Annotated in this window: 110 protein-coding genes and 1 tRNA gene (2 of these 111 cut by a window edge); 69 read left to right on the top strand and 42 right to left on the bottom strand. The window is 64.2% G+C overall.

The window, feature by feature from the left end; translation table 11 throughout:
* Positions 1–1,167, bottom strand: partial view of a DNA repair protein RecN gene (recN, locus tag AC1RKI_RS11440; RefSeq protein WP_492795388.1) — the 5' portion only. The gene continues 579 nt to the left of window position 1, outside the view; the window shows 1,167 of its 1,746 coding nt (coding positions 1–1,167); it begins with the start codon at positions 1,165–1,167; its stop codon lies beyond the left edge, outside the window.
* Between the two features lie 42 nt (positions 1,168–1,209).
* The gene (locus tag AC1RKI_RS11435) at positions 1,210–2,127 is read right to left on the bottom strand and encodes an NAD kinase (RefSeq protein WP_061955988.1); all 918 of its coding nucleotides are present in this window, start codon (positions 2,125–2,127) and stop codon (positions 1,210–1,212) included.
* Between the two features lie 110 nt (positions 2,128–2,237).
* Between AC1RKI_RS11435 and hrcA the strand changes: the two genes are divergently transcribed.
* From hrcA to AC1RKI_RS11420, 3 genes are all read left to right on the top strand, one after another.
* Positions 2,238–3,290 (top strand): heat-inducible transcriptional repressor HrcA, encoded by a 1,053-nt coding sequence (gene hrcA / locus AC1RKI_RS11430; protein ID WP_061955990.1) that lies wholly within the window; start codon positions 2,238–2,240, stop codon positions 3,288–3,290.
* A gap of 105 nt (positions 3,291–3,395) precedes the next feature.
* The gene (hemH, locus tag AC1RKI_RS11425; protein WP_492795386.1) at positions 3,396–4,511 is read left to right on the top strand and encodes a ferrochelatase; all 1,116 of its coding nucleotides are present in this window, start codon (positions 3,396–3,398) and stop codon (positions 4,509–4,511) included.
* A 22-nt stretch (positions 4,512–4,533) separates the two neighbouring features.
* A complete protein-coding gene (locus tag AC1RKI_RS11420; protein WP_061955994.1) occupies positions 4,534–4,929 on the top strand; it encodes an RNA-binding S4 domain-containing protein in 396 nt (131 codons plus the stop codon).
* Positions 4,930–5,001: 72 nt separating this feature from the next.
* Here AC1RKI_RS11420 and AC1RKI_RS11415 read toward each other — a convergent pair whose 3' ends face one another.
* Complete coding sequence (locus tag AC1RKI_RS11415) at positions 5,002–5,157, bottom strand: hypothetical protein (RefSeq protein ID WP_167585443.1); 156 nt, start codon at positions 5,155–5,157, stop codon at positions 5,002–5,004.
* Between the two features lie 285 nt (positions 5,158–5,442).
* Between AC1RKI_RS11415 and grpE the strand changes: the two genes are divergently transcribed.
* Together grpE and AC1RKI_RS11405 are read left to right on the top strand one after the other, a co-directional pair.
* Positions 5,443–6,003, top strand: coding sequence for a nucleotide exchange factor GrpE (gene grpE, locus AC1RKI_RS11410; protein WP_061955996.1), 561 nt, complete (start codon positions 5,443–5,445; stop codon positions 6,001–6,003).
* 77 nt (positions 6,004–6,080) lie between these two features.
* Entirely contained in the window at positions 6,081–6,485 is a 405-nt protein-coding gene (locus AC1RKI_RS11405) for a thioredoxin family protein (RefSeq protein ID WP_492795383.1), read from the top strand.
* A 155-nt stretch (positions 6,486–6,640) separates the two neighbouring features.
* Here the strand turns inward: AC1RKI_RS11405 and AC1RKI_RS11400 are convergent, their stop codons facing one another.
* Together AC1RKI_RS11400 and AC1RKI_RS11395 are read right to left on the bottom strand one after the other, a co-directional pair.
* Positions 6,641–7,954 carry a phospholipase A gene (locus tag AC1RKI_RS11400; protein WP_061956000.1) on the bottom strand — a complete coding sequence of 438 codons (1,314 nt, stop codon included), beginning with the start codon at positions 7,952–7,954 and terminating at the stop codon, positions 6,641–6,643.
* 174 nt (positions 7,955–8,128) lie between these two features.
* Positions 8,129–8,560, bottom strand: a complete 432-nt coding sequence (locus tag AC1RKI_RS11395; protein ID WP_061956002.1) for a DUF1841 family protein — start codon at positions 8,558–8,560, stop codon at positions 8,129–8,131.
* Positions 8,561–8,670: 110 nt separating this feature from the next.
* Between AC1RKI_RS11395 and AC1RKI_RS11390 the strand changes: the two genes are divergently transcribed.
* Together AC1RKI_RS11390 and AC1RKI_RS11385 are read left to right on the top strand one after the other, a co-directional pair.
* A complete protein-coding gene (locus AC1RKI_RS11390; RefSeq protein WP_492795560.1) occupies positions 8,671–9,606 on the top strand; it encodes a DMT family transporter in 936 nt (311 codons plus the stop codon).
* A gap of 87 nt (positions 9,607–9,693) precedes the next feature.
* Positions 9,694–10,281, top strand: coding sequence for a malonic semialdehyde reductase (locus tag AC1RKI_RS11385; RefSeq protein ID WP_492795381.1), 588 nt, complete (start codon positions 9,694–9,696; stop codon positions 10,279–10,281).
* Positions 10,282–10,351: 70 nt separating this feature from the next.
* Here AC1RKI_RS11385 and AC1RKI_RS11380 read toward each other — a convergent pair whose 3' ends face one another.
* Genes AC1RKI_RS11380 through AC1RKI_RS11370 form a run of 3 tightly spaced genes read right to left on the bottom strand, consistent with a single transcriptional unit; the run spans position 10,352 to position 13,599 of the window.
* Positions 10,352–11,077: a Coq4 family protein gene (locus AC1RKI_RS11380; protein WP_061956006.1), complete on the bottom strand. Its 726-nt coding sequence runs from the start codon at positions 11,075–11,077 to the stop codon at positions 10,352–10,354.
* A 39-nt stretch (positions 11,078–11,116) separates the two neighbouring features.
* Positions 11,117–12,085, bottom strand: coding sequence for an alpha/beta fold hydrolase (locus AC1RKI_RS11375; RefSeq protein WP_492795379.1), 969 nt, complete (start codon positions 12,083–12,085; stop codon positions 11,117–11,119).
* Positions 12,082–13,599, bottom strand: a complete 1,518-nt coding sequence (locus tag AC1RKI_RS11370; RefSeq protein ID WP_492795377.1) for a flavin-containing monooxygenase — start codon at positions 13,597–13,599, stop codon at positions 12,082–12,084. The genes AC1RKI_RS11375 and AC1RKI_RS11370 overlap by 4 nt, the downstream gene beginning before the upstream one ends.
* Before the next feature lie 75 nt (positions 13,600–13,674).
* Between AC1RKI_RS11370 and AC1RKI_RS11365 the strand changes: the two genes are divergently transcribed.
* Positions 13,675–14,301, top strand: coding sequence for a TetR/AcrR family transcriptional regulator (locus AC1RKI_RS11365; protein ID WP_492795375.1), 627 nt, complete (start codon positions 13,675–13,677; stop codon positions 14,299–14,301).
* A gap of 12 nt (positions 14,302–14,313) precedes the next feature.
* Here the strand turns inward: AC1RKI_RS11365 and nth are convergent, their stop codons facing one another.
* Together nth and rsxB are read right to left on the bottom strand one after the other, a co-directional pair.
* The gene (gene nth, locus AC1RKI_RS11360; protein ID WP_227459783.1) at positions 14,314–14,958 is read right to left on the bottom strand and encodes an endonuclease III; all 645 of its coding nucleotides are present in this window, start codon (positions 14,956–14,958) and stop codon (positions 14,314–14,316) included.
* Positions 14,955–15,860, bottom strand: a complete 906-nt coding sequence (rsxB, locus tag AC1RKI_RS11355; RefSeq protein ID WP_492795373.1) for an electron transport complex subunit RsxB — start codon at positions 15,858–15,860, stop codon at positions 14,955–14,957. The genes nth and rsxB overlap by 4 nt, the downstream gene beginning before the upstream one ends.
* Positions 15,861–16,052: 192 nt before the next feature.
* On the opposite strand from rsxB, the gene AC1RKI_RS11350 reads away from it, so the two are divergent.
* The gene (locus AC1RKI_RS11350) at positions 16,053–16,688 is read left to right on the top strand and encodes a TetR/AcrR family transcriptional regulator (RefSeq protein ID WP_061956017.1); all 636 of its coding nucleotides are present in this window, start codon (positions 16,053–16,055) and stop codon (positions 16,686–16,688) included.
* 81 nt (positions 16,689–16,769) lie between these two features.
* Here AC1RKI_RS11350 and AC1RKI_RS11345 read toward each other — a convergent pair whose 3' ends face one another.
* Both AC1RKI_RS11345 and AC1RKI_RS11340 read right to left on the bottom strand, forming a co-directional pair.
* Positions 16,770–18,008 carry a polyhydroxyalkanoate depolymerase gene (locus tag AC1RKI_RS11345; RefSeq protein ID WP_061956019.1) on the bottom strand — a complete coding sequence of 413 codons (1,239 nt, stop codon included), beginning with the start codon at positions 18,006–18,008 and terminating at the stop codon, positions 16,770–16,772.
* A 255-nt stretch (positions 18,009–18,263) separates the two neighbouring features.
* Positions 18,264–19,460 (bottom strand): amino acid aminotransferase, encoded by a 1,197-nt coding sequence (locus AC1RKI_RS11340; RefSeq protein WP_150981512.1) that lies wholly within the window; start codon positions 19,458–19,460, stop codon positions 18,264–18,266.
* A gap of 219 nt (positions 19,461–19,679) precedes the next feature.
* On the opposite strand from AC1RKI_RS11340, the gene uvrB reads away from it, so the two are divergent.
* The 13 genes from uvrB to iscX all read left to right on the top strand — a co-directional run bounded on the left by uvrB (position 19,680) and on the right by iscX (position 30,903).
* Positions 19,680–21,773: an excinuclease ABC subunit UvrB gene (gene uvrB / locus AC1RKI_RS11335; protein ID WP_061956023.1), complete on the top strand. Its 2,094-nt coding sequence runs from the start codon at positions 19,680–19,682 to the stop codon at positions 21,771–21,773.
* 113 nt (positions 21,774–21,886) lie between these two features.
* Positions 21,887–22,108, top strand: coding sequence for a hypothetical protein (locus AC1RKI_RS11330; protein WP_061956167.1), 222 nt, complete (start codon positions 21,887–21,889; stop codon positions 22,106–22,108).
* Between the two features lie 46 nt (positions 22,109–22,154).
* On the top strand, positions 22,155–22,394 hold the full coding sequence (locus tag AC1RKI_RS11325) for a hypothetical protein (protein ID WP_061956025.1): 240 nt from the start codon (positions 22,155–22,157) through the stop codon (positions 22,392–22,394).
* A 48-nt stretch (positions 22,395–22,442) separates the two neighbouring features.
* On the top strand, positions 22,443–22,919 hold the full coding sequence (locus AC1RKI_RS11320) for a low molecular weight protein-tyrosine-phosphatase (RefSeq protein ID WP_061956027.1): 477 nt from the start codon (positions 22,443–22,445) through the stop codon (positions 22,917–22,919).
* 2 nt (positions 22,920–22,921) lie between these two features.
* Positions 22,922–25,000 (top strand): site-specific recombinase, encoded by a 2,079-nt coding sequence (locus AC1RKI_RS11315; protein ID WP_492795369.1) that lies wholly within the window; start codon positions 22,922–22,924, stop codon positions 24,998–25,000.
* Between the two features lie 100 nt (positions 25,001–25,100).
* A complete protein-coding gene (gene iscR / locus AC1RKI_RS11310) occupies positions 25,101–25,655 on the top strand; it encodes a Fe-S cluster assembly transcriptional regulator IscR (RefSeq protein WP_061956031.1) in 555 nt (184 codons plus the stop codon).
* 75 nt (positions 25,656–25,730) lie between these two features.
* On the top strand, positions 25,731–26,951 hold the full coding sequence (locus AC1RKI_RS11305; protein ID WP_061956034.1) for an IscS subfamily cysteine desulfurase: 1,221 nt from the start codon (positions 25,731–25,733) through the stop codon (positions 26,949–26,951).
* Positions 26,952–27,005: 54 nt separating this feature from the next.
* On the top strand, positions 27,006–27,407 hold the full coding sequence (iscU, locus tag AC1RKI_RS11300) for a Fe-S cluster assembly scaffold IscU (protein ID WP_061956036.1): 402 nt from the start codon (positions 27,006–27,008) through the stop codon (positions 27,405–27,407).
* Positions 27,408–27,497: 90 nt separating this feature from the next.
* Entirely contained in the window at positions 27,498–27,818 is a 321-nt protein-coding gene (gene iscA / locus AC1RKI_RS11295) for an iron-sulfur cluster assembly protein IscA (protein WP_061956169.1), read from the top strand.
* 103 nt (positions 27,819–27,921) lie between these two features.
* The gene (hscB, locus tag AC1RKI_RS11290; protein ID WP_061956038.1) at positions 27,922–28,440 is read left to right on the top strand and encodes a Fe-S protein assembly co-chaperone HscB; all 519 of its coding nucleotides are present in this window, start codon (positions 27,922–27,924) and stop codon (positions 28,438–28,440) included.
* A gap of 9 nt (positions 28,441–28,449) precedes the next feature.
* Positions 28,450–30,315, top strand: a complete 1,866-nt coding sequence (hscA, locus tag AC1RKI_RS11285; protein WP_061956040.1) for a Fe-S protein assembly chaperone HscA — start codon at positions 28,450–28,452, stop codon at positions 30,313–30,315.
* 31 nt (positions 30,316–30,346) lie between these two features.
* On the top strand, positions 30,347–30,685 hold the full coding sequence (gene fdx / locus AC1RKI_RS11280; protein WP_061956042.1) for an ISC system 2Fe-2S type ferredoxin: 339 nt from the start codon (positions 30,347–30,349) through the stop codon (positions 30,683–30,685).
* 23 nt (positions 30,686–30,708) lie between these two features.
* Positions 30,709–30,903, top strand: a complete 195-nt coding sequence (iscX, locus tag AC1RKI_RS11275; protein ID WP_150981507.1) for a Fe-S cluster assembly protein IscX — start codon at positions 30,709–30,711, stop codon at positions 30,901–30,903.
* 167 nt (positions 30,904–31,070) lie between these two features.
* On the opposite strand, the gene AC1RKI_RS11270 is transcribed toward iscX, so the two are convergent.
* From AC1RKI_RS11270 to prfB, 4 genes are all read right to left on the bottom strand, one after another.
* A complete protein-coding gene (locus AC1RKI_RS11270) occupies positions 31,071–31,787 on the bottom strand; it encodes a glycine zipper 2TM domain-containing protein (protein WP_492795365.1) in 717 nt (238 codons plus the stop codon).
* 267 nt (positions 31,788–32,054) lie between these two features.
* Positions 32,055–33,590 (bottom strand): lysine--tRNA ligase, encoded by a 1,536-nt coding sequence (gene lysS, locus AC1RKI_RS11265; protein ID WP_341248300.1) that lies wholly within the window; start codon positions 33,588–33,590, stop codon positions 32,055–32,057.
* A 50-nt stretch (positions 33,591–33,640) separates the two neighbouring features.
* Positions 33,641–34,411: an SDR family oxidoreductase gene (locus AC1RKI_RS11260; RefSeq protein WP_150981505.1), complete on the bottom strand. Its 771-nt coding sequence runs from the start codon at positions 34,409–34,411 to the stop codon at positions 33,641–33,643.
* Positions 34,412–34,520: 109 nt separating this feature from the next.
* A protein-coding gene (gene prfB / locus AC1RKI_RS11255; protein WP_099047561.1) for a peptide chain release factor 2 occupies positions 34,521–35,625 on the bottom strand; the annotation gives its coding sequence in 2 pieces (ribosomal slippage) (positions 34,521–35,543 and positions 35,545–35,625; 1,104 coding nt in all).
* A 184-nt stretch (positions 35,626–35,809) separates the two neighbouring features.
* Here prfB and AC1RKI_RS11250 point away from each other — a divergent pair.
* Positions 35,810–36,553, top strand: coding sequence for a M23 family metallopeptidase (locus AC1RKI_RS11250; RefSeq protein ID WP_061956173.1), 744 nt, complete (start codon positions 35,810–35,812; stop codon positions 36,551–36,553).
* A 76-nt stretch (positions 36,554–36,629) separates the two neighbouring features.
* On the opposite strand, the gene recJ is transcribed toward AC1RKI_RS11250, so the two are convergent.
* A complete protein-coding gene (gene recJ / locus AC1RKI_RS11245; protein ID WP_227459776.1) occupies positions 36,630–38,330 on the bottom strand; it encodes a single-stranded-DNA-specific exonuclease RecJ in 1,701 nt (566 codons plus the stop codon).
* A gap of 22 nt (positions 38,331–38,352) precedes the next feature.
* Positions 38,353–39,486, bottom strand: a complete 1,134-nt coding sequence (locus AC1RKI_RS11240) for a hypothetical protein (protein ID WP_061956054.1) — start codon at positions 39,484–39,486, stop codon at positions 38,353–38,355.
* 102 nt (positions 39,487–39,588) lie between these two features.
* Between AC1RKI_RS11240 and AC1RKI_RS11235 the strand changes: the two genes are divergently transcribed.
* From AC1RKI_RS11235 to AC1RKI_RS11220, 4 genes are all read left to right on the top strand, one after another.
* Positions 39,589–40,839: a lipoprotein-releasing ABC transporter permease subunit gene (locus AC1RKI_RS11235; protein WP_061956056.1), complete on the top strand. Its 1,251-nt coding sequence runs from the start codon at positions 39,589–39,591 to the stop codon at positions 40,837–40,839.
* Positions 40,832–41,578: a lipoprotein-releasing ABC transporter ATP-binding protein LolD gene (lolD, locus tag AC1RKI_RS11230; protein WP_150981502.1), complete on the top strand. Its 747-nt coding sequence runs from the start codon at positions 40,832–40,834 to the stop codon at positions 41,576–41,578. Before AC1RKI_RS11235 ends, lolD begins: the two co-directional genes overlap by 8 nt.
* Before the next feature lie 27 nt (positions 41,579–41,605).
* Complete coding sequence (locus AC1RKI_RS11225) at positions 41,606–42,445, top strand: TatD family hydrolase (protein ID WP_061956060.1); 840 nt, start codon at positions 41,606–41,608, stop codon at positions 42,443–42,445.
* Positions 42,446–42,567: 122 nt separating this feature from the next.
* Positions 42,568–45,189: a DNA internalization-related competence protein ComEC/Rec2 gene (locus AC1RKI_RS11220; protein ID WP_492795361.1), complete on the top strand. Its 2,622-nt coding sequence runs from the start codon at positions 42,568–42,570 to the stop codon at positions 45,187–45,189.
* 33 nt (positions 45,190–45,222) lie between these two features.
* Here AC1RKI_RS11220 and AC1RKI_RS11215 read toward each other — a convergent pair whose 3' ends face one another.
* Positions 45,223–46,212 carry a MurR/RpiR family transcriptional regulator gene (locus AC1RKI_RS11215; RefSeq protein WP_492795359.1) on the bottom strand — a complete coding sequence of 330 codons (990 nt, stop codon included), beginning with the start codon at positions 46,210–46,212 and terminating at the stop codon, positions 45,223–45,225.
* A gap of 275 nt (positions 46,213–46,487) precedes the next feature.
* Between AC1RKI_RS11215 and edd the strand changes: the two genes are divergently transcribed.
* The 13 genes from edd (at position 46,488) to ftsB (ending at position 60,188) form a co-directional block, all read left to right on the top strand.
* Complete coding sequence (edd, locus tag AC1RKI_RS11210; RefSeq protein ID WP_492795357.1) at positions 46,488–48,377, top strand: phosphogluconate dehydratase; 1,890 nt, start codon at positions 46,488–46,490, stop codon at positions 48,375–48,377.
* A gap of 149 nt (positions 48,378–48,526) precedes the next feature.
* Entirely contained in the window at positions 48,527–49,045 is a 519-nt protein-coding gene (locus AC1RKI_RS11205; protein ID WP_227459771.1) for a gluconokinase, read from the top strand.
* 213 nt (positions 49,046–49,258) lie between these two features.
* Positions 49,259–50,734: a circularly permuted type 2 ATP-grasp protein gene (locus tag AC1RKI_RS11200; protein WP_227459770.1), complete on the top strand. Its 1,476-nt coding sequence runs from the start codon at positions 49,259–49,261 to the stop codon at positions 50,732–50,734.
* A 32-nt stretch (positions 50,735–50,766) separates the two neighbouring features.
* Complete coding sequence (locus tag AC1RKI_RS11195) at positions 50,767–51,720, top strand: alpha-E domain-containing protein (RefSeq protein ID WP_061956070.1); 954 nt, start codon at positions 50,767–50,769, stop codon at positions 51,718–51,720.
* 81 nt (positions 51,721–51,801) lie between these two features.
* Positions 51,802–52,644, top strand: coding sequence for a transglutaminase family protein (locus AC1RKI_RS11190; RefSeq protein ID WP_061956177.1), 843 nt, complete (start codon positions 51,802–51,804; stop codon positions 52,642–52,644).
* A gap of 121 nt (positions 52,645–52,765) precedes the next feature.
* Positions 52,766–53,569: a proteasome-type protease gene (locus tag AC1RKI_RS11185; protein ID WP_150981497.1), complete on the top strand. Its 804-nt coding sequence runs from the start codon at positions 52,766–52,768 to the stop codon at positions 53,567–53,569.
* 118 nt (positions 53,570–53,687) lie between these two features.
* Positions 53,688–54,233, top strand: a complete 546-nt coding sequence (locus AC1RKI_RS11180; protein ID WP_150981496.1) for a hypothetical protein — start codon at positions 53,688–53,690, stop codon at positions 54,231–54,233.
* Positions 54,234–54,317: 84 nt separating this feature from the next.
* Positions 54,318–55,139 (top strand): alpha/beta fold hydrolase, encoded by an 822-nt coding sequence (locus AC1RKI_RS11175; protein WP_222156441.1) that lies wholly within the window; start codon positions 54,318–54,320, stop codon positions 55,137–55,139.
* Between the two features lie 162 nt (positions 55,140–55,301).
* Positions 55,302–56,954 (top strand): CTP synthase, encoded by a 1,653-nt coding sequence (gene pyrG, locus AC1RKI_RS11170; protein ID WP_150981494.1) that lies wholly within the window; start codon positions 55,302–55,304, stop codon positions 56,952–56,954.
* A gap of 24 nt (positions 56,955–56,978) precedes the next feature.
* Positions 56,979–57,848 (top strand): 3-deoxy-8-phosphooctulonate synthase, encoded by an 870-nt coding sequence (kdsA, locus tag AC1RKI_RS11165; protein ID WP_404992961.1) that lies wholly within the window; start codon positions 56,979–56,981, stop codon positions 57,846–57,848.
* A 113-nt stretch (positions 57,849–57,961) separates the two neighbouring features.
* Positions 57,962–58,252 carry a DUF1330 domain-containing protein gene (locus tag AC1RKI_RS11160; protein ID WP_492795352.1) on the top strand — a complete coding sequence of 97 codons (291 nt, stop codon included), beginning with the start codon at positions 57,962–57,964 and terminating at the stop codon, positions 58,250–58,252.
* A gap of 73 nt (positions 58,253–58,325) precedes the next feature.
* Positions 58,326–59,615: a phosphopyruvate hydratase gene (eno, locus tag AC1RKI_RS11155; RefSeq protein ID WP_061956082.1), complete on the top strand. Its 1,290-nt coding sequence runs from the start codon at positions 58,326–58,328 to the stop codon at positions 59,613–59,615.
* A gap of 231 nt (positions 59,616–59,846) precedes the next feature.
* Positions 59,847–60,188 carry a cell division protein FtsB gene (ftsB, locus tag AC1RKI_RS11150; RefSeq protein ID WP_061956084.1) on the top strand — a complete coding sequence of 114 codons (342 nt, stop codon included), beginning with the start codon at positions 59,847–59,849 and terminating at the stop codon, positions 60,186–60,188.
* 41 nt (positions 60,189–60,229) lie between these two features.
* On the opposite strand, the gene AC1RKI_RS11145 is transcribed toward ftsB, so the two are convergent.
* The 3 genes from AC1RKI_RS11145 to AC1RKI_RS11135 all read right to left on the bottom strand — a co-directional run bounded on the left by AC1RKI_RS11145 (position 60,230) and on the right by AC1RKI_RS11135 (position 62,314).
* Positions 60,230–60,631, bottom strand: a complete 402-nt coding sequence (locus AC1RKI_RS11145; RefSeq protein WP_227459768.1) for a hypothetical protein — start codon at positions 60,629–60,631, stop codon at positions 60,230–60,232.
* A 110-nt stretch (positions 60,632–60,741) separates the two neighbouring features.
* A complete protein-coding gene (gene hslO / locus AC1RKI_RS11140; protein WP_150981491.1) occupies positions 60,742–61,746 on the bottom strand; it encodes an Hsp33 family molecular chaperone HslO in 1,005 nt (334 codons plus the stop codon).
* A gap of 43 nt (positions 61,747–61,789) precedes the next feature.
* The gene (locus AC1RKI_RS11135) at positions 61,790–62,314 is read right to left on the bottom strand and encodes a gamma carbonic anhydrase family protein (protein WP_061956090.1); all 525 of its coding nucleotides are present in this window, start codon (positions 62,312–62,314) and stop codon (positions 61,790–61,792) included.
* Positions 62,315–62,458: 144 nt separating this feature from the next.
* On the opposite strand from AC1RKI_RS11135, the gene AC1RKI_RS11130 reads away from it, so the two are divergent.
* Positions 62,459–63,307, top strand: a complete 849-nt coding sequence (locus AC1RKI_RS11130; protein ID WP_492795349.1) for a ferritin-like domain-containing protein — start codon at positions 62,459–62,461, stop codon at positions 63,305–63,307.
* Here AC1RKI_RS11130 and AC1RKI_RS11125 read toward each other — a convergent pair.
* Positions 63,304–65,034: an acetate--CoA ligase gene (locus AC1RKI_RS11125; protein WP_492795347.1), complete on the bottom strand. Its 1,731-nt coding sequence runs from the start codon at positions 65,032–65,034 to the stop codon at positions 63,304–63,306. The two genes, AC1RKI_RS11130 and AC1RKI_RS11125, sit on opposite strands and share 4 nt — an antisense overlap.
* A 145-nt stretch (positions 65,035–65,179) precedes the next feature.
* Here AC1RKI_RS11125 and AC1RKI_RS11120 point away from each other — a divergent pair, with 145 nt between their 5' ends.
* Positions 65,180–66,073, top strand: coding sequence for an alpha/beta fold hydrolase (locus AC1RKI_RS11120; protein WP_150981487.1), 894 nt, complete (start codon positions 65,180–65,182; stop codon positions 66,071–66,073).
* A 51-nt stretch (positions 66,074–66,124) separates the two neighbouring features.
* Here the strand turns inward: AC1RKI_RS11120 and AC1RKI_RS11115 are convergent, their stop codons facing one another.
* Entirely contained in the window at positions 66,125–67,192 is a 1,068-nt protein-coding gene (locus AC1RKI_RS11115) for an NAD(P)/FAD-dependent oxidoreductase (RefSeq protein ID WP_061956094.1), read from the bottom strand.
* A gap of 116 nt (positions 67,193–67,308) precedes the next feature.
* Between AC1RKI_RS11115 and AC1RKI_RS11110 the strand changes: the two genes are divergently transcribed.
* From AC1RKI_RS11110 to AC1RKI_RS11080, 7 genes are all read left to right on the top strand, one after another.
* On the top strand, positions 67,309–68,154 hold the full coding sequence (locus AC1RKI_RS11110; protein ID WP_084003950.1) for a 3',5'-nucleoside bisphosphate phosphatase: 846 nt from the start codon (positions 67,309–67,311) through the stop codon (positions 68,152–68,154).
* 34 nt (positions 68,155–68,188) lie between these two features.
* A complete protein-coding gene (locus AC1RKI_RS11105; RefSeq protein WP_061956099.1) occupies positions 68,189–68,827 on the top strand; it encodes an L-threonylcarbamoyladenylate synthase in 639 nt (212 codons plus the stop codon).
* 94 nt (positions 68,828–68,921) lie between these two features.
* Entirely contained in the window at positions 68,922–69,587 is a 666-nt protein-coding gene (locus AC1RKI_RS11100; protein ID WP_061956101.1) for a site-2 protease family protein, read from the top strand.
* 110 nt (positions 69,588–69,697) lie between these two features.
* Positions 69,698–70,285 carry a class I SAM-dependent methyltransferase gene (locus AC1RKI_RS11095; protein ID WP_492795343.1) on the top strand — a complete coding sequence of 196 codons (588 nt, stop codon included), beginning with the start codon at positions 69,698–69,700 and terminating at the stop codon, positions 70,283–70,285.
* A 147-nt stretch (positions 70,286–70,432) separates the two neighbouring features.
* Positions 70,433–71,317, top strand: a complete 885-nt coding sequence (dapA, locus tag AC1RKI_RS11090; protein WP_061956105.1) for a 4-hydroxy-tetrahydrodipicolinate synthase — start codon at positions 70,433–70,435, stop codon at positions 71,315–71,317.
* Between the two features lie 58 nt (positions 71,318–71,375).
* Entirely contained in the window at positions 71,376–72,626 is a 1,251-nt protein-coding gene (bamC, locus tag AC1RKI_RS11085; RefSeq protein ID WP_061956107.1) for an NlpB/DapX family lipoprotein, read from the top strand.
* A 70-nt stretch (positions 72,627–72,696) separates the two neighbouring features.
* Positions 72,697–73,485, top strand: a complete 789-nt coding sequence (locus AC1RKI_RS11080) for an MBL fold metallo-hydrolase (RefSeq protein ID WP_227459760.1) — start codon at positions 72,697–72,699, stop codon at positions 73,483–73,485.
* 101 nt (positions 73,486–73,586) lie between these two features.
* On the opposite strand, the gene AC1RKI_RS11075 is transcribed toward AC1RKI_RS11080, so the two are convergent.
* Positions 73,587–73,823: a hypothetical protein gene (locus AC1RKI_RS11075; protein ID WP_084003951.1), complete on the bottom strand. Its 237-nt coding sequence runs from the start codon at positions 73,821–73,823 to the stop codon at positions 73,587–73,589.
* A gap of 199 nt (positions 73,824–74,022) precedes the next feature.
* A complete protein-coding gene (locus AC1RKI_RS11070) occupies positions 74,023–75,231 on the bottom strand; it encodes a ribosomal protein uL16 3-hydroxylase (RefSeq protein ID WP_492795339.1) in 1,209 nt (402 codons plus the stop codon).
* An 11-nt stretch (positions 75,232–75,242) separates the two neighbouring features.
* Here AC1RKI_RS11070 and AC1RKI_RS11065 point away from each other — a divergent pair, with 11 nt between their 5' ends.
* Entirely contained in the window at positions 75,243–75,776 is a 534-nt protein-coding gene (locus AC1RKI_RS11065) for an FKBP-type peptidyl-prolyl cis-trans isomerase (RefSeq protein WP_061956110.1), read from the top strand.
* 245 nt (positions 75,777–76,021) lie between these two features.
* Here the strand turns inward: AC1RKI_RS11065 and AC1RKI_RS11060 are convergent, their stop codons facing one another.
* The 3 genes from AC1RKI_RS11060 to AC1RKI_RS11050 form a co-directional block, all read right to left on the bottom strand.
* A complete protein-coding gene (locus AC1RKI_RS11060; RefSeq protein ID WP_492795338.1) occupies positions 76,022–77,068 on the bottom strand; it encodes a hypothetical protein in 1,047 nt (348 codons plus the stop codon).
* Positions 77,065–79,677: a DNA mismatch repair protein MutS gene (gene mutS, locus AC1RKI_RS11055; RefSeq protein ID WP_492795558.1), complete on the bottom strand. Its 2,613-nt coding sequence runs from the start codon at positions 79,675–79,677 to the stop codon at positions 77,065–77,067. The genes AC1RKI_RS11060 and mutS overlap by 4 nt, the downstream gene beginning before the upstream one ends.
* A 633-nt stretch (positions 79,678–80,310) precedes the next feature.
* The gene (locus AC1RKI_RS11050; protein WP_150981481.1) at positions 80,311–81,144 is read right to left on the bottom strand and encodes an inositol monophosphatase family protein; all 834 of its coding nucleotides are present in this window, start codon (positions 81,142–81,144) and stop codon (positions 80,311–80,313) included.
* A 228-nt stretch (positions 81,145–81,372) separates the two neighbouring features.
* On the opposite strand from AC1RKI_RS11050, the gene AC1RKI_RS11045 reads away from it, so the two are divergent.
* The gene (locus AC1RKI_RS11045; RefSeq protein WP_492795335.1) at positions 81,373–82,290 is read left to right on the top strand and encodes an RNA methyltransferase; all 918 of its coding nucleotides are present in this window, start codon (positions 81,373–81,375) and stop codon (positions 82,288–82,290) included.
* 255 nt (positions 82,291–82,545) lie between these two features.
* On the top strand, positions 82,546–83,340 hold the full coding sequence (cysE, locus tag AC1RKI_RS11040; protein ID WP_150981479.1) for a serine O-acetyltransferase: 795 nt from the start codon (positions 82,546–82,548) through the stop codon (positions 83,338–83,340).
* Positions 83,341–83,394: 54 nt separating this feature from the next.
* On the opposite strand, the gene AC1RKI_RS11035 is transcribed toward cysE, so the two are convergent.
* The 4 genes from AC1RKI_RS11035 to AC1RKI_RS11020 all read right to left on the bottom strand — a co-directional run bounded on the left by AC1RKI_RS11035 (position 83,395) and on the right by AC1RKI_RS11020 (position 86,211).
* Entirely contained in the window at positions 83,395–84,204 is an 810-nt protein-coding gene (locus AC1RKI_RS11035) for a UDP-2,3-diacylglucosamine diphosphatase (protein WP_492795333.1), read from the bottom strand.
* Positions 84,205–84,270: 66 nt separating this feature from the next.
* A complete protein-coding gene (locus AC1RKI_RS11030) occupies positions 84,271–84,771 on the bottom strand; it encodes a peptidylprolyl isomerase (RefSeq protein ID WP_061956120.1) in 501 nt (166 codons plus the stop codon).
* A gap of 50 nt (positions 84,772–84,821) precedes the next feature.
* Complete coding sequence (locus AC1RKI_RS11025; protein ID WP_492795331.1) at positions 84,822–85,427, bottom strand: peptidylprolyl isomerase; 606 nt, start codon at positions 85,425–85,427, stop codon at positions 84,822–84,824.
* Between the two features lie 106 nt (positions 85,428–85,533).
* Positions 85,534–86,211: a tetratricopeptide repeat protein gene (locus AC1RKI_RS11020; RefSeq protein WP_492795329.1), complete on the bottom strand. Its 678-nt coding sequence runs from the start codon at positions 86,209–86,211 to the stop codon at positions 85,534–85,536.
* A gap of 185 nt (positions 86,212–86,396) precedes the next feature.
* Between AC1RKI_RS11020 and cysS the strand changes: the two genes are divergently transcribed.
* The 14 genes from cysS to AC1RKI_RS10950 all read left to right on the top strand — a co-directional run bounded on the left by cysS (position 86,397) and on the right by AC1RKI_RS10950 (position 100,904).
* On the top strand, positions 86,397–87,785 hold the full coding sequence (gene cysS / locus AC1RKI_RS11015; RefSeq protein WP_061956127.1) for a cysteine--tRNA ligase: 1,389 nt from the start codon (positions 86,397–86,399) through the stop codon (positions 87,783–87,785).
* Complete coding sequence (locus AC1RKI_RS11010; RefSeq protein ID WP_211922752.1) at positions 87,770–88,618, top strand: DNA-3-methyladenine glycosylase family protein; 849 nt, start codon at positions 87,770–87,772, stop codon at positions 88,616–88,618. Before cysS ends, AC1RKI_RS11010 begins: the two co-directional genes overlap by 16 nt.
* 135 nt (positions 88,619–88,753) lie before the next feature.
* Positions 88,754–89,725 (top strand): acetyl-CoA carboxylase carboxyltransferase subunit alpha, encoded by a 972-nt coding sequence (locus tag AC1RKI_RS11005; RefSeq protein ID WP_061956129.1) that lies wholly within the window; start codon positions 88,754–88,756, stop codon positions 89,723–89,725.
* Positions 89,726–89,765: 40 nt separating this feature from the next.
* Positions 89,766–91,181 carry a tRNA lysidine(34) synthetase TilS gene (gene tilS, locus AC1RKI_RS11000; RefSeq protein ID WP_492795556.1) on the top strand — a complete coding sequence of 472 codons (1,416 nt, stop codon included), beginning with the start codon at positions 89,766–89,768 and terminating at the stop codon, positions 91,179–91,181.
* Positions 91,182–91,334: 153 nt separating this feature from the next.
* Positions 91,335–92,585 carry an aspartate kinase gene (locus AC1RKI_RS10995; RefSeq protein ID WP_061956131.1) on the top strand — a complete coding sequence of 417 codons (1,251 nt, stop codon included), beginning with the start codon at positions 91,335–91,337 and terminating at the stop codon, positions 92,583–92,585.
* Between the two features lie 133 nt (positions 92,586–92,718).
* Positions 92,719–92,812 (top strand) — tRNA-Ser (locus AC1RKI_RS10990).
* Between the two features lie 754 nt (positions 92,813–93,566).
* Positions 93,567–94,505, top strand: coding sequence for an intradiol ring-cleavage dioxygenase (locus tag AC1RKI_RS10985; protein WP_061956133.1), 939 nt, complete (start codon positions 93,567–93,569; stop codon positions 94,503–94,505).
* A 35-nt stretch (positions 94,506–94,540) separates the two neighbouring features.
* The gene (locus tag AC1RKI_RS10980; protein WP_061956134.1) at positions 94,541–95,290 is read left to right on the top strand and encodes an SDR family NAD(P)-dependent oxidoreductase; all 750 of its coding nucleotides are present in this window, start codon (positions 94,541–94,543) and stop codon (positions 95,288–95,290) included.
* Between the two features lie 32 nt (positions 95,291–95,322).
* Complete coding sequence (locus AC1RKI_RS10975; RefSeq protein WP_227460175.1) at positions 95,323–96,207, top strand: beta-keto acid cleavage family enzyme; 885 nt, start codon at positions 95,323–95,325, stop codon at positions 96,205–96,207.
* A gap of 41 nt (positions 96,208–96,248) precedes the next feature.
* Entirely contained in the window at positions 96,249–97,226 is a 978-nt protein-coding gene (locus tag AC1RKI_RS10970; protein WP_492795325.1) for a quinone oxidoreductase family protein, read from the top strand.
* A complete protein-coding gene (locus tag AC1RKI_RS10965; RefSeq protein ID WP_341248282.1) occupies positions 97,223–97,573 on the top strand; it encodes a cupin domain-containing protein in 351 nt (116 codons plus the stop codon). Before AC1RKI_RS10970 ends, AC1RKI_RS10965 begins: the two co-directional genes overlap by 4 nt.
* A 132-nt stretch (positions 97,574–97,705) precedes the next feature.
* Entirely contained in the window at positions 97,706–98,770 is a 1,065-nt protein-coding gene (locus AC1RKI_RS10960) for a porin (RefSeq protein WP_492795555.1), read from the top strand.
* A 115-nt stretch (positions 98,771–98,885) separates the two neighbouring features.
* Entirely contained in the window at positions 98,886–99,803 is a 918-nt protein-coding gene (locus tag AC1RKI_RS10955; RefSeq protein WP_404993521.1) for a tripartite tricarboxylate transporter substrate binding protein, read from the top strand.
* 66 nt (positions 99,804–99,869) lie between these two features.
* Positions 99,870–100,904 carry a LacI family DNA-binding transcriptional regulator gene (locus tag AC1RKI_RS10950; RefSeq protein WP_341248280.1) on the top strand — a complete coding sequence of 345 codons (1,035 nt, stop codon included), beginning with the start codon at positions 99,870–99,872 and terminating at the stop codon, positions 100,902–100,904.
* A 103-nt stretch (positions 100,905–101,007) separates the two neighbouring features.
* Here AC1RKI_RS10950 and AC1RKI_RS10945 read toward each other — a convergent pair whose 3' ends face one another.
* The 7 genes from AC1RKI_RS10945 to AC1RKI_RS10915 form a co-directional block, all read right to left on the bottom strand.
* Complete coding sequence (locus AC1RKI_RS10945; RefSeq protein ID WP_150981458.1) at positions 101,008–102,393, bottom strand: GntP family permease; 1,386 nt, start codon at positions 102,391–102,393, stop codon at positions 101,008–101,010.
* Positions 102,394–102,617: 224 nt separating this feature from the next.
* Positions 102,618–103,409: an EAL domain-containing protein gene (locus AC1RKI_RS10940; RefSeq protein ID WP_492795323.1), complete on the bottom strand. Its 792-nt coding sequence runs from the start codon at positions 103,407–103,409 to the stop codon at positions 102,618–102,620.
* Positions 103,410–103,449: 40 nt separating this feature from the next.
* Positions 103,450–104,814: a sensor domain-containing diguanylate cyclase gene (locus tag AC1RKI_RS10935; RefSeq protein WP_492795321.1), complete on the bottom strand. Its 1,365-nt coding sequence runs from the start codon at positions 104,812–104,814 to the stop codon at positions 103,450–103,452.
* Positions 104,811–105,182: a PAS domain-containing protein gene (locus tag AC1RKI_RS10930; protein ID WP_492795319.1), complete on the bottom strand. Its 372-nt coding sequence runs from the start codon at positions 105,180–105,182 to the stop codon at positions 104,811–104,813. Before AC1RKI_RS10930 ends, AC1RKI_RS10935 begins: the two co-directional genes overlap by 4 nt.
* Before the next feature lie 279 nt (positions 105,183–105,461).
* On the bottom strand, positions 105,462–106,259 hold the full coding sequence (locus tag AC1RKI_RS10925; protein WP_061956154.1) for an ABC transporter permease: 798 nt from the start codon (positions 106,257–106,259) through the stop codon (positions 105,462–105,464).
* Positions 106,256–106,867, bottom strand: a complete 612-nt coding sequence (locus AC1RKI_RS10920; protein ID WP_061956156.1) for an ABC transporter ATP-binding protein — start codon at positions 106,865–106,867, stop codon at positions 106,256–106,258. Before AC1RKI_RS10920 ends, AC1RKI_RS10925 begins: the two co-directional genes overlap by 4 nt.
* Before the next feature lie 123 nt (positions 106,868–106,990).
* Complete coding sequence (locus AC1RKI_RS10915; protein ID WP_492795317.1) at positions 106,991–107,956, bottom strand: NAD-dependent epimerase/dehydratase family protein; 966 nt, start codon at positions 107,954–107,956, stop codon at positions 106,991–106,993.
* Positions 107,957–108,070: 114 nt separating this feature from the next.
* On the opposite strand from AC1RKI_RS10915, the gene AC1RKI_RS10910 reads away from it, so the two are divergent.
* The 3 genes from AC1RKI_RS10910 (at position 108,071) to tssA (ending at position 110,936) form a co-directional block, all read left to right on the top strand.
* On the top strand, positions 108,071–108,961 hold the full coding sequence (locus AC1RKI_RS10910; protein ID WP_492795315.1) for a LysR family transcriptional regulator: 891 nt from the start codon (positions 108,071–108,073) through the stop codon (positions 108,959–108,961).
* Between the two features lie 178 nt (positions 108,962–109,139).
* Complete coding sequence (locus AC1RKI_RS10905) at positions 109,140–109,568, top strand: hypothetical protein (protein ID WP_061956160.1); 429 nt, start codon at positions 109,140–109,142, stop codon at positions 109,566–109,568.
* Between the two features lie 270 nt (positions 109,569–109,838).
* Complete coding sequence (gene tssA / locus AC1RKI_RS10900) at positions 109,839–110,936, top strand: type VI secretion system protein TssA (protein WP_492795312.1); 1,098 nt, start codon at positions 109,839–109,841, stop codon at positions 110,934–110,936.
* Positions 110,937–110,985: 49 nt separating this feature from the next.
* Here tssA and AC1RKI_RS10895 read toward each other — a convergent pair whose 3' ends face one another.
* Both AC1RKI_RS10895 and tagF read right to left on the bottom strand, forming a co-directional pair.
* On the bottom strand, positions 110,986–111,795 hold the full coding sequence (locus AC1RKI_RS10895) for an OmpA family protein (RefSeq protein ID WP_150981451.1): 810 nt from the start codon (positions 111,793–111,795) through the stop codon (positions 110,986–110,988).
* 2 nt (positions 111,796–111,797) lie between these two features.
* On the bottom strand, positions 111,798–112,321 hold the 3' portion of the coding sequence (tagF, locus tag AC1RKI_RS10890; RefSeq protein WP_061959590.1) for a type VI secretion system-associated protein TagF. Its footprint extends 466 nt past the window's final position; the window shows 524 of its 990 coding nt (coding positions 467–990); its start codon lies off the right edge, out of view; its stop codon occupies positions 111,798–111,800.

Genomic DNA, 112,321 nt, shown 5'->3' with positions numbered 1-112,321 from the left:
GGTGCCGCCGGCCATCGACAACCCCTGCATGGCGTCGGTGACCGCCCTGGACAGCGCGTCGGCTGCCGTCTTGCGCGCGGCCGACAGGTGCTGGGCCAGCGTCAGATAGGCGGCGCGCGACGCTGCTTCGCGTGCCAGCACCTTGTTGATGTCCTGCGAGGCCTGCAGGTCGTCCAGTTGCTGGCGGCGCGCGATCAGTTCGTCGCACAGTTGTTCGGGCGCAAGCCGGTACTTGCGCGCCGTGGCGTGCAGCGCCTGCATCCGTTCTTCCACCGTCTGCAGGCGTTCAGGGTCCAGTTCGAGCCGGTCGACATAGCGATTGAGCGAATGCGCGGCTTCTTCCACCTGCACCAGGGCCGGCTCGAGCGCGGCGAGCACGTCGCGCAGGCCGGCATCGACGTCGGCAAGCTGTTGCAGCCGGTGCACCACGCCGTTGAGCACCGACATCACGGCGCCATCCGATTCGGACAGCGCGTCGAGCGCGGCGTGGCTGCCGTCGATCAGGCCGGCGGCATGCGACAGACGGTTGTATTCGGACTGGATGTCTTCCCATTCGCCCGGCTGCGGCGCGAGCTTGTCGAGTTCGCCGACCTGCCATTCCAGGCGTTCGCGCTCCAGCTGCATCTCGCGCGATTGCAGCTCCACCGCCTCGCGCTGCTTTACGCAGGCACGCCATGCGCGCCACGCTTCGGCCACGGCGGCGCCCTGTTCGGTCAGCCCGGCGTGGGCGTCAAGCAGGCGGCGCTGGGCGTCGGGACGCAACAGCAACTGATGCGCATGCTGGCCGTGGATATCGACGAGCTGGTCGCCGACCTCGCGCAACTGCGCAAGCGTGGCGGCGGCGCCATTGATGAACGCCTTGCTGCGGCCCGAGGCGTCGACCGTGCGGCGCAGCAGCACAGTGCCGTCGTCGCCGGCCAGGTCGCGTTCGGCCAGCCAGGCGTCCAGGGCGGGATGGGTATGGAAGGTCGCCCCGATGCTGGCGCGCGCCGCGCCTTCGCGCACCACGCCGGCGTCGGCGCGTTCGCCTAGCACCAGCGCCAGCGCATCGATCAGGATCGACTTGCCCGCGCCGGTTTCGCCGGTGAACACGGTAAAGCCGCTGGAAAAATCCAGGTCGAGCGCATCGACGATGACGAAATCACGGATGGACAGGCTGCGCAGCATCTTGGGCGGGTGGCGGTGGACGTGAGACGAAGGGGAGGGGGCTTACAGCCGGTTGTCTTCGGTCGGATATTCGTGCCAATGCAGCTTCTTGCGCAGCGTGGCGTAATAGTTGTAGCCCACCGGATGCAGCAGGCGCACCGTCTTGGCCGAGCGGCGCACCACGATGCGGTCGCCGGGCAGCAGCGAGGCCAGCGACTGCATGTCGAAATTCACGCTGACGTCGCGCGCGCTGGCCACTTCGATCGTCACTTCGGCGTCGTGCGGCAGCACGATCGGGCGATTTGACAGCGCATGCGGTGCAATTGGCACCAGCACCAGCCCGGACAGCGTAGGATGCAGGATCGGCCCGCCCGCCGCCAGCGCATAGGCGGTGGAGCCGGTGGGCGTGGAGACGATCAGGCCGTCCGAACGCTGGTTGTACATGAAATAGCCATCGACCGAAACGGCGAGCTCTACCATGCCGGAAATGCCGGAACGGTTGACTACCACGTCATTAAAGGCCAGCGCCGAGAAGATGACGCTATCGTCGCGGATCACGCTCGATTCGAGCAGCATGCGCGATTCCTGCTCGTAGTGCCCGGTCAGCATTTCCGGCAGCGTGGTGGTGACGTCTTCGAGCGGGATGTCGGTCATGAAGCCCAGCCGGCCGTGGTTCACGCCGATCACGGGCACGTCGCGGCCCGCCAGCTGGCGCGCCAGGCCAAGCAGGGTGCCGTCGCCGCCCAGCACGACGGCGACGTCGGCCTGCTGGCCGATCTCGTCGGGCGTCAGCACGGGATAGCCGGTCAGGCCGGTGGCCATTGCGGTTTCGCGTTCGAACACCACATCCTGCCCATTGCGGGAAATACAGGAGGCCAGTTCTTCGAGCGGGCCTTCGATACCGGCGGTCGAATACCTGCCCACCAGGGCAACGGTCTTGAACGGCGGGCGCGCGGCGGAGGTCTTTGAGGGGGCAGACATGGCGGGATTAGACCATACCGGCGTGACCATTGTCAGCATTGGGGCGTAACGGCGCGCAGCCGTGCGCGGCGACGCCCGAACGGGCCAGTTTTGATTAAAATTCCGACACCATGGATGAACGTTCGAAAACGCTTCTCAAAACCCTGATCGAGCGCTACATCGCCGAGGGACAGCCCGTGGGCTCCCGGACCCTGTCGAAATTCTCGGGTCTGGACCTGTCGCCCGCGACGATCCGCAATGTGATGTCCGATCTCGAGGAAATGGGTTTCATCGCCAGCCCGCATACGTCGGCGGGGCGCATTCCCACGCCGCGCGGCTATCGGCTGTTTGTCGACACGATGCTCACTGCGCGGCCGCTGGAGCGCGCGCCCGAGCTGGCCGCGCAACTGGCCGAGTTGCAGGACCAGATTCAGGGCCAGATGGCCAACCAGCAGCTCGGCCCGCAACGGATGATTACCGCCGCGGCCCATACGCTGTCGAACCTGTCGCATTTCGCGGGAGTGGTAATGACGCCGCGGCGCGCGCAGTCGTTCCGGCAGGTGGAATTCATGCGGCTGTCGGACAAGCGCATCCTGCTCATCATCGTCAGTCCGGAAGGTGACGTGCAGAATCGCATCATCCAGACCGACCTGTCCTACACGCCAGCGCAACTGATCGAGGCGGCCAACTTCTTCAACGCCCACTACGCGGGGATGAGCTTCGATGCCGTTCGCGATCACCTGCGGGTGGAACTGCAGGACCTGCGGCGCGATATGTCGACCCTGATGCAGGCCGCGGTCGAGGCCGGCAGCAGCGCGATGGCCGAGGATAACGGCGAGCAGGTGTTCATTTCGGGCGAGCGCAAGTTGCTCGAGGTTGAAGACCTGTCGTCCAGCATGGACAAGCTGCGCCGTCTGTTCGATGTGTTCGAGCACAAGACCAGCCTGCTGCAGTTGCTCGATGTGTCGAGCCGCGCGCAGGGCGTCCAGATCTTCATCGGCGGAGAAAGCCAACTGGTACCGCTCGAGGACATGGCCGTGATCACCGCGCCGTACGAAGTCGATGGGCAGATCATCGGCACGCTTGGCGTAATCGGTCCCACTCGGATGGCGTACGAACGCGTGATTCCGATTGTCGACATCACCGCGCGGCTGCTATCCAGCGCGCTCAGCCAGAACTCGTGACCCGCATTGCGTGTCTGTCCACTGCCGGCCGGACCACCCGGCCGGCGGTCTTCCCCCAAGAATCGGCATCTCGCAACGGCCGCGGCCGTTGCAAACGGAAACCTCATGACGTTTTCGCCTGAACCGGCATACCAGCATGGCCAGCCGCCGCGCACCGCGATCCTGTTGATCAATCTCGGCACCCCGGACGCGCCCACGCCCAAGGCGGTGCGCCGCTATCTGAAAGCCTTCCTGTCCGATCCGCGCGTGGTGGAAATCCCGCGGCTGCTGTGGCTGCCGATCCTCAATGGCCTGATTCTGCCGTTCCGCTCGCGCGCCTCGGCAATCAAGTACGAGTCGATCTGGCTGCGCGAAGCGCATATGACCGGATCGCCGCTGCTGGTCCATACCGAACGCCAGGCGCACGCGCTGCAGCAACTGATGCACAAGCTCGGGCACGACGTGACGGTGGCCTGCGCCATGCGCTACGGCAATCCGTCGATCGAATCGGTCATGGAAACCCTGCGCCGGCAGGGCACCGAGCACATTCTGCTGCTGCCGCTGTATCCGCAGTTTTCGGGGACCACCACGGCTACCGCGTTCGACGAAGTGTTCCGCGTGCTGGCGACGTGGCGCAACCAGCCGGAACTCCGCCTGGTCAAGCATTTCCACGATCACCCGTCCTATGTCGAAGCGCTCGCCAGCAAAGTGCGCGATTACTGGGGCGAGCACGGCGCGCCCGATTTCGCGCGCGGCGACAAGCTGATCCTGTCGTTTCACGGCCTGCCGCGCCGACTGCTCGATCTCGGCGACCCCTATCATTGCGAGTGCCTGAAAACCGGCCGGCTGCTCGGCGAGGCGCTTGGCCTGCAGCCGGGGCAGTATCAGGTGACGTTTCAGTCTCGTTTTGGCAAGGCCGAGTGGCTCCAGCCCTATACCGCGCCGACGCTGGCGGAACTCGGCAAGGTCGGCACGCACCGCGTGGACGTGTTTTGTCCCGGATTTCCGGCGGATTGCATCGAAACCCTGGAAGAAATCGCCATGGAGGGGCAGACCGAATTCCGCGTGGCGGGCGGCAACGAGTTCCACTTCATTCCGTGCCTGAACGACAGCGAGGCTTGGGTGGCGGGCATGGCGGATATTGCGCTGCAACATCTGCAAGGCTGGCCGCTCCGGCAACCGCATCCGCATGAACTGGAGGAGCGGCGCAGTCGGGCGCACGCACGTGGCGCGGCCGCGTAGGCGTATTGCTCAAGGACAAGACATGCAGGTGAATTTCGAACCCGATGCGCGTATGCGAATCGACAAATGGTTGTGGTGCGCGCGGTTCTTCAAGACGCGCTCGCTGGCGGCCGAGGCGGTCGAGCGCGGGCGTGTGACCGTGAACGGTCAGCCGGTAAAAAACTCGCGCGAGGTCAAGCCGGGCGATACCGTGGTGCTGGAAGCGCACCAGCAGCGCTGGGAGGTGACAGTCAAGGGCGTCCCGGCGTCGCGTGGGGCCGCGCCCATCGCGCAGACGACCTATGCCGAAAGCCCGGAAAGCCAGGCGCGGCGCCAGCTGGAGGCCGATCGGCGGCGTTTGCAGCCGGAGCCGACGGCGCAGTTGCAAGGCCGGCCGACCAAACGGGACCGCCGGCGGATCGACGACTTCAGAGGGTGATTCGGAAGGTGGATTTGCGAATGCAGGCACGCCGCCGCAGCGAGGTGCCGCGGCAGTGCGAACGTCAGAGGATTAGCGGACGTATGGGACGATGTAGTGCTTGAATACGGCCTTGCCACTGCCATACTCGGTGTCGCGCGGTGCGACCGCGTCGGACAGGCAGATAAAGGCCGTCATCGCCGACAGGGCGGCAATCAGGCAAAGCGTCACGACAGGCAGCTTGTGCATGGCGAATCTTCCAAAGGATGCACCAAATTGATCCACCTTAGGCTCCCGTTATTTTTGTCATTTTTTCTTGCATTGAATCTTAGTGTTTGCGATGCAGCAAATCAATGACGCCGCTCTTTCATCGACCGCCGCTTTGTAACGGCGTATTTCGGCGTCTCTGAACCTCCACACTTGAAAAACTGGAGGGGCGTCGCCAAGTGCGGCTAGACTTGCCTGCCTGGCATCCAAATCACCCGACGGCCCGTTCTTTTTGCGGGCCGTGCTTTAGCTTTGATACGAATCGACATGGAAGAACAGAATCTGACGCCAACTCCCGATATGCAGCAAGCGGCCCAGGCAGCCGCTTCCCCGCAGGCGCCCGACGCTGCAGCCACGGTTGCCGACGACGTCGCCCGGCTGACGCAACAGGTTGCCGAACTGGAAGCCAAAGCCAAGGAGCATTTCGACATGTACCTGCGCGCCACGGCCGAAGGCGAAAATATCCGCCGCCGTTCGCAGGAAGAGGTCGCCAAGGCGCACAAGTTTGCGATCGAGAACTTCGCCGACAACCTCGTGCCCGTGATGGACAGCCTGCAGGCCGCGCTGGCCGACAACACCGGCGACCTTGCCAAGCTGCGCGAGGGTGTGGAACTGACGGCGCGCCAGTTGGCCGCCGCATTCGAGCGCGGCAAGATCGTCGAGGTGAACCCGGTCGGCGAGAAATTCGACCCGCACCGTCACCAGGCCATTTCGATGGTGCCGTCCGAGCAGGAACCCAACACCGTGGTCAGCGTGCTGCAACGCGGCTACATGATTGCGGATCGTGTACTGCGTCCGGCACTGGTAACGGTGTCGGCGCCGCGCTGATCGCGCCGATGTGAATGTTTGAAGACGCCCGGTGGCCGCAAGGTCCCCGGGCGTTGTTGTTTTCTGGAGGATTCCCGATGTCAGACGATCAACCGGCACACCTGGACCATCGCGCATTCGACGCGCTCGATATGCGGCAAGTCGATCCCAATTCGATCGATGCGGCCATCGCCGCTGCAGGCGACGAACTGGTCTGCGTGTTCTTCTGGGGCGTGGACTGCTTCAACTGCGAAATGGCCAAGAAGGCGATCCTGGCCAATCCGGAGCCGATCCGTGCATTGAACCTGCGGTGGCTGCATGCCAACGTCTATGCGCACCCCGAGCTCGGCCGCCGCTTCGGCCTGCACGGCATCCCCGTGTTCATGTTCTTCCACAAGGGCAAGAAGCTCGGACGCGCCACGGGCTGGCATGGCCACGGGCAGTTCGCGGCAGCGGTCGGCAACGCCCGCCTCAAGGCGGAAGGCAAGCCGCTGGCCGGCTGAACGCGTCGGAGCACTTTGCCGCCGATCGACGGTCGCGATTGACCGTCGATCGTGTCGTCATGGCGACGGCCCTCGCTGCGGCAGCCCCGCATGCTTGCATCACTGCATCACTGCATCACCGCATCACCGCATCACCGCATCACCGCATCACTGCATCACCGCGAGAGCGCGTAGCCGATGCGGAACTGCCATGGTGTTTTCTGGTTGTAGTAGAGCAGGCTTTCGCCATAGCCGTAGAAATACCCGGCCATCAGATAACCGGCGGTGCCGGGCAGCAGCCGCGCCAGCGGGTACGTGGCCTGGGCATCGATGCTGCCGTAGCCCTTGCGTGTGCCTTTGCGCAGCGTAGCGGAAAACTCCCAGGAATCGGGTCGCCCGTAGGCGACGTTGAGATCCATGTAGCCGCGATAGTGCGCGATGTCCTCGTTGTCGCTCTTGCCCACGTACCCGTAGATTTTCGGCGCCACGCGCCAGTGCCAGTCGGTCTGGTCGCCGAAGTACATGGTGGGCTTCACGAACAGCGTATTGATGCCGCGCGAGTCGTCGCCGGCGCGCCCATTGGATTCATGTTCGAAGCCCGTGGCCACGGACAGGCGGCTGATCACGCTGTTCTTCACGCCAGTATCGGACAGGTAGTAGTAGAGACTGGGCCGGTAGTTGGTGTCCTTGAACGGGCGCGATTCGCCCGCCAGATCCCACAGTGAAAACTGCGTATAGGCGAAGTACAGGTTGTCCATCACGGACTTCGAGTTCGGGTCCTCGCCCTGGAAGATCCGGTACTTGAAGCTGATCTGGAATTTGGCATTGGCGCCGTTGTGGGCGCCAAACATCAGGTACATCGGCTCGTTGAACGACAAACGCTGCGCGTCGCGCAGATCGGCCGGGGCGGGCGGCGGCGCGTTGCTTTCGGCCGTAACGATGGGCGTGAGCGGCGGTTTTGGCTGCGTGTCCGCGCTGGCCGTCTGTGCCGGCGCCCCCTTCGGCGTTTCAGTCGGCGCGGCCGGCGACGCCTGCGCAGTCGCCGTGCCGCCTGCCGCTGGCGCGCGATTGAGCGATACCAGCACCGGCGCCGCGTCGATGCCGGTCACATCGAGCCGGATCTGCCCGCGCAACGTGGCGGGCCACTCGGCGCTGTAGCTTAGCGTGCGGTTTTCCCCGCGTTTCAGATTGAGGATCGTCGGGCCGTTATCGACGCGATGCAGCGTCATGCGAATCGGCGTCCCAAGATCGCCGGTAGCGGTGATCTCCAGCGTTTCAGGCGCCGCGTAGCGGCGTGTCTGCTGATCGGCGCTGACCAGCAGCGTAAGCGTAAGGGGCCGCGTGGCGTCGATTTCGCGCGCGGGCTGCAGCAGTGCGACGGCGCCATGCGCGCTCAGCGGAAATTGCAGCGTGCATGTGAGCGCAAGGGCCGACAACGACGGAGCAACCGCGCGGCGCCTGACGGCGGGCGAGAGCAGATTCAATGGCATTGGGGGCGATAGCACGCCGCACCGGCACACGATCGATCTTCGACCAGGTGCCGCGGACGTGGCAGAAGTTGCAACTGCAGAAGCCTACCACGTGCCGCAAAGCCGTCTTGTGACGAAATGTTCGCAATCGAGGCCGACCCAAGACCGATGCGCAGGGCGCTCGGCCGAGCCAGATCAGCCCGCGGCGCGGCGCTTTATGTCGTCGACATAGGCCTGGCCATCGGGCGGCAGGCCGTTGCGCTGGGCATTCCACAGCATCTGGCCGAGCGCCTCCATGATCTGGTGTTGCGCTTCGTGCGGCGAATCGAGCCGGCGGCTCAGCGCCTCATAGGCAGCGCGAATGCCGGGCGGCTGATCGATCGACACCTGTTCTGAAATCGACAGGTGCATGGAGAGATGCAGGAACGGATTTGTCTGGCCGCCTTCGGGCGTGTAGTCGCGCGTGAGCGCGCCTTCGGTGTCGGTCAGCAGCGCGTGATATTCGGGATGCTGATCGATCCAGTCGACTGCGATCGCCTCGAGGGGCGTCAGAACGTTGCCGCCGGTGCGCTTCTGCCATGCATCGCAGAAGAAACGGCGGACTTCTTCTCTTGAGGGATTGAACATAGTGGCCGCTATTGTAGTGCAGCGGTCCGAACGGCGTCGGCCGCGCAATCGGCTGCCGCGGCGGTTGCGGGCGTTAGTAGAATGAGCGGTTTCCGATCCTCATGGCTGCGATGACCGCTTCCGTCTCTGACATTCCCGGGAACGCCCGCGACAAGTTTGCCGGCGTGCTGCTGATCGCGCTGTCCGCCAGCGCATTTGGCGCCATGGCGATTTTTGCGCGATTCGCCTACGCGGCCGGCGCGGACGTCTACGGGCTGCTGGCGGTGCGCTTTGTCCTCGCCGCAATCGCGATGGGCGTGGTGCTGCGCGTGCGCGGCATCGGCCTGCCGCCGTTGCGGCGCGTGCTGGCGCTGGCGGCCATGGGTGGCATTGGTTATGTGAGTCAGTCGTACTGTTTCTTTTCGGCCCTGAACCATGCGCAAGCCAGCCTGGTCGCGCTGCTGCTGTACCTGTACCCGTTGTTCGTGACGATCCTGGCGACGATTTTCCTCAAAGAAAAGCTGACGACCGCGGCGGTGATCGCGCTGGTGCTGTGCTCGGTCGGCGCGGGACTGACCGTGGGCGGCGGGCAGGGATCACCGCTCGGCATCGCGCTGGGCCTGGCCGCCGCGGTGATCTACTCGGTCTACATCGTCGTTGGCGCGCGGGTGACCGCGGGTGTCAACGCCATCGCCACGACCACGGTGATCTGCACGGCCGCCGCCGTGGTTTATGTCGCGATCGGCATCCTGCGCAGCAGCGCGGGCGTGCCGCCGCAGTTTCCCTCCACTGCGGGCGGCTGGCTGGCCTTGCTGGCGATTGCCCTGGTTTCGACGGTGCTGGCCATCCTGACCTTCTTTGCCGGCCTGCAGCGACTGGGCGCGGCGAAGGCGTCGATGCTGTCAACGCTGGAGCCGGTGGTGACCGTGCTGCTGGCTGCCGCGTTGTTGGGCGAACAGATCGGCATGGCGCAGGCGGTGGGCGGCGGGCTCATCTTGCTGGGGGTGCTGTGGCTCACGCGCCGCGCCAGCGGCGCGCCGGTGCGCACCGCCGACGAACGGAATTGAACGGATTCATCAAAGTGGTTGTGGGTCAGCCGCGTCGGCTTGGGTACAATCGCGCTTTCTTCCTTCATGAAAACCGGAAAACGCGCAATGAAACCCGTCGATCAGGCCGTGCTCGCACAATTGTTCACCGAGGCACGCACTCATAACGTGTGGCAGGACAAGCATGTGGACGATGCGCTGCTGAAGCAGATCTACGAAGCCATGAAGTTCGGCCCGACCGCGGCCAACAGTTCGCCGGCTCGCATCGTGTTCGTGAAGTCCGCCGAGCAAAAGGCGCGGCTGGTCGAGTGCGTATCGGCTGGAAATGTCGACAAGACGCGCAGTGCCCCAGTGACGGCCATCGTCGCTTTCGACAACGCTTTCCACGATCAACTGCCGAAGCTGTTTCCGCACGCCGACGCGCGCGCCTGGTATGCCGGCAACGAGGAAAAGATTGCCCGCGACGCGCTGATGAACAGCTCGCTACAAGGTGCGTACTTCATTCTGGCTGCTCGCGCCCTGGGTCTCGATTGCGGTCCGATGGGCGGTTTCGATGCGGCCAAGGTCAATTCGGCGTTCTTCCCGGACGGCAAGTGGTCGATCAACTTCCTGATCAATCTTGGCTATGGCGAAGCGGACAAGCTCTATCCGCGCCTGCCGCGCCTGTCGTTCGACGAAGCCTGCAAGATCGTCTGAGCCGGATTCGCTTCGATAAAAAAGCGACCCTTGGGTCGCTTTTTTTTATTTGTCGAAGCGCTTGACGCGCTCAGGCCGTCCATTCGGCGACTGGATTGCACGACAGGTAGCGCACCGGCTGCGCGATGCCCAGCCGTGCGCGCGCGGCCTCGAGCGGCTCGTGCAGCAGCTTTTCGTAATCCTCGCCGAGCAGCCAGCTGGCGCGGCGGCCCAGCCGATAACCCTCTATCACGGCGCGCGCGAATGCGGTGCCGCCGGAAACGCGCAGGCTTTTCAGCGATGCCGCGATGGCGATAAAGGCCCAGCCCTTGCCGCCCGTTTGCGCGTAGCTGAACGCGACCAGCGCCGCCTCCCCGAGACTTTCATCGGCGCGATAACCGGTGAGCACGTGCCAGATATCGTGGATGTCGCGCGTGCGCCGCCCGAACCACATGTACGCGTCCTCGACCACGGGTTCCTGGTCGAGATTCGAGACCTTGGCCAGTCCATCGGCGCTGTAGCCGGTGCGCTCCAGGAACGCGCGGTACGCGGCGCCGACCGTGCCCGGTGCGAACTGCGCGATATAGGCGGGATCGCTCAGGCGCTCGGCCAGCTCGACACGTTGATAGACCATGCGCCGGCCCTCGACCGTGCCCAGCAGCCGACTGAAATTCCTTGGCATCGACGGGCCGTTCAGCGCGCGCATGATGCGGAACACCTGGGCCGTATCGTTGCCATCGGCCATCAGCTTGCGCACGGCTTGCAACGCGGTGAACAAGTCCTGCTTGTAGGGATTCGATCCGGTCGACGTGGCCATCCGGGGCTCCTCGTATCCAGTGTTTCGTGGAGATCTGAACTATGCGGCGACGGCTTCATGCAACTGCAGCGCCGCGTCGCGAACGAAATCGACGCTCGTCTGCACCGCCGTCACCGGCAGCATATGCCCGCCGTTCACCAGTGTCAGGCGCGCGGCGGGCAGCTTGGCCACGAAGGCCTCGCCATTCATCCGGTAGTCGAGGATGCGGTCTTCGCGTCCGAACAGAATGCTGACCGGTACGCGCAGATCGCTGTATCGCGGCAGCAGCGGCGGCAGGCTGTGCGCCACACCGAGCAGATCTTCCGATGCGCCGATGAAATGGCTCGGCCGCAGTGCCAGCAGGCCGCCGCCGCGCGTCGGGAAATCGGCGGGCACGGCATCGGGGCCGAAGACGATATTCATGACCTGTTCGCGGCGCCGGATCGACATTGGGATCACCAGCGTCCACGCGATCAGCTTGCGCACGAAAGCGCTTTGCACGGCCATCGCCTGGAACACTGGTGACACCGCTTCGGGCGGATGGGTGAGCGGGGCGATCAACGCCAGCCCGCCCACGCGGTCCGGGTGATAGGTGGCCAGCGCCAGCGAAATCGCGCCGCCCAGCGAGTGGCCAACCACCAGCGGTTTGTGCAGGCCGAGCTGGTCGATGAGCGCCGCCAGCGTGTCGGCCTGCGCGCGCAGGTCGGCAGCCGCGCCCGGTTGCCGCGTCGAATATCCCGCGCCGGGGCGATCGACGGCGATCACACGGAAGTCGCGCGATAGCGGCTCGATCATGCCGTAATCGAAATTGGCCAACTGGCCGGACAGGCCGTGTACCAGCAGCACGGCAGGGCCGTTGCCGCGTTCGACCACATGCAGTCGCGCGCCAGGCACATCGACAAAGCGACCGGTGGGCGGCAGCGCGGCCTCGATCTTGCGCGTGGTGCGCCAGGTGAACACGAAAAGCAGCGCCAGTAGCGCGGCGCCTGCCGCGGCAACGGCGAGTACAAGCACGAGCAGGACGTTCATGGTTGGGTCCGGGCGATCGGGTTGCTGGTGGGTGCGGTGGCGGCCTGCGCGGCGTCGAAGTGCAGCACGCCGTCGTCGATGCGGCCATGGCGGATCGTCAGCATGTCCATGAGGTAATTCTGATAGACGCGCCACGGTTTGCGATGCCCCTGCCGCGGCAGCACATGGGCCGCGCGCTGGACGTAGCCGGAGCTGAAGTCGAGGAACGGCGCTGCCTGGACGTCCGGATCGACCACCGGCATGGCAAACCGGTATGCGCGGCGATCCATGAACCGCAGCAGCCGGCACACGTATTCGGCAGTGAGATCGGCCTTCAGCGTCCACGATGCATTGGTGTAGCCGAACGCCAGCACCAGGTTGGGTACATTGCTCAGCATCATGCCTTTGTAGGCGAGGCACTCCGATGGCCGGCGCGGTTTGCCGTCGACGGTCAGCGCGATGTCGCCGAGCATATTCAGTTTCAGACCGGTGGCAGCCACCACGACGTCGGCGGGCAAGGTCTTGCCCGATTTCAGCGCAATGCCGTCGGCGGTGAAGCGATCGATCTGATCGGTCACGATCGATGCGCGGCCGTTGCGGATTTCGCGGAACAGATCGCCGTCTGGCACCAGGCAGACGCGCTGATCCCAGGGGTTATAGCGCGGCGTCAGATGCGTATCGACATCGAAGCCCGGTTCAAGCTGCGCCGCGGCCATGCCGACCAGACGTTGCTTCACCTTCTGCGGCCGGCGTCGCGCCAGCTGGAAGAAGAACATCCCCAGCAGCACGTTCTTCCAGCGCGTGGCGCGATAGGCCAGCCGCTCCGGCAGCACGCGGCGCAGGCGCTGCGCGATCGCGTCCTCGCCCGGGCGCGTCACGATGTAGGTGGGCGAGCGCTGCAGCATCGTCACGTGCTGCGCCGTGCCGGCCATCGCGGGCACCAGCGTGACGGCCGTAGCGCCGCTGCCGATCACCACCACACGCTTGCCCGCATAGTCGATCGATGGGTCCCAGAACTGCGGATGGACGATCTGGCCTCGGAAATTTTCTTCGTCCGGAAATTTCGGACGATGCCCTTCCGCATAGCTGTAATAGCCCGCGCAAACATAGAGCAGCCGCGCGCGCAGTCGCTGGCGCAAACCGTCCGCCGAACGCTCGGCTTCCACGGTCCAGCACGCGTCGTGGCTGCTCCAAGCGGCGCTGACGACCTTGTGGCCGAAACGGATGTGCGGGGTGATGCCTGCCTCGTCGGCGGTTTCGCGGATGTAGGCCAGGATCGACGGCCCGTCGGCAATGGCCTTGGCGCCGCGCCAGGGCTTGAAGCGGTAGCCGAGCGTGTACATGTCCGAATCCGAACGGATGCCGGGATAGCGGAACAGATCCCAGGTGCCGCCTACGGCATCGCGGGCTTCCAGGATGGCGAAGCGCTTGTCGGGACAGCGCTGCTGCAGGTGCCGGGCGGCACCGATACCGGAGAGGCCGGCGCCTACGATCAGTACGTCGAGAACTGCGTCATCGGGAAGCGGGGCGGTCATGACGGGAACCCGGTCGAGTTGGGGCTTCTGACAACATAGGTTGTCAGAAGCGATCTGACAATAGGGAATGTCATAATGGCGCGCATGACCACCGAGCTCTCCCCCGCGCGCCGCTATCGCGGCGCTGACGCCGACGAGCGCCGCGCCCAGCGACGCGATCAGCTTATCGCCGCGGCCGTGCAGGTGTACGGCGAACGCGGCTATCAGAACGCCACGGTCAAGGCCGTCTGCGAAGCGGCGGGACTGACCGAGCGATATTTTTACGAATCGTTTGCCAACAGTGAAGCGTTGCTACTGGCGTCGTTTCAAACAGTCACGCACCGGCTGCTGCATAAACTCGAGCATGCCGGCGAGGCGGCGGGCGGCGACGGCCAGCATCGCGCGCTGGCGATGCTGCGCACCTATTTCGGCACGCTGCAATGCGAGCCGCGCTCGGCGCGGGTGTTCCTGGTGGAGATTCGCGGCGTCAGCAAGCCGGTGGACGAGGCGCTGGGCGTGTCGCTGCGCGAGTTTGGCGGACTGCTGGCGCGCACCTTGCTGCCCGGCGGCCCGGCTGCCGATCCAATGCTGCTCGCGGGGATCGCGGGCGGCATCATTCACGTGGCGCTGCATTGGATCCGCGAAGGCTATGCACCCGACGTCGAGTCGGTGGCGGCCACCGCGTTGCGGCTGGCGCTAGTGCTGACACACCGCGCGCCTTGATGGCGGCGACGCCTACGATTTCGGCGCCGGCGTCTTTTCCCTGAACTCGCAGAGCGGCTCGATCGCGCAATGCCAACATTCGGGCTTGCGCGCCTTGCACACGTATCGGCCGTGAAGAATCAGCCAGTGGTGCGCATCGTGCAGGAAGTCTTTCGGCACCACCTTCAACAGTTTCTGCTCCACTTCGTCGACGTTCTTGCCCGGTGCCAGGCCGGTGCGATTGGCCACGCGAAAGATATGGGTGTCGACCGCGATGGTCGGATGGCCAAATGCCACGTTGAGCACCACGTTGGCCGTTTTCCGCCCCACGCCGGGCAGCGCTTCGAGCGCTTCGCGCACGGGCGGGACCCTGCCGCCATGCTGCTCGACAAGGATCCGGCACGTTGCCATCACATGCTTGGCCTTGGTCTTGTACAGGCCGATCGTCTTGATGTATTCGATCAGCCCATCCTCGCCCAGATCCAGAATCTGTTGCGGCGTGTGTGCCACGGGAAACAGCTTGCGCGTGGCCTTGTTCACGCCCACATCGGTGGCTTGCGCGGACAGCAGCACCGCAATCAGCAATTCGAACGGCGAACTGTATTCCAGCTCCGTTTCCGGTGTCGGATTGACTTCGCGCAGGGTTTCAAAGATCGCAAGGCGCTTGGCGGGATTCATCGCGGAGGATTGCTGTCGTCGTTCTTGTTCTGGCTGCCGGTGTCAGCGGGATCGTCGGCGCGGTCTGCATGATCGGCACCATCGGCGTGATCGGCGTGATCGGCGTGATCGGCTTCAGGCTGGGCTGTGCCGATGCCAAGCCGGGTACGGCGCGCCTCTGCGGCCTCGATCTGCGCCTGCACGGCGGGCGACACGTCTTCGGTGTTGCGCGGTTTTGCCGCGGCGGCCTTCTGGCGCGCGCGTTCGATCGCCGCCTGGATGATCGCTTTCTTGCGCGCTTGCGCGGCCTGTTCGGCTTCGCTCGCGGCGGATTCGGCCTGCAGCGCTTCAAGCTTTGCGGCGGCTTTGGCGGCGAGGCGCGCGTCGTTTTCCGCGCGTTCGCGCACCAGCCGCTCGCGGCGCGCCAGATGACGGACGTGCGCAATGTCGGCCTGCTCCTGCGACCATGCCGCCCAACCAGTCTTAGCGCCCGTGATCGGGATCATGGCGATGCAGTCGACCGGGCAGGGCGCCACGCAAAGATCGCAGCCGGTGCACCAGTCCGGCAGCACGGTATGCATCTGCTTGGCCGCGCCGACGATGGCATCGACGGGACACGCCTGGATGCAGAGCGTGCAGCCGATACACAGCGACTCGTCGATCCGGGCCACGGCGCGCGGCTGTTCGATGCCGCGCTCGGGGTCCAGCGGTTGGGGTGCCACGCCCAGCAAGGCGGATAGTCGCACCACACCCTCGGCGCCGCCCGGCGGGCAGCGGTTGCTTGCGGCCTCGCCCGCGGCCATGGCTTCGGCGTAGGGGCGGCAGCCATCGAACCCGCATTTGGTGCATTGGGTTTGCGGCAGCAGGGCTTCAAGGCGGTCTGCCAGGCTGTCGCCAGCAGCGATCGATGGGGTGTGGGTCACGACGTAATACGGTTTTCGAGGGGAGCGGCTGCGACGTGGCGGGTCTGTGGCGCGCCTGCGCGGCAAGGATTATCCCCGATTTCGCCGCAGTGCAGAAAAGGCGATCATGCGGCGTCACTCGATAGGGGAGAGGCCGCCGCAAGCCGGGTGACACGCTATGCCATAATCCGCGCAACTGACAGACGGAATTTCATGTCGAACGAGCCAAGAACCAAGCGGGATCCCGAGGGCACACGCCGACGCATTATGGCGGCAGCCACCGAGGAATTTGCCAAGGGCGGTCTGGCCGGTGCACGCGTCGACCAGATCGCACGTCGCGCCGAAACCAACGAGCGCATGCTGTACTACTACTACGGCAGCAAGGAAGGCCTGTTTTTGGCCGTGCTGGAAAGGCAGTACGCCGAATTTCGTGCCGCCGAAGAGCAACTGCATATCACCGACGAAGATCCGGTGGCGGCGGTACGGACCCTGGCCCGCTTTATATGGGACTGGTATTACGCGCATCCGGAATTCATCCGCCTGGTCAACAGCGAAAACCTGCACGAGGCGCGTCATCTGAAGAAATCGGCGCAATTGCATGAGCTGATCAATCCGGTGGTGGACGTGCTGGCCGATGTGATTCAGCGCGGACAGAAGCAGGGCGTATTTCGCGACCAGATCGATGTGCCGCAGTTCTACCTGACGATTTCGGCGCTGGGCTATTACGTGCTGTCCAACCGCTATACGATCAGTGCGGTGATCGGTCGCGATGTGGCATCGGAAGAAGAGCATGCGCGCTTTGCCGACTTGCACACCGATATGCTGCTGTCCTACCTGACCAATCGTTGAACCGATCTTTCTGATCGGGACGGCGCCAAGACAAAACGCCCGCGAAAAATTCGCGGGCGTTTTGTCTGGCGGCTTGCCGAATCAATACTTGCGGATGAATTCGCGCAGTTCCGGATAGATGTTCTCGCGCCAGCGACGGCCCGAAAAAATCCCGTAGTGACCGCACTTCGGCGCAGTGATGTGCTGCTTGCGCGTTTTCGGAATGCCCGCGCACAGGTCGTGCGCGGCTGCGGTCTGGCCCGCTCCGGAGATATCGTCGAGTTCGCCTTCGATCGTCAGCAAGGCCGTGCCCTTGATGTCCTGCGGACGCACCGGCGCGCCGTCGATTTCCCACGTGCCGTTGGCCAGGCGGAATTCCTGGAACACCTCGCGAATCGTATCCAGATAATATTCGGCGGCCATGTCGAGTACCGCGTTGTACTCGTCGTAGAACTTCACGTGGGCCTCGGCATCGTCGGCATCGCCTTCGATCAGGCTCAGGTAATAGTCGTAGTGCGACGACAGATGGCGATCCGGGTTCATTGCCACGAATCCCGCATGCTGCAGGAAGCCCGGATACACCTTGCGGCCATGGCCGGGATAATTGGCCGGCACCGTGTAGATGACGTTGTTCTCGAACCACTCGAACGATTTGTTGGTGGCCAGCGAATTGACCGACGTCGGGCTTTTGCGCGCGTCGATCGGACCGCCCATCATGGTCATCGTGCGCGGCGTCTTCTCGCCGGCCGAGGCCATCAGCGAAATGGCCGCCAACACCGGTACGGTCGGCTGGCAGACGGAAATCACATGCAGGTTTTCGGCGCCGATATGGCGGATGAATTCCTGGATGTAATAGATGTAGTCGGACAAATGGAAGCTGCCGCTTTCCACCGGCACCATGCGCGCGTCGACCCAGTCCGTGACGTAGACCTTGTGGTCCTGCAGCAAGGTTCGCACGGTATCGCGCAGCAGCGTGGCGTGGTGGCCGGACAGCGGCGCGCAAACCAGTACGACCGGCTCGTCCTTGAGCAGCTTGATGGTTTCCGGGTCGTCCGCGTAGCGCTTGAAGCGGATCAGTTTGCAGAATGGCTTTTCCAGCACGGCCTGTTCGACGATGGGAATGTCGCGGCCGTTGGAACGGACAGCCTTGATATCAAAGGCTGGTTTTTCGTATTCCTTGCCGAGCCGGTAGAGCAGCTCATATCCCGCAGCCATCCGCGGCGCACCGGGAATCAGCGATAACGGGCTGAGGGGATTGGTAAATGTCTTGGCTGTCGCCTGAGCCCAGGCGGTCAACGGGTTCAGCATCGAGCGCTGAAATTCATGCAATTGGTAAAGCATGCTTGTCTAGCCTTTCTGGTCGCGAGTGCTTGTCGCGCAACGATTATGCCCGCAATCGAACGATCGTGCTCTGCAGCATATGCCGCCAACTTACCCGACCAAGCAGGGAGGACGATAGGACATCGGCCGCAAATCCTGATGACAACGCTGAAGAAAAGAAAAAGGCGACCCGGAGCGCACTCCGGATCGCCTTTTCATGTCGCGGGTGTTGCTTTTTTGCGCAACCGCCGCGAGGCGTCTTTGCGGACGCCTGGCTTAGTAGACCGCTGCGATAGCGTTTACCACGGCGTCGATGTTGCGGCTGTTCAGCGCGGCCACGCAGATGCGGCCGGTGCTGACGGCGTAAATGCCGTGTTCGGTGCGCAGCGTGTCGACCTGAGCCGAAGTCAGGCCCGAGTACGAGAACATGCCGCGCTGGGCTTTCACGAACGAGAAGTCGCCGGGCACGCCCTTGGCGGCCAGCTTGTCGACAAGGGCGTTGCGCATCAGCTTGATGCGGTCGCGCATTTCACCCAGTTCTTCTTCCCACATGGCGCGCAGCTCGGGGCTGTTCAGCACGGTGGCCACCACGGTGCCGCCGTGGGTCGGCGGGTTGGAATAGTTGGTGCGGATCACGCGCTTGACCTGCGACATCACGCGCTGTGCCTCTTCCTTGCCGGTGGTCACGATCGACAGCGCGCCGACGCGTTCGCCATACAGCGAGAAGCTCTTCGAGAACGAGCTGGACACGAAGAACGGCAGGCCCGATTCGGCAAACAGACGCACTGCGGCGCCGTCCGGGTCGATGCCTTCGGCAAAGCCCTGGTAGGCCATGTCCAGGAACGGAATCAGGTTGCGTTCCTTGACCAGTTCGACCACTTGCTTCCATTGGGCTTCGTTCAGGTCGACGCCGGTCGGGTTGTGGCAGCAGGCGTGCAGAACGACGATCGTGTTGGCCGGGTACGACTTCAGCGATTCGACCATGCCGGCGAAGTTCAGGCCGTGGCTGGCGGCGTCGTAATAGGCATAGTTGACCACCGGGAAACCGGCGGCTTCGAACAGCGCGCGGTGGTTTTCCCAGCTCGGGTCGCTGATGGCGACCGAGGCGTTCGGGTACAGGCGCTTCAGGAAGTCGGCGCCGATCTTGAGCGCGCCGGTGCCGCCAAGTGCTTGGGCGGTCACAACGCGGCCTTCGGTGATGAGGGCCGAATCCTTGCCGAACAGCAGCGTTTGCACGGCCTGGTCGTAGGCGGCAATGCCTTCGATGGGCAGGTAGCCGCGCGGCGTGGCGGTGGCCAGGCGCGCTTTTTCGGCTTCCTGCACGGCGCGCAGCAGCGGAATTTTCCCTTCGTCCGTGAAGTACACGCCAACACCCAGATTCACCTTCGTGGAACGCGTATCGGCATTGAATGCTTCATTCAGGCCCAGGATCGGGTCGCGCGGGGCCATCTCGACGGCAGAAAACAAACTCATTTGGAATCTCGTGGTCAGCTGTGTAACAAAACGGAGGGCGTAGAATGCTTCGGACTGCGCTGTGGCTGCGTCGGAACATGGTCCGGTCGAATCCGGGGCGTCTGACACTCCTGACAGAACCTGACAGCAGCGTTCAGGCACACTGGCCTTGAACCGATCCGCGCAACCCCAAGATTCTAGCGTAATCCGCCAGTATTCCTCAGGTTTTTCCCTACGTTTATGACGAATCTCGCCGAAGTCGCCCCCGCCCTGGATGAAGACAAATTCGTCTCTTTTCCGGGGTCGCCGTTCCAGCTGTACCAGCCGTTTCCGCCCGCCGGCGACCAGCCCGAGGCCATCCGGCAACTGGTGGAAGGGGTGCAGGACGGACTCTCATACCAGACGTTGCTGGGCGTGACCGGCTCGGGCAAGACCTTCACAATGGCCAACGTGATCGCTCGCCTTGGGCGCCCGGCCATCGTTTTCGCGCCGAACAAGACCCTTGCGGCGCAGCTTTATTCGGAATTCCGGGAATTTTTCCCGCGCAACGCGGTGGAGTATTTCGTCAGCTACTACGACTACTACCAGCCCGAGGCCTATGTGCCTCAGCGCGATTTGTTCATCGAAAAAGATTCGTCGATCAACGAACACATCGAGCAGATGCGCCTGTCGGCCACCAAGAGCCTGCTCGAGCGTCGCGACACGATTATCGTGGCGACCGTGTCGGCCATTTACGGTATCGGCAATCCCAGCGAATACCACCAGATGATCCTGACGCTGCGCATGGGCGACAAGATCAGCCAGCGCGACGTCATCGCGCGTCTGATCGCGATGCAGTACACGCGCAACGAAACCGATTTCCAGCGCGGCAGTTTCCGCGTGCGTGGCGATACGCTCGACATCTTTCCGGCCGAACACGCCGAAATGGCCGTCCGTGTGGAACTGTTCGACGACGAGGTCGACTCGCTGCAGTTTTTCGATCCGCTGACCGGCCGCGTGCGGCAGAAGATTCCGCGTTTCACGGTGTATCCGTCCAGCCATTACGTCACGCCGCGCGAAACCGTGCTGCGCGCGATCGAGGACATCAAGGTGGAATTGCGCGAGCGGCTCGATTTCTTCTACAAGGAAAATCGGCTCGTCGAGGCCCAGCGCCTTGAGCAGCGCACGCGCTTCGATCTGGAAATGCTTTCGGAACTGGGTTTCTGCAAGGGCATCGAAAATTATTCGCGCCATCTTTCAGGAGCCAAGCCGGGCGAGCCGCCGCCCACGCTGGTCGATTATCTGCCGCCCGATGCGCTGATGTTCCTCGACGAATCGCACGTGCTGATCGGCCAGTTGAACGGCATGTACAACGGCGACCGCGCGCGCAAGACCACGCTGGTCGAATATGGCTTCCGCCTGCCGTCGGCGCTCGACAACCGGCCGCTCAAGTTCGACGAATACGAGCGCAAGATGCGCCAGGCGGTATTCGTGACCGCCACACCGGCCAATTATGAAAAGGAACACGCGGGGCAGGTCGTGGAACAGGTGGTACGTCCCACCGGACTTGTCGATCCGATTATCGAGGTACGGCCGGCCACCACCCAGGTGGACGATCTGTTAAGCGAGATCCACCTGCGCGTGAAGGTCAACGAGCGCGTGCTGGTGACCACGCTGACCAAGCGCATGGCCGAACAGCTCACCGAATTTCTGTCCGAGAACGGCGTCAAGGTGCGCTATCTGCATTCGGATATCGATACTGTCGAGCGCGTCGAGATCATTCGCGATCTGCGGCTTGGCACCTTCGATGTGCTGGTCGGGATCAACCTGCTGCGCGAGGGCCTCGATATTCCGGAAGTGTCGCTCGTGGCGATTCTCGATGCGGACAAGGAAGGTTTTCTGCGTGCAGAGCGGTCGCTGATTCAGACCATCGGCCGCGCGGCGCGCAATGTGAACGGCATGGCCATTCTTTATGCCGATCGCATGACCGATTCGATGAAGGTGGCGATTCAGGAAACCGAACGCCGCCGCATCAAGCAGACCGCGTACAACGAGGCGCATGGCATCGTTCCGCGTGGCGTGGTCAAGCGCATCAAGGACATTATCGACGGCGTGTATGACGCCAACGAGGTCAAGGCGGAATTGACCGCCGCCGCGGAACGCGCCAAATACGAGGATATGAGCGAGAAGCAGGTATCCCGGGAAATCAAGCGTCTGGAGAAGCAGATGCTGGACCACGCCAAGAATCTCGAATTCGAAAAAGCGGCTCAGGTGCGGGATCAATTGAGCAAGCTGCGCGCGCAGGTATTTGGCGGCGCCGCGGACGGCGACCATCTGCTGCCGCCGTCAAGCTGAGGGGATACCGGATCAGCTTCTGATGCGCATGCGGCGCGAAGGCATCCTATAGTGGTTAGGGCCTGTTTTTGAACAATGGGAACCCAGACTCTGCCGCCAACCAGGAGCGCGCCATGGTGACACAGTTCGAATATGGTGGTTATGCCGTCGTGGCCCGCGCGATCCCGCATGCGGGCGGCGGCTTCGCCGGAAAGCTGACGATTGCCGATGCATTTGGCGAGCCCGGCGGACCCACGTTTGAAACGGAAACCGGCGCGGCCCAGACGCCCGAGGCGGCACTCGCCCTGGCCGAGGCCGAAGCCATGCGCACGATCGATGCCGGCGAAGTGAATTGACCCAGGCCACGGGTCAATACAAGACACAGTCGGCCAGGAGACATTGATGGCCTACCGCAGTGAATGGAAAAAGAAGGTTTTCGACACGCACGAGATCCAGGTGCTGGTGAAACTCCGGACGCCGATCGAATGGGAATACACGGTGCGAGTTTGCCGCAAGGGCACGAATATTCGCGCCGCTGGCACGCTGCTCGAATCCTCCCCGCCGAGCGAGCATTTTGCGACGCCCGAAGACGCCGAGACCGCCGGTTTCGCGCGCGGCCGTCAACTCGCCGAACAGCTTTAGCCGGCGATTGCGCATCGGCGCCGGTGCGCGGCAGGTAGAATCGCGCCGATGAAAAAATACGCCATTCTGATGTGCTGCATGGGCAATATCTGCCGTTCCCCCACGGCGGAGGGCGTGCTGCGCGCCAAGCTGCAGGCCGCCGGCCTCGCCGATCGGGTCGAACTGGATTCGGCCGGCACGCACGACTATCACGTTGGGCGGCCGCCCGATGCGCGCAGCCAGCGCCATGCGCTGCGGCGCGGTTACGATCTGTCGTCGCTGCGCGCGCGTCAGGTTGACGTGACCGATTTCGACCGCTTCGATCTCGTGCTGGCCATGGATCACGCCAATCTGGCGGCGCTGCGCGCGCTGCATCCCGACGGCGCCGCGAAGGTGCGCCTGCTGATGAGCTTCGCAAGCGATGCACGCGCAGACGAAGTGCCCGATCCCTATTACGGCGAAGGCGATGGATTCGAGCGCGTGCTCGACTACGTCGAGGACGCCTGCGACGGCGTGATCGCGTTTCTCGCACAACGGCTGGCTTGACGATGCGTTCGCTGTTTCGTAAATGGCGTGAATCGCGCAGCGCCAGTCTTCAGCTCGACGCCATCCTGGCAGCGGCCGATCCCGACGCGCCGCTGGCCGAGCGTAACGCCTGGCTGGTCGAACTTGGCTACTGGCTGCGGCGCGACGGCAACCCCGGGGTGGAGCAAGACGGCGATGCAAGCGCTGCGCGCCGCTATCCCGCGCACGTGCGCCTGCGCTATCTGCTGCAGGTTCTGGCGCGCCATCCCGAGTGGTCCGACAGCTTCGCCCGCACGGTGCGCGCCATCGTGCGCGACAACGATCCAACCGCGCTGTTCTGCGATACCGGCGTGGCGTCGCACCCTGGCATCTGGGGCGAGATGGTCGACCGCCTACAGGCGCGGTTTCTGCCGCCGCCACCCAACCGCAGCGATATGGCGGCGTTGTTCGCGCTGCTGTTTGTCGACGACAACGACGCCGAGTGGGTGGAAGCGCTCGACAACGAACTCGTCGAGCGCCTCGGGATGGCCGTGTTGTCCGACGCGGACGAAGGCGTGGAACGCTTTCACGTCGCGCGTGAGGCCACGCTGACGACCAGCATTCAGGTGCTGGTGAGCCACGTCAAGGCCACCGGGCTGAGTCAGGCAATCCGCTCGCGCCTGCACGGGCGCGTCGAAGACACGCCGTTCTATCGGCTCGATACCGCCATCGTCGCGCTCTGCGAGGAAGGCCTTGCGCATGATGGCGCAACGTTCGCGCATCGTCTGAACTACTTCCGGGCCTTGCTCGACGGCTGCCATGCCGCGGCGCGCCAGGTCTACGACGACCTCGAGGAAAACGGCGTATCGGTGGAGGTGGTGTTCCAGATTGAGCGCATGAAGGCGCAACTGTCGCGTATCGACTTGCTGCTCAATGCCTGGGTCGATCCTTCGCGCCGCGAACGTCATGCGCACCTGATCGCCGAATTGATTCGCTCGACGCAGGCGCGCCGCAGCGTTGGACATCTGCTTGGCACGTCGTTCGCGCAACTGGCGCGCAAGGTGGTGGAGCGTTCGGCCGAAACGGGCGAGCACTACATCACGCGCGACCGCAGGGAATATGGCGAACTGATGCGTGCGGCAGCGGGCGGCGGATTGGTGACCGTGATCACGGTCTACCTGAAGTTCCTGATCTATGGCCTGCACCTCGACAAATTCACCGAAGGCTTTCTCGCATCGCTGAACTACGCGGGCAGCTTTCTGGCGATCCATTTCGCGCATTTCACGCTGGCCACCAAACAGCCCGCGATGACCGGTCCGGCGCTCGCGCACCGGCTCGATGGCGCGGGGCGGCCGGACGGGCGCGAGCTGTTTGTCGACGACACGATCGCGATGATCCGCTCCAATGCGGCGGCGATCTTCGGCAATCTTTCGGTGGTATTTCCGGTGGCATTCGCGCTGCAATGGCTCGCCGCGAAGCTGCTCGGCACCAACCTGATCACGCCAGCCAAGGCCATCGCCACGATCGAATCGTTTTCGATTCTTGGCCCGACGCCGTTGTATGCGGTGTTCACGGGCGTGTTGCTGTGGCTGTCGAGCCTGATCGCCGGCTGGGCCGACAACTGGTTCGCGCTGCATCGCGTGCACGACGTGATGGCTTACAACCGTCGCCTGCGCTATGTGCTGGGACAGCGCGGCGCCACGCGCCTGGCGGATTTCTGGAAGCGCAACCTGTCGGGCATCACCGCCAACGTGTCGCTCGGATTCCTGCTGGGTCTGGGGCCGGAGATCCTGAGCTTCGTCGGTCCCCATATGGAAGTGCGTCACGTCACGCTTTCCACCGGATCGGTGGGGGCGGCGCTTGGCGTGCTGGGCGTCGATGCGCTGCGCATGCCGTCTCTGTGGCTGGCCGTGGCGGGAATCGCGCTGATGGGTGTGCTGAACGTCGCGGTGAGCTTCGCGTTGGCGTTCTATATGGCGTTGCGATCACGCAACCTGCGGCGCGTCGATCGCAAGGCGTTGGTAGGGGCGGTGCGGCGGCGCATCGTCAGGCATCCGATGTCACTGTTGATTCCGCCGCGCAGCAAGCCGGAGTCCCCGGCCGCGGAACGCTCATCGTTATAGCGGGTGGAACAGTGCGTTGCAGCAAGGGGAACTTGACTGATTTAGTCGGGATATCGTAAACTCGACCGAAATTCTCAAGTATTCCCTCTCCCCGAGCATCATGAGACTGACCACCAAAGGCCGTTTTGCGGTAACCGCCATGATTGACCTGGCCATGCGCCAGGATCAGGGACCCGTCACCCTGGCCGGCATCAGCCAGCGTCAGAAAATTTCCCTGTCGTACCTCGAGCAGTTGTTCGGCAAGCTGCGCCGCCACGAAATCGTGGAAAGCGTGCGCGGCCCGGGCGGCGGATACAGCCTCGCCCGCAAGGCCGAGGACGTCACCGTGGCGGACATCATCATCGCCGTGGACGAGCCGCTGGACGCCACGCAGTGCGGGGGAAAGGGCAATTGTAACGGCGACGACGGATCCGGGCGCTGCATGACCCACGAACTGTGGGCCACGCTGAACCAGAAGATGGTCGAGTACCTCGACTCCGTGTCGCTGAAAAATCTGGTCGACCAGCAGCGCGCGCGGCAACCGGCCGTGTTGCACGACATGCGCGAAGACGCCGCGCAGCAGCCAGTGACCGTGGCCCGTGGCAAATCCGGGAAACAGGAAAAGCCCGCACGCGCCCGCATGGTCAATTCGGTCTTCAGTCTTGCGCAGTCCTGAGCAAGATTGCAGTAACCGATCTAAACTATTAGTAGGCAGTACGCGATTAGCGATCCCTATAAGGCAGTCATAACGATGAGCACCACCCCACATTTCCCGATCTATATGGATTACTCGGCGACCACGCCGGTGGACCCGCGCGTGGCCGACAAGATGATTCCGTACCTGCGCGAGCAGTTCGGCAATCCCGCTTCGCGCAGCCATGCCTATGGCTGGGACGCCGAGCGCGCCGTGGAAGAGGCGCGCGAGCAGGTGGCGGCGCTGGTTGGCGCCGACCCGCGGGAAATCGTGTGGACGTCTGGCGCCACCGAGTCGGACAACCTCGCCATCAAGGGCGCGGCCAATTTCTACTCGGGCAAGGGCAAGCACATCATCACCGTAAAGACCGAGCACAAGGCCGTGCTGGACACCACGCGTGAGCTGGAACGCCAAGGCTTCGAGGTGACGTACCTCGACGTCAAGGACGACGGCCTGATCGACATGGACGTGTTCAAGCAGGCGATCCGCCCGGACACGATCCTGGTTTCGGTGATGCTCGTGAACAACGAGATCGGCGTGATCCAGGACGTCGAGCAGATCGGCGAGATCTGCCGCGACAAGGGCATCATCTTCCATTGCGACGCCGCGCAGGCTACCGGCAAGGTGCTGATCAACCTGGCCACGCTGAAGTGCGACCTGATGTCGTTCTCGGCCCACAAGACCTATGGCCCGAAGGGCATTGGCGCGCTGTACGTGCGTCGCAAGCCGCGCGTGCGCATCGAGGCGCAGATGCACGGCGGCGGCCACGAGCGCGGCATGCGCTCGGGCACGCTGGCCACGCACCAGATCGTCGGCATGGGCGAGGCATTCCGTCTTGCCCGCGAAGAAATGGCCACGGAAAACGAGCGTATCCGCATGCTGCGCGACCGCCTGTGGAACGGCCTGTCGAGCATGGAAGAGGTGTACCTGAACGGCTCGATGGAACATCGTGTGCCGCACAACCTCAATGTCAGCTTCAACTACGTGGAAGGTGAATCGCTGATCATGGCCATCAAGGACGTGGCCGTGTCGTCGGGTTCGGCCTGCACGTCCGCGTCGCTGGAGCCGTCGTATGTGTTGCGCGCGCTCGGCCGCAACGACGAACTCGCGCATAGCTCGATCCGCTTCACGGTGGGCCGTTTCACCACCGAAGCCGAAATCGACTACACCGTCGAGCTGCTCAAGAACAAGATCGGCAAGCTGCGTGAACTGTCGCCGCTGTGGGAAATGTTCAAGGACGGCGTCGACCTGAATTCGATCCAGTGGGCTGCGCACTGAACGCAGGCCAGGCAACAAGAAAAACCCCATAAAGATTCGTCAGAGGTAGCCAAAATGTCTTATAGCAACAAGGTTCTCGACCACTATGAAAATCCGCGCAACGTCGGCTCGTTCGACAAGAACGACGACGCGGTGGGTACCGGTATGGTCGGCGCCCCGGCCTGCGGCGACGTGATGAAGCTGCAGATCAAGGTCAACGAAGCGGGCGTGATCGAAGACGCCAAGTTCAAGACCTACGGTTGCGGCTCGGCAATCGCCTCGTCTTCGCTGGTGACCGAATGGGTCAAGGGCAAGACCGTGGACCAGGCGCTGGAGATCAAGAACACCCAGATCGCCGAAGAACTGGCGTTGCCGCCGGTGAAAATCCACTGCTCGATCCTGGCGGAAGACGCCATCAAGGCGGCCGTCGAGGATTACAAGAAGAAGCACGGCGGCGCCGAGCAGAAGGCAGCCTGATTCCGCTCAGGCGGCCTGCAGCTTCAAATGGGTTGGTGTGACCTCGCGTGACGGCGCAAGCGGCGCGAGGTGTTCGACAGCAAGGCAAAGATGATCACAATGACCGAAAAGGCGGCGAAGCACGTCGCCCGCTACCTGGAACGTCGCGGCAAGGGCGTGGGCCTGCGCCTGGGCGTGAAGACCACTGGCTGCTCGGGCCTGGCATACAAGCTCGAATACGTGGATGAACTGCTGCCCGAGGATCAGGTATTCGAGTCGCACGGCATCAAGGTGATCGTGGATCCGAAGAGCCTGCCGTACATCGACGGCACCGAGCTCGACTTCGCGCGTGAGGGGTTGAACGAAGGGTTCAAGTTCAACAATCCGAACGTCAGGGACGAGTGCGGCTGCGGCGAGTCGTTCCGGGTCTGAGGGCCCGCGCCGCCTGCTTCGGTTTGCGACGCACGGGCGGCAACACGACAAGGGGCGGCATGACCGCTCCTTTTTGTTGTGAATGTTTCTTGAAAGACGCGCTTTGAAAGACGATTTCTTTTCGCTGTTCGGACTGCCCGCCCAATACGACGTCGATGAGGCCGCGCTCGACGCCGCCTATCGCACCGTTCAGACGCAGGCGCATCCGGACCGCTTTGCCAATGCCGGAGACGCCGAGCGGCGCGTGGCCATGCAGTGGGCCGCGCATGCCAACGAAGCGTACCGGACGCTGCGCCAGCCCCTGAAGCGCGCGATCTATCTGCTGCAATTGCGTGGCGTCGACATCCAGGCCGAGAGCAATACGGCCATGGCGCCCGCGTTCCTGATGCAGCAGATGGAATGGCGCGAGGCGCTGCAGGATGCGGTGCAAGCGCGCGCGGTCGACCAGCTCGATCGTCTATTGCGCGACCTGCGACAGGAAAAGCGCGAGCGGCACGCAGCCCTCGGCGCGTTGCTAGACGCCGGCGACAATGACGCCGCCGGCGGCGCCGCGCGCCAGTTGATGTTTATCGAGAAGATCGAACACGACGCCAGCGAAGCGATCGATCGTCTCGAAGATTAGAAGATTCCCATGGCACTGCTCCAGATTTCCGAACCCGGCATGTCGCCGGCGCCCCATCAGCGACGCCTGGCCGTCGGTATCGATCTTGGCACCACCAATTCCCTGGTGGCCGCCGTGCGCAACAGCATCCCCGAAGTCCTGCCCGACGACAGCGGCCGTTCGTTGCTGCCGTCGGTGGTGCGCTATCTGCCGAACGGCACCGCGCATATCGGCTACAAGGCCCAGGACGAAGCGGTGCGCGATCCCAAGAACACGATTGTTTCCGTGAAGCGGTTCATGGGACGCGGCCTGCGCGATGTCAGCAATATCGAACACAGCCCCTACGATTTCGTCGACGCGCCGGGCATGGTCCAGCTGAAGACCGTGGCGGGCGTGAAAAGTCCCGTCGAGGTGTCGGCCGAGATCCTGGCCACATTACGCCAGCGCGCCGAGGATTCGCTCGGCGACGATCTGGTCGGCGCGGTGATCACCGTGCCGGCGTATTTCGACGACGCGCAACGCCAGGCCACCAAGGACGCCGCGCAACTGGCGGGCCTGGACGTGCTGCGCCTGCTCAACGAACCGACCGCCGCGGCGATCGCGTACGGACTGGACAACGCAGCCGAAGGTATCTACGCCGTGTACGACCTGGGCGGGGGCACGTTCGATATCTCGGTGCTCAAGCTGACCAAGGGCGTGTTCGAGGTGATGTCGACGGGCGGCGATTCCGCGCTTGGCGGCGACGACTTCGATCAGCGCCTGCTGTGCTGGATCGTCGAGCAGGCCGGCCTGCAGCCGCTGTCCGCCGAGGACATGCGCCTGTTGATGGTGCGCGCCCGCGCCGCCAAGGAAGCACTGTCGTCCAGCGACAGCACCGTGATCGACGCCGTGCTGGCCAGCGGCGAGATCGTGCATCTGCCGCTGACGGCCGCGACGTTTATCGAAATCACCGCGCATCTGGTGCAGAAGACGCTCGCGCCGGTGCGCAAGGCGTTGCGCGACGCCGGTGTGACACCGGATGAGGTGAAGGGCGTGGTGCTGGTTGGCGGCGCCACGCGCATGCCGGCCATCCGCAAGGCGGTCGGCGAATATTTCGGCCAGCAACCGCTGACCAATCTCGATCCGGACAAGGTCGTGGCGCTCGGTGCGGCCATGCAGGCCAATCTGCTCGCCGGCAATCACGCGCCAGGCGAAGACTGGCTGCTGCTCGATGTCATTCCGCTGTCGCTGGGCGTCGAAACGATGGGCGGGCTGGTCGAGAAGATCATCCCGCGCAACAGCACGATCCCGGTGGCGCGCGCGCAGGAGTTCACCACCTTCAAGGATGGCCAGACCGCGATGGCGATCCACGTCTTGCAGGGCGAGCGCGAACTGGCCAGCGACTGCCGGTCCCTCGCGCGCTTCGAGCTGCGCGGCATTCCGCCGATGGTGGCCGGCGCGGCGCGCATCCGCGTGACCTATCAGGTCGATGCTGACGGCCTGCTTTCTGTATCGGCGCGCGAAACCAATTCGGGCGTGGAAGCGTCGGTATCGGTCAAGCCGTCGTACGGTCTGGCCGATGACGATATCGCGCGCATGTTGCAGGAGAGCTTCCGGGAAGCGGAGCAGGACATGAAGACGCGGGCGCTGGCCGAGGAGCGCGTCGAAGCCGAGCGACTGATGGAAGCCACCCAGCGCGCGCTGGAAGTGGACGGCGATCTGCTGGCGCCGGAAGAACGCGCCGAAGTCGAAGCGCTGATTGCCAAGGTTGGCGAGATTGCCCGGGGCGAAGACCATCACGCGATCAAGGCGGCGGTTGAGGCGCTGTCGCACGGCACCGACGAATTCGCCGCACGCCGCATGAACCGCTCGATCAAGAGTGCGTTGGCCGGCAAGAAAGTGCAGGAGATCGGCTAAGCGCCGACGCTACAAAGAGAACAGGATAGAAATGCCACAGATCATCGTTTTGCCCCACGTCGAGTTGTGTCCCGAGGGCGCCGTCTTCGAAGCCAGCACCGGCACCAGTATCTGCGACGCGCTGCTCAACAACGGTATCGAAATCGAGCACGCGTGCGAAAAGTCATGCGCATGCACCACCTGCCACGTGGTAGTGCGCGAGGGCTTCAACTCGCTTGAAGATGCCGAGGAAAAAGAGGAAGACCTGCTGGACAAGGCGTGGGGTCTCGAACCCAATTCGCGGCTGTCGTGCCAGGCGCTCGTCGCTGACACGGACCTGACCGTCGAAATCCCCAAATACACGATCAACCACGCCAAGGAAGGCCACTGAGCCTGCCGCCCGGAGTTTCCCCGATGAAATGGACTGATACCTACGATATCGCTGCGGCGCTGTACGACAAATTTCCGGATGTGGACCCTTTGACGGTGCGCTTCACGCAACTGCGCCAGTGGGTGCTGGAGCTCGATGGATTCAGCGACCTGCCAGAGCGTTCGGGCGAGAAAATCCTGGAAGCAATCCAGGCCGCCTGGATCGAGGAAGCGCAGTAAGCGGGTTTTCGACTCGAGTCGTCACGAGCCAATCGCGGCGGCGCAACTCGAAAGCATGACGGCCTCTGGCGGGGACGCCGGGCCGTCTCAAATAACAAAGCCGGCACATGGCCGGCCTTGTGTACGCGCCGAGTGGCGCCCGATATTTCCGCGGCGCTTCCGGCGTATCAGCCGGTTACCAGCACGCCGCGCTCCAGATGCACACGCTGGCCCACCTCCACTCCCGGCGGGTTCTGATAGGTGAAGGTGCGTCTTGAGCCGTCATCCATCTGTACGCTGACACGGTAAGACTTGTTGGTGTTCAGCTTCTTCTCGGCATAGTTACCGCCAAAGCCGCCTGCGGCAGCGCCCGCTACCGTACCGAGGATGCGGCCATTGCCGTTGCCGATCTGATTACCGAGCAAGCCGCCCACAACGGCGCCGCCCACGGCGCCAAGTCCGCTGGTCGGCTTTTCGGCTTCCACCACCTGTACGCCTGTCACGTGTCCAGCGGTATGGCTGGGGCGAGCCGCCGGCCGGGGCTCGGCCTGCGCCTGCTGAGCCGGCGCGCCCGGCGGCGGCGCCATGCCGGACGCCTGCTGGGCATCGTAGGCGGGTGGCCGCGTGGTCGAGCCGGGTGCTGGCATCTGACCTTGCGCAGCCTGCGCCTGCGTACCCTGGGCCGCGCGCGCGGACGGATAGGGTTGGGGCTCGCTGTACGAGGCAGTCGCGTTCGACATCGATGCGTCGGGCGAGCCCTGACTGGCCTTGCCGGTCGGCAGCACGCCAGTAATGGCGGCAACCGCGGTCAGGCTGGCGATGACAACCGCCACCGCAGCGGCGCCGATCAGCGGATGCAGGCGGCGCGACGTTGGCAAGGTGGGAAGCGATTCCGGACCAGACATGGTTTGTTCTCCGACGACTACGGGACGTAGTAGATACTTCAAGTCTGTCCGAAGCGCGCGCCAAATGCCGTTTGATTTTGTAAGTATCTGTAGCTGAATTGTTCTTTTAAATTCAATGGGTTAGAGATCTTTTGCGACGGCCTGCCGGCGGCTCGTTGTTACAAGTGGCCGTGCGCGCGGACCGGAGCCTGCAGAAATGAAAAAGCCCCGCCAAAAAGGCGGGGCCTGTCATGCGCGGTGCGGGTCTTGCCCGCCAGCGCAAGCTACTTAGTCTTCCCGGCGCAGGTGCGGAAACAGGATCACGTCGCGAATATTCGGGCTGTCGGTCAGCAGCATGACTAGGCGGTCGATACCGATGCCGCAGCCGCCCGTCGGGGGCATGCCGTATTCGAGCGCGCGAATGTAATCGGCGTCGAAATACATGGCTTCCTCGTCACCCGCATCCTTTTGCTCCACCTGCTTGCGGAAACGGTCGGCCTGATCTTCGGGATCGTTCAGTTCCGAGAAACCGTTGGCGATTTCGCGCCCGGTGATAAACAGCTCGAAGCGTTCCGTAATGCCCGACTCGGTATCCGATGCGCGCGCCAGCGGCGACACTTCGACCGGATAGTCGACGATAAAGGTCGGCTCCCACAGTTGCGATTCGGCGGTTTCCTCGAACAGCACCAGTTGCAGCGTACCCAGGCCAGCGTTCAGGAACTGCGGCGCGCTGGTGTTGATCTTGAACTTGTTCTTGAGCTCGCCGCGCAGGAAGTCGGCGTCGGCCAACTGCGCGTCGGTATATTCGGGCGCGAACTTCTGGATCGCCTGGCAGATCGTCAGCCGATGGAACGGGCGCGACAGATCCAGTTCGCGGCCTTGGTAGGTCAGCACCGCGCTGCCGCTCGCGTCGATTGCCGCTTGTCGGATCAGGTTCTCGGTGAAGTCCATCAGCCAGCGATAGTCCGTGTAGGCCGCGTAGAACTCCATCATCGTGAATTCGGGGTTGTGGCGTGGGCTCACCCCTTCATTACGGAAGTTGCGGTTGATCTCGAACACACGCTCGAAGCCACCCACGATCAGGCGCTTCAGATACAGCTCGGGCGCGATGCGCAGGAACATCTGCATGTCCAGCGCGTTGTGATGCGTGATGAACGGCTTGGCCGCCGCGCCGCCCGGAATCGGATGCAGCATCGGCGTTTCCACTTCCATGAAGCCGGCGTCGGCCATATGGCGGCGCAGCGACGACATCGCCTTGGTGCGTGCGCGGAACGTGTCGCGAGTTTCCGGCGAGACGATCAGGTCGACGTAGCGCTGGCGATATTTGAGCTCCTGGTCGGCCAGGCCGTGGAACTTGTCCGGCAGCGGGCGCAGGCTCTTCGACAGCAGGCGCAGTTCGCGCACCTGCACCGACAGCTCGCCCTTGTTGGTGCGGAACAGCACGCCGCGTGCACTGATGATGTCGCCCAGGTCCCAATGCTTGAACGCCGCGTAGACATCCTCGCCAACCTTGTCGCGCGTGATGTAGAACTGGATCTGGCCGCTGCCGTCCTGCACGGTGGCAAAGCTGGCCTTGCCCATCACGCGCTTGAGCATCATGCGCCCGGCGATGGCCACTTCTACCGGATTGGCTTCCAGCGTCGGGCCGTCGGTCTCGCCGTACTGCGCATGCAGCGCGCCGGACTGATGCGTCGGGCGGAAGTCGTTCGGAAAGGCTACGCCCTGCGCACGCAGGGCCTGCAGCTTTTCGCGCCGCTCAGCGATGATCTTGTTCTCGTCTGCGGCTGGCGCTTCGGCGGCCGGCGTGCGGGTCTGTTCGGTCATGATGTGAGTTTCGGTCGCGCGCAAGCAAGCGCCCGCGCGCGTCAGTCGGTTCAATGGTTGCGGATGTCGTCGAGTTCGGTCTTGCCGAAATCGGCGCGGCCAAGATAGGTGACGATACGTTGCGCCACGTCTTCGGGCGACGCCAACTGGTCGTTGGCCTTCAGGTCGCGGAAGCGCTGCACCTGCGCGAAATCGGCGCCGCGGATGGTTTCCTGCATGCCCGTGTCCACCACGCCCGGCGCCAGCGCCACGGCGCGCACCGCGTGCGCGTCCGGCAGGTTGCCGTACTCGGCGTTGACCGAGCGGATGAACATGTCCAGCCCCGCCTTGCCGGCGCAGTAAGCGCTCCAGCCCGGCACGGGATTGCGCGCCGCGCCGGACGAGATCGCCAGAATCTTGCGCGGGCAATCGAAGCGCGAGGTGCCTGTGATGAACGCGCCCGTCATCGTCATCGGCGTCACCAGGTTGGTTTGCAGATGCGGCACCAGCGTGTTCTCGTGCAGCGACGTGATCGGGCCGATCGGTTCCACCACGCCTGCGTTGAGGATCAGCGTGACGCTGGCCGGCGCCTCGTCCACGGCTTCCAGTACGCTCGCCAGCCAGCCCGCCGACGGGCCCGGTTGCGCAAGATCCTGCAAGTGCCAGGCCACCGGCACGCCGCTGGCCGACGCCTCGGCCTCCAGCTCGGTATTGCGGCTGCGTGCCACGCCAATGATGCGGTTGCCCGGCTTGAGCAGCGCGCGCACCAGCGCCGCGCCCAGGCCGCGCGAGGCGCCGGTGACGATATGGAGATGGGTGGAGCGGGGCGTTACGGTGGTCATGGCGTGGACCTTGTCTTGTGCAACGGCGAGATGGATGACGTGGGGTTGTCGCGTGCATCGTGGCGTGTGGCGCAGGCCACCGCCACGATGCATCGCAGGTCTTGCGGTATTACAGGCCCTGTTTCAGGCTGGCCTCGATGAACGGATCGAGGTCGCCGTCCAGCACCTTCTGCGTGTTGGACATTTCCACATTGGTGCGCAGGTCTTTGATGCGGCTCTGGTCCAGCACGTACGAGCGGATCTGGTGACCCCAGCCCACGTCGGTCTTGCCGGCCTCGAGCTTGTCGGCCTCGGCCTGACGCTTGCGCATCTCATGCTCGTACAGGCGCGATTTCAGCATCGACATCGCTTCGGCGCGGTTGCGGTGCTGGGAACGGTCGTTCTGGCACTGCACGACGATCCCGGTCGGGATGTGCGTGATCCGCACGGCGGAGTCGGTCTTGTTGATGTGCTGCCCGCCCGCGCCCGAAGCGCGATACGTATCGACGCGCAGATCGGCCGGGTTGACTTCCACCTCGAACGAATCGTCGACCTCGGGGTAGACGAACACCGACGAGAACGAAGTATGGCGTCCGCCCGACGAATCGAACGGCGACTTGCGCACCAGACGGTGCACGCCGGTTTCCGTGCGCAGATAGCCGAACGCGTAATCGCCTTCAACCTTGATCGTCGCGCTCTTGATGCCCGCCACGTCGCCTTCGGATTCTTCTAGCACTTCGGCCTTGAAGCCCTTGCGCTCGCAGTACTTCAGGTACTGACGCAGCAGCATCGACGCCCAGTCGCACGCCTCGGTACCGCCGGCGCCGGCCTGGATGTCGATGAACGCGTTGGCCTGATCCATTTCGCCGGAGAACATGCGGCGGAATTCCATGTCGGCGACGATGGCCTCGAAGCCTTTTACGTCGGCCTCGATCGATTCCAGCGTCTCGTCGTCGCCTTCCTCGCGCGCGAGTTCGAAAAGCTCGTCAGCGCCGTTCAGGTCTTCCGTCAGCTTGCCGAGCGTTTGCACGACGGCTTCGAGCGCCTTCTTTTCCTTGCCCAGATCCTGGGCGCGCTTGGGGTTGTTCCAGACGTCCGGGTCTTCCAGCAGTCCGTTGACTTCGTCTAGGCGATTTGCTTTGACATCGTAGTCAAAGATACCCCCGTAGATCTTCCGTTCGCGAACGGAGATCGGAGATGGCACCGGAGATGGCGTTGAGACGTTCTGCTTCCATGAAAATTGAGATTCCTGCGCTTGAAAAACGTTGAATTATAGCGGATTGGCGCCGGAAACCGGCCTCGGATCGCGCGCAGCCGGCATATATTCCGGGCGAACTGTTCGTGCAGCGAACAGTCTATTGCGAGACTTTCACCCATTTGGGCGACAATAGCGGCCACGATCAGGAGTTTTCCGGACGCATGACAGGACATCTCGCAGCAAATCACGACGCCCGTGCCACGCCCAGCCGCCGCAGCGCGCTGGGATGGCTGGCCGCTCCCGCCCTGGCCTTGATGCTGGCCGCCTGCGGCACCACGCCCAGCGAGCCGGCGCCCGAAGGTTACTACCGCGTCGAACGCGGCGACACGCTTTATTCGATCGCGCGCCGGCATAACCGCTCGGTTGCCGAACTGTCGCGCTGGAGCAATCTGGCGGACAACAACCAGATCGAAGTCGGACAGCTGATTCGCGTCAGGCCGCCCGCCGGCGCAGGGATCTCGGCGGCCAAAGCGGCGGACAAGGCCGCCGCGGCCGACAAGCCGACACGCAGCGCCGCGCCTGACCCCGCATCGGTCAAGCCGCCAGCCAGCGCTATCAGCCTGCAATGGCCGGCCGACGGCCGCGTGACCGGCCGCTTCGCGCCGCCCGCGGAGAAAGGCTTGCGTATCGAAGTGCCGGCCGGCGGCAAGGTGCGCGCCGCTGCGGCGGGCTGGGCCATCCACGTCGGGACGCTGCGCGGCTACGGCCAGATCGTCATCGTCAAACATAACGACGACTGGCTGACGGTCTACGGCAATCTGGACAAACCGCTGGTCAAGGAAGGCGCGCGCGTTGCCACGGGGCAGGAGATCGGCAGCATGGACAACGCCAGCGAACTGCATTTTGAAGTGCGGGGCAACGGCAAACCGATGAACCCGGCCAATTACCTGCCGTCGCGCGGCTGACCGGCTGACCGGCTGACCGGCTGACCGGCTGACCGGCTGACCGGCTGACCGGCTGACCGTCTGACCCGCCGAACGGTTATTGCGCGTGCTCTACCACCAGTTGCACGCGCGTCGTCCCGTTGAAGGTGTTGTTGTCGAGACGATAGGCTACCGTGGCGCTGGCGCCGTCCAGCGCGTCCGCGTGGTTGAACCAGATGGCGTCGAAGCGCTGGCTACCGCGTCCCAGTTGCAGTTTCAGGTGCTTTCCCTTCAGGACCGTCTGCCGCAGCACATCAAACTCGCCTGAGAACGTGGGCGGCGGAAAGCCCTGGCCCCAGACATGGCCTTCGAGCAGCGTCACAAATTCCGGACAGAAGCAGGTGTCGTCGATATCGCCGTCGGTTTCAATCACGCGCGCCAGTTGTTCGTCGTTGAGCCATTCCCGGCCTACCGCTTCGAAGGCGGCGACAAACGTGTCGAAATCCGCGGCGCGCACGGTCAGGCCGGCCGCCATTGCGTGGCCGCCAAACTTGACCAGCAGCCCTGGATGCCGTTTTGACACCAGATCCAGCGCATCGCGCAGGTGAAATCCGGGAATCGACCGGCCCGAGCCCTTGATATGCTCGTCGTCGCCAGGCGCGAAGGTGATCGTCGGACGATGAAATTTCTCCTTGAGCCGCGACGCCACGATGCCGATCACACCCTGGTGCCAGGTTTCGTGGAACACGCTCACCGTATATCGCGACGCGGGATCCAGCCCATCCAGCGGCTGTTCCAGGATCTGCATGGCTTCCTGCTGCATGCCGGCCTCGATATCGCGCCGCTCGCGGTTCATCCCGTCCAGTTCCTGCGCAATCTCCCAAGCGCGGTTGGCGTCGTCTGTAAGCAGGCATTCGATGCCGAGCGACATGTCGGCAAGCCGCCCCGCCGCATTCAGACGCGGGCCGAGCCCGAACCCAAGATCGAACGTGTTGGCGCGCGACGCCTCGCGTCCCGCGGCGCGGAACAGCGCCGCGACGCCGGCGTGCATGCGGCCGGCGCGCATGCGCTTGAGTCCTTGCGCAACGAGGATCCGGTTGTTGGTGTCGAGCTTGACGACGTCCGCTACCGTACCCAGCGCAACCAGGTCCAGCAGCGTTTGCAACGGCGGCTGCGTGGCTTGTGTAAACACGCCGCGCTTGCGCAGTTCTGCCCGCAACGCCAGCAGCACGTAGAACATTACGCCGACGCCGGCCAGGTTCTTGCTTGGAAACTCGCAGCCCGGCTGGTTCGGATTGACGATCACCGCCGCGTCGGGCAACACCGCGCCCGGCAGATGGTGATCGGTTACCACGACGTCAATGCCGCGCATATTGGCCGCCGCCACACCGTCGACGCTGGCGATGCCGTTGTCGACCGTGACGATCACATCCGGCTGTTGCTGGGCGGCCAGTGCGACGATTTCGGGCGTCAGGCCATAGCCATACTCGAAGCGGTTCGGCACGATGTAGTCGACGCGCGCCCCCAGCATCCGCAGGCCGCGTACCCCGACCGCGCAAGCGGTGGCGCCATCGCAATCGTAGTCGGCCACGATCAGCAGCTTGCGTTTCGCGGCAATGGCGTCGGCAAGGTATTCGGCGGCGTGGCCGATGCCCTTCATCGCCGATGGTGGCACCAGTTCGGGCAGATCGGTGGCCAGTTCGGAAGGGCTGAGCACGCCGCGCGCCGAGAGGATCCGCGCGAGGGTGGGATGCAGTCCGGCGGCCGCCAGCGCGTTCGCGTGGTCGTCGGAATAGTTACGGATGGCAATCCGGGTCATGGGCGAGTTCGGTAGTTTTGGATCAGGCGGCCATCGCCAGATTGGACAGCAGCGCGCGCCAGTCCCCGCGCGTGCCAAGGCCGCGCCAGAACTTGCGCAGATCCGCGCGCGTGACGGTGAATTCGGCAAAGTGGTTTTCGCCGCCGAGCACCAGCGTGACGGCCTGGAGCCCGCCTGCGGCAAGCGCGTCCAGCGCCGGCTGGAACCAGTCGGCGTCCAGGCTGTGCATCCGTTCGATCCACAGGCCCCAGTCGGTGGCGATATGCGCTTCGGTGGCGTCGGCGAGCATCGTCAGTACGGAGCCGTCGATGCGTTCGATATCGGCGAAACGCGCTGGCTGGGCGGCCAGCCGGCTGCCGCCCGCCAGCGCCAGCCCGGCCAGGAACGGATCTTCGGCGAGCACAATATCGGCAAGCCGGGCAACCGGCGCGGCCGCCCCGCCGCCGTGCAGCCACACCGAGTTGATCGGAAGTTTGCCTTCGGCTTCGCGCGCGGCGTTGACAGGATGGTCGTGCCACGTCATCTGGATTTCGTTCTGCAGCCGCCGCCATTCGCGCGCCCGCGCGCCGGCCTGCATCCAGATATCGATGTTGCGCCCGGTGGCGCGCACGGGCGTGGTGGCCACCAGATCGCCAAAGACGCCTTCGGGCACATACCAGCGCGCCGGATGGGGCGCATCGAGCGGGATGCCGGCTTCGGCAAGGAGGTCGTCGATCGCCGCACGCAGCGCGGCGGCCTCGTCGGCACGGATGGCCAACTGGTCGGGATGCATCAGGACCAGGTGATCGCGCGCCGCATGGATATGCACCGGCTGCAGACAGGCCCACGCACCGGCAGGCTCGATCGCCCCGGCCGCCGCCTGGTTGGCCGCCGACCCCGCAGCGGCATGGTCGGCCAGACGCATAAAGGGCGCAGTCGGCACCCGCACGGTGTCCAGCCCGGCGCGGCCGGCCAGCCAGCGCTCTTGCGGCAGCGTGCGCAGATAGGGATCATCGTGGTTCTCGCGCGGGCCCGGGGTGGCGCGGGTCAGCAACTTTCCGAGCGCGGGCAACTCCAACTGCCGCAGTACCGCGCCGGGAACGACATCGTCCGTGGCGTCGTCGCCGGCGCCAGGTGGGACGGAAAAAGGCACAATCAGGGTCAGGTGCGTCATCATGGTTGCCGAGATTGTAAACTTCCGGCTGGCCGGCGCCACATTTCCGTCTTTCGGGGCGGTCATGCCAGGCGCCGACGCGTTTCTAGAACAACAGGACTCCTCTTGAACTTTCCTTACGAGTGGCAGATCGGCTGGCGATATACCCGCGCGAGCAAGCGCGCCAGCCGCAACACGTTCATTTCGTTCATTTCGATGATCTCGATGCTTGGCATTGCGCTGGGCGTGGCGGCGCTGATTGTGGTGCTGTCGGTCATGAACGGTTTTCAGAAGGAAGTGCGGGATCGCATGCTGTCGGTGCTCTCGCACATCGAAGTCATCGGCGCCGGACCGCTGCAGGACTGGCAGAAGACGGCCGCTGAAGCCGAGCGCAACAAGGAGGTCATCGGCGCCGCGCCGTATGTGGCCGCCCAGGCGATGCTTACCCGCGACGACGCCGTGCGCGGCGTGCTGCTGCGAGGCGTCGATCCTGCGCAGGAACCCAAGGTGTCCGATGTCGCCAGCCAGTTCCGCGCGGGCAGCATGAACACGCTGGTGCCCGGCGGCTTCGATATCGCGCTGGGCAGCGAACTGGCCAATGCGCTGGGCGTACGGGTGGGCGACAAGGTGACGCTGGTGGCGCCGCAGGGCACCATCACGCCGGCCGGCATCCTGCCACGCCTCAAGCAATTCACCGTCAGCGGCATTTTTTCCTCGGGTCACTATGAATTCGACAGTGCGCTTGCGCTGGTCAACATGGAGGACGCAGAGGTGCTGTTCCGCCAGAACGGTCCGACGGGCGTGCGCCTGAAGCTGCAGGACATGCAGCGCGCGCCCCAGGTGGCGCAGGATCTCGCCACCACGATGAGCGGCGACCTGTATCTGCGCGACTGGTCCAAGCAGAACCGCAACTGGTTTGCGGCGGTGCAGACCGAAAAACGCATGATGTTCATCATCCTCACACTGATCATTGCGGTTGCCGCCTTCAACCTTGTTTCGACGCTCGTGATGACGGTGACCGACAAGCAGCCGGACATCGCCATCCTGCGTACGATGGGCGCCCAGCCGCGATCGATCATGAAGATCTTTATTGTTCAGGGCGTGGCCATCGGCTTTATCGGTACATTGCTGGGCGTGCTGGGCGGCACGCTGATCGCCACCAATATCGACGTGATCGTGCCGTTTATCGAACGGGTGCTGCATGTGCAGTTTCTGCCAAAAGATATCTATTTCATCAGCGAATTGCCCTCGGATCCCCGCGTGAACGACATCGCCACCATCGGCATCATTTCCTTTGTATTGGCCACCCTGGCCACGATCTATCCGAGCTGGCGTGCGGCCCGCGTAAATCCGGCGGAGGCGCTGCGCTATGAGTGATTCGACGCTGCTTCAGGATGTGTCCGCGCCAGTGGCGCCACACGCTTCGGCGCAGGCCGGCGCGCCCGTGCTGGTCGCCGAAGGATTGACCAAGCGATTTCGCCAGGGCGGGCTCGACGTAGAAGTCTTGCGCGGCGTGGACGTGCGCATCCATGCCGGGGAAAAGGTGGCGATCGTGGGCGCCTCCGGATCGGGTAAATCCACCTTGTTGCATGTGCTGGGCGGGCTCGACAACCCTGACTCCGGGCGCGTGGCGTTGCACGGCAAGCCCTTTACGGCGCTGCGCGAGAAAGAGCGCAATATCGTGCGCAACCGCTCGCTCGGCTTTGTCTATCAGTTCCACCATCTGCTTCCCGAGTTCACGGCGCTCGATAACGTTGCGATGCCGATGCGCATCCGGGGGCTGCCGGAGCGCGAGGCGCGTGACGCCGCGCAAGCCATGCTCGAACGCGTTGGCCTTGGCAAGCGATCGAAGCACCGCCCCGGCGAGCTGTCCGGAGGCGAGCGTCAACGCGTGGCCGTGGCACGGGCGCTGGTCGGACAGCCGGCTTGTGTGCTTGCCGACGAGCCCACGGGCAACCTCGACGACCACACCGCCGGCGGTGTCTATGACCTGATGCTCGAGCTCTCGCGCACGCTCGGCACCAGTTTCGTGATCGTGACGCACGACATGGAACTGGCGGGCCGCTGCGACCGCATCTTCCGGCTGCGCGACGGCCTGTTGCATCCGGAACGCTGACCTTTTTCGCCCGGGATCTCCGCCATCATGTGGATCGACACCCACTGCCATCTTGACGCCAGGGAATTCGATGCGGACCGCCCGAGCGTCATGGCGGCCGCATGCGCGGCGGGCATCTCCGGCATCGTGCTGCCCGCCGTCGCGGTATCCAACTTCGACGCTGTGCGGGCGCTCGCCCACGGCCAGTCCGGGAATGCTCCGCAATGCGTCTACGCGCTTGGCATTCATCCGCTCTGTACGCCCGGTGCGGGGCAGTCGGATCTTGACGCGCTGCGGCGCGAAGTGGCCGCGTCGATCGATGATCCGCGACTGGTCGCCATCGGCGAGATCGGGCTCGACTTCTTCGTGTCCGGGCTGGACGCTGCGCACCAGACCTGGCTTTACGTGGAGCAGCTCAAGATCGCGCGCGAGTTTGACCTTCCCGTGTTGCTGCATGTGCGCAAATCTCAGGATCAGGTCTACGCACAGTTGCGCCGCGTGGGTGTTCGACAGGGCATTGCCCACGCGTTCAATGGCAGCCATGAGCAGGCGCGTCGCTATATCGAACATGGCATGAAGCTCGGGTTTGGCGGCAATGTCACCTTTTCGCGCGCCAAACAGATTCGCCGGCTTGCGGTCGACGTGCCGATCGAGGCGATCGTGCTCGAGACCGATGCGCCCGACATCGCGCCTGCGTGGCTGTCGGACGACCAGTTCGGCGAGCAACACAAGGCGCGCAACACACCCGCTGAAGTGGCGGGCGTAGCGGACGTGGTGGCCGGACTGCGCGGGCTGGCGCAGCGCGATCTCGCAGACATCATGTGGCGCAACTCCTTGGCGGCGCTGCCTCGACTGGCAGCCTTCGCGGACATCATGGCGCCGCGTTGAGCCGCCGACAAGCGACATCTCGCAGATTTAACTCATTGACACATCGGCGTATCCCGCGGACACGTTTTTGCCTGCGCTTACGCGGTACAACTACGCCCATCGATAACTGATGGGGACCTCCGATGCGTGCAGTGCTGCTGGCATTCGTGGCGGGCTGCTGGCTGCTGCAACAGCAGTCGGCGCTGCCGGCGGGCCGGCTATTGGCGGCCGGGGGCGGCATCGCAGCGGCGTTGTCGCTTGTGGCCTGGCGCATGCATGGATCGCGCGCAGCATGGGTGCGGATCGCGCTGTGCATGGCCGTGGCGTTCCTGCTCGGTTTTGCCTGGGCGGCATGTCGCGCTGAAGTGCGGCTCGCACGCTGGATCGATCCCGGGCTGACCGGCCGCGACGTCGAGATCGATGGCATCGTCGCAGGTTTGCCTGATACGGCCGCTCACGGCACGCGCTTCGTCTTTCTTGTCGAATCCTGGCCCGCCACCGCAATACCCGAAGCAGCGCGACGGCGCACAGCGCCCCAGCATCTGATCCTGACGTGGCAGGACCCGCCCGCGCAGTTGCAACCAGGGCAGCGCTACAGGATGACCGTTCGCTTGCGACGCCCCCGCGGTCTTGCCAACCCTCATGGCTTCGACTATGCGTACTGGCTGCTGTCGCAGGACATCGATGCGACTGGCTACGTGAGCGCAGGCGCGGCGCTCCCTGCCACAGGCGCGACGGCATCGGGTGCTCGGCCTGTTCCGACGGCTGTCCGCGTGACCATGCTGCGGGCCCGGATACGCGATGACCTGCGCGCGTCTCTGCCTGAGAATGCGCGGTTCGGGCCGATATTGCTGGCGCTTGTCATTGGCGATCAGCGCGGCATTTCGCCGGCGGACTGGGATGTATTCCGACGGACCGGCATTGCGCATCTGGTCAGCATATCCGGGCTTCATATCACCATGATCGCGGGCCTTGCCGGGGCAAGCGCGCGGCTGCTGTGGCGACGCTCGTTCGGATTTGGCGGTCGAATGCGCAGACCGCTGCCTTTGCTCTGGCCCGCGCAGAAGGCCGCACAGGTTGCGGCGCTGCTGTTGGCCCTGGTGTACGGCGCGATTGCCGGCATGCAGATTCCTGCGCTGCGCACGGTGACCATGCTCGCCGTGGCGGCGATTGCGCTGTGGGGGAATCGCTGCCCGCCAGCGTCGTTGGTCCTGATCTGGGCCGCGGCGCTGGCCATTGCGATCGATCCCTGGGCCGTGATGCTGCCCGGCTTCTGGTTGTCGTTTGGCGCCGTCGCGGTAATTTTCCTGCATGCGCAAGGCGATTCCGATCAGGAGCTTGCGCGCGCCGGGCCACCGTCCTCGCTCAAGCGCGCAGGCGGGCGAAGCGTGGCGGCGAAAGCGGCGGCGTGGTTGCCGGAAAGCTGGCGCGCAGCGCTAAGCGGTGCTGCGCGGACCCAATGCGCGGTGACGATCGGACTCGTGCCGTTGACGCTGGTGCTGTTCGGGCAGGTTTCGGTGGTGTCGATCCTTGCCAACGCTGTGGCGATTCCCGTGATCAGTCTGCTGGTAACACCGCTAGCGCTGACGGGCGCTGTATTGCCGCAGGCATGGTCGGCGGTCGTGCTTGGCGTCGCGCATGGGGTGCTCGTGTACCTCATCGATGGACTGGCGTGGCTGGCGCGCCCATCGTGGGCGGTTTGGGAAGCGGCACAGCCGGGGATCATGGCCACCGTGTTGTCGCTCTGCGGGATTGTGCTGGTACTGACGCCGTTGCCGCTTGCGATATCTAAGGCATCGAATGGATCGAATGCATCGGACCACTTGGCGTGGTGGCGGCAACGGGCACGTCGGCTGGGTCTGGTGACCATGCCGCGCAAAGCCGTGGTGCGAGGCGCGGGCGTGCTGGCGATGATCCCGATTCTGGCTGGCATGCGTGAATCCGTTGCGAAGGGCGAGTTCCGCATGACAGCGATCGACGTGGGGCAGGGTACGGCGGTCCTGGTGGAAACGCGCGCGCATGCGATGCTCTATGACGCAGGCCCGGCATATGCGTCCGGCTCCAGCGCGGGCGGCCAGGTCATCGTGCCGTTCTTGCGGGCCAGTGGCGTCCGGCAACTCGACATGCTGATGATCAGCCACGAGGATGCGGACCATGCGGGCGGCGCGCGGGACGTGCTAAAGGCCGTGTCCGTGGCGCAGGGTCTTACAGGCGCACCGCGCGATCATGCGCTATTGCAGGGCGGCGACCTCGAGTGGCAGCCTTGCGCCGAGGGCCGCCGCTGGAAGTGGGATGGCGTGGCATTCGAGATCATTCATCCGCCCGAAGACGCGCTGTCGCAAGCCACAGTGAGCAGCAATGGCCGAAGCTGTGTGCTGCGCATCGCGACGGCGCATCGCAGCGCCCTGCTGACGGGGGATATCAGCGAACGAGAGGAGCGGGCGCTGATCAGGCGCAAGTCGCCGCAGGACTATCGCGCTGACATTTTGCTCGCGCCGCATCACGGAAGCGGCACATCGTCGCATGCGGCATTCCTGCGTGCCGTGCGCCCGGAAATCGCGATATTCCAGCTCGGTTTCGCCAACCGCTACCAACATCCTCGCGCCGATGTCTGGCTGCGCTACAAGCGCGCCGACATCGCCCGGTATCGCACCGACGAAACCGGCGCAGTGTCCGTGGTCACGGACAAGGAGCGCTATGTCGTGCAGGCGTATCGGGAACTGCATCGCCGATACTGGCGCGATGTTCCGCCAATTCAGCGCTGAGGGAACGAAATGGCTGACGCAGTGGTTCTCGATCTATGCGGCTTTTCCGCGCGCTTTCCGTGCGGGCGGCACCGCGTGTCGCGCTTCCCGTCGCTTGGTGGGGCGGGTGGATTTTGGCGATTGGGCCTTGGGACTGGCGCCATCGGTCGATGCGCCGGCAGTATCTGCGACCAGAGGCGCGGGCTCCGCGCCCGCGATGCGTCGTTCGCGCAGATGCGCCTTCGCGCGCTGCAGTCCAGCGGCGACGGTCTCGGCGCGCTCCAGCGCCACGCCGGCGGCGAGCACGTCGCCCAGCACCAGGTGGCTGATCCGCGAAGTCATCGGCGTGTACACCTCGCTGTCTTCCTCGACGTCCGAAAAAACGCAAACGTCGGCCAGCTTGGCGAGCGGCGATCCACTGTGCGTCAGAGCCAGCACACTTGCGCCACTGCTTCGCGCAAGCGTGGCCGCAGCCAGCATGTCCCAGGTGCGGCCGCTGTTGGATACCAGAACGGCAACATCGCCGGGGCGCAGCAGCGCGGCCGACATGCTGAATACATGGGAATCCGAATATGCGGTGGTGGGAATGCCGAGGCGGAAAAACTTGTGCTGGATGTCGAGCGCCACGATGCCCGAGTTGCCGCAGCCATAGAACTCGATGCGACGCGCGTTGGCAAGCAGGCGGATGCCGTGTTCGATCTGGTCTGCCGAGAGCGCGTTGCGCACGGCCATCAACGTGGCGATGGTGCGGTCGAATACCTTGCCCGCGATGTCCGCCGGCCGGTCGTCGGCCTGCACGTCCTGATGAACGAATGGCGTGCCGCCACCAACGTTCTGCGCGAACTGCAGCTTGAATTCCTTGAAGCCGTCGTAGCCGAGTGCGGCGCAAAAGCGGGCGATGGTCGGCTGCGAAACGCCGGCGCGCTCGGCAAGTTCCGGCATGGACAAGCGGATGACGCTCGCGCCGTGCCGCGCCACGTAATCGGCCAGGCGGCGTTCGGACGGGCGCAGCGTGTCATAGACGGCAAGGATTCTGTCGCGCATGGTGTGGTGTGCGGGAAATCTTGGAAGTGTTTGCGGAGCCCGGTTGTTGCGTCGAGTCCTGAATTTGTAGAGATTCTACACAGAAACGTGGCCGATCCAGCGCGCCTATTCGGAATTCTGGACTCGGGATTAACCCCAATTTGCGCCTTGGCAAGCATTATTCAGATGTGTTGCCTATTTCGGTGTCTGATTGCAACTGGCTATAATGTAGAAAATCTACATGCGTCGCGGTCCCAGGCGGAACGCGCACGTCTCCCACAAGGATGATTTCCGACATGTCCCAAGCAGCAAGTGGCAACGTCCTGGCCGTCGTATCGGCCGTTACGCAACGCATTGTCGAACGCAGTCGCGTCAGTCGTGCCGCCTATCTGGCGCGCTGCGAACGCGCGCAGCAGGAACTCGGGCCGCTGCGCGGCATGTCCTGCGCCAACATTGCGCACGGCTACGCGGCATTGCCGGCCGACGACAAGCTCCGGCTGCGCGTCGAGCATGCGCCCAATCTCGGTATCGTGACCGCCTACAACGACATGCTGTCGGCCCATCAGCCCTACGAGCGGTATCCGGCCGTGATCCGCGAGGCGGCGCGCGCCGTGGGCGCGGTGGCGCAGGTGGCGGGTGGTGTGCCGGCGATGTGTGACGGAATCACGCAAGGCAATGCGGGGATGGAGCTGTCGCTGTTCTCGCGCGACGCCATCGCCATGGGCACTGCCGTGGCCCTGTCGCACAACACGTTCGATGCGGCGCTGATGCTGGGCGTATGCGACAAGATCGTGCCCGGCCTGCTAATGGGAGCGCTGCAGTTCGGCCACTTGCCGATCGTGTTCGTGCCGGCCGGTCCGATGGCCTCGGGCTTGTCGAACAAGGAAAAGGCGCGCGTGCGCCAGCTCTACGCTACCGGACAGGTGGGGCGCGATGCGTTGCTGGAGGCCGAATGCGCGGCGTATCACGGCGCGGGCACATGCACGTTCTACGGCACCGCTAACAGCAACCAGTTCCTGATGGAAATCATGGGATTGCACATGCCCGGGTCGGCCTTCGTGCATCCGGACAGCGGGGTGCGCGACGCGTTGACCGTGGCTGCGGCGCAGCGCGCGCTGGCATTGATCGCACGCGGCAGCGAATACACGCCGCTGGCAAGCATCGTCGACGAGCGTGCCATCGTCAATGCAATGGTGGGCCTGCTTGCCACCGGCGGTTCCACCAACCATACGATTCATCTTGTGGCCATGGCGCGCGCCGCGGGCATCATCATCGACTGGAACGATTTTGATGAGCTGTCCGCCGCCACGCCGCTGCTGGCGCGCGTTTATCCAAATGGCTCGGCGGATGTCAATCATTTCCATGCCGCGGGCGGCGTGGCCTTCGTCATCGCGCAACTGCTGGAAGCGGGCCTGCTTCATGAGGACGTGAACACCGTGGCCGGGCGCGGATTGAAGCGCTACACCCGGGAGCCCGTGATGGTCGAGGGCGTACTGCGCTGGCGCGACGGGCCTACGGTCAGCGGCGATGCCTCGGTGGTCGCTCCGGCCAGTGCGCCGTTTTCGCCGGAAGGCGGCTTGCGGCTGATGGCCGGTAATTTGGGGCGAGGCGTCATCAAGGTTTCGGCCGTGAGCGACGAACATCGGGTCGTCCAGGCGCCGGCGCGGGTGTTCGATTCGCAGGAAGCGCTTCAGGCCGCGTTCGATGCCGACGAGTTCAACCGCGACGTGGTGGCCGTGGTGCGCTTCCAGGGTCCGAATGCCAACGGCATGCCGGAGCTGCATCGTCTGACGCCGGTACTGGGCGCGTTGCAGGACGCCGGGTACAAGGTTGCGCTGGTCACCGATGGCCGGATGTCGGGCGCATCGGGCAAGGTGCCGGCCGTGATCCACGTCGGCCCCGAGGCGCTGGCGGGCGGCCCGCTGGCGCGCGTGCGTGATGGCGACATCATCCGGATCGACGCGGTGGCGGGCACGCTGGACCTGGTCGGCGACAACGCTGTGCAGGGCGAATTTGCCGCGCGCGCACCGGCCGTCGCGCAGGCGGACGGTTTCGCCAGCTTCAGCATGGGGCGTGGCCTGTTCGGGCTGTTCCGCCGGCATGCCCGCGGCGCCGAGGAGGGCGGCAGCGCGCTGGACCTTTCCGAGGCCGACGCTATCCAAACCGGATCCGCCGTCGCACAATAGGCGAACGTCCAACTGGCGATCGCATTTCTCTGACATCCCGTATTCCCCGGCGCGCAAGCGGCCGGGGCACCGCCGTGCCACATGGCTGCTGCACGGCGGCTACCGACAAGGATGGCAACACCATCCGACACATGATCGATGGAGCAGACATGATCTATATCCTGATGGGCGTTTCCGGCAGCGGCAAGACCACCGTGGGCCAGATGCTTGCGGAGCGCCTGCACTGCGGCTTCCATGACGCCGACAGCTTCCACAGCGAGGCCAACAAAGCGAAGATGCACGCCGGTACTCCATTGACCGATGAAGACCGCTGGCCGTGGCTCGATGCCATGCGTGCGGCGATCGACGCCGCCCGGGCCGAGGGCCGCACCCATGTATTCACCTGTTCGGCATTGCGGCAGGTTTATCGCGACCGGCTGATGCCGCCTAGCGGCGGCGTGACCTTTGTGTTCATGAAGGGCGACGCGGCGACGATCGGCGGCCGATTGTCGGCGCGCTCGGACCACTTCTTCAACCCTGCGTTGCTGCAAAGTCAGTTTGATACGCTCGAAGAACCGGGCGACGCCCTGGTGCTGGACATCCGCCAGACGCCGGAGGCGCTGGTCCAGGACATCCTGGAAAAATGCCCGCCGGACGCCGTCTCGTGCACGGGCCAGGCCGCGCGCTGAGCGCCTGGCAAGCATCTTGCTAAACCGAATCGCGTACCGGCGCCTGTCGCGCGCGCAGTTCTTGCGCGATTCGCCGGTGCGGATATGCTGAAAGAGTTGACTCGACAAGGCATCGACAAACGGGTGGCCGGCGACATTGTCTGGCAGTAGCCGTAGCAGCACGCGGGGGACGGTTGGCGGCAGAACGCCCATTTCCACGAAGGAGCGGCCATCATGGCGGCGCGGTTTTTCGACGAGATGCTGGAAGGGCGAGAGGACGGCACGTTGACTGCCATCGAGGCGGGTCATGCGTTGCCGCACGGGGCGGTCCGGCCCCATTACCGGAGCTTCACCGAATGGTTGGGCAGGCAGTCCGCTGCCACGATGGACAACAAACGGACCGAAGCCGATCTGATATTCCGGCGCGTGGGCATTACCTTTGCCGTCTACGGCGACAAGGACGAGTCCAACAGCGGTACCGAGCGGACGATCCCGTTCGACGTCATCCCGCGCATTTTCCCGGCAAGCGAATGGGCCACGCTGGAACGGGGACTGCGCCAGCGCGTAGCCGCGTTGAACCGGTTCATCCATGACATCTATCACGGGCAGGACATCATCCGCGCCGGCGTGATCCCGCCAGACCAGATCTACAACAACGCCCAATACCGGCCGGAGATGCTGGGCATCGAGGTGCCGCGCGACATTTATGCGCATATCGCCGGCATCGACGTGGTGCGTGCCGGGGCGGGCGAGTTCTATGTGCTGGAAGACAACCTGCGGGTGCCGTCGGGCGTGTCGTACATGCTGGAGAACCGCAAGATGATGATGCGGTTGTTCCCGGACCTGTTCGCGCGCAATCGCGTGGCGCCCGTGGCCCACTATCCCGACCTGCTGTTGGACATGCTGCGCAGCGTGTCGCCGCAGAACATCGCCGATCCTACCGTGGTGGTGCTGACGCCGGGCATGTACAACTCGGCGTATTTCGAACACGCCTTCCTGGCTCAGCAGATGGGCATCGAACTGGTGGAAGGCAGCGACTTGTTCGTCGAGGACGACCATCTGTACATGCGCACCACGCAGGGGCCGCAGCGTATCGACGTGATTTACCGCCGCGTCGATGACGATTTTCTCGATCCGCTGGTGTTCCGGCCCGATTCCACGCTGGGCGCCGCGGGCTTGCTATCGGTCTATCGCGCCGGCAACGTGACCATCAGCAATGCGATCGGCACCGGTGTGGCGGACGACAAGTCGATCTATCCCTATGTGCCGGACATGATCCGGTTCTATCTCGGCGAAGAAGCCATCCTGTCGAACGTGCCGACCTATATGTGCCGGCGGCCCGATGACCTGCAATATGTGCTCGACCACATGGAGGAACTGGTGGTCAAGGAAACCCATGGCGCGGGCGGTTACGGCATGCTGGTCGGGCCGGCCGCGACGCGCGCGGAGATCGAGCGGTTCCGGGAGGTGGTCAAGGCGCGGCCCGAGCAGTACATCGCGCAGCCGACGCTGGCGCTGTCGACCTGTCCGACATATGTGGAATCGGGCATCGCGCCGCGCCATATCGACCTGCGACCATTCGTGCTGTCAGGCAAGGAGGTGCGCATGGTGCCCGGCGGCCTGACGCGCGTGGCGCTGCGCGAAGGATCGCTGGTGGTGAATTCGTCCCAGGGCGGCGGCACCAAGGACACGTGGGTGCTGGAGCGCTGATTCATGAACGTCGATCGCCGGGAGAACCCATCATGCTGAGCCGTACCGCCGACCACCTGTTCTGGATGGCCCGCTACACCGAGCGCGCGGAGAATACTGCGCGGATGCTTGACGTCAACTATCAGACCTCGCTGCTGCCGCAATCGGCCGAAGTGGCCGAGCAGGGCTGGTGGGCCATGCTCGATATCTCCGAGCTGACGCAGGCCTATGATCACAAGTACGGGCTGCTGCATCGTGACGACGTGATCGACTTCATGGTCCGCGACATGACCAACCCGTCGTCGATCATGAGCTGCCTGCGCGCGGCGCGCGAAAACGCCCGCGCGGTGCGCGGATCGCTGACCACGGAAGTGTGGGAGACGATCAACACTACGTGGCTGGACGTGCAGCGCATGATTTCCGAGGGCGAACTGCGCGACGATCCATCGCGTTTTTTTGAATGGGTCAAGTTCCGCTCACACCTGGCGCGCGGCGTGCAGTTCGGTACGATGCTCAAGGACGATGCCTTCCATTTCATGCGGCTGGGCACATTCCTGGAGCGAGCCGACAATACCGCGCGGATCCTTGACGTCAAGTTCCAGGCGTCCGGCCGCGACGACGGCGATCCGAATCGCGAGCAGAACGACTTCTATCACTGGGCGGCGGTGTTGCGGTCGGTATCGGGCTTCGAGGTCTATCGCAAGATCTATCGCGCCGTGATCACGCCGCAGCGCGTGGCGGAGCTGCTGATCCTGCGTCCCGACATGCCGCGTTCGCTCGTGTCGAGCCTTGATGAAGTCGTGTCGATCCTTGCGCTGGTGGCCAACCAGCAGTCGTCCGAGACCGAGCGGCAGGCTGGTAAACTCCACGCCGACCTTAAATACGCGCGTATCGACGACATTTTTGCCGTCGGACTGCACGCCTACCTGACCAGCTTTCTGGAGCGCATCGGCGATCTCGGCAATGGCATCAGCCGGGATTTCCTGGTTCCGCTGCTGGCCGCCTGATCCGCCTCGAAGTGCCCGATGCGTCATGCATCGGGCAGGGGCCTGCTCTGACGGTAATGCGTGCTGGACGCGACAAGCACTGTGAAATACAAGATCCGCCACAAGACCGTCTACCGATACACCGAACCGGTGCGCCGAAGTGTGCACGAATTGCGACTTTCGCCGCGTTCCGGCCCGCTGCAGGCGGTGCAGGCGTGGACGTTGTCTGCGCCGGGCAACTTGTCCGAGGCGCGTGACGGCTTTGGCAATATCGTCCACAACTTCACCATGACGGGGCCTGCCCGTACCATCGCCATTTCGGCCACCGGCGAGGTGGAGGTCATGGCGGCGCAGCGCGGCGACGATATCGCCGACGCCAGCCATGGCGCGTTCCACGATGCGCCCGAAGCCGGCGAGGCGCGTGTTTCGCCGCTTTATTTCATGACGGCCACGCCCTTGACGCAGGCGCCCGCAGAAATGCAGGCGTTTGCCGCCCCGTACCTGGCGGCTGGCCATGACGTTCCCGCATTGCTGGCGCTGGCCGAGGGCATCGCCGCACGGGTTCGCTACCAGGCAAATTCCACCCACGTGGGGACGTCCGCTGCCGAGGCTTTCCGGCTCGGCAGCGGCGTTTGCCAGGATCAGGCGCAGGTCATGGTGGCCGCGTGCCGCGCACTCGGTGTGCCGGCCCGGTATGTCAGTGGTTACTTCTTCGATCCAGCTGCCACCGAGATGGCCAGCCACGCCTGGGCCGACGTTTGTCTCGATGCCGGCCGCGGCCTCTGGTGCAGCATCGACGTAACGCACGGTTGCGTGACCGACGCGCGCCATGTGCGCCTCGCCGTGGGGCGTGACTACGCATCGGCTGCACCGATCCGGGGCATCCTGGAGGGCGGAACGGGCGAGACGCTGGAAGTCGCCATCGATATCACGCCGCTGGCCTGACCTCGCCGCAATGGTTTGCATCGTCCGCGCCCGCGCGTTGGCGCGGCCACGAACAAACGGCGTGCATGTCTGGCGACCGGCTAGAATGCAAGCTTGCCGTCGCCCCAAAATCACACTTTCTATGACGTATTGCGTAGCCATGCGGCTCGATGCCGGCCTGGTATTCCTGTCCGATTCCCGAACCAACGCTGGCGTGGATGCGATTTCCACCGCCCGCAAAATGACCGTCTTCGAAGAGCCCGGCGACCGCGTAATGGTGCTGATGACGGCCGGCAACCTGGCCATCAGTCAATCGGTGCGGCAGTTGCTGGCCGAGGCGCGGGAAGAAAAACGCTCGCTCTGGACCGCGCGGGACATGTTCGAGGCGGCCACCATCGTCGGCGAAGCGGTGCGTGCGGTGCACAAGCGCGACGCGCAGGCGCTGCGCGAGGCTGGTATCGAATTCAACGTCAGCATGATCTTTGGCGGGCAGATTCGCGGCGAACGCACGCGCCTGTTCAATATCTATGCGGCCGGCAACTTTGTCGAGGCGACGCCGGAGAATTGCTATTTCCAGATTGGCGAAGCCAAGTACGGCAAACCGATTATCGATCGCGTGGTGTCGCCGTCGCTGCCGCTGGGCGAGGCCGCCAAGTGCGCGCTGATTTCGATGGACTCCACCTTGAAATCGAATATCTCGGTGGGCCTGCCGCTGGACCTGCTCGTCTATGAAGGCGATTCTCTGCGGGTGACTCGTTTCGTCAATATCGACGAGAAGAACGCCTATTTCCGCATGATTCGCGACACCTGGGGACATCGTCTGCGCCAGGTGTTCGGCGAGATCAGCAATCCCGAGTGGGACGCGAGCGAGCCGGCCGAGTTTCCGTTGGCCCGTGATGAGGCCGATCGCTGGGGCCAGCCGGTGCGTGCCCGCCGGGAGCGTTGACCGAAGTTAACCCACGTCGCTTTAACGGCGCAAACACAGTTGGTGCGCCGCTGGTACGCCCCCACAATTGCTGTTTCAGTTTCTCAAGTAGACCATTCGGTCTCGACAGCAATTACAGATGAGACTTCTTCTGCTTCTCCCCGATGCCTATTGGGCGCTGATGCCGCGTCGTAATCATCCGGGCGAATTCGGTCTCGTGATTTGTGCCCATGGTCGGGAAGGTGTAGTGGAGATGGGCGGGCAACTGCTCAATGCCGCGCAAGTCGCCGCACAAGTCGTCGCCTTGCCCGACGAGCGGCACATTACGGCGGTCCATCTCGTCGCCTGTTCGACGGCACGACCGGCGCTCCGCTCGTCGCTGGGGATGCCCAGCGACGCCTACACGTCCAGTTTTGCCGCCCAGCTGTCGACGCGTTTGCCGGGGCGGCTCGTATTCGGTTACGTGAATAGTCCCTCCATCAGGAGTATGGCGGAGCCCGCTACGATGTTCCGATTTGCCGAGGAGTTCGGGCGTGAAGTCGCGCTGCGACTCGCTTCGGTCTGCCTCGCGGAACTCACGCAGAGCAGACATAAAATCCATTTAGTGATTTTCCTGGACGGCCGTGCGCTCACCCAGCGTTTCCCGATCGCCGGCATAGAAGGAAAAACCTACGCGGTTCTCTGAAGACGACGGCCCGGCTGGGCGGGACAGTGGGTACACTTTGCGTCAATTCGCAAACGTTCTGATAATCGTCATCCGCCCCACGCCATGCGCGACCTCCTGCTGTTTTCCCACGCCAACGGGTTTCCCGTCACCACATACCGCAAGCTGTTTGGCGCCCTGGACGACGCGTTTGAAATCCGCGCCGTCGAGCGTTATGGCCACGATCCGAAATTTCCGGTCACGCGCGAATGGCCGAATCTCGTCGAGGAACTGCTGCACGAAATGGAACGGGCCGGGCGCGGGGGCAACGATTCGCGCAAGGTCTGGCTGGTCGGCCATTCGCTGGGCGGATTTTTGTCCCTGATGGCGGCGTTGCGCCAGCCGCAGCGCGTGCGCGGCGTCGTCATGCTGGATTCGCCGATCATCGCTGGCTGGCGGGCATCGTTGCTGCGTGCCTCCCAAGTGCTGGGGCTCGATGAAAAGCCGAGCCCCGCCGCGGTGACCAAGAACCGCCGCACGCATTGGCCCGATACCGAATCGGTGTGGACGCATTTCCAGGCCAAACGCAATTTCCAGGTGTGGGATCCCGAGGTGCTGCGCGATTACGCCGAGCATGGCACCGAGCCGACCGGCCGCGCAGCCGAGCGCAAGCTGCGCTTCGATCGGGACGTCGAATATCGTATCTACCGGACCCTTCCGACCAGCCTCGGGCGACGCGTGGCGCATGGCGCGCCGGTCCCGGTGGGATTTGTCGCGGGAACCCGATCGCGCGAAGTCCGGCAGGTGGGGTTGGGCGCCACGCGCAAGCTGGTGGGCGATCGCCTGCGTTATGTCGAGGGCGGCCATCTCTATCCGATGGAGCGGCCGCTGGAGACCGCCGAAGTGGTGCGCGGCCTGATCGGCCAGATGCGCGCGGAGGGGCGCTAGCAGCAGAGCCTCCGGCCGTCATCGCGGGGCCGTGCGGCGCATGCGCCGCAGCCATGCCAAAGGCGCGGCGAACCGCTGCCAGACGCTGCGCTGTCACAATTTCCGGGTCGGCGGGCGACGGGCTCTCATGTATAATCCCGATTTCCCCGGCAAGCTCGGTTTATGACCAAATTCGTCTTCGTCACCGGTGGCGTCGTCTCTTCTCTCGGCAAGGGCATCGCTGCTGCTTCGCTCGCGGCTATTCTTGAGTCGCGCGGCCTCAAAGTCACCCTCCTCAAGCTCGATCCCTACATCAACGTCGATCCCGGCACGATGAGCCCCTTCCAGCATGGTGAGGTGTTCGTGACCGAAGATGGCGCGGAAACCGATCTCGACCTCGGTCACTATGAGCGCTTCGTATCGGCCAAGATGCGCAAGTCGAACAACTTCACGACTGGCCAGATCTACGAATCGGTGATCCGCAAGGAGCGTCGTGGTGAATACCTGGGCAAGACCGTGCAGGTCATTCCCCATATCACCAATGAAATCCAGGCTTTCGTCGAACGTGGCGCGGCCGCTTCGCACGATGGCAAGGCCGACGTGGCGCTGGTGGAAATCGGCGGCACCGTGGGCGACATCGAATCGCTGCCGTTCCTGGAAGCCGCACGCCAGATGAGCCTGCGCATGGGCCGCAACCATTGCGCCTTCGTGCATCTGACGCTGGTGCCGTTCATCGCCAGCGCCGGCGAGCTGAAGACCAAGCCCACCCAGCACTCGGTGCAGAAACTGCGCGAAATCGGCATTTCGCCGACGGCGCTGCTGTGCCGTGCCGACCGCCCGATCCCGGATGACGAACGCGCCAAGATTTCGCTGTTTGCCAATATTCCGCAGGAAGCCGTGATTTCGGTGTGGGATGCCGACAGCATCTACAAGATCCCGCAAATGCTCAATGAGCAGGGCCTCGATCGCCTGATCTGCGAGGAACTGCGCCTGGATCCGAAGCCGGCCGATCTGTCGATGTGGCAGAAGCTGGTCAACGCGCAGGAAAATCCCGAGCACGAAATCACCATCGGCATGGTCGGCAAGTATGTCGATCTGACCGAATCGTACAAGTCGCTGATCGAGGCGCTGCGTCACGCCGGCATGCACACCGCCACGCGCGTGAACATCGAATACATCGATTCGGAAGAACTCGAGTCGGGCCATCTGGAAGTGTTGCAACCGCTCGACGCGATCCTCGTGCCCGGCGGTTTCGGCAAGCGTGGCACCGAAGGCAAGATTCGCGCGATCCAGTACGCTCGCGAGAACAAGGTGCCGTATCTGGGCATCTGCCTGGGCATGCAGTTGGCCGTGATCGAATTCGCGCGCGATGTCGCCGGCATGAAGGACGCCAATTCGACCGAATTCAATCTTGAGACCGAACATCCGGTGGTAGCACTGATCACCGAATGGGTCGATCGCGATGGCAAGGTCGAGCAGCGTTCGGCCGATTCCGATCTCGGCGGCACGATGCGCCTCGGTGCGCAGCGCGTGCCCGTCAAGGCCGGCACCAAGGCGGCCCAGATCTACGGCGCCGAAGTCAACGAGCGTCATCGTCACCGCTACGAAGTCAACAATCACTACGTGCCTGAGCTCGAGAAGGCCGGCATGGTGATTTCGGCCCGTACGCCGACGGAAAACCTGCCGGAAATGATGGAGCTGCCGGAATCCATGCACCCGTGGTTCGTGGGCGTGCAGTTCCACCCGGAATTCACCTCGACGCCGCGTGACGGCCATCCGCTGTTCAAGGCCTACGTGGAAGCCGCGTTGGCCTCGCAACAGCGCAAGGGCGCCTGACGCGTCGCGACGAAGGAGTCAGCCATGAAACTGTGTGGATTCGACGTCGGCCTCGACAAGCCGTTCTTCCTGATCGCCGGTCCGTGCGTGATCGAGTCCCAGCAGATGGCGCTCGATACGGCCGGGGAGCTCAAGGCGATCACGGCCGAACTGGGCATTCCGTTCATCTACAAGTCGTCTTTCGACAAGGCCAATCGGTCCTCGGGCAAGTCGTTCCGCGGGCTTGGCATGGAGAAGGGGCTTGAGATCCTCGCCACGGTCAAGCGCGAGATCGGCGTGCCGGTGCTCACGGATATCCACGAGATCGGCGAGATCAAGCCCGTCGCCGCCGTGGTGGACGTGTTGCAGACCCCGGCATTCCTGTGCCGCCAGACTGATTTCATTCGTGCCTGCGCGCAGAGCGGCAAGCCGGTGAATATCAAGAAGGGTCAGTTCCTGGCGCCGCACGACATGAAGAACGTGATCGACAAGGCGCGCGATGCGGCACGCGAAGCCGGCCTGCCCGACGACGTGTTCATGGCTTGCGAACGCGGGGTGTCTTTCGGGTACAACAATCTTGTGTCCGACATGCGCTCGCTGGCGATCATGCGCGAAACCGGCGCACCGGTGGTGTTCGACGCCACGCACTCGGTGCAACTGCCGGGCGGGCAGGGCACGAGCTCCGGCGGCCAGCGCGAATTCGTCCCGGTGCTGTCGCGCGCCGCAGTCGCCACTGGCGTGGCGGGCCTGTTTATGGAAACCCATCCGGACCCGAGCAAGGCCATGTCCGACGGCCCGAACGCGGTGCCGCTGTCGCGCATGAAGGAACTGCTGGCCGTGCTCAAGGACCTCGACACGCTGGTCAAGCGTGCCGGTTTCCTGGAAGACAACTTCGGCTGGCCGGCCTGCGCCTGAAGCCGCTTGCAGTATCCGCCGCCCGCGTTTCGTCGCGGGCGGTGTCGCTTCTGGATCCGTTCACGCCGACGGAACAGTATCGAAAGACAATACAAAAGATTCGGAGATAGCGCATGGCCCCCGGTTATATCATCGCGTACGTCGACGTGACGGACCCCCAGCAGTACGAGCAGTACAAGGTGCTCTCCACCCGCGCCATGCAGGCCCATGGCGCCGAAGTGCTGGTGCGCGGCGGCAAGACCGAGCCGCTCGAAGGGCAATGGGCGCCCACCCGGGTGGTGATGCTGAAATTTCCGAGCTACGCGGCCGCCAGGGCCTTCTACGATAGCGAGGAATATCTGGCCGCCCGCAAGTCCCGCGAGTACGCGGCACGGATGAACATGATCGTCGTGGAAGGCGTCTGACACATTTGTCGGGCATCGTGCCGGAAGCGGCCATTGCGCAGCAGATTGAAGATTCAACGTCCTGAGAGGAAATATGAGTGCAATCGTAGATATCATCGGTCGCGAGGTTCTGGACTCGCGCGGCAACCCCACCGTCGAATGCGACGTGCTGCTGGAATCCGGCGTGATGGGCCGCGCGGCTGTGCCGTCGGGCGCGTCGACGGGCTCGCGCGAAGCCATCGAACTGCGTGACGGCGACAAGTCGCGTTACCTGGGCAAAGGCGTGCTGAAGGCCGTCGAGCACATCAACACCGAAATCTCCGAAGCGATCATGGGCCTGGATGCGTCCGAGCAGGCGTTCCTGGACCGCACGCTGATCGAACTGGACGGCACCGACAACAAGGGCCGCCTGGGCGCCAATGCCATGCTGGCCGTGTCGATGGCCGTGGCCAAGGCTGCCGCCGAGGAAGCCGGCCTGCCGCTGTACCGCTACTTTGGCGGTTCGGGCGCGATGCAGATGCCGGTGCCGATGATGAACATCGTCAACGGTGGCGCGCACGCCAACAACAGCCTGGATATCCAGGAATTCATGATCATGCCCGTGTCGCAGACCAGCTTCCGTGAAGCGCTGCGTTGCGGCGCCGAAGTGTTCCACGCGCTCAAGAAGATCCTGTCCGACAAGGGCATGTCGACCGCGGTGGGCGACGAAGGCGGTTTCGCGCCGAACTTCTCGTCGAACGAGGAATGCCTGAACACGATCGTGCAGGCCGTCGAGAAGGCCGGCTACAAGGTGGGCGAGGACGTGCTGCTGGCGCTCGATTGCGCGGCCAGCGAGTTCTACCACGAGGCCGAGGACGTGTATCAGCTGGACGGCGAAGGCCTGAAGCTGTCGTCGACGCAGTTCGCCGATTACCTCGCCAACCTGTGCGACAAGTTCCCGATCGTTTCGATCGAGGACGGCATGGCCGAAGGCGACTGGGAAGGCTGGAAGACGCTGACCGAAAAGCTGGGCAACCGCGTGCAGCTGGTGGGCGACGACCTGTTCGTGACCAACACCAAGATCCTGAAGGAAGGCATCGAGAAGGGCATCGGCAACTCGATCTTGATCAAGATTAACCAGATCGGCACGCTGACCGAGACGTTCGCCGCCATCGAAATGGCCAAGCGCGCGGGCTACACCGCCGTGATCTCGCACCGTTCGGGCGAAACCGAAGACAGCACCATCGCCGACATCGCCGTTGGCACCAACGCCGGCCAGATCAAGACCGGCTCGCTGTCGCGTTCGGATCGGATCTCGAAGTACAACCAACTGCTGCGCATCGAGGAAGATCTCGGTGACATCGCCACGTATCCGGGCAAGAGCGCGTTCTACAACCTGCGTTGATGTCTGACCCCGGGGCGGGTCATGGCCTCGGAATAAAAAAACGCCGTCACTGGTCTCCAGGGCGGCGTTTTTCTTTGTTGGGATGTGGGGTGAATGCAGCGGTATCGTTTCGGGTGTGGGCAAAGTTGCGCCTTGTATCTTCTTTTGTTTTGCAATCTTTGATCGCTTGGTGGATCATTGATGGCGGTCATAAACGGCCGACCGCCAATTTTCTTTGCGCCTTTTGCCCCAATGCGCCTGATTTCCCTGCTGCTGTTCGTTCTTCTGCTTGCCATTCAGTACCCGCTATGGCTGGGCAAGGGCGGCTGGCTGCGTGTCTGGGACCTGAATCGCCAGGTCAACGAACAGACTGCGCACAATCAGGCGCTGAAACTGCGCAATGCCAAACTCGAAGGTGAAGTGAAGGATCTGCAGGACGGCACAGGCGCCATCGAGGAACGTGCGCGGTACGAATTGGGAATGGTCAAGGAAGGCGAGGTGTTTGTGCAGTTCGTCGCGCCCGCGCCGAAGGTCAGCGCCACGCCGCCGCTGCCGCCGCCGCCCAACTCCGTCGCTGGACGCGGCGGCCACTGATTTCCGCTGTCACCAAGGCAGGCGCGCCGCCGCGCGCTGCATCACCACCATCCGTACGGATAGCCACCCCAGCCATAGCCGCCCCAGCCGGGCGAGCTGATGCCCACCCCACCGCCCCAGTGGCCGCCGCCCCAGCCGCCGTAGAACAGGCTAAGGCTCGTATTCGGATAGGCATAGGCCGCGCGGCTCCAGGCGGCTGCCTGTTGCTCGCTGGCCATGACGGTGGCCTGCTCGCGAAGGAGCTGCTGGTTCAGCGCGCCAAGCCGCTGGCGCTCGGCCTCGCTCAGCGGGGCGGGCGCGATGGCGTCTGGGGCAAGCCGGGCCGTGGCCGGTGCGCCGTCGATGTCGCGTGGGACAGGGGCCGCACAGCCGGCGACCAGCGCGGCCGTCGCCACGGCGCCGGCCAGCAGGAGCGGGGATCGAGAGCGGATGGACGCAATCATTTCAAACTCCGATAGCTATCGCGTAAAAGATTGCCATTGGACCCCTCCGACAGTGCGTGTGGTTCCGCACGCAGGTCGACCTCCCGCAACTGTCGAGCAACTGTCGCGCGTCAGTGCTGCTGATTCGCGCCGTCGCCAGCGCCGGTCGCTACCGGGGCGGTGAACAACTGCGCCGCGTCGACCGGGTCGAAGGCATAACGCTGGCCGCAAAAATCGCAGTGAATTTCCACTTCGCCACGCTCGGCGATGATGCTTTCGACTTCTTCCTGTCCGAGCGATTGCAGCATCCCCGCCACTTTGGCCAGGGAGCACGAGCATTGGAAGTGCGGCGTCATCGGCTCGAATACGCGCAGGCCGGCATTCTGCAGCTCTTCCCAGAATAGGCGTCGCAGCAGCGTTTCCGGCAATTCCGCCAGCAGTTCGTCCGCTTTCAGCGTGGCGCCCAACTGGCAGGCGCGATCCCATGTATCGAGATCCTGCGCGCGGCCTTCGGCGTCCAGCGGTGCACCGGTCTCGCCGACTTCGGCGCCGAGTGTTCCGCCGTATGAGGGCAGTTTCTGCAGCAGCATGCCCGCCGCCACCTGATCGTTCGACGCCAGCCACAGCCGCGTGTCCAGCTGTTCGGACGCCTGCATGTAGTGCTCCAGCACTTCGGTCATGGTGGCCAGCGGCCCATGTTCGTCCGCCAGCGGCACGATGCCCTGGTAGGGCTGCTGGCCCGGCAGCTTGTCCTGCGGGTCCAGCGTGATGGCGAAGCGGCCCTTGCCGTGCACGTTGACGAGCTGTTTCAGCGACGCATCGTCGGCGATCTCGGCGTTTTCGGCGATCTTGGCAGTCGCGCGCAGCGAGAGATCCGACAGGCACTCGACCACCAGCATGCGCACCGGCCCGTCGCCATGCAGCTGCATTACCAGCGCGCCATTGAACTTGAGATTGGCCGACAGCAGCGCCGCGGCTGCCATCATCTCGCCCAGCAGGCGCCGCACCGGCGCCGGGTAGGCGTGCCGGTTCAGCACTTCTTGCCAGGTGGCCTCCATGCGGACCAGTTCTCCGCGTACGGGGGCCGCGTCGAACAGGAATTTCTGGAGGGTGTCGGGATTGGAGGAAGCAGTCACGGTTCTGTGGATCTTTGTTGCGTTGATGCGTTGCCGGCGAGTGTCAGCCGATACGCTTGAGTTCGGTCTTGTAGACGGCCTGCCGCTGCGCATAGGTCTGCGCGTTGCGATAGAGGTTGGCGACGTCGTCGTCGGTCAGTTCGCGCACTACTTTGGCGGGCGCGCCCAGGATCAGCGAGCGGTCCGGAAACACCTTGTTTTCGGTGACCACGGCGCCCGCTCCGACCAGGCATTCCTTGCCGATCACGGCGCCATTGAGCACCACCGCCTGGATGCCGATCAGCGAACCTTCGCCGACCGTGCAGCCGTGCAGCATGGCTTGGTGCCCGACGGAGACCTTGTCGCCCAGCGTCAGCGGCCGGCCCGGATCGGTATGCAGCACCGAGCCTTCCTGGATGTTGGTGTCTTCGCCCACCACGATCGGTTCGTTGTCGCCGCGGATCACCACGCCCGGCCAGGCGCTGGCACGCGCCTTGAGCGTCACGTTGCCGATGATGGTGGCTTCGGCCGCGACATAGGCTTCGTCGTGAATGGTCGGGGCGATGTCGCCGAGCTGGTAAAGCGCCATGGGGTCTCCTGCAGGAATGGGTGTAATTGGGGGCCGCCGCGCGGATTAAAAGAGCCGGGCAAAGCGTCAGGCAAGGCGCCAGAATCCGATGCCGGCATGGTTTCAGCCAGGCTCTACAATGGCGGCTTCCCGAATTTTACGCCTATGCCAGTGATCGCACCTGCCGACATCGCTGAACCGCCACTTTCCGCCCGCCGCCGCGCGCTGGAAGTGTTATGCATGACCGATGCCAGGGCCAAGGCGGCCGCGGCGCGCTCGCTGTACGCGGCGCTGCGGGCCGCTACTGGCATCGTGATCGATCCGGATGAATGTCTTGTGGCAGAGCCGTCCCGCGTGCCGGGCCGACCGGCACTTCCGGAACTGGTTCCGCCGCAGCAGGTCGAGCGCCGGCGATCGATCCACACCACGGCCGGCCGGGCCAACATGATCCACGCGCTGTGCCATATCGAATTCAATGCGATCAATCTGGCGCTGGACGCGGTGTGGCGATTTCCGGGCATGCCGCTCGACTATTACCGCGACTGGCTGCGCGTGGCCGACGAGGAGGCGTACCACTTCAGCCTGCTGGCCGATCACCTTGAGACGCTGGCGGCGTCCTATGGCGATTTTCCCGCGCACAACAGTCTCTGGGAAATGACCGACAAAACGTCAGGCGATGTGCTGGCGCGCATGGCGCTGGTGCCGCGCACGCTGGAAGCGCGCGGGCTCGACGCCTCGCCGCCGGTGCGCGCCAAACTGGCCGAAGCGGGCGACGCCGCGGCTGCAGCCATCATCGACATCATCCTGCGCGACGAAGTCGGGCATGTGGCCATCGGCAACCATTGGTATCGCTGGCTGTGCGCCCAACGCGGGCTGGAGCCCGTGGCCACGTATGCGCAACTGGCGGCGCAATATCGCGCGCCCAAGCTGCGCGGTCCGTTCAACTTCGAAGCCCGGCGCGCGGCCGGTTTCGACGAGGACGAACTGGCGTGGCTGACGGCCTCGGCCGGCTAGCTCGCCGCGCCCTTCTGCGCGCGCTCCTGTTCCATCAAACGCAGTACGCGGCGCTGGATCTTGCCGGTCGTCGTCATCGGCAACTGGTCGATAAATTCGATCGCCTTCGGATATTCGTAAGGCGCCAGCTGGCCGCGCACGTGCTGCTGCAGTTCGCTCACGAGCGCCGCGTCGTTATCGAACGACCTCGCGATGGAAGGCGTCAGCACGATGAACGCCTTGACGATGGCGCCGCGCTCGGGATCGGGCGACGGCACCACGGCGCAGTTCGATACGGCTGGATGCTTGAGCAGGCAGTTTTCGATTTCGCTCGGTCCGATCCGGTAGCCCGATGACTTGAATACGTCGTCGGCGCGGCCCTGATACCAGAGGTAGCCATCGGCGTCGACGCGCGCCAGGTCCCCGGTGCGGCACCAGCGCATGCCGTCGTATTCCGCATACTTGCCGGCCGTGGCGGCTTCGTTCTTCCAGTAACCGAGGAAGAAGACCGGGTCCGGATGGCCGTGGATGTCGTTTGCGCATACGGCCACTTCGCCGTCTTCGCCGGGCGCACACGGTTTGCCGTCTTCGTCGATCACCGCCACGCGATGGCCAGGGTAGGGGCGTCCCATCGATCCGGGCCGCGCGGGCCAGCCAAGATGCGCGTCGTCATTCTGCGCGGTGCAGTTGCCGACGATATAGTTGATCTCGGTTTGGCCGAACATCTCGTTGACGGTCACGCCGAGCGCTTCGCGGCACCACGAAAACACGGTCTCGCCAACCGCTTCGCCCGCGCTCATGATCGAGCGCAGCTTCAGCTGGTAGCGCTGCGCTGGCGACGGGCACGCCTTCATCATCTGCTTGAGCGCGGTGGGAAACAGGAACGTGTTGGTGACGCCATACCGTTCGAGCAGCTCGAACGCGTGCTCGGCCGAAAAACGGCCCTGATAGCCGACGATCGGCTTGCCGAAATAGAGCGCTGGCATTAGGGCGTCCCACAGCCCGCCGGTCCAGGCCCAGTCGGCGGGGCTCCAGAACACGTCGTCGTCCTGCGGATACCAGTTCTGCGAGCAGACGAAACCGGTCAGATTGCCGATCAGCGCGCGGTGCGGGATCACCGCGCCCTTGGGCGGCCCGGTGGTGCCGCTGGTGTAGATCAGCACCGCCGCTTCGTCGGCCTTGGTTTGTTCGGCCGTGAATTCGGGCAGCTGCGCGGCCAGCAGCACATCCCAGTCCAGATCGCCGCGTCCGGTGGCCGCGCCCACCCCGATCAGCGTTTTGAGCGTCGGGCATTCGGGCCGCGCCGCCAGCAGGTTGTCGATCGACGTCTCGTCGCCGATTGCCACGCGCGTCTCGCTATGATCGATGCGGTACGCCAGCGCTTCGGGCCCGAACAGCATCGACAGCGGCATGGCAATCGCGCCGAGCTGGTAGACCGCCATCCCGGCGATCACGGTCTCGATACGCTGCGGCATCACGATCGCGACACGATCGCCGCGCCGCACGCCGATTTCGCGCAACGCGCGCGACAGCCGGTTGGCTTCGGCCTGGATATGGGCGTAGGTGTATGACGCGCGCCTGCCGTCTTCGTGTTCGGTGTGGACCGCGATGCGGGACGCCGTGGCCGGGTCGCGCGCCCAGCGTGTGCAGCAGACATCGGCCAGGTTGAAGTGCTCGGGCACGTTCCAGCGGAACGATTCGTACAGCGCGTGATAGTCGTCACGACGCGTGGCCGGCAAGGCGGTCATGCAATGTCTCCATGGTTGTGGCCTGCGCGGGATTTGGCGTTATGGCTATAATCCGGCAAGCGAACGATCGTTCTATTTTTATCCGGGCCGCCGCGTGGCCATGCCGTGCGCGCATAAGAAGACCTGGGCACAGAGGGTAGACACCATGACCATCACGGAAACTTCGCGTTCCGAATTTATCACGCTGCGCGGCCTGCGCACGCACGTGCGCCAATGGGGGCAAGCCGGTGCGCCGAAGTTGTTCATGCTGCACGGCTGGATGGATGTGGCGGCGTCGTTCCAGTTCCTGGTCGACGCATTTCAGCACGACTGGCATGTGATCGCGATGGATTGGCGCGGGTTTGGCGAAACGGACCATCCCACGCGCTATCCGGGCACGCAGTCATACTGGTTTCCCGACTATGTGGCCGATCTCGAGGCGCTGCTGGACCACTATCAGCCCGATGGCCAGGTGGATCTGGTCGGACACAGCATGGGCGCCAATGTCGCCTGCATTTATGCGGGCGTGCGGCCGGAGCGCGTACGGCGCGTGGTCGATCTGGAAGGTTTTGGGCTGACGCGCACGCGGCCCGAGCAGGCGCCGGGACGCCTGCTGCGCTGGCTCGACGAGATGCGCGAGCCGCCCGCGCTGAAGACCTACGACAGCGAGGCCGCGGTGGCGGCACGGTTGCAGAAGACCAATCCGCGCCTGCCGGACGACCGCGCCGCGTTTCTGGCCGCGCACTGGTCGCGCCGTAATGAGCAGGGGCGTTGGGAGATCCTCGGCGACGCCGCGCACAAGATGACGAATCCGACGCTGTACCGCATCGACGAGATCATGGCCATCTGGGCCAAGGTCACGGCGCCGGTGCTGCATGTGGAGGCACGCGATTCGGCAACTCTCAAGCACATCGCGCACAAGCAGGACATCGACGAATTCCGCGAGCGCTTTCGCGCGTTCCCCGATTTTCGTGAAGTGTTCGTCGACGACGCCGGCCACATGCTGCATCACGATCAGCCGCAGGTCGTGGCGAAACTGATCGAGGATTTTCTGCGCTGAGCGCGGCGCGTTGCATCGGACGCTGGCTCGCAATGGCCGCGGCCAAGCCGCTCAGCCGTGGGTCAGCTTTTCTTTCAGGGCGGGGTTGTTGCTGGTATGCATATGCACCAGCGCCTTGTTGGGAAACGCGTAGTGGTATGCCTTGCGCAGCGCCAGCGCGGCTTCGTGGAAGCCCGACAGGATCAGCTTCTGCTTGTTCGGATATACCGCGATGTCGCCCGCCGCGAAGATGCCGCGGCGCGAGGTTTCATACGTGGTGGTGTCTTCAATGGCGATGCGGCCCGCGCGCATGTCCAGATCCCATTGGGCGATCGGGCCGGGCTCGGAAACCAGCCCGTACAGAGCCACCAGTTCGTCGGTTTCCAGCGTTCTTTCGCCATCGCGCGTCTTGATGCCGGCATGCGTAAGTGCGCCGGTGTCGCTGGTGTGCAAGCTGCCGAGCATGCCGACCACGAAATCCATTTCCCCGGCTTCGACCGCCGCGCGCATCGCATTGACCGTGTGATCGGCGGCGCGGAAACCCTCGCGTCGATGCAGCAATGTCACGCGCGCGGCCACCTTGCGCAGCGCCAGCGCCCAGTCGAGTGCGGAATCGCCGCCGCCGGCCACGATCACGCGCTTGCCCGCAAAACGCGACACATCGCGCACCGCGTAATGCACGTGGCGATCTTCGAGCGCGGCGGCTTCCGGCAGCGACACGCGTTGCGGCGCAAAGGCGCCCGCCCCGGCGCAGATCAGCACCGCGGCGACATCGAAGCGCTTGCCCGCATCGGTGGTCACCAGCATGCGGGGATGGCCGTCGGCGTCCGTGATGTCAGTGACAGAATCTGCGCGCTGGCTGAAGTGCATCGGAAATGCGAACGGCGCGCATTGTTCGAGCAACCGATCGACCAGATCCTGGGCCAGGCAGCCGGGCACGGCCGGAATGTCGTAGATCGGCTTTTCGGGGTAGAGCTCGGTGCACTGCCCGCCGGCGCGGTCCAGCACGTCGATCAGTTCGCATTTGAGCCCCAGCACGCCGGCCTGGAACGCCGCGAACAGGCCCACCGGCCCCGCGCCGACGATCAGCACATCGGTCCGGACGGGTTCATGGGGGTGGGCGAGGGGAGCGGTGGACATGGCGGGCTGGGGAGTCTTGAAACAGGGCCCCATCATACCTTGCACAGGGCGGCAATCCGGACACGCCACCTTTGCCGGGAGGGCTAAAAACGCTTGTCGGGAGTAGAATGGCCCCCATGAAAAACGCGCACGACATCAACGCCGACCTGCACTGCCATTCGACCGTGTCCGACGGGATGCTGCCGCCGTCCGACGTGGCTGCGCTTGCCCATGCCGGCGGTGTGCAGTTCTGGGCGTTGACCGACCACGACGAAGTCGGCGGCCAGGCCGAGGCGCGCGCCGCCGCCGAGGCGCTGGGCATGCGTTATGTGCCGGGCGTCGAGATTTCGGTCACGTGGGCCGGGCAGACGGTGCACATCGTGGGCCTGCAGATCGACCCGTTCCATCCCGATTTGATCGACGGACTGGCCAAGACCCGCGATGGCCGCGCGCGGCGCGCGCAGGACATCGGCGAGGCGCTGGCAAAGGTCGGGATTCCCGGCGCCTATGAAGGCGCGTTGCGCTATGTCGGCAATCCGGACCTGATCTCGCGCACCCACTTTGCGCGCTGGCTGGTCGACGAAGGCCGTTGCAAGACCATCGGCGACGTGTTCAGCGAATATCTGTCGGAAGGGCGCCCCGGCTTTGTGCCGCACCGCTGGTCACGCCTGTCCGAGGCTGTCGGCTGGATCCGCGCCGCGGGCGGCATCGCCGTGATGGCCCATCCGGGCCGCTACAACTACACCGACACCCAGCACGACGCGCTCTTCGACGAATTCACCGAGCTGGGCGGACGCGCCGTCGAGGTCGTGACCGGCAGCCACACGCCCGACCAGTTCCGGCGTTATGCCGACGTGGCGCGGCGCTACGGCCTGATGGCGTCGCGCGGGTCGGATTTCCACGGTCCCGGCGAAGGCCGCGTGGAGCTCGGCACGCTGCCGCCGCTGCCCTCCGACGTCACGCCGGTCTGGCACGATTGGTGACCTGCGTCCTTTTCCAAGGTTATTTCCGCGCCCCATGTCACAGTACTTCGAAATCCATCCGGACACCCCGCAGGCGCGGCTGATCAAGCAGGCCGCCCAGATCGTGCGCCAGGGCGGCCTGATCGCGCTGCCTACCGATTCCAGCTACGCGCTGGCCTGCCAGCTTGACGACAAGGCCGCGGTCGAGCGGCTGCGCCGGTTGCGCGAAATCGACGACCGTCACCATCTGACGCTGATGTGCAGCGACCTCTCGGAACTCGGCAACTTCGCGCGGGTCGACAACCGGCAATACCGCTGGATCAAGGGCGCCACGCCCGGCCCCTACGTGTTCATTCTCGAAGCCACCAAGGAAGTGCCGCGGCGCCTGTCGCATCCGGCGCGCAAGACGATTGGCGTGCGCGTGCCCGAGCATGCGGTCGCGCTGGCATTGCTGGGCGAACTGGGCCAGCCGCTGATTTCGGCCACGCTGCAGATGCCTGGCGACGAAGCGCCGATGAACGATCCGTCAGAAATCCGCGCCAGGCTGGAAAAGCGGCTCGACCTGGTGATCGACGGCGGCCCCGCGCCAGCCCAGCCGACCACGGTGATCGACCTGACCAGCGGCGAACCGGAGTTGATCCGTGTGGGGCGCGGCGACATCGAACGATTCGGACTGAATGCCGCAGCCGCCTAGCTTGTCCTGATGGCTGCGTTTTTTGATACATGGCGCGCAATACGCCGACATACCGGACAGCCTGGCGCTCCGGTAGCCCAATAGAATAGGCCGCATGGATTCCTCGCTCGTCCAGACTTTCGCTGTTTATGCCTTGCCCGTGTTGTTTGCCATCACGCTGCACGAGGCGGCGCACGGTTATGTCGCCAAGTATTTCGGCGACGATACGGCCTGGCGGCTGGGGCGCGTCAGCCTGAATCCGATACGGCATATCGACCCGATCGGCACGGTGGCGGTGCCGTTGCTGCTTTACTTCCTGACCGCCGGGCAATTCGTGTTCGGCTTCGCCAAGCCCGTGCCCGTGGTGTTCAGCCATCTGCGCAACCCGCGCTGGCATGGCATGTGGGTGGCGCTGGCTGGCCCCGCCAGCAATATCGTGCAGGCGTTTTTCTGGGCGCTGGTGGCCGTGGGGCTTTCGTTGGCGCAGGTCCAGGAGCCGTTCTGGAGTCAGATGGTGCGGGCCGGCGTGATCGTGAATACGGTCGTTGCCGCGTTCAATTTGTTTCCGATTCCGCCGCTCGATGGCGGACGCGTGCTGACGGCGTTTCTGCCGCGCCGGGCCGCCGAAGCAGTCGCCCGCATCGAACCCTACGGCATCTTCATCGTGCTGGCGCTGGTGGCGGCTGGCGTCATCACGCAGATCTGGATGCAGCCGGTGATGACCGCGTTGCTGTCGCTCGTCGAACTGATGCTGCGGCCGGTGCTGATGGTGCTGCAGTGACGGCCATCGGTTCGCGTGTCGCCGGGGCACCTGTTCCCTGTTTCCGGTTTGCCTGTTCCCGGTTCACTCGTGCCGGCCTGCGCAATCCCGTTGCCGACTGTTAGTCCCGCATGATTCCGACACACTTCCCAACTGGCGCACCTTCCACCTGGCTGACCCGCTGGGCGCATTTGATCCGGCCCGGCGGCCGCGTGCTCGATCTCGCCTGCGGCAGCGGCAGGCACGCCGCATGGCTGGCGCAGCGCGGCTTTGCCGTGCTGGCTGTCGATCGCGACGCCGCGGCAGTTGGCAGCCTGCCGGACGGCGTCGAGGGTCGCGTGGCCGATCTGGAGCAGGGCGCGTGGCCGCTTGACGATGCCGGTCCTTTCGATGCGGTGGTCGTCACGAACTATCTGCATCGTCCGCTCTGGCCGCATCTGCTGCGGGCCGTGGCGCCGGGAGGCGTGTTGATCTACGAGACCTTTGCGGCGGGCAACGAAACCGTGGGCAAGCCGTCGCGCCCCGATTTCCTGCTCAGTCCCGGTGAACTGCTCGATGTGGCGCGCGGGACCCTGCGCGTGATCGGCTATGAGGACGGCACACTGGACGCGCCGCGCGTGGCTTTCGTGCAGCGCATCTGCGCCGTGCGTGAAGACCTCTGCGCCACGCCCGAGGCCGGCCGGCAAGTGCCGCCGGCGCGCTACCGGCTGCCCGTGTGACGCCTGCGCGCCGGCCCGGGCGGTGTCAGCGCCACCGCGTCGCCACACGTTACCTGCGCTAACGTTTTCCCTCATTGATAGGGGGCGCGAACGTACTAAGGGTTCCGGTACAATCCCGGTTGTTCGAAATTCCGACTTCCCAGAGCTATGACACAGATTACCGGCAGCATCGTGGCCATCGTCACCCCGATGCATGAGGATGGCAGCCTGGATTTTCCGGCCCTGCGCGCCCTCATCGACTGGCACGCGGCGGAAGGCACCGATGGCATCGTGATCGTGGGGACCACGGGCGAGTCGCCGACCGTCAACGTCGAGGAACACTGCGAACTGATCCGCGTCGCCGTTGAACAGTCGGCCGGACGGGTACCGATCATCGCCGGCACCGGCGGCAATTCCACGCGCGAAGCGATCGAGCTGACGGCCTTTGCCAAGAAGGTGGGCGCCGACGCCTCGCTGCAGGTCGTGCCGTACTACAACAAGCCGACGCAGGAAGGCATGTACCGCCATTTCCGCACCATTGCGGAAGCCGTGGAACTGCCGGTGCTGCTTTACAATGTGCCCGGCCGTACCGTGGCGGACATGACCAACGAGACCATCCTGCGCCTGGCGCAGGTGCCGGGTATCGTCGGCGTCAAGGAAGCCACCGGCAATATCGATCGTGCCGCGCAACTGATCAAGGGCGCGCCGCAAGGGTTTGCGATCTATAGCGGCGATGATCCGACGGCGGTGGCGCTGATCCTGCTGGGCGGTCATGGCAACATCTCGGTCACCGCCAACGTCGCGCCGCGCAAGATGCACGAAATGTGCATGGCTGCGCTCAAGGGCGATGTGGTGACGGCGCGCCGTCTGCACATGGAGCTGATCGACCTGAATCGCGCCATGTTCGTGGAAGCCAACCCGATCCCCGTAAAGTGGGCGCTCCAGCAAATGGGCAAGATGGAAGGCGGTATCCGCCTGCCGTTGACCCCGCTGGCCGAAGGTCAACACGAAACCGTGCGCCGCGCGCTGGCAGCGGCTGGCCTGCTGGGCTGAAATTCGCCGGCTGAACGTTCGGCTATTTGCCGATTCTTGAAACCAGGATTACGTGTCAATGAAACAGAAGCTTAACCGTCGCGCCGCGACGCAAGTTCGCCGCGTCGCAGTGGTTGCGCCCGTGTTGGCGCTGACGCTGATTGCCGGCTGCAGCAGCATCAACGAGGCTATGCAGCCCGACAAGATCGACTACAAGTCCCAGGGCAAGAAGACCGCATCGCTGGACATTCCGCCGGACCTGACCAAGCTGGAAGGCGATCGCCGCTATACCGTGCCCGACGCGGCCGGTACCTCGACGCTGTCGACCTACCAGCAGGCCAATAAGACGCGTGAAGCGGAACCGGCCAACAACGTGCTGCCGAGCGCGCAGGGCATCCGCATGGAGCGCGACGGCAACCAGCGCTGGCTGGTGATCAGCAACGGCATGCGCGCCGACCAACTGTGGGAGTCGCTGCGCGGTTTCTGGCAGGAAAACGGCTTCCTGCTGACGCAGGATTCGCCGCAGACCGGGATCATGGAAACCGACTGGGCGGAGAATCGCGCCAAGATTCCGCAGGACATCATCCGTAACACGATCGGCAAGGTTTTCGACGGCCTGTACTCGACCTCCGAGCGCGACAAGTTCCGTACGCGCGTGGAGCGTGCACAGAACGGTCAGCTTGAAGTGTTCATCAGCCATCGCGGTGCCCAGGAACAGCTGACCGGCATCGACAAGTCCACCACGGTCTGGACGCCGCGTCCCGCCGATCCCGAGCTCGAAGCCGAATTCCTGTCGCGCCTGGCCCAGCGCCTGGGCGTGCAGAAGGAGCAGGCCGACATGATGGCGAAGAATCCGACGCCGGCCGGCATCGGCGCCGCTCCCGCGAATGGCGCATCGGCTCCGGCAGCCGCTCCCGCAGGCGCGGCTGCCGCAGCGGCCACCGGCGCAGCGGCGAGCGCGGACAGCAAGTCGTTCCTGAGCCAGGTTAATGGCACCCCGGCATTGCAGTTGCCCGAGCCGTTCGACCGCGCATGGCGCTCGGTGGGACTGTCGCTCGATCGCGTGAACTTCACCGTCGAGGATCGCGATCGCGCGCAGGGCCTGTATTACGTCCGCTATGTGGATCCGAAGCAGGCCGTGGACGATCGTGGCTTCTTCTCGAAGATCTTCACCAAGGCCAACGACGGCAAGACCGCGAAGAAGTACCGCGTGGCGCTCAAGGGCAGTGGCACCGGCACCACGGTGACGGTGCTCAACGACGCCGGCCAACCGGAAAATACCGACATCAGCAAGCGCATTCTGTCGCTGCTGGACGAACAGCTGCACTGATGGCTGCAAATGCAGCCGAAACGATGCCGACGGCGCCCGCCGTCGGGCATCGCCTCAAGCGAGCGCATCAATGATGCGCTTTGCTTTTTTGGGCAGCGGCAGTGAAGGCAATTCGCTGCTGATCGAGGCCAGCGATGGCACAACCGTGACGCGCGTGCTGCTCGATTGCGGCTTTGGCATCAAGGAGACGGCGTTACGTCTTGCGCGCCTGGGCGTGACACCCGACCAGCTCGACGCTGTGCTGGTGACGCACGAGCATGGCGACCATGTCGGCTCCGCTTACGCCTTTGCCGCGCGCCATGCGCTGCCGGTCCATACCAGCCACGGCACCTGGCTGGCAACTTCGCACATGCGCGGCGCGGATCGGGCCGACGTGCGCGTATGCTGCGCCGATCATCCATTCGCGATCGGCGGAATCGAGATCCATCCCTACACGGTGCCGCACGATGCACGCGAGCCATTGCAGTTTGTACTCACTGACGGCGCAGCGAAGCTTGGCGTGCTGACCGATGCGGGTATGGAGACGCCTTATGTCACCGCGCGGCTGGCAGGCGTCGACGCATTGATCCTGGAATGCAATCACGACCGTGAAATGCTGCGTAATTCGGCCTATCCGTTTTCACTGAAGCGTCGCATTGGTGGGGATTTCGGCCATCTGGCCAACGATATTGCCGCAAGTATTCTTTCGCAGGTACTGCACGACAAGCTGTCGCGCGTTGTGGCGGCGCATCTGAGCAAGCAAAACAATACCCGTGAACTGGCATCGGGAGCGCTGGCTGCGGTGCTGGGCGTGTCGCCCGAGGAGATCCTGATCGCGGATCAGGCCGAAGGATTGGGCTGGCAGCCGGTGCGGCCATAATCGCCGAAAACCTGACCCCACGAATGTGGGGAGGCCCGGATAATCGCGGGAAATAAAAAAGCCGACCCGAAGGTCGGCTTTTTCAATCGGTTAAAAACCGATTACTGCTTGGCAGCCGGAGCCGAAGCGTCAGCAGCCGGAGCCGAGGCGTCAGCAGCCGGGGCCGAAGCATCAGCAGCCGGAGCAGCGGCAGGAGCCGATGCGTCAGCAGCAGGAGCGGCAGCGGCCGGAGCCGAAGCAGCGGTGTCAGCGGCCGGAGCGGCGGCTTCTTCCTTCTTGCCGCAAGCGGCCAGGGCAACAGCAGCCAGCAGGGATGCGATCAGGAGAGACTTCTTCATTGTTCGTCCTTTAACTTTTAATAAAACGAAAACAGGCGATGAATAATTACCGGTAATTATCGCTCTTGTACTGCAAATATGAGGCTCTCCCGGGTGCCGACAGTGCAGTGGTCCACAGTACTAGCCAGCGGGCGATTATATCCGCGTTTTCCCGCCTTGTGTACAGTCGAAATTTGCCGGTTCACTCTGTTACGCATTATTACACCCGTACCGGCGCAAATTGCATCCACCCTTCCATCGCCCAGTCGTGGAACGTATCCATCAGATCGGGCAGGGCAGCGCAAGCATCGACTTCTTCCGCGGTCAGTTGGCGTTGATCTGCCAGCCGCCGTAGCCACTTGGCAAGTGGGGCGGGCGGCTCGTACGCTTCGCCGTTCAAAAAGAAATGCGTGCGATCGTAGAGCGCAATCGTTCCGGGAGCAAGTACCACGCCATGTTGTTTGGCAAGTTTTGCGAACTGCTTGAGCGTAATTTCTGCAACGTCGTTGAATTGCACCGACTGCTTGGGCTCCGACAGATACGACCCGAGGAACTCGGACACCATACCCGAATTCCACTTGAGCGCCTGCAACTTTTCGGACACGGCGCGGGCCAGCCCGGGAGGCAGTTGCGCTGGCGTGGAGGTCGCGGCCTCGCCTGCGTCCGCGTAGCGGCCGTCAAGTCCCTCGTTGCCTTCCACGGTCTCCGAAAGCCAGGCCAGAAAATGGCCCGCAAGTTCGCGATATGCGGGAGCCCGGAAGCCGATCGAGGCGGTCATGCATTCGCCCTGCGCGACGCCGTCATGCGCGTACTGCGGCGGCAGGTAAAGCATGTCGCCCGGTTCGAGTACCCATTCCTGCTCGGCGCTGAAGTCGGCGAGGATCTTCAGCGGCATGTCCGGAATCAGATCCAGCTTGGTCTGTGACGAAATCCGCCAATGGCGGCGGCCCGATACTTGCAGCAGGAACACGTCGTAGGAATCGAAGTGCGGCCCCACGCCGCCGCCATCGGTTGCATAACTGATCATGACGTCGTCGAGCCGCGCATCCGGTATGAAGCGGAACTGGCTCATCAGGTCTGCGGCGGCCTGGTTGTGCAGATTGACGCCCTGTACCAGCAGGGTCCATTTGTTGGTCTTGCGCGACGGGAGATTGTCTTCGGCGAAGGGACCGTGCTCGAGCTTCCAACGGTTGCGAAAGTACGACACCAGTCGTGATTCAACATCCTCTTGATCGGCCAGATCAAAAAGCGCTTCGCGCGACACAGGTGGCACGATTCCAGGCACAGCCTGTCGAATCAGCAATGGTTTGCGGTGCCAGATATCACGCATGAAGGCCGCGGGGGTCATGCCCCCGAGCAGCGTGAGCGGCGCGTCGGGATCAATGGGTCCCGCAGGCAAGGCCTGCGCGTATAATGCGGAATCGCTCATGGAGTCAAGAATTGAAAATCGCTAAGAACACGGTGGTGTCCGTGGTGTACAAGCTGTCGGACGCGCAGGGCAATCTGATCGAAGAGTCCGATGAGCCCATGGTCTACTTGCACGGCGGCTATGATGGCACGTTCCCCAAGATCGAGGAAGCGCTGGACGGCCACGATGCTGGCTTCGAGACCCAGTTGCAGCTCGAACCCGACGATGCGTTCGGTGACTACGATGCGGAACTCGTGAAGGTCGAGCCGCGCGATCGCTTCCCGGAGCCGCTCGAAGTCGGCATGCAGTTCGAGGGCGTGCCCGAGGACGGCGATGACGAGGATTCGATCGTCTACACGGTGACTGACGTTGCCGAAGACAAGGTGGTGCTCGACGGCAACCATCCGCTGGCCGGCATGGCGCTGCGCTTCTGGCTCAAGGTTTCCGAGGTGCGCGAAGCCACTGCCGAGGAAGTCGAGCACGGCCACGCGCATGGCGCATCGGGAATCGAAGTGGTCGACGAAGACGAAGACGGAGACCAGGAAAGCCCGCGAACCCTGCACTGATCCCTGATCCCTACAAGCTAATCTGGGCGATACGCGACAGGTCATCGCGGACATGAGAAAGCCGGCAATTTTGCCGGCTTTTTCTATACTTGGCCCCCGCTCGCGACCCATGCCAACTCTTGAGGCAGATCAGATGAAATGGCGGGCAATACAATGGGCGTCATAGGGCGGACGTCATTGAGCGAGTGTCAAACGGCGAGTGTCAAACGGCGAGTGTCATACGGCAAGCGGCCGTGACGCTCCGGCTATTTTGCTCCCGGCGCATCCTGCAGTTCCACCTGAAAGACGGATCGTGTGTCCGGCGTGATGACCAGTTCGGTCCAGCGCGATGGCGTGCCGATCGGCAAGGCGACACGTGTGAAATTGTTGACGACCTTTCCCGACGCATCGCGCAGGGGTTTGTCGACGCTGAAACCGTTGTCGCTGGCATGGACGAGCAATACCTGCCCCGCATACTTCGTCGCCAGTTCCCGCAGTTGCCGTTTGAACTCGAGGTATCCATCGCGCGACTTCCTGCGCAGAAAGCCGTCGAGCAACGAAGGCTTGCCGTATTTTTCCCACCCGTTGCCAAACAGCGGATCGGCATGCGCAATCACGACGATGCCAGGTAAATCGCGCTGCGCCGCCACCGAGAATGCGCGGCTCAGCCATTGGCGATTGGCTTCGCGGCGGTCTTCGAATTCGCCGTTGCGGCCGCCTTCGCTGCGATAGTGATTGTTGTCGCCGGGTAGATTCAACCCCACCACGAGCACATCGCCGATGACCAGGCGGACGTTCTCGCGAAAGCTCCGGAACATCGCCTGGTCCGACTGGCGCACCACGGGCAAGGTGCGCCGCCCCAGCGTGTTGTCGATCGGGAAGAACAACTCGCGCAGCCTGTTCAGCCGTTCCACCGCATCGAATCGGCCATTGATCGGTTTCTGGCATTCCGCCCAGTCGGTCTCGCCTGGAACGTAGAGCAGCGGTAACGGCGAGTCATCGAGCACGCGCAGGCGCGCGCCCAGCACCGCGTCGCCGCAAGATTCCGTATCGCCCTTGATGCCGCCAGCATGCACGATCAGCGACACCTGCTGCGCATTTATCGAATCGAACAGCGCGGTCATCTGGGCTTCTGCCGCCGGCCATTGCGGCACGTCGGCGATCAGCGCCAACCGGGTGATCGGCGCGGCTGCCTTGGTCGGCGGCGCCACCTTGCTGACGCGAGCCGCGAAAACGGGCGCCGCAGCCGCTGCCGCGCAGGCCAGGATGACCGCCATGACGACGGTCTGCGGGACCGGATGCCGGGCGCTCATACCTTGCGCGCGGTCTCCGCCAGCGCCTTGAGCCGGTACAACGCGTCGAGCGCATCGCGAGGCGATAGGCTGTCCGGGTCGAGATCGGCCAATGCATCGAAGGCGGCGGCCTGTTCCGCCGACAGGCGGTGATCGGCGGTGCCGCCGGGTACGTCGTCGATGTCCTCGTCGGTCGGCGCGGCTGGCGCGGCGAACAGATCCATCTGGGGCGTCGGCGTCGCGTCGGCCGATTGCTGTTCCAGCCATGCCAGATGCTTGCGCGCGGCACGTATCACCGGCTGCGGAACGCCCGCCAGTTGCGCGACCTGCAAGCCATAGCTCTGGCTGGCCGGTCCGTCCTGGACGGCGTGCAGGAAAACGATGCCGTCCCCGTGCTCCACCGCCGACAAGTGCACATTGGCCGCTTGCGGAAATTCCTGCGGCAGTTGTGTCAGTTCGAAGTAGTGCGTGGCGAAAAGCGTGTGGCTGCGATTGTGCGACAGCAGATGCCGCGCGATGGCCCAAGCCAGCGCAAGGCCGTCGAACGTGGAAGTGCCACGGCCGATTTCATCCATCAGCACCAGGCTCGACGGCGTGGCGTTGTGGAGAATGCCGGCGGCTTCCGTCATCTCGACCATGAACGTGGAACGACCGCCGGCCAGATCGTCGGCCGCGCCAATCCGCGTGAAGATGCGATCCACCGGCCCGATGATGGCGTGACGAGCCGGCACCCACGCGCCGACACACGCCAGCAGCACGATCAGCGCGGTCTGGCGCATGAACGTCGATTTACCGCCCATGTTGGGGCCGGTGATCAGCAGCAGCTTGCGCGCTTCTGTCAGATGGCAGTCGTTGGCGATGAACGCGACCGATTCTGCGGCGAGCTGGCCTTCGACCACCGGGTGACGGCCCTGTGAAATGTCGATGACGTTTTCGCTCACCCGTTCCGGCTGGGTCCAGTCGAGCGTCTGCGCGCGCTCGGCCAGCGTAGCCAGTACATCGAGGCGCGCCAGCGCGCCCGCCACGCGGCGCAGGCTGCCGATATGCGGCAACAGCGCTTGCAGCAATGCCTCGTACAATTGCTTCTCGCGCGCCAGTGCGCGGTCCTGTGCGGACAGCGCCTTGTCCTCGAAGGCTTTCAGTTCAGGCGTGATGTAACGCTCGGCGTTCTTGAGCGTCTGGCGGCGACGGTAGTCGTCGGGCACCTTGTCGGCCTGCCCGTTGGTGACTTCGATGTAGAAGCCATGCACGCGGTTGTATTCGACGCGCAGGTTCGCGATGCCGGTGCGTTCGCGCTCGCGTGTTTCGAGATCGATGAGGAACTGCCCGCAGTTTTCGGAAATGTCGCGCAGTTCGTCGAGATCGGCATCGTAGCCTCGCGCGATGACGCCGCCATCGCGGATCACGGTCGACGGTTCCTCGGCCACGGCGCGGATCAGCAGGTCCAGGCAGTCCTTCGGTATTTCGAGTTCTTCCAGCGTCTGCGCCAGCAATGCCGATTCTTCGGCGTTGGTGATGCAACCCTGCACCGCTGGCAGCGCGCGCAATGTGTCGCGCAACGACGAAAGATCCCTGGGGCGCGCCGACAGCAGCGCCAGCCGGGCCGTGATGCGTTCCACATCGGAAAGCTTGCGCAGCGCCGTGCGTACGGTGTCCGGGCCCTGGGCGATCAGCGTGCCGATTGCCTGTTGTCGTGCGCGCGGCAACGCCGGGTCGCGCAGCGGATGATGCAGCCAGTGACGCAGCGCACGGCTGCCCATGGTGGTCGAGCAGGTGTCCAGCAGCGAGAACAGGGTAGGGGATTCGCCGCCGCGCAGCGTCTCGGTCAGTTCCAGGTTGCGACGCGTGGCACTGTCGAGCCCCACGAACTCGGACTCGCGCTCGACGATCACGCCTTGTACATGGCGCAGCGATTGTCCCTGCGTGGTCGCCGCATAGTTCAGCAGCGCGCCGGCCGCGCCGAGCGCGGCGCCCAGCCCGGCGCAGCCGAACGGCTCCAGGCTGGCTACGCCGATCTGCTCGCGCAGACGGCGCGTGCCGGCTTCCTGGTCGAAGTGCCATTCCGGCAGCCGCGTCCGGGCGCAGGTCAGCGCGGGCAGCTCGATGCCGTCCGCATACAGCAGCTCGGCCGGGCGCACGCGCTCGAGCTCCCGTGCGAGAACGCCGGCTTCGCACTCCATCAGGCGCAGTTCGCCGCTGGCCAGATTCAGCCATGCCAGGCCGGTCTTGCCGACACCGCGCCGCGTGGTCTGCTGATGCACGGCCATCAGGTAGGTGTCGACCTTGTCGGGCAACAGCGCGGCGTCGGTCAGCGTGCCGGGCGTGACGATGCGCACGACCTTGCGTTCCACCGGCCTCTTGCTGGTCGCCGGGTCGCCAATCTGTTCGCAGATGGCCACCGATTCGCCAAGCTTGACCAGCCGGGCGAGGTACTGGTCGACCGAGTGAAACGGGATGCCCGCCATGCGGATCGGCACGCCGCCCGACTGGCCGCGCGCGGTCAGCGTGATGTCGAGCAGCCGGGCAGCCTTCTCGGCGTCGTCGTGGAACAGTTCGTAGAAGTCGCCCATCCGGTAGAACAGCAGCGTGTCCGGGTGGTCCGCTTTGATGCGCATGTATTGCTGCATCATTGGCGTCTGCTTGTCGGCCTTGTCCGCCTTGTCTGCCTTGGTGGACTTCGTGCCGCGCGGGCCACTCGTGCCGTTGTCGGCGCCTTCGGCGGCCGCCAGCGCGGCGGCGGAAAACGCGCCGTCGGCGTTGTCGAGCGGTTCATCCGCTGGCGCGGCGGGATTGGAAAGGGTTTCTGCGGACATGCATTCCTCACGGGCAACGCCCCGAATGGGGTTGCCGATATATCGGTAGCCGCGGATCCTGGCCGGGCGCTGCGGCTGTGCCGGCAGCGCTCCCGGCCGGGCCGCGACGCAAAGCGGCATTTTACTGCCAGCCCACGGCCGCCGACCGATCCCCGAGTCTCATTCTCGAATGAGATTCTTCGCTTTTTTTGGATTCTGGACCGGTGCCGGGGATGTTGCGTCGACGGCGGGGCGGGTTTGCCACTCGGACGCGCCGTGTTTGAAATCGGTCAGCGGCAGCGGGCTGGCGGGGAATGTCGCGCGCGGGGCGGCGTTTTCAGCGAGTTTGCGTGGATCGCACTGACCTTCTTGGCGACGATCGTCGGCATTGCACCGAGTGCGCTTTTGCTGGTCTGGACCGTGGCGCACGGGCAGCCGTGCCGCTGCCCGCAAGGATGCGCCGTGACTCGATTACTCGGCGAGCGGCTTGGCCGCCGGTTTGGCGTTGTCCAGCGAATAGGGCGACAGCAGACGCACCATCTGGGCGAACGCCTTCGGATTGCCGGCGAGCACCTCGCCCTGTTCCATCTGGCGCGATTCGCCCGCGTAGTTGCCGACCAGGCCGCCGGCTTCGGTGATCAGCAGCATGCCGGCCGCCATGTCCCACGGCTTCAGGCCGCGCTCGAAGAAACCGTCGAGACGGCCGCACGCCACGTAGGCCAGATCCAGCGCGGCCGCGCCCGGGCGGCGCAGACCGGCGCAGCTGCGCGTCATCAGCGCGAACATCTCCAGGTATTCCTCGACGCCTTCGAGATCGCGGAACGGAAAGCCGGTGCCGATCAGGCAATCGGCCAGCTTGTCGCGGCGCGTCACGCGGATGCGGCGGTTGTTCAAAAACGCGCCGGCGCCCTTGCTGGCGGTGAACAGCTCGTCGCGGGTCGGGTCATAGACCACGGCCTGCGAGGGCACGCCCTTGTGCAGCAGGCCGATCGACACTGCATATTGCGGAAAGCCGTGAATGAAGTTGGTGGTGCCGTCCAGCGGATCGATCACCCAGGTGTATTCGTTCTGCTCTTCGCCCTCGGCCCAGGACTGGCCGGACTCTTCCGCTAGAATGGCGTGCTCGGGGTAGGCGGTGCGGATGACCTCGATGATGTTCGCCTCGGCGGCGCGATCGACCTCGGTCACGAAATCGTTGTGTTGTTTGCGCGAAACGCGCACCAGATCGACGTCGATGGACGCGCGGTTGATGATGGAACCCGCCTTGCGGGCCGCCTTGACGGCGATATTGAGCATCGGATGCATGAATCTCTCCAGACGGCGGATGGGGCGCGTCTCGGCGCAAAGCAGCGCCAGGCATGGCGTATGCGCACGATCTGCCCGGCATCGGCCGAACAACACAACGGATTGTAGAAGAACGAGGCGCGTCGCCAGTCAAGGCGCCGCGCCGCAATTTGAAGGCTGCATTGTATAGGAACCCGGCCCGTCGCACGAGTCGACGCTTGCGCATCGTTGCGGACGGACCCCACCCGAATGACTGAAGCATTGAATTCCCAGCCAGGCCAGCCGCCGGCGCCGGCCGTTTCGAGTGATCCGTCGGACATTTTTTCGCGTGTCCGCGTGGTGTTGGTCGAGACCAGCCATCCCGGCAACGTCGGCTCGGTGGCGCGCGCCATGAAGACGATGGGTTTCGGCGATGTGCCGGGCAGCCTAGTGCTGATCTCGCCGCGCGAGCCCGACGTGCAGTCGCATCCGGACGCCGTCGCCATGGCCAGTGGCGCCGACGACGTGCTGGCTGGCGCGCGCATCGTCGATTCGCTCGAGACCGCGCTGGCGGGCACCGCGTTTGCCGTGGCGATGACCGCGCGGCAGCGCGAATTCGGCCCGCCGCGCCTGCTGCCGCGCATGGCTGCGGCGCAGGCGCGCAAGATGCTGGTCGCCGACCGCGCCGGCGAAATCGCGTTCGTGTTCGGCAACGAGCGCTACGGCCTGCCCAACGAAGCGGTGCTGCGCTGCTCGGCGGTGACCCATATCCCGGCCAATCCGGCCTACGCGTCGCTGAACCTGGCGCAGGCCGTACAACTGATCGCCTACGAGATGCGGCTGGCGTTGCTGGAGGCCCAGGATGCGCCGGGCGCCGCGTCGGACGGCCTGCCCAATATCGGCTATGCTGGCGAGCCGGCCACGGCTGAACAGATCGAATCGATGTTCGGTCATCTGCAGGCCGGGCTGGCGGCGATCGGCTTCCTCGATCCCGCCAATCCGCGCAAGCTGATGCCGCGGCTGCGGCGCATGTTTGCGCGCGCGGGCCTCGAGCGCGAGGAGGTCAACATTCTGCGCGGCGTGGCCAAGTGCATGCTGCTGGCGCGCGCGCCGGACGATGGCAAAGGCGCCGGTGACGACGATGGTGGCCACGACGAGCCCCGGGTAATCGGCAACGATAAAGGCTGATCCGTGATTCCGATTCAGGCAGGTTCCAGGCAGGTCGGCTCCGACCCCGCAGCACGCGGCGGGCGGGGCACGCATGGCTGCGCACGGCGTCTGGCGCGATGTTGAAGCCGCGGCGTTCCGAAAAGCCCTGATGGCCACATGGCCGGCGGCAGGCGCATAAATCTCTTACACTCCCTGCTCGCACGCGCCCCGGCTGTCCCCCAGATCCAGCAACCCGCGCATGACCGGCTTATGACCGCGCCGGCGACCGTTCGCATGCTCCGCGTGCCAACGGCGCTCAAGGCATGGCAACACGACACGACAAAGATGTTCACTCGCCTGAAGGAAGATATCGACGCCATCATGCGGCGCGACCCCGCCGCCCGCAGCCGCCTGGAAGTGCTGACGTGCTATCCCGGCTTGCATGCCGTGATCTTTCATCGCGTGGCCAATGCGTGCTGGCGCGCCGGATTTCACTGGCTGGGGCGCTGGATCTCGCATTGGTCGCGCTGGCTGACCGGCATCGAGATTCATCCCGCGGTCAAGCTCGGACGTCGCGTGTTCATCGATCACGGCATGGGCGTGGTGATCGGCGAGACCGCCGAGATTGGCGACGACTGCACCATCTATCAGGGCGTGACGCTGGGCGGCACGTCGCTCTACAAGGGCCAGAAGCGCCATCCCACGCTGGGCGCAGGCGTGGTGGTCAGCGCCGGGGCGAAGGTGCTGGGCGGATTCGAGGTGGGCGAGGGCGCGCGCGTGGGATCGAACGCCGTGGTGCTCAAGCCGGTGCCGCCGGGCGCCACCGCCGTGGGAATCCCGGCGCGCATCATCATGCCCGATGCGCCGGCGACCCAGCAGGCCGCCAAGCAGGAATTCTCGGCCTACGGCATTACGCCGAATGCCGACGATCCCGTATCGCTGGCGCTCAAGAGCCTGATCGACAACGCGGCCAAACAGCATGACCGCATCGAGGCCGTGCTGGCCGCGCTCGACCGCCTCGGCGAACATCTCGAGAACACCCCGAACGATCGTTTCGACGCAAGCGAGCTGCGCAAGCTGATGAAGTGACCGACTGGCACGCCGTGCGGCGCGGTGCTGCAGGCCCGCGGATGCGCATGGCTGTTAGTCCGCCTGCGCCGTGTTTGCCGTCTGCGGCAGCACGCTGAATCCGTCGGCGTCGAGCACCAGCACCGCGGCCCGGGGATGATGGCCATCCAGATCCCAATCGGTCAGCACCCAGCGCACGCCGCCCGCGTGCTGGTGGCGTGCGGGCCGATGCGTGTGGCCATGAATCAGGATCGGCGCTTCGTGTGCGGCCAGCAGGGCATCGACCTCGCCAGGCGCAGCGTCGCCGTAGGTGGGCGGGGCGGCGTCCTTGTCCTGGCGGGCGCGCCCGGCTTCGCTGTCGGCGCGCAGGCGCCGCGCGATGGCCTGCCGGGCCGCAAGCGGCAGCAGCAGGAATAGCCGCTGCACCCAGCGCTTGCGCGTCCAGCGGCGAAAGCGCATATAGCGCGCGTCGTCGGTGCACAGCATGTCGCCGTGGCTGAGCACGATGCGCTGGCCGGCGCAGACAATGACGGTCGGGTCGGGCAGCAGCGTGGCTCCGGCGGCGGCCGCAAAGCGCTGGCCGATCAGGAAATCGCGATTGCCGTGCATCAGGTAGACGGCCACGCCGGCAGCGGACAGCGCACGCAACGCGGCTGCCACGTCTGCGGCAAACGGGGTGTCGGTCTCTTCGTCGCCGACCCAGAATTCGAAGAAATCCCCGAGTATGAACAGCGCCCGCGCCTGCACGCGGGCCAGGTCCAGCACGCGCTGGAACGCCGCGAGCGTGCGCGGCATGCCCGGCGTCAGGTGCAGGTCGGAAATGAACCACGCCGGCGAAGGCACCGTGATCGGTGCGTCCGCCGGCGTGCGGGTGGATGCGGTCATGCGCGTCGGATGGCTACGTTCACCTTGGGCGGCATGCCGCGGTCCGGTCGGAACGAGGGAGTCGATTTACTCGACGATCGTTGCCTTCTCGATCACCACGTCTTCCAGCGGCACGTCCTGGTGGAAGCCCGAGCTGCCGGTGCGCACGCCCTTGATGGCGTCGACCACGTCGGTGCCTTCCACGACCTTGCCGAACACGGCGTAGCCGAAGCCCTGCGGCGTGGGCGAGCTGAAGTTCAGGAAGTCGTTGTCGACCACGTTGATGAAGAACTGGGCCGTGGCCGAGTGCGGCGCGTTGGTGCGCGCCATGGCAACGGTGTAGCGATCGTTCTTCAGGCCGTTGCCGGCTTCGTTCTCGATCGGCGCATCGGTGTCCTTCTGCTTCATGCCCGGCTCGAAGCCGCCGCCCTGGATCATGAAGTTCTTGATCACGCGGTGAAAGACGGTGTTGTCATAGTGGCCCTTGCGCACGTACGACAGAAAATTCTCCACGGTCTTGGGCGCCTTTTCGGCGTCCAGTTCGATGGTGATGACGCCTTGCGTCGTTTGGAGTTGTACCTTGCTCATGGGTTACCTCTGTGCGGTGACGGTGATTGCCGCGCGCCAGGCGCGGGTGCTTACTTGGTGACGGCCGTGGCGGACTCGATCACGATCGGCGCGGCGGGCACGTTGCGCATGGCGCCGTACGCCGTGGTCGGCGTGGTCTTGATCTTGTCGATCGTGTCCATGCCTTCCACCACTTTGCCGAAGACGGCATAACCGTTGCCATCGGGCTGCGGGTAGTCGAGGTTCGGATTATCCACCACATTGACGAAGAACTGCGCGGTGGCGGAGTTCGGATTCGACGTGCGCGCCATGGCGACGGTGCCCGCCTTGTTCTTCAGGCCGTTCTGGGCTTCCAGCGGAATCGGCGCGCGGGTCGGTTTTTCCTTCATGTCGCGGTCGTAGCCGCCGCCCTGCACCATGAATCCATTGATCACACGATGGAAGATCGTGCCGGAATAGAACCCGCTCTTCACATATTCCATGAAGTTGGCGACGGTCTTCGGCGCGGCGTCGGGATAGACCTCGATGGTGAACTTGCCGGCGGTGGTGGCGAACTGCACGCGCTCGGTCTTCGCCGCGGCCGCGGCGGGGCTCGCGGCCTGCGCCAGGGCGGCCAGCGGGGCCAGGGTGGTGGCGGCCATCAGGCCGGCCAGGACGATGCGACGGGAAAGGGTCATGTCTGGACTCCGTGATTCAGGTGAGGCAGATCGGGGTGCCGCCTTGTCGCCGCGAACGACGCACCGGGGTGCGCCAAAACGGGCGGGCAGGCGAAGCGAAACGGGCCTAGCGCGCCCGCGGCGCGCTGGCCGGGGTCTTGCGTGTCTCCGGCGTTGCGGCAGGCGCGTCGGCGTTCTGCGAGCCCTGCAGCTGGCGCAGGCTTGCCGCCGCGCGGCCGTCGCCCGGATTGCGGCGCACCGCGTTGCCGTAGGCCTGTTCGGCCAGGCGGCGGTACACGTCGCCAAGGTTGCTGTACGCGATGGCGTAGTCGGGCTTGGCGTCGATGGCCAGCAGCAGTTCGGCCTCGGCGCGCTTAAGGTCGCCGCGCTTGGCGTACAGCAGCGCCAGGTTGTTGTGAGGCTCCGGCAACTCGGGGAAATCCTGCGCCATTTCGGCGAAAGCCTGGATCGCGTCGTCGTCGCGGCCGAGCTTGGCCATCGCCCACGCGCGCTGGAATCGCGCCTGGGCATTGCGCGGGTTGCTGGCCAGCACCTTGTCGAAGGCCGCGATCGCGTCGCTATAGCGCTTCTCGTTCACGGCCTTCTGGGCCGGCGCCATGCCCGGGTCCGACGAGATCGGTCCAGACGGCGGCGCGGGGGGCGCGGACAGCGACAGCGGGCCGTTCTGCGCCAGCGCCGGCGCGGCAAGCAGGGCCGCCGCCATCGCCAGCGAGCACGTCAGCGCGGAAAGGGTTCCGCCGCGACGGGCAGAGGCAATGGTCGGGATGGGCAGAAGCAGGCTCATGTAAGGGCGGTCCGTTATACTCCGCGGCATTCTAGCAAAGCGGCAGGGCGTGCAGCAGCGGCCGCACGGTCTGTCCCCGGCAATGGCGGTTGCGCATCAGGCCGGACCAGAAAGCTTCCGGTAAGATATGGGGCCCGCGCGACGTCTTGCGCGCGTCCGGCATCGTCATCCAATCACATCGCTACATGCAGCAACTGAACATCTACAACACGCTTGCGCGTGAAAAGCAGCCTTTCGTGCCCATCGAACCCGGCAAGGTACGCATGTATGTGTGCGGCATGACCGTGTACGACTACTGTCACGTCGGGCATGCGCGCGTGATGGTGGTGTTCGACATGGTGCATCGCTGGCTGCGCGCGGCTGGCTACGATGTGACGTACGTGCAGAACATTACCGATATCGACGACAAGATCATCCGTCGCGCCGCAGAAAACGGCGAGACGATCGGCCAGTTGACCACGCGCTTCATCCAGTTCATGCATGAGGATGCGGCGGCGCTCAATATCATCCGCCCCGACTACGAGCCGCGCGCCACCGAGTACGTGCCGCAAATGCTCAACATCATCGAAAAGCTCGAAGCCAAGGGACTGGCCTACCATGCGCCCGATGGCGACGTGAATTATTCGGTGCGCAAGTTTGCCGGCTACGGCAAGCTGTCCGGCAAGTCGCTGGAAGACTTGCGCGCCGGCGAACGCGTGAGCGCCAACGACGCCAAGCAGGATCCGCTCGACTTCGTGCTCTGGAAATCGGCCAAGGAAAACGAGCCGCCGGAATCGAAGTGGGATTCGAAGTGGGGCAGCGGCCGTCCCGGCTGGCATATTGAATGCTCCGCCATGAGCTGCACGCTGCTGGGCGAACATTTCGACATCCACGGCGGCGGCGCGGACCTGCAGTTTCCGCATCACGAGAACGAGATCGCCCAATCGGAAGGCGCCAGCGGCAAGCCGTTCGTCAATGTCTGGATGCACAACGGCTTCGTGCGCATCAATGACGAAAAGATGTCGAAATCGCTCGGCAATTTTTTCACGATCCGCGAAGTGCTCAAGCAATACGATGCGGAAGTCGTGCGCTTTTTCATCCTGCGCGCGCACTACCGCAGCCCGCTGAACTACAGCGATGCGCATCTCGACGACGCTCGACATGCGCTGACGCGCCTTTACACGGCGCTGAAGGAAACCCAGCCCGGCGGCTGCGCGGTCGATTGGGACGAGCCTCACGCCAGGCGTTTTGCCGAGGCGATGAGCGACGATTTCAATACGCCGATCGCGGTGTCTGTGTTGTTCGACCTGGCCAGCGAAGTGAACCGCACCGGGTCGCTGGCGTCCGCGCATCAGCTCAAGGCGCTGGCCGGCACGCTGGGCCTGCTCGAGCGCGATCCGCACACGTTTCTGCAAGGCGGCAAGATGGCCGATGGCCTGTCGGCGGACGACATCGAGGCGAAGATCGCCGCGCGCAAGGCCGCCAAGGCGGAACGCGATTTCGCGCAGGCTGACCGCATCCGCGCCGAACTGCTCGAATCGGGCGTCGTGCTGGAAGACAAACCGGGCGGCGTCACCGAATGGAGGCGTGCTTGAACGCTGTCGCGCGCAAGCCGAAAACTGCCGCCGCCGGCCCCAGGCCAGCGGGCAAGACGGCGGCAAAGCAGGCGCCGAAGGTGTCCGCCAAATCCGCGGCAAAGGTCGCTGCCAAGGCGGCTGCTCCTGCCAGGGCCGGCGCCGGCAAGGGCCGCAAGCCCGAACTGCCGGAAGCCAGCGCCGTGCCGCTGCCGGTCGAGACCGTGGTCGACGCCGTGCGTCCCGCCTATTGGGACGAAGCCTGCGCGGACCTGATGAAGCGCGACCGCATCCTGCGCAAGATGATCCCGACGTACGGCCCGGCGCACCTCGTGTCGCGCGGCGACCCATTCGTCACGCTGGCGCGTTCGATCGTCGGCCAGCAGATTTCCGTCAAGGCAGCCCAGTCGGTCTGGGAGCGCCTGGTGACGCTCTGTCCACGGCTAACGCCGGCGCAGTTTCTGAAGGCCGGCACCGACCAACTGGCCGGCTGCGGCCTGTCCAAGCGCAAAGCCGAGTACATCACCGATCTCGCTGAACATTTCAAGGCCGGCAGCGTCCATGTCAATGAGTGGTCCGGCATGGACGACGAGGCCGTGATTGCGGAACTCACCCAGATCCGCGGCATTGGCCGGTGGACGGCGGAGATGTTCCTGATGTTCAATCTGATGCGGCCGAACGTGCTGCCGCTCGACGATGTCGGGCTGATCAACGCGATTTCCGCCAACTACTTCAGCGGCGAGCCCGTGACCCGTAGCGAGGCGCGCGAGGTGGCCGCCAACTGGGAACCCTGGCGAACGGTCGCCACTTGGTACATGTGGCGCAGCCTCGATCCCTTGCCAGTGACGTATTAGTGACGTAGCAGGATGTTTGGAAGCAAAAACGGTGTTGATTTCCGGCTGAAGTGCGCTGTAATCAACTTAACGGGGGGCGGAAACCTGGATATTTTCCGGTAGAATGCGCCCCTTCACCGACAGGTCCGCGTCTTTATGAAAACCACCTTCCTGGATTTCGAGCAGCCGATTGCCGAGCTCGAGGCAAAAATCGAAGAACTGCGTTTTGTGCAGGACGATTCGGCTGTCGACATTTCCGAAGAGATTTCGCGGCTGGCCGGCAAGAGCCAGCAGCTGACCAAGGATATCTACGCCAGCCTGACCCCGTGGCAGGTTGCGCAGATCGCGCGTCACCCGCAGCGTCCTTACACGCTGGACTATGTGCGCGAGATCTTTACCGACTTCCATGAACTGCATGGCGATCGCGCCTTTGCCGACGATCTTTCGATCGTGGGCGGCCTGGCGCGCTTCAATGGCCAGGCGTGCATGGTGATCGGCCACCAGAAGGGCCGCGACACGAAGGAACGCGCGCTGCGCAACTTCGGCATGTCCAAGCCCGAGGGCTATCGCAAGGCAAAGCGCCTGATGGAGCTGGCCGACAAGTTCGGCCTGCCGATCTTCACGTTTGTCGATACGCCCGGCGCATTCCCCGGCATCGACGCCGAAGAGCGTGGCCAGTCGGAAGCCATCGGCCACAACCTCTACGTGATGGCCGGACTGAAGGTGCCGCTGATCGCCACCATCATTGGTGAAGGCGGCTCGGGCGGCGCCCTGGCAATCGCCGTGGGCGACGTCGTGCAGATGCTGCAGTTCGCCACCTACGCGGTGATCTCGCCGGAAGGCTGCGCGTCGATCCTGTGGAAGACCGCCGAGAAGGCCCCCGAAGCCGCCGAAGCGCTGGGCCTGACCGCGCATCGTCTGAAGGCGCTGGGTCTGATCGACAAGATCGTGAACGAGCCGCTCGGTGGCGCGCACCGCGATCCGAAGGCGATGGCCACGATGTTGAAGCGCACGCTGGCGGAATCGCTGCGCCAGTTCCAGGGCATGAGCGTCAAGGAACTGCAGGCGCGCCGTCACGAACGGCTGATGGCGTATGGCAAGTTCAAGGAAACCGGCGCGCAGGAATGATGTGAGCGCCGCAGGTTCCGCGCCCGATACGCTCGCGCAACTGACCGCAAAGGTCGCACAGGCTCTGCAGGCCGGTGCGGCCTTTGTTGTTTCTGGCGCGTCGGCGCCGGCGGCGATTGCGGTGGCGTTGTCCGGCGGACGCGATTCCGTAGCCTTGCTCCACGCCACGCGCGCCGCGCTGCGCGAGGGCTGGCCGGCGGCGCGACTGGTGGCGCTGCACGTGCATCATGGCCTGCAGCCGCAGGCCGACGCCTGGACGGCGTTTTGCCAGACGCTGTGCGATGGATGGCAGGTGCCGCTGGCCAGCGCGCGCGTGACGGTCGCGCCAACTGCTGGAGAGGGCGTCGAGGCGGCGGCGCGGCGCGCCCGTTACGAGGCCCTCGGGCGCATGTGTCGCGAACATGGCGCCGGGCTGCTGCTGTTCGCGCATCATCGCGACGACCAGATCGAAACCGTGCTGATGCGCTTGTTTCGCGGCACGGGCGTGGCCGGCATGGCGGGCATGCCGGCACGGCGTCTGCTCGATGCACGCGGCGATGTGCAACTGCTGCGTCCGTGGATCGACATTCCGCGCGCGCAAATCGACGACTATTGCGCGCAAAACCGGCTGCAATGGATCGACGATCCTTCCAACGCCGACACCCGCTTCGCGCGCAACGCGCTGCGCGCGCATCTGCCCGCGCTGCTGCAGGCGTTCCCCGCACTTCACGACAACGTCGCGCAGGCGGCTGCGCATTTCGCGCAGGCGGCCGGCATGCTCGACGCACTGGCGCAGCAGTCGCTGGCCGCGCTGGTGCGCGCAGGGCGCGACGCCGACACCTTTTCCGAACTCGACCTTGCCGGTCTGCGCGCCTTGCCCGCCGAACATGGCGATGCGGTGCTGCGCCACTGGCTACGCGATCTTGGCGTGCAGCCGCCATCGACGGCGCGCCTGGCGGCGATGCGTGCGCAACTGATCGAGCACCACGGCGGCGAGCCTGCCATCGCGCACGACGGCCTGGTACTGCGCCGTTTCCGCGATCGCGTGCTGGCGTGCCGGGCCGCGCCGGTGGCGTCGCCCGCGCCGTTCTCGTTCGAGTGGCGCGGCGAGACGCGCATCGTGGTGCCCGCATGGCACGGCGAACTGCACTTCGCGCGCGACGACTCTTTCGGCGTCCCCGAAGACGTGTTGCGCGGACCGTTGAGGCTCACGGGCAGGGCAGGGGGCGAGCGCATCGTGCTGCGTCCGGGCGGTCCGGCACGAGCGCTCAAGCAGGCCTACCAGGAGGCGGACATCCCTGCGTGGCGGCGCGCGCATCTGCCGCTGCTATGGCGGGAGCAGACGCTTGTGCTGGCGGCCGGACTGGGCATGCATCGGCGCTGGCCGGCAGATTTATCGCATGCGCCGCGCTGGCGCGTGGAGTGGATCGCGCACATCGATTCCGCGCCGCCGCAACCGCCGGGCCACGGAAAATAGGGACAGATCTATTTTTTTATGTGAGTATTTTTCACATAAAAATGACAGCAAATCCGCCACGTTTTTGCCCATTTTGACCCTTTCGGCCTTTACCAGCAGCCAGTCTTGGTGTAATTTCTTCGGCTTTGCACAATCGTCGGCGTCGACTAGAAGATGGCTCTCATCGTTCACAAATACGGCGGCACTTCGATGGGTTCCACGGAACGCATCAAGAATGTCGCCAAGCGCGTAGCCAAGTGGCATCGCGCCGGTCACCGCGTTGTTGTGGTGCCTTCGGCCATGTCGGGCGAGACCAATCGCCTGCTGGGTCTTGCCAAGGAAATTTCCGCGCAGCCGGACCCGCGCGAACTCGACATGCTGGCATCGACCGGCGAGCAGGCCAGTGTGGCCCTGCTGGCCATCGCGCTGCACGGCGAGGGCATCGATGCGGTGAGCTATACCGGCTGGCAGGTTCCGGTGAAGACCGATTCGGCCTATACCAAGGCGCGCATCCAGTCGATCGACGACGAGCGCATCCGCGGCGATCTCGACGCCGGCAAGGTGGTGGTCATCACCGGCTTCCAGGGTATCGACGAGGAAGGCAACATCACGACGCTGGGACGCGGCGGCTCGGACACCTCGGCAGTCGCCATCGCCGCGGCCATCGAGGCTGACGAATGCCTGATCTACACCGACGTGGACGGCGTGTACACGACCGATCCGCGCGTGGTCGAGGACGCCCGCCGGCTGGACAAGATCACCTTCGAGGAAATGCTGGAAATGGCCAGCCTGGGCTCCAAGGTGCTGCAGATCCGCTCGGTGGAGTTCGCCGGCAAGTACCGCGTGAAGACCCGCGTGCTGTCGTCGCTGACCGACCCCCTGATGCCGCTCGAACAGGAAATGCATTCGGGCACGCTGATTACTTTTGAGGAAGAGTCTGATATGGAAGCAGCCGTCATCTCTGGCATCGCCTTTGCCCGTGACGAAGCCAAGATCACTGTGCTGGGCGTGCCGGACAAGCCGGGCATCGCCTACCAGATCCTGGGCCCGATCGCCGACGCCAACATCGACGTCGACATGATCATCCAGAACCAGTCGGTGGACGGCAAGACCGACTTCACCTTCACCGTGCCGCGCGGCGAATACCAGCGCGCGCTGACGATCCTGAACGACGGCGTGAAGTCGCACATCGGCGCCGGCAGCGTGTCGGGCGATCCGAAGGTGTCCAAGGTATCGGTGGTGGGCGTCGGCATGCGTTCGCACGTCGGCATCGCCAGCAAGATGTTCCGCACGCTGTCCGAAGAGGGCATCAACATCCAGATGATCTCGACGTCCGAAATCAAGATCTCGGTGCTGATCGACGAGAAGTACATGGAGCTCGCCGTGCGCGCGCTGCACAAGGTATTCGAGCTGGATCAGGCGTGATCCGACTCTGATTTTTTTCTGGCGGGATTGTTGTGGATTTTGCGCTCGGTCATCGAAATTTCATTGACCAGCTACAGCACCCTCGCTAGAATACGCGCTTCGTTGTGCGGCTCCCTCGCACAACGCAAGTTTGGGAGACGTGGCCGAGAGGTCGAAGGCACTCCCCTGCTAAGGGAGCATCCGGGCCAAAACCTGGATCGAGGGTTCGAATCCCTCCGTCTCCGCCACTACATCGTATTGGCGGCGAACCCCGGAAGATCGCGGTCTTCCGGGGTTTTGTTTTTTGGAAAACACCCTTTCACCGCTGCACCTTCCGCGTGTCACTTACACCGAGGGAGAGGCAGCGATGCACATCACCCGCCGAAACGGCGTCGATTACTTCCGCCGACCAAGCGACATCAAGCGACGTACCGCCAGCCCTGCCAGCTACGGTGCCGTGCGCGCCCGCGCGTTCCTGCGAGGCCCAAGTTGCTTCGAAAAATATCCCGAGGCAGACCGCCCCGACGCGCCAACAGTTGCCCCGGGGTGGTCCCATCGGACGAGCAAAGACGCCGCTATCGCAGCTTGAGCGCCTGTGGCGTTGCGGTGGCTGAGCGAACGAAGCGGACAGACATGGCGTTCGCCCACTAGTCACAAAGGGTCGCTACGATGCGTCCCGCCAGCATTCCACGGCGTACGGGTTCAACATGCAGCGTCTCAGAGCTTGGGCTTCTATCAGCCACGCAAACCGCTATCGCATTCTCGATTGGGTAACGGTGCTCACCTCATCAACCGCATCCCGCATACGCTCCGAAACCAGCGCATTTCGACGCACCATCGCCGTCCCTTAGGGATTGACCGGATGCCGCCCCGGACGACTTGATTTTGTTGGGTTTTCTAATTTTTAGTGAATTTTGATTCACTTTGCGTTGACGCGTCTGTACTTGCCTTCGACCGCAAATTGCCCATAATGCAAACGTTTGCAAAAGAAGGAGTTCAAATATGGAGACGCAACAAGCCCGGCCAGCACCGAAGCCGGTCAGCGCGCTGTCGCTGATCGAAGATGAGGATTCGATAACCGAGGTCGTCCTGCAGGCGATGGCGGGAACGGAGGACCTGCGCCTGCGCGGCGTGATGGCTGCGCTGGTATCGCACTTGCACGCCTTCCTGCGTGAGGTCCGGCCGACCGACGAGGAATTTGAGCGGGCGCTGGCGTTCATCGCCGCCCTCGGCCACGCCACGCATGCCACAAATAACGAAGTGGTGCTGGCAGCCGATGTGCTTGGCTTGTCGACGCTGGTCACGACGATCAACAACAACACGAATGGCGGACGCACGCCCGGCGCGTTGCTGGGGCCGTTCTATCGCGCCAACGCGCCGCGTTATGCGTGTGGCGACTGCGTCGTGCAAGACGAGTCGCCTGGCTTGCCGCTGTTCGTCAGCGGCACGGTGCGCGCCACTGACGGTTCGGCGCTGCCCGGCGCGATGGTGGAGGTCTGGCAGGCGTCGCCGGTGGGCCTGTACGACAACCAGGACCCGCGCCAGCCTGACCGCAACCTGCGCGGCGTGTTTCATACGGATGCCGACGGCAACTATCACTTCCGTACCGTGCGTCCCGCGGGCTACCCCGTGCCGACCAATGGCCCGGTGGGCACGTTGCTGGCCGCCCAGCGTCGCCATCCGTACCGCCCCGCGCATATTCATTTCATCGTGGCCGCACCCGGCTACCGCACCCTGGTGACGCAGGTCTTTGCCGACGACTCCGACATTCTTGAGACTGATGTCACGTTCGGCGTGCATCGGCAACTGGTCGGCGCGTTTCAGCGTGTCGAGGTGGGGCGCAGCCCGTGGGGCGACCTGCCGGCGCCGTTCTACACGCTGAAGTTCGACTTCACGCTAGAGCCCGGCGAGCAAACCTTTCCGACCCCTCCCATCGATTGACCACACGGCTGAACGCCTATTTACCGCGCCATACCATGACCACTCACTCACTATCCGGCAAGATTGCCGTCATCATCGGCGGCACCGGCGGCATCGGTTTTGCCGCTGGCCGCGCCCTGGCCGATCTGGGCGCCAGCGTCGTGCTGACCGGGCGCGATGCCGCGCGTACCGCGAAGACGGTCGAAGGGCTGCCCGCCGGCAACCACATGGCAGCGTATGCCGAGGTGGCCGACAGCGCCTCGCTGCGCAAGCTGGCTGCCGACGTGCAGCACCATTACGGCCGCGTGGACATTCTCGTCAACACATCGGGCTTCACACGCGCCATTCCACATGGCGATCTCGATGCGCTCGACGACGACCTGATCGACGAGCTCTTTGCCGTTAATTGGCGCGGCCAGTTTGCCGCCATTCGTGCCTTTGCGCCGGCATTGCGAGCCAGTGGTGCCGGCTTGGTCGTCAATGTCGGGTCGATTGCCGGGCGCACGGGGCAGGGCAGCAACGTGGCCTACTGCGCCGCGAAGGCGGGGCTGGACGTGATGGCGATGTCGCTGGGTCGCGCGCTGGCGCCCGAGATCCGCGTCCTCAATGTCTCTCCGGGAGTGGTCGATACGGCCTTCGTTCCGGGGCGCGACAGCACGTTCAACGAGCGGGCCGCCAAGACCACGCCGCTGCGCCGCATTGGCCATGCGGAGGACGTGGCCGATGCCATCGTCGCGTGCGCGACCTCGCTGCGGTTCGCCACGGGTACCACGATTGTGGTCGATGGCGGCCGCCAGCTTGGCTAGTACTTTCTCAGGCCCTTAAATTCCATTCTTCCATGCACGCAAGAAAGACCATCATCACCTGCGCGGTGACCGGCAATATCGTGACCCCCGAGCAGCACCCCGGACTCCCAGTGACGCCGGCCCAGATTGCCGACGCGGCGCTTGAGGCGGCTGAAGCGGGGGCGGCCGCGGCGCACATTCACGTTCGCGATCCGCAAACGGGCCGGCCGTCGATGTCGCTCGACTACTACGCCGATGTCATCGACAGGATCCGCGCGCGCAATCGCAGCCTGATCATCAATCTCACGACGGGGCCAGGCGGGCGCTTCGTGCCCGACGAGAACGAGCCGCGCGTCGCCGCGGCAGGCACGACGCTGCTGCACCCGCTCAAGCGCGTCGAGCATATTGCCGCCTTGCGCCCCGATGTGTGTTCGCTCGACCTCAACACCATGAACTCGGGCGGTGACGTCGTCATCAATACACCCGCCAACGTCCGCAAAATGGCCGAAGTGATTCGCGGCGCGGGCGTCATGCCGGAGCTGGAGATCTTCGATTCCGGGGACTTGAACATGGCGCTCGATTTCATGCGTGAGGGGGTGCTCGAGGGCCCGGGTTTGTGGACCTTCGTGCTCGGTGTGAAGTATGGCTTCGCGGCCACGCCCGAGACGATCTTCTATGCCCGCAACATGCTACCGGCAGGTGCTCAATGGTCCGCGTTCGGCGTCGGCCGGGCCGAGTTTCCGATCGTCGCGCAGGCCTGGCTGGCCGGCGGCCACGTGCGAGTGGGCCTGGAAGACAACATCTACCTGGAAAAAGGCGTGCTGGCGCCGAGCAATGCTGCGCTGGTGGCCAAGGCGCGGGACATCGTCAAGTCGCTGGGCGGAGCGATCGCATCGGCATCCGAGGCGCGCGCGCAGTTGGGTCTGCGCGAAGCCTGAGCGCAGCGCACTTTTCAAACTTTACTGATCATCCATACATCATGAACACCATTCAGGTTCAACGGAAAGCTTCGACCATCGACGCGCTCGAGCTGTCGCTGGTCGGGATGCCGCGGCCAGAGGCGGGCGCGGGCGAGTGCATTGTCGAAGTGGTTAGCGCGGGCGTGAATCCCAGCGATGTCAAGGCCACGCTCGGCCTGATGCCGCATGCCGTCTGGCCACGTACGCCGGGACGCGACTACGCAGGCGTCGTTATCGATGGCCCTGGCCAGTTGATCGGGCAGCAAGTGTGGGGCAGTGGCGGCGAGCTTGGCATTCGCCGCGACGGTACACACGGCAAGTACCTGCGCATCAGCGCGGAGGCCGTGCGCGCCAAGCCGCACGCCATCTCGCTGATCGAAGCCGGTGCCGTGGGCGTGCCGTTCATTACGGCTTATGAAGGCCTGCGCCGCGCCGGCATGCCCAAGGCGGGCGACGTGGTGCTGGTCGCCGGCGGCAATGGCAAGGTTGGCCAGGCCACGATCCAGATTGCCACCGCGCTCGGCGCACGGGTGTTCGCGGTGGAACGCAAGTCGGAGCCGTACCGTGGCCACGCCAGTAGCGCGGTGCGCATGATCGATGCCAGCCGGGAAGCCATTGCCGAGGTGGTGCGCGACGAAACCGGCGGCCATGGCGCGGACATCGTCTACAACACGGTGGGCAGCCCCTATTTCGAGCAGGCCAACCTGGCCATGGCGATTGGCGCCACGCAGATCTTCATCTCGACCATCGAGAAGCCTGTGCCCTTCGATATCTTCGCGTTCTACCGGGGGCAGCACACCTATGTGGGCGTGGACACGCTGGCAATGGACAGCCAGGCCTGCGCCAAGATCCTCGACGCCCTGGCGCCGATGTTCGCCGCCGGGCAACTCAAGCCGTTTCCGGTGCTGCCCGACTATACCTATGCGCTGGCCGACGCCAAGGACGCCTATCGCGCGGTGCTGCAGGGCGCCGCCGAACGCGTGGTGCTGACGCCATGAACACGACCCGATTTGCCGAGGCACCGGCCTACCATCCGGCCAACCACGACGGCATGCATTGCCTGCGGCTGCAAGGGCACGAAGCGGGCCCGTCGGAGGCGCTGTGGATGGGCGTCTCGGTGATCCTGCCGGGCGGCCATACGTCGCTCGATGCGTCGCCCGTTGAAAAGCACTATGTCGTGCTGGAAGGCACGGTCTGTATCCGCACCCCGTCGGAGACCGTCACCCTGGGGCGGCTCGACTCCGTGCGGCTGGCGCCGGGAGAAGCCCGCCAGGTATCCAATCCGTCCAACCTGCCAGCCATGCTGCTGCTGGCCATGCCGTATCCGCCGCGCGCCGTGCCTTAGTTTTTTTAGCGGATCTGCAAACGTTTGCAGATCCGCGTCATCCGCCACGACCCATAACAAAGGAGGAGACCCAGGATGCAAAGAAGAACTTTCCAACGTCGCCGTCTGGCGCCGCTGGCGCCGCTGGCGCTGATGTCGGCCGGTGTTGTAGCGCCGGCCATGGCAGAAAACAGCGTCACCATCTACGGCCGGCTCAATACGGCCATCGAATACTCCAGTGCCAGCACGTCCACCGATGGCACCAGGCTTGGCGGCAGGGCGCGGCTGACCAACAACCGCTCGGTGTTCGGGTTTCGGGGCGAGGAGGATCTGTTTGGCTCGCTCAAGGCCGTCTGGCAGATCGAAAGCAATGTCTCGCTCGATACCGGCCAGGGGCAGATCGCGGGGCGCAACTCCCGTGTGGGACTGCAGGGCGACTACGGCGTGGTGTTCATGGGGCACTGGCAGACGCCCTACACCGAATCAACCGCCAGCTACGATCCGTACTACCCAACAACGGCTGGCTACATGGCGCTGATTGGCAACGGATCGACGTCCAGCTCCGACAACGTGCAGGACACCAGTTCCTTCGACCGGCGCCAGAAGAACATCGTGCAGTACCGCTCGCCCCAGCTCTGGGGTGCCAGCCTGTGGCTGGGCTGGGGGCTGCCGGAGGAGAAGACCACCGTCCCGAGGAACCCGGCGCTGTACTCGGCGGCGCTGGTCTACGACCAGGGGCCGCTTAGCGCGACGCTCGCATACGAAATCCACCAGCATTACCAGGCGGCCGGGCGCAACGACGATGCCCTGAAGGTGGCGCTGGCCTACCAGTTACTGCCGGGCACCCGTATCGCTGCGGTCTACGAACATCTGCACTACCGCACCGATACCGGGGATCTGCAGCGCAACGGCTACTACGCGTCCCTGGTGCAGAAGCTCGGCCCGGGCAGCGTTCGCGTGGGCTTTGCCTTCGCACCGAACGGGACCGGATCGTCCACTGACACGATCGGCTTCTTCCGAAGCGGCCCGGAAACCGGTGCCATGCAGTTCACCGTGGGCTACGACTATCCGCTTTCAAAGCGGACGGCGCTATTTGCCTACTACAGCCGCATCAACAACAAGAAAAACGCGATCTACGACTTTGCCATCAACGAGCTTGGCGTCAAGGCCGGCGCCGATCCGCAGACGTTTGCCCTTGGCATGCGGCATTTCTTCTGACGCCACGACACGTCACTGTTGCGAGGAGACCATCATGATTCGACAGCTTTTCCGCCCCCGTACGCTCCAGCCCCTTGCCGCGTTCGCGCTGGCGGCAGCGGTGGCTGTACCGACAATGGCTGGCGCGCAGCCGCAGTTTCCTGCCAAGCCGATCCGGCTGGTGGTGCCGTTTTCCGCTGGCAGCGCCACCGACATCCTGGCGCGCATCATCGCCACCAAGATGGGGGAGGGCGGCCATTGGCAGGTCGTCGTCGACAACCGTCCGGGCGCGGGCGGCACGCTGGGCGCCACTACGGTTGCCAAGTCGGCCCCTGACGGCTACACGCTGATCCTGGTGTCCGTGGGGCACGCCATTAACGCCACGCTCTATCCGAAGCTGGCTTATGACACGGTGAAGGACTTCGCGCCCGTATCGCTGGTGGCGTCGGTCCCAAATGTGCTGGTGGTCAATGCGGCCAGCCAGTACAAGTCGGTCCGCGACATTGTCGCGGCGGCCAAGGCCAGGCCGGGTGCGATGAATTTCAATTCGGCCGGATCGGGCAGTTCCACGCACCTGAGCGGCGAGATGTTCAAGATCCAGGCGGGCATCGACATCATGCACATCCCATACAAGGGCACGGGTGAAGGATTGACCGATGTGATGGCGGGGCGCGGCGACATGATGTTCGCGCCGACCGTGTCGGCGATGCCATTTGTCCGCCAGGGCAAGCTCCGCGCGCTGGCGGTGACCACGCCCAAACGGGCCGCCGCGCTGCCGGATGTCCCAACCGTGGCGGAGTCCGGGCTGCCGCACTATGCCTTCGACTCCTGGTTTGGCGTGCTCGCGCCAGCTTCGACGCCCAAGGAGATCGTCAACGCGATCAACGCCGAAATCGGCAAGGCGCTGGCGGCGCCGGACGTGCGCGAGCGCCTGGCAGCGCAGGGCGCGGAACCCCGACCCAGTACCCCGCAGGAGTTTGCCAGCTATATCCAGGCCGAAATCGTCAAGCTGGCGCCGGTGGTCAGGCAGTCGGGCGTGCGCGCCGGGGAGTAAAGGGTGCAGGCACGGCAGACGCTAGAATGGCGGACCTCAATGAACCAGCCTGGCGTCCGCCGTCCCATGTCCGAGCGCAAACGCGTGACCATCAAAGACCTTGCCGCGGAGGTCGACGTGCATTATTCCACGGTGTCGCGTGTGATGAACCCGGCAACGCGCCACTTGGTGGCCGAAGAGGTGGCCTCTCGTATCCTGAAGTTGGCCGAGGCGCGCGGTTTCCGCCCCAACCGCATCGCAGCCGGGCTGCGCACGCAGCGCTCCGGGCTGGTCGGGGTGATCCTTCCCGATATCGCCAACCCGGTGTTCCCGCCAATCCTGGCGGGCATCGAATCAGTGCTTTCACGGATGGGCTATGTACCGATCGTCGTGAATGCCGGCACCGAGCGCGCGCGCCAGCGCTTCGTCGTGGACCAGATGCTGGCTCGCCAGGTGGAAGGGCTGATCCTGGCGACAGCCGAGCGCGACGATCCGCTGCTCGACTACTGCGTGAAGGTGGGCATCCCCGTGGTGATGGTCAATCGCGGCGAACCCACGGGAAGGGCGTCCTGCGTAGTCAGTGACAGTGCGCTTGCCATGGGGTTGACGGTCGACCATCTGGTGTCGCTGGGCCATCGATGCATCGGGCATATCGCCGGCCCGGCCAGTACGTCGACAGGCGAGTCGCGCCGGGAGGGCTTCCTGCATGCAGTGAAGCGGCATCGCCTGCGCCGCGCCCAGTATGTGGTCGTCGAGGCGGAAAGCTATGGCCGCGAAGCAGGTCGCAAGGCCTGCGCGCAGTTGTTTGAAGCCTTGCCGAGCCTGACCGCCATCGCCGCTGGCAATGACCTGGTGGCGATGGGGTGCTACGACTATCTGCGCGAGCACGGCATCCGCTGCCCGGATGACGTTTCCATCGTCGGTCACAACGACATGCCGTTCGTCGATGCGCTGACGCCGCCGCTTACCACCATCCGCATCCCCGTACACGACATGGGCGAGCAGGCCGCAGAGCTGCTGCTGCGCCGGATCGCCAAACCACTTACCGCCAGCGTCGTCGTCGAATTACGGCCGGAGCTGGTGGTGCGCGGGTCCACCGCGGCACCCCCGGCAGCCAGCTAGCGCAGGTGAAGCGGGTTCGCGCGGCGGCTACGGGTGCGAGTGCAGCGCGCATGCCGGCTCAAAACGCGCATGGAATGCGGCGTAGGGATCCGCCGGCCGTCATTCAATGCACGGGAATCGCGGCATTGAGGATCAGCACCATGATCAGTCCCACAGCCGCAACGATCGACTGGACCACAGAGATGGTCTTTGTCGCTTCGCTCATGGTCATGCCGAACGATTCCTTGACCATCCAGAAACCCGCGTGATTGGCGTAGTTGAAGAACAGCGATCCGCAACCGATCGACAATGCGAGCAGTGGCAGATTGAGGCTCGGATCGCTGCCGGCGAGCGGTGCCAGCAGGCCCGCGGCGCCGACGATGCCAACGGTGGCCGACCCGGTCGAGACCGATAGCAGCATCGCGATCAGCCAGCCAAGGATAAGCGGCGGGAATGCGAGTTGCTGCGTCAGATGTACGATGGCGTCGCCCACTTTAGCGCTGGTGAGCATCTGCTGAAACGCGCCGCCGCCCGCGATGATCATGATGATCGAGGCAATCGGCTTGAGGCTGCTGCCCAGCGCACCGCGCAGTTTCTCGGCATCGCCGCCGCGCGAGAGCACCAGCGCCACAATCGCGAACATCACGCCCAGCAACATGGCTATCAACGGATTGCCGAGGAAGCTTGCCACATGCAGCACGGCGCTCCCCTTGGGCAGCACCGTTTCGGCAATCGCATGCGCGAGCATCAAGATCGCGGGCAGCAATGCTGCGAGCACGCCGGTCCCGACGCCGGGCTGCCGGGCGGCAGCCGCTTTCTCCGGGAGGGTGAACTGGTCCAGGAGAGCCTGGTCGGGCCGGGTATTCATGCGCGGCGAAATGAAGGCGCCGTAAAGTGGACCGCCAAGAATCATGGCGGGAATCGCCGCGATAAAGCCGTACAGCATCGTGGGCCCCACGGATGCTTTCAGACTGGCGATGGCCGTCAGCGGACCGGGGTGGGGCGGCACCATGCCATGCATGGCGGCCAGCGCGGAAATGACCGGGACCCCCACATAGACATAGGCCGAACCCTTGAAGCGGCTGTTGCTCTCCAGTTTGCGGGCGACACTGAAGATCAACGGCAGCATCACCACCAGACCGACTTCGAAGAACATGGGAATGCCGACGACAAAGGCCACCAGTGTCATCGCCCACGGGATCATCCGATCGGAAGTGCGCTTCAGAATCGCATCTGCAATCTGCTCTGTGGTCCCGGCATCGGCAAGAATCTTGCCGAGCATGGCGCCGAGCGCAATCACTACACCCACCGCGCCGAGCGTTTTGCCTGCACCATCGACTAGATGCTTGACGATGCTTTCCGGGGCCATGCCAGTTGCGAAGCCGACGCCAATGGAAACGATGAGCAGCGCCAAGAGCGGGTGCATCTTGATTCGCGACACGATGAGCGCGACGAGCACGAGTACGCTGACGAGGGCGGTCAGCAACAATTGAATATCCAGGGGTGTCATGAGGTGTTAAGGCGAGACAGCGAGGGGTCCATTATCTTTCTATTAGTCATTTGAGTGGAAGATTCCCCTCATAGGACCCTCAAACAAGCCCTCGCCCTCGGGCGGATGAGCAGCATGATGCGTTACTGGCTGTGAGAACTGTACAGCCGGGTTTCGATCTGGTCCTGGCATCGGGCCGCAGTTTTCCTTCTGGGCTGACTCCATGACCCGCCCGCGCAATCCCGCTAGGCGGAGTACAACATTTCATCGATGGTTGGAATCGCTTTAAAAGCCGGTTTTGCGAAAAAATAGCCTTGCATCAGACGCACTCCATGCGCAACAAAGAAATCACGCTCGCCTTTGGTTTCGATGCCTTCCGCAACCACGCGGATGCCGAGGTCGTGGCACATCGATATGACACTTCGCACGACGCGCTGACGCACGCTGTCAGTGTCGATGTCACGGAGAAGTCCCATATCGAGCTTGATGATGTCGGGCTGAAAATCTACCAGAAGCGCAAGTCCCGAGTAACCCGACCCAAAATCATCGATTGCAGTGAGAAAGCCGTATTCCTTGTAGGCTCTAAAAATATCGACCAGGTGATTTCGGTCCGCAAGATGTTCACCCTCGACCGTCTCGAAGATGATTCGTTCAATCGGGAAACCATTCGCCTGCGCCGCGTCCAGGGTGCTTCGTATGCAGACCTCCGGCCGATAGACCGCGTTGGGCATGAAATTGATTGACAGAAACGCGTCCAGACCTAACGCCGCTGCACTGGCGATTGCAGTCTGCCGGCAATGTTGGTCGAACTGGTATTTCGTTGCATCGTCGATTTGCGATAGCACCGAATGCGCAGATTCCCCGTTTGCACCGCGTACCAGCGCCTCGTACGCGAACACCGCTCTGGCATTTACGTCGACGATTGGCTGAAATGCGAAATCGATCTCAACTGGCAAGGGTGTCGTGTCCTTGCATCCAGAACATCTATTCGATTGACTGGCCACAGCGTCGTGGCCATGAATCTTGAAAGAAGCCATTTCTCTTTGCGCCGTTTCTATTTTCTGTTTGGGATTGCACCTACCGGCGCCGTGGCCCGGCACCCGTGGAGTTGGAGCGGGTGCCTTCTTCTCCGACAGAAAGCGCTACGTTCCTCGGCCCCGCAGTGGCGCCGCGCACACAATTTCGCCCCGCTTGTTTTGCGGCATAGAGGGCGCGGTCACCGGCAGCCAACAGGGCTTGCAGTGTCGGGTTTTCATCACCGAGACTCGCTACGCCAAGACTGATAGTCGCTTTGAATTGTCCGACAGCCGTGTCAATAAGTGCTTGCTCGACGGCGACGCGCAGTCGCTCCGCGACCGCCATTGCTTCCTCTGCTGTGGTGGACGGAAGCAGCAGGACGAATTCCTCTCCTCCGAGTCTCGCGACAATGTCGGACCTTCCCAGAAGCGCTTTTGCTTCACCAGCAATCCGCTTCAAAACCTCGTCGCCAGCCTGATGGCCGCCCGTGTCATTGATCCGCTTGAAGTGGTCGGCGTCCAGCATAACCAGCGACAATGCCCGGCCGTGGCGTTCGGCCCGTGCAACTTCGGACTCCCCGATTTCAAAGAAGTGAGCGCGGTTCGTTACGCCGGTCAGGTGATCTGTTGTAAGAAGCCGCGCGAGGTTGTCGCTGTGAACTTTTCGTTCCGTAATATCCCTCAACACCACCGAATACCCGGAAATCTCGTCGTCCTCCTCACGAAGCACAGAAACGAGAACTTGCCCCCAATAGCGCCGACCCGCTTTCGATTCGCACCAGAACTCCTCTACGTGCCAACCATCTTCGCGCGTCAGCGCGATGTGCTCGGGTGAACGGTGCAAAACAATCTCATCGTTGGCATAAAAGCGCGACAGCGTATGCCCGACAACTTCCGCCTCACGAAAATCCGTCAAGCGCTCAACAGATGGATTCCAGCTATCGATGCAGCCGTGGGCATCGAGCGTAAAAAACGCAAAATCGTTGACGCCGGTATAGATTCCGGCAAGCCATGACTCGGTTTGTCGTGCTCGGCGCTCAGCGGCAACCTGGCGGGAAATGTCCGTCAACACCATCATCAGCACATCCACATTCACTTTGATGATGGAACATGCCAGGACGACTGCGCCATCCTTGGCCGGGGTTACGAAAACCCGATGGTTTTCACACACAGGCCCCCGCTCCGCTTCGAAACTGGCCACCAGATGGCGCAGCTCTGGGGCCACCGACGCAAGGCTGTCGAAAATATTCTCGATGTTCCCGCCCTTTACCAGAGGCATGAGCAGTTGCGCGGCAAGCGGATTCATCATGTCAACGCGGCCAGATTTGTCGCAGCGAACAATCCCGACCGGCGATAGATACATGAATGAGAGCAAGGATTCGTACTCGGACTCCACGTCGTTCTTGTCGGTATTCGGCCCGCTCAATTTGCTGTCCTCCGCTCGATCAGGACAAAGCGGGTCGCGCAGCCGAGCGCCTTCAGCAGCCTCAACCGTACCGGCGTCGGACGCATGCGCAAGGTCAGGACGTAGGGAATGATGTCGTCGAGCTCGTCCGCGTCGTCGAATCGTTGCGCAACCATGAAGTTGTTCATGCACGGCGCGACTTCTTCAAAAAAATGCTTGCCTAGCACTCGCTTCGGACTCAAGCCCGCGTTTGTCGACTCGGTGGCGTTATAGACGGTAACAGTCCCGTCCAGCGTAAATCCGATTACGCCGAATGGGAGCGCATCTACCTCTTCGGCAGCTGATGTAGCCAGTTCCTCTATTCGCACCTCTTCGAATTTCTGGTTCACCTCTTTTCCTTTCTGGATCTACTTTTAAAAAGTTGAACACTCTGGAACATTTAGCCAAGCACGTATGTAACGTTGGCAGGCCTCAACGCGAATAACAAATGGAATGCCAGCATAAAATCTGGCCTACCATGTCATCGGCTGAAAAAGCTAAGACTTTAGCGCAGGTGCCAGAAAGTTGTTCAGGAGCCCGGGAGGCCTCCAGCCGGCCGATTCATGCGGGTCGGCCACGCCCTCCTGTGCGTCCCGGGGGGGACCGAAAGGCGGCGAGGAGCGATCGCACTAACGCGCCTCAAGTCTGTCCAGACGCAGTCGGTGGCGTGAATCCGTCAGCCGCCATAGCGCTAGCCACGCAGCTAATACAACTGCGAGAATGCTTCCCCCCGATAGCAGGAACATCAGCAGAATCTGGTAACGAGCTGCCTCGATCGGGTCCATACCCGCCAGGATCTGGCCGGTCATGATCCCTGGAAGGGTAATGATGCCGGCGGCGGCCATCGTGTTGATGGTCGGTAGCAGTCCACTTCGAACTGCCTGCCGCAGAATCGGGCGGAGCGCGGTCTGGCGGTCGGCACCAAGTGCCAGCCGCGCGTCGATGGCCTGACGTTGATACCAGGCGGCATTGAACGTCGTCTGCAACGTCAGGCTCGCTGCATTCATCGCATTGCCAAGGATAATGCCGGCCAGTGGGATGGCGTGGCGAGCGTCGTACCAAGGGGAAGGGCGCAGCGCTGTCACCAGGGCCAGTACGGTAATGAGGATTGTCGGGGCGCTCACCGTGGCCAGCCCCAAGAGGAATTGCCAGCGACGGTCCAGACGCCGCTCCTGCCGGCTTCCCGCTTCGCGGGCCGCGGCAAGAATCATTGCAACGACGAGCAGGAGGGTGATCCAGGGAGATGCGATGGCGAATACGGCGCGCAACACCAGGCCGACGAGAAGCAATTGCACAACCATGCGAACCGCGCCGAGCAGCAGCATGCGATGGATCCCCAGGGACAACGCCACCGACAGGGCAGCTCCGGCGACGATAAGCAGGCTCGCTAGAACCAGGTCTCCTGAGGTAAGCAAAATGGGATTCATGCGGAGACCCTCTCAAGGCCGGTGGCGCAAAGACGAACGCGATCGCCCTGCAAACGGATGGCCTGTTCAGGACTGTGCGTGACGACAAGCAATCCGGTCCCGTCGGCCATCAGCCCCTTCAGTAGTGCTTCCACCGCCAAGGTGGAATCCTCGTCGAGGCCCGAGGTCGGTTCATCCAGTAGCAGGAACCGTGGACCGAGGACGATTGCTCTCAGCAACGCCAGTCGTTGGCGCTCTCCCGTCGAAAGATGGCTGACGTGCGCGGTCAGGATATCCGTGCGCAGACGCAGCTTGACCAGTAGCGGCGCCAGCGCCGACGGCGTGCAGTTATCGAAATGGCTGAGAACATCGTCGGCCCACCAGCCGGATTCCGCGGCAACGTATGTAACCTGGCGACGCCAGGCCGGCCCGCTCAAGCTGTCGCGAGACATGCTGCCGATGCGGACGTCGCCCGTACTCGGAATCAGATCCGCGATCATCCTTAACAGCAGACTCTTTCCAGACCCCGATGGGCCCGATAGGGTCGTGCACCGCCCGCTGAGTACGTCGAAGTCAAACGGGCCGCGGCCGTGGCCGGCGAGTTGGCGGATGTGGAGGTGGCCGTCCATCTGGCGCTAGACGCTGTAGGTGGGACGCATAGGATACCTGCTCTCGCTTAAGCGAGGATTTTGCCGGCATGCGGTCCACTGTGATCCCGCCGCCGTAAATGGCCAGCGAAAGCTCAACCTCCCTCACGCTGCAGTCGCCAGGGCACCGGTCCTCGCCACAGCTGCGAGTGTCTGCCGGATGCCTTCCTGATAAGGCGTCTTGCGAATCGGGCCGATCAGTTGCCGCAGCGCTGAATCGTCCATGATCAACGGCTCGGTCATCAGATAGTTCATCTCCACCATCTCTCGCATGAATGGGTTGAACAGACCGATCAGGCGCAGCATCGTCTTGCCCGCCACGCGCAATTTGAGCTTTCGGCCCGTCAGCCGCTCCATCTCCGACACCAGCTCGCGCTGCGTCGTGACGCCCGCACCGGCCAAATTCCAGATCTTTCCGAACGCAGCGGGCGTATCGAGCAGCCGGGCGACGACCGGTCCCACGTCGGGCACGAAGACGAACTCGTGCGGGCAGTCGATCGGCCCGACCATGTCTGCGGTGCCGCCATTCACCGCCGCCAGCGCTGCGCGGTGCAGCAGGCTGGCTTCCACGCCCGGGCCGTAGAAGTCCGGCAAGCGCAGGACGGTCGCGTTGATGCGGCCGGCTTTATGCGCTTGCATCAGCAAGTCTTCCTGCGCCTTGCGCATGCGGCCCTTGAACGTGTGCGGCTCTCGCGGGTGGTCCTCGCGCACCGGATTGGATCTTGCCCTGCCGTATGGGTACACGGTGCCGATAAGGATGATGTTCTTGACTCCCGCCGCGACGGCGCCCTCAATCGTTTTTTGCATCAGTTCGGGATGCAGTTCGAACTGCCAGTAGTTCACGCCGACCATGTACACGAGCGTCTCGATGCCTTCGGCCGCCGCCTGCACCGACGCGGGCGAGCTCGGGTTCCACGTGACGATCTCGGCGAGCGGATCGGCGCCGAACGCCTCGCGCAGGCTGGGTTCGCTCCGGCCGACCACGCGATAGCGACGCCCCTCGCGACTGAGGGCGGCGGCGATGCTTTGACCGATGACGCCTGCGGCGCCGAACAGGGCTACTTTGGACATGACGGTTCTCCTGGGACTTCGATTGATTGCGCCGTTGGAAGCCGTAGATTGCCAAATGGACGGGCAAACGAAAATTGCCTAGAATCGCATCGCTGCTATAGAAAAATGCATACCATGACGCAAAGCGAACCGAACTGGGAGTGGTACCGCACCTTTCTGACGGTGCTGGAGACTGGTTCGCTGTCGGCGGCGGGGCGCGCGATGGGTCTGACCCAACCGACCGTCGGCCGACACATCGATAGCCTTGAATCGGCGTTGGCATTGAAGCTTTTTACGCGCTCGTTCGATGGCTTCGCGCCCACGTCGGCTGCACTCGAACTCAAGCCCTATGCGGCCAGCGTGGCCGCTACCTCCGCGGCGATCCTCCGAGTGGCCAGCAGCCACGGCTCAGGGGTTCGCGGCACGGTGCGCCTGAGCGCCAGCGAGGTGATTGGCGTAGAAGTGCTGCCGCCGATCCTCGCCAAGCTTCGAAATGAGTACCCGGAACTGACCATTGAACTCGTCCTGTCGAACAAGGTGGACGATCTACTGCATCGCGAGGCGGACATCGCGGTGCGCATGCTCCGGCCCACGCAGGACGCATTGGTCGCCAAGCGCGTAGGCGGTATCGAACTTGGTTTACATGCGCACAAACGCTATCTGGCCGCGCATGGCACGCCGAAATCGCTGGAAGCGTTATCCCACCACACGCTCATCGGCTTTGACCACGAGAACGCGTACATTCGCCGACTGCTCGATCAATTCCCGATGTTCTCGCGCGCGGCCCTTGCGTTCCGTGCCGACAGCGACCTCGCCCAGTTAGGGGTCATCCGAGCGGGCTTGGGCATTGGCGTTTGCCAATCGGCGTTGGCCGCACGGGACAAAGCGCTGGTACGCGTGCTACAGAGCGAGTTCTCGCTGAAGATGGATACCTGGATCGCCATGCACGAGGACCTGCGCGAAAGCGCGCGCTGTGCAGTGACTTTCGCCGCGCTCGCCGAAGGTTTAAAGGCGTACATTCAGTGAGCCGGTCAGGTGCCCGGTCCCGCTGAATACTCCCGAGATTAGGACCCCGCCTCTTTACCGCTTGCCGGTTAGCTGATGACTACTGTATATTTATACAGTGCTCGCCGCAACCGGAAATCTGGCTCATGCCAAGGCCGTACGGCGCCTGCGTTTTTTCTCTCCACCTCGAAAGGCAATCATGTTCGTGGACCGCACCGAAATCGTCAACGCCGCCAAGGCACTGCGCGCCAGCCAGGAAGAATCGAAGTACAGCAAGCTCGTCGCGCTTGCGAACAAGCAGCTCAAGGCCATGCAAGCGGCCATCCAGAAAGGCAAGGAAGAATTCGAGACCAGGCTGGTGCTCGACATCACCGAAGACAATCCGCAAGCCGCGCTGGAGCCGCGCGCGCAACGGCTCGCCGACGATCTCCGGGCGCAGGGCTACACCGCAACGGTGACCACCTTTGCCGATGTCAGTACCGACCGCAAGGACTGGACGCCGAATATCACGGTTGTCATCGGTCTGGGCGACATGGTTTCCGAAGTCGACGAAGCGACGGCGAAAGCCAAGGTGGCTGCCGAGACCGAAGTCGCGCTGGCCGGCGAGGCTGTCGAGGAAATGGCCTGACGGCACACGGGTGCGTCGCGGCCATTCGCGATATCGCCTGGGCCAGTGCGCAAGGGCGATCGCGCCAGAAAATCGCCGCTGATTTCTTTGTCGCGCATCGCAAGCGAGGTTTCCTCGCGCTCCGGGGCGCGGGGCCTTGATGCAAGGTCTCGCCATCCCGCAGACGGCGCAAAAGATCGCTGCCGACGATCGCTAGCGCGCTCGCACAAAACCGCCCGTTTGACGACACGTAACGGTAAACTGGCGCGGTTTCCGTCACCGGTTCACCTCATGGCCAACGTTATTCTCGATCACCTGCTTGCGCCCATTCCTGGCGATTCGCCATATGGTGAAGACATGCTCTTTTCCGCGGAATTCGATCGCATTCAGGAGGCGCGTCGTTTCGACGATCCATCGCTCGATCAAGGCGAATGGGTGACAGACCTCAAGGAAGCCGACTGGCGCGAGGTGGTCAAGATTGGTACGTCGCTGCTGGGCAGCAAGACCAAGGATTTGCGCGTAGCCGTGTGGATGACCGAGGCGCTCTCCAAGACCAACGGTTTTGCCGGCCTGCGCGACGGCTATCTGCTGACGGCGGGGCTGTGCGAGCAGTTCTGGGATGGCATGCATCCGCAGGCCGATGCCGACGACGTCGAATACCGGACCGGCAGCGCCGCATGGCTGGCGGTCCGGTCGCGCCAGTTGATCCGCGAGGTTCCGCTGGTCGATCAGGCAAGCGGCGGCTACAGCTTTATCGACTGGGAGGCGGGCGCCAACCTGGCCGAGGCGATTCGGCGCGACCCCGATAACGCCGATGCGCTGGCGGCCGGCAAGACCACGCTGGACATGTTTGACGCTGCGCGCAAGTCCACGCCGGCCGCATTCCACGCGGCGACTCTGGCGGACATCGCCGGTTGCATAGAAGCCGTTCAGCGGCTTGCCGATGTGCTGGACGACAAGGCTGGCGAGCATTCGCCCAGCTTCCGGCAGGCGCTGGAAGCGCTCGACGCGGTCAAGAATCTGGTCGAGCGATGGGTGGAAAAACCGACGACCCCCGCGGAAGACAAGGCGTCGGTGCAGGGCGGACCGGCGGTGCGCCATGAGCCGACGTTCGCGCCGGCCGCAGGTCAAGGATCGGCCGGCAACGGCGCGGGCGGTCCGCTGCGCTCGCGGCAGCAGGCGCTGGCGCAACTGCGCGAAGTGGCCGAGTTTTTCCGCCGCACCGAGCCGCACAGCCCGGTGGCCTATCTCGCGGCCCGCGCTGCACGCTGGGGCGATATGCCACTGCATGAATGGCTGCGCACCGTGGTCAAGGACGATGCCACGCTCTCGCAGCTGGAGGAACTGCTCGGCATGCAGCAGGACCCGTCAGCCGACGGCAATTCGTGATGTGTCTTGCGCCGGTGTGCTGCGCAACTCGCTGCCCACCGGTCTGCGCTTACTGGCTGGCCCGGAATTCGATGCGCCGGTTGCGCGCGCGGTTTTCTTCCTTGTCATTGGGCGCCACGGGCTGGTCTGGGCCGACGCCCACCGCGCTTAGCGTGGCCGGGTTGATCCCCTTGCCGGCGAGATAACTCTTCACCGTCTCCGCGCGCGACTGGCTGAGCGCAAGATTCAGCGCGCGGCTGCCCGAATTGTCGGTATGGCCGACGATCTCGATACGCTTGCCGGCCAGCTTGGGCAGCACGCCCGCCATCTCGTCGAGCAGCGTCCGTCCCTTCGGCGTCAGCGTGGCGCTGCCGGTTTCGAATTCGACGATGCGGTTGGCCAGCGTCTGATCCAGCAGGTTCTGTCCCGATGCCGGCACGCTCAGGCCGTTTTTGATCGTGTATTGCTGGCCCAGCCCGTTGGACAGTTCCGCAGCCAGCTGCTGGCGCCGGCTTTCGGTCGGCACATCGCCAAACAGTGAGATCTGCGTGCCATCGATGCTGAGCTGGCCGCGCGTGACCTCCTTGATCTGCGGGGAGAGCACCTTCTTCACGCTGGCGGTCCAGTTGGGCGGCGACACCACGCCGCCCACTTCAATCTGGTCGACGACATTGGCCGGCCCATACAGCTCGCGCAGGCGTGCCAGCACCTCGGACTTGGTGGCTTCGTCGGGCACGGCGCCACCGGCCACCACGCGGCCCGCGGCTGCGCCAGCGGCCGGCGTCGCGGGGGCGGAAGCCTGCTGTGCCGGTGCCGCGCCAGCCAGGCAGAACAACGCGCACGCCACGGCCAGCGCGCGGGGGGACATCGAAAAACCCATGCTCATTCTCCGAGGAACACTTCGCGGAACGTGTCGATCGCCGCGCGCAGCGACAACTGCGGTTGTTCCAGATAGCTGGCCAGCTTGGCCACACCCTGTTTGCCTTCGGCGTGCTGCTCCACCCAGGCCGGATCGTCGATGTCGATGTTCACCGCGGCGTACGCCAGCGGCGACATCACGCCATGCAGCGTGCGCGACGACGCGCCATTGAAGCCGATCACGAGCCGGTCGCGGCCGCCCACATTGCACAGGAAGAACGCCAGTTCGCAATCGCCGCGCCGCAGGAAGCCCGATACCAGGTCCAGCCAGAAGCTGGCCACCAGGCTGCGATAGACCGGATCGGTCGGCAGCGGCAGCGTCAGTCCTTTCTCCAGGCGCGCCGCGCCCGACGCGAACACCGGCTCCAGCAGCAGCCCCAGCGCCAGCAGCGTATTGCGCAGGCGCAGCGTCTGGCCTTGTGTCTGCAGCATGTGTTCGAGCCCGGCCACGGTCTGGAAGTCGATGAAGTCCGCGAAGCTGGCGTCGT

The organism is Cupriavidus sp. GW822-FHT06G04 (assembly GCF_058799075.1).
The sequence above is the reverse complement of the archived record's forward strand: the minus strand, read 5'-3'. Positions and strand labels throughout refer to the sequence as shown.

Bases quoted from the DNA above. Each gene is read 5' to 3' on its own strand.
- AC1RKI_RS11050 (WP_150981481.1), bottom strand. From the start codon at position 81,144: ATGCATCCGATGCTCAATATCGCCGTCAAGGCGGCCCGCAAGGCGGGT.
- iscR (WP_061956031.1), top strand. From the start codon at position 25,101: ATGAGACTGACCACCAAAGGCCGTTTTGCGGTAACCGCCATGATTGAC.
- AC1RKI_RS11135 (WP_061956090.1), bottom strand. From the start codon at position 62,314: ATGGCGCTTTACCAGCTCGGCGACATCGCCCCGACCATTCACGACGAA.
- AC1RKI_RS11010 (WP_211922752.1), top strand. From the start codon at position 87,770: ATGGAGGCGTGCTTGAACGCTGTCGCGCGCAAGCCGAAAACTGCCGCC.
- AC1RKI_RS11390 (WP_492795560.1), top strand. From the start codon at position 8,671: ATGACCGCTTCCGTCTCTGACATTCCCGGGAACGCCCGCGACAAGTTT.
- AC1RKI_RS11395 (WP_061956002.1), bottom strand. From the start codon at position 8,560: ATGTTCAATCCCTCAAGAGAAGAAGTCCGCCGTTTCTTCTGCGATGCA.
- AC1RKI_RS11375 (WP_492795379.1), bottom strand. From the start codon at position 12,085: ATGAACGTCCTGCTCGTGCTTGTACTCGCCGTTGCCGCGGCAGGCGCC.
- AC1RKI_RS11035 (WP_492795333.1), bottom strand. From the start codon at position 84,204: ATGACCGCATCCACCCGCACGCCGGCGGACGCACCGATCACGGTGCCT.
- nth (WP_227459783.1), bottom strand. From the start codon at position 14,958: ATGAATCCCGCCAAGCGCCTTGCGATCTTTGAAACCCTGCGCGAAGTC.
- AC1RKI_RS11110 (WP_084003950.1), top strand. From the start codon at position 67,309: ATGAAAAACGCGCACGACATCAACGCCGACCTGCACTGCCATTCGACC.
- AC1RKI_RS11385 (WP_492795381.1), top strand. From the start codon at position 9,694: ATGAAACCCGTCGATCAGGCCGTGCTCGCACAATTGTTCACCGAGGCA.
- iscA (WP_061956169.1), top strand. From the start codon at position 27,498: ATGATCACAATGACCGAAAAGGCGGCGAAGCACGTCGCCCGCTACCTG.
- AC1RKI_RS11415 (WP_167585443.1), bottom strand. From the start codon at position 5,157: ATGCACAAGCTGCCTGTCGTGACGCTTTGCCTGATTGCCGCCCTGTCG.
- AC1RKI_RS10965 (WP_341248282.1), top strand. From the start codon at position 97,223: ATGAACACGACCCGATTTGCCGAGGCACCGGCCTACCATCCGGCCAAC.
- AC1RKI_RS11240 (WP_061956054.1), bottom strand. From the start codon at position 39,486: ATGATGACGCACCTGACCCTGATTGTGCCTTTTTCCGTCCCACCTGGC.
- AC1RKI_RS11160 (WP_492795352.1), top strand. From the start codon at position 57,962: ATGGCCCCCGGTTATATCATCGCGTACGTCGACGTGACGGACCCCCAG.
- AC1RKI_RS11250 (WP_061956173.1), top strand. From the start codon at position 35,810: ATGACAGGACATCTCGCAGCAAATCACGACGCCCGTGCCACGCCCAGC.
- AC1RKI_RS11130 (WP_492795349.1), top strand. From the start codon at position 62,459: ATGCCAGTGATCGCACCTGCCGACATCGCTGAACCGCCACTTTCCGCC.
- AC1RKI_RS11175 (WP_222156441.1), top strand. From the start codon at position 54,318: ATGCGCGACCTCCTGCTGTTTTCCCACGCCAACGGGTTTCCCGTCACC.
- AC1RKI_RS11075 (WP_084003951.1), bottom strand. From the start codon at position 73,823: ATGAAGAAGTCTCTCCTGATCGCATCCCTGCTGGCTGCTGTTGCCCTG.
- AC1RKI_RS11125 (WP_492795347.1), bottom strand. From the start codon at position 65,034: ATGACCGCCTTGCCGGCCACGCGTCGTGACGACTATCACGCGCTGTAC.
- AC1RKI_RS11145 (WP_227459768.1), bottom strand. From the start codon at position 60,631: ATGATTGCGTCCATCCGCTCTCGATCCCCGCTCCTGCTGGCCGGCGCC.
- AC1RKI_RS11020 (WP_492795329.1), bottom strand. From the start codon at position 86,211: ATGAGCCTGCTTCTGCCCATCCCGACCATTGCCTCTGCCCGTCGCGGC.
- AC1RKI_RS11115 (WP_061956094.1), bottom strand. From the start codon at position 67,192: ATGTCCACCGCTCCCCTCGCCCACCCCCATGAACCCGTCCGGACCGAT.
- AC1RKI_RS11070 (WP_492795339.1), bottom strand. From the start codon at position 75,231: ATGAGCGATTCCGCATTATACGCGCAGGCCTTGCCTGCGGGACCCATT.
- recJ (WP_227459776.1), bottom strand. From the start codon at position 38,330: ATGACCCGGATTGCCATCCGTAACTATTCCGACGACCACGCGAACGCG.
- AC1RKI_RS10915 (WP_492795317.1), bottom strand. From the start codon at position 107,956: ATGTCCAAAGTAGCCCTGTTCGGCGCCGCAGGCGTCATCGGTCAAAGC.
- AC1RKI_RS11200 (WP_227459770.1), top strand. From the start codon at position 49,259: ATGGCGGCGCGGTTTTTCGACGAGATGCTGGAAGGGCGAGAGGACGGC.
- AC1RKI_RS10945 (WP_150981458.1), bottom strand. From the start codon at position 102,393: ATGACACCCCTGGATATTCAATTGTTGCTGACCGCCCTCGTCAGCGTA.
- AC1RKI_RS11420 (WP_061955994.1), top strand. From the start codon at position 4,534: ATGCAGGTGAATTTCGAACCCGATGCGCGTATGCGAATCGACAAATGG.
- AC1RKI_RS11260 (WP_150981505.1), bottom strand. From the start codon at position 34,411: ATGACCACCGTAACGCCCCGCTCCACCCATCTCCATATCGTCACCGGC.
- AC1RKI_RS11320 (WP_061956027.1), top strand. From the start codon at position 22,443: ATGAAAAAATACGCCATTCTGATGTGCTGCATGGGCAATATCTGCCGT.
- AC1RKI_RS10980 (WP_061956134.1), top strand. From the start codon at position 94,541: ATGACCACTCACTCACTATCCGGCAAGATTGCCGTCATCATCGGCGGC.
- AC1RKI_RS11185 (WP_150981497.1), top strand. From the start codon at position 52,766: ATGACGTATTGCGTAGCCATGCGGCTCGATGCCGGCCTGGTATTCCTG.
- AC1RKI_RS11215 (WP_492795359.1), bottom strand. From the start codon at position 46,212: ATGCGCGACAGAATCCTTGCCGTCTATGACACGCTGCGCCCGTCCGAA.
- AC1RKI_RS10910 (WP_492795315.1), top strand. From the start codon at position 108,071: ATGACGCAAAGCGAACCGAACTGGGAGTGGTACCGCACCTTTCTGACG.
- ftsB (WP_061956084.1), top strand. From the start codon at position 59,847: ATGCGCCTGATTTCCCTGCTGCTGTTCGTTCTTCTGCTTGCCATTCAG.
- AC1RKI_RS11340 (WP_150981512.1), bottom strand. From the start codon at position 19,460: ATGAGTTTGTTTTCTGCCGTCGAGATGGCCCCGCGCGACCCGATCCTG.
- AC1RKI_RS11025 (WP_492795331.1), bottom strand. From the start codon at position 85,427: ATGACCCTTTCCCGTCGCATCGTCCTGGCCGGCCTGATGGCCGCCACC.
- uvrB (WP_061956023.1), top strand. From the start codon at position 19,680: ATGACGAATCTCGCCGAAGTCGCCCCCGCCCTGGATGAAGACAAATTC.
- eno (WP_061956082.1), top strand. From the start codon at position 58,326: ATGAGTGCAATCGTAGATATCATCGGTCGCGAGGTTCTGGACTCGCGC.
- AC1RKI_RS11120 (WP_150981487.1), top strand. From the start codon at position 65,180: ATGACCATCACGGAAACTTCGCGTTCCGAATTTATCACGCTGCGCGGC.
- tssA (WP_492795312.1), top strand. From the start codon at position 109,839: ATGGCCAACGTTATTCTCGATCACCTGCTTGCGCCCATTCCTGGCGAT.
- AC1RKI_RS11095 (WP_492795343.1), top strand. From the start codon at position 69,698: ATGATTCCGACACACTTCCCAACTGGCGCACCTTCCACCTGGCTGACC.
- lolD (WP_150981502.1), top strand. From the start codon at position 40,832: ATGAGTGATTCGACGCTGCTTCAGGATGTGTCCGCGCCAGTGGCGCCA.
- AC1RKI_RS11315 (WP_492795369.1), top strand. From the start codon at position 22,922: ATGCGTTCGCTGTTTCGTAAATGGCGTGAATCGCGCAGCGCCAGTCTT.
- AC1RKI_RS11045 (WP_492795335.1), top strand. From the start codon at position 81,373: ATGACTGAAGCATTGAATTCCCAGCCAGGCCAGCCGCCGGCGCCGGCC.
- AC1RKI_RS11370 (WP_492795377.1), bottom strand. From the start codon at position 13,599: ATGACCGCCCCGCTTCCCGATGACGCAGTTCTCGACGTACTGATCGTA.
- grpE (WP_061955996.1), top strand. From the start codon at position 5,443: ATGGAAGAACAGAATCTGACGCCAACTCCCGATATGCAGCAAGCGGCC.
- hemH (WP_492795386.1), top strand. From the start codon at position 3,396: ATGACGTTTTCGCCTGAACCGGCATACCAGCATGGCCAGCCGCCGCGC.
- iscX (WP_150981507.1), top strand. From the start codon at position 30,709: ATGAAATGGACTGATACCTACGATATCGCTGCGGCGCTGTACGACAAA.
- kdsA (WP_404992961.1), top strand. From the start codon at position 56,979: ATGAAACTGTGTGGATTCGACGTCGGCCTCGACAAGCCGTTCTTCCTG.
- dapA (WP_061956105.1), top strand. From the start codon at position 70,433: ATGACACAGATTACCGGCAGCATCGTGGCCATCGTCACCCCGATGCAT.
- AC1RKI_RS11205 (WP_227459771.1), top strand. From the start codon at position 48,527: ATGATCTATATCCTGATGGGCGTTTCCGGCAGCGGCAAGACCACCGTG.
- AC1RKI_RS11365 (WP_492795375.1), top strand. From the start codon at position 13,675: ATGGCGCGCATGACCACCGAGCTCTCCCCCGCGCGCCGCTATCGCGGC.
- hscA (WP_061956040.1), top strand. From the start codon at position 28,450: ATGGCACTGCTCCAGATTTCCGAACCCGGCATGTCGCCGGCGCCCCAT.
- bamC (WP_061956107.1), top strand. From the start codon at position 71,376: ATGAAACAGAAGCTTAACCGTCGCGCCGCGACGCAAGTTCGCCGCGTC.
- cysE (WP_150981479.1), top strand. From the start codon at position 82,546: ATGCTCCGCGTGCCAACGGCGCTCAAGGCATGGCAACACGACACGACA.
- AC1RKI_RS10950 (WP_341248280.1), top strand. From the start codon at position 99,870: ATGTCCGAGCGCAAACGCGTGACCATCAAAGACCTTGCCGCGGAGGTC.
- AC1RKI_RS11400 (WP_061956000.1), bottom strand. From the start codon at position 7,954: ATGCCATTGAATCTGCTCTCGCCCGCCGTCAGGCGCCGCGCGGTTGCT.
- AC1RKI_RS10920 (WP_061956156.1), bottom strand. From the start codon at position 106,867: ATGGACGGCCACCTCCACATCCGCCAACTCGCCGGCCACGGCCGCGGC.
- AC1RKI_RS10905 (WP_061956160.1), top strand. From the start codon at position 109,140: ATGTTCGTGGACCGCACCGAAATCGTCAACGCCGCCAAGGCACTGCGC.
- hrcA (WP_061955990.1), top strand. From the start codon at position 2,238: ATGGATGAACGTTCGAAAACGCTTCTCAAAACCCTGATCGAGCGCTAC.
- AC1RKI_RS10955 (WP_404993521.1), top strand. From the start codon at position 98,886: ATGGCTGGCGCGCAGCCGCAGTTTCCTGCCAAGCCGATCCGGCTGGTG.
- AC1RKI_RS11080 (WP_227459760.1), top strand. From the start codon at position 72,697: ATGATGCGCTTTGCTTTTTTGGGCAGCGGCAGTGAAGGCAATTCGCTG.
- AC1RKI_RS11345 (WP_061956019.1), bottom strand. From the start codon at position 18,008: ATGCTTTACCAATTGCATGAATTTCAGCGCTCGATGCTGAACCCGTTG.
- AC1RKI_RS10970 (WP_492795325.1), top strand. From the start codon at position 96,249: ATGAACACCATTCAGGTTCAACGGAAAGCTTCGACCATCGACGCGCTC.
- AC1RKI_RS10895 (WP_150981451.1), bottom strand. From the start codon at position 111,795: ATGGGTTTTTCGATGTCCCCCCGCGCGCTGGCCGTGGCGTGCGCGTTG.
- AC1RKI_RS10985 (WP_061956133.1), top strand. From the start codon at position 93,567: ATGGAGACGCAACAAGCCCGGCCAGCACCGAAGCCGGTCAGCGCGCTG.
- AC1RKI_RS11330 (WP_061956167.1), top strand. From the start codon at position 21,887: ATGGTGACACAGTTCGAATATGGTGGTTATGCCGTCGTGGCCCGCGCG.
- AC1RKI_RS11225 (WP_061956060.1), top strand. From the start codon at position 41,606: ATGTGGATCGACACCCACTGCCATCTTGACGCCAGGGAATTCGATGCG.
- AC1RKI_RS11305 (WP_061956034.1), top strand. From the start codon at position 25,731: ATGAGCACCACCCCACATTTCCCGATCTATATGGATTACTCGGCGACC.
- AC1RKI_RS11270 (WP_492795365.1), bottom strand. From the start codon at position 31,787: ATGTCTGGTCCGGAATCGCTTCCCACCTTGCCAACGTCGCGCCGCCTG.
- AC1RKI_RS10995 (WP_061956131.1), top strand. From the start codon at position 91,335: ATGGCTCTCATCGTTCACAAATACGGCGGCACTTCGATGGGTTCCACG.
- AC1RKI_RS11405 (WP_492795383.1), top strand. From the start codon at position 6,081: ATGTCAGACGATCAACCGGCACACCTGGACCATCGCGCATTCGACGCG.
- mutS (WP_492795558.1), bottom strand. From the start codon at position 79,677: ATGATGCAGCAATACATGCGCATCAAAGCGGACCACCCGGACACGCTG.
- AC1RKI_RS11105 (WP_061956099.1), top strand. From the start codon at position 68,189: ATGTCACAGTACTTCGAAATCCATCCGGACACCCCGCAGGCGCGGCTG.
- fdx (WP_061956042.1), top strand. From the start codon at position 30,347: ATGCCACAGATCATCGTTTTGCCCCACGTCGAGTTGTGTCCCGAGGGC.
- cysS (WP_061956127.1), top strand. From the start codon at position 86,397: ATGCAGCAACTGAACATCTACAACACGCTTGCGCGTGAAAAGCAGCCT.
- lysS (WP_341248300.1), bottom strand. From the start codon at position 33,590: ATGACCGAACAGACCCGCACGCCGGCCGCCGAAGCGCCAGCCGCAGAC.
- AC1RKI_RS11380 (WP_061956006.1), bottom strand. From the start codon at position 11,077: ATGGCCACGTCGACCGGATCGAATCCCTACAAGCAGGACTTGTTCACC.
- AC1RKI_RS11030 (WP_061956120.1), bottom strand. From the start codon at position 84,771: ATGAGCAAGGTACAACTCCAAACGACGCAAGGCGTCATCACCATCGAA.
- pyrG (WP_150981494.1), top strand. From the start codon at position 55,302: ATGACCAAATTCGTCTTCGTCACCGGTGGCGTCGTCTCTTCTCTCGGC.
- AC1RKI_RS10960 (WP_492795555.1), top strand. From the start codon at position 97,706: ATGTCGGCCGGTGTTGTAGCGCCGGCCATGGCAGAAAACAGCGTCACC.
- AC1RKI_RS11350 (WP_061956017.1), top strand. From the start codon at position 16,053: ATGTCGAACGAGCCAAGAACCAAGCGGGATCCCGAGGGCACACGCCGA.
- AC1RKI_RS11195 (WP_061956070.1), top strand. From the start codon at position 50,767: ATGCTGAGCCGTACCGCCGACCACCTGTTCTGGATGGCCCGCTACACC.
- AC1RKI_RS10940 (WP_492795323.1), bottom strand. From the start codon at position 103,409: ATGGCTTCTTTCAAGATTCATGGCCACGACGCTGTGGCCAGTCAATCG.
- AC1RKI_RS11220 (WP_492795361.1), top strand. From the start codon at position 42,568: ATGCGTGCAGTGCTGCTGGCATTCGTGGCGGGCTGCTGGCTGCTGCAA.
- AC1RKI_RS11180 (WP_150981496.1), top strand. From the start codon at position 53,688: ATGAGACTTCTTCTGCTTCTCCCCGATGCCTATTGGGCGCTGATGCCG.
- edd (WP_492795357.1), top strand. From the start codon at position 46,488: ATGTCCCAAGCAGCAAGTGGCAACGTCCTGGCCGTCGTATCGGCCGTT.
- iscU (WP_061956036.1), top strand. From the start codon at position 27,006: ATGTCTTATAGCAACAAGGTTCTCGACCACTATGAAAATCCGCGCAAC.
- AC1RKI_RS11060 (WP_492795338.1), bottom strand. From the start codon at position 77,068: ATGAGCGCCCGGCATCCGGTCCCGCAGACCGTCGTCATGGCGGTCATC.
- AC1RKI_RS11435 (WP_061955988.1), bottom strand. From the start codon at position 2,127: ATGTCTGCCCCCTCAAAGACCTCCGCCGCGCGCCCGCCGTTCAAGACC.
- AC1RKI_RS10975 (WP_227460175.1), top strand. From the start codon at position 95,323: ATGCACGCAAGAAAGACCATCATCACCTGCGCGGTGACCGGCAATATC.
- AC1RKI_RS10925 (WP_061956154.1), bottom strand. From the start codon at position 106,259: ATGAATCCCATTTTGCTTACCTCAGGAGACCTGGTTCTAGCGAGCCTG.
- AC1RKI_RS11325 (WP_061956025.1), top strand. From the start codon at position 22,155: ATGGCCTACCGCAGTGAATGGAAAAAGAAGGTTTTCGACACGCACGAG.
- AC1RKI_RS11100 (WP_061956101.1), top strand. From the start codon at position 68,922: ATGGATTCCTCGCTCGTCCAGACTTTCGCTGTTTATGCCTTGCCCGTG.
- AC1RKI_RS11005 (WP_061956129.1), top strand. From the start codon at position 88,754: ATGAAAACCACCTTCCTGGATTTCGAGCAGCCGATTGCCGAGCTCGAG.